At 70.5% G+C, this 114,906-nt stretch carries 97 protein-coding genes, 1 tRNA gene and 4 pseudogenes; 60 read left to right on the top strand and 42 right to left on the bottom strand.

Annotated features, from left to right (window positions below; genetic code table 11):
* Positions 1 to 215 precede the first annotated feature (215 nt).
* The 3 genes from ACS04_RS09535 (at position 216) to ACS04_RS09525 (ending at position 2,891) form a co-directional block, all read left to right on the top strand.
* Complete coding sequence (locus ACS04_RS09535; RefSeq protein WP_048476099.1) at positions 216 to 1,013, top strand: glycerophosphodiester phosphodiesterase; 798 nt, start codon at positions 216 to 218, stop codon at positions 1,011 to 1,013.
* 261 nt (positions 1,014 to 1,274) lie between these two features.
* Complete coding sequence (locus tag ACS04_RS09530; RefSeq protein WP_048476098.1) at positions 1,275 to 1,700, top strand: ATP-binding protein; 426 nt, start codon at positions 1,275 to 1,277, stop codon at positions 1,698 to 1,700.
* Between the two features lie 216 nt (positions 1,701 to 1,916).
* Complete coding sequence (locus tag ACS04_RS09525) at positions 1,917 to 2,891, top strand: DUF5926 family protein (protein WP_048476097.1); 975 nt, start codon at positions 1,917 to 1,919, stop codon at positions 2,889 to 2,891.
* A 181-nt stretch (positions 2,892 to 3,072) separates the two neighbouring features.
* On the opposite strand, the gene ACS04_RS09520 is transcribed toward ACS04_RS09525, so the two are convergent.
* Positions 3,073 to 3,690 (bottom strand): hypothetical protein, encoded by a 618-nt coding sequence (locus ACS04_RS09520; protein WP_048476096.1) that lies wholly within the window; start codon positions 3,688 to 3,690, stop codon positions 3,073 to 3,075.
* Positions 3,691 to 3,803: 113 nt separating this feature from the next.
* Positions 3,804 to 4,508, bottom strand: coding sequence for a bifunctional DNA primase/polymerase (locus ACS04_RS09515; RefSeq protein ID WP_048476095.1), 705 nt, complete (start codon positions 4,506 to 4,508; stop codon positions 3,804 to 3,806).
* Between the two features lie 419 nt (positions 4,509 to 4,927).
* Here ACS04_RS09515 and ACS04_RS09510 point away from each other — a divergent pair.
* Together ACS04_RS09510 and ACS04_RS09505 are read left to right on the top strand one after the other, a co-directional pair.
* Positions 4,928 to 6,579, top strand: a pseudogene (locus ACS04_RS09510) (PP2C family protein-serine/threonine phosphatase).
* Positions 6,580 to 6,683: 104 nt separating this feature from the next.
* The gene (locus tag ACS04_RS09505; RefSeq protein ID WP_048476094.1) at positions 6,684 to 8,150 is read left to right on the top strand and encodes an aminopeptidase P family protein; all 1,467 of its coding nucleotides are present in this window, start codon (positions 6,684 to 6,686) and stop codon (positions 8,148 to 8,150) included.
* Between the two features lie 96 nt (positions 8,151 to 8,246).
* Here ACS04_RS09505 and ACS04_RS09500 read toward each other — a convergent pair whose 3' ends face one another.
* Positions 8,247 to 8,738, bottom strand: a complete 492-nt coding sequence (locus ACS04_RS09500; RefSeq protein WP_048476093.1) for an ATP-binding protein — start codon at positions 8,736 to 8,738, stop codon at positions 8,247 to 8,249.
* A gap of 219 nt (positions 8,739 to 8,957) precedes the next feature.
* Between ACS04_RS09500 and ACS04_RS09495 the strand changes: the two genes are divergently transcribed.
* The 9 genes from ACS04_RS09495 (at position 8,958) to ACS04_RS09455 (ending at position 18,713) form a co-directional block, all read left to right on the top strand.
* Positions 8,958 to 9,773, top strand: a complete 816-nt coding sequence (locus ACS04_RS09495) for a hypothetical protein (protein ID WP_048476092.1) — start codon at positions 8,958 to 8,960, stop codon at positions 9,771 to 9,773.
* 105 nt (positions 9,774 to 9,878) lie between these two features.
* The gene (locus ACS04_RS09490) at positions 9,879 to 10,589 is read left to right on the top strand and encodes a YcnI family copper-binding membrane protein (RefSeq protein WP_048476091.1); all 711 of its coding nucleotides are present in this window, start codon (positions 9,879 to 9,881) and stop codon (positions 10,587 to 10,589) included.
* A gap of 108 nt (positions 10,590 to 10,697) precedes the next feature.
* Positions 10,698 to 11,351 carry an SCO family protein gene (locus ACS04_RS09485; RefSeq protein WP_048476090.1) on the top strand — a complete coding sequence of 218 codons (654 nt, stop codon included), beginning with the start codon at positions 10,698 to 10,700 and terminating at the stop codon, positions 11,349 to 11,351.
* On the top strand, positions 11,348 to 11,833 hold the full coding sequence (locus ACS04_RS09480; protein WP_048476089.1) for a copper chaperone PCu(A)C: 486 nt from the start codon (positions 11,348 to 11,350) through the stop codon (positions 11,831 to 11,833). The genes ACS04_RS09485 and ACS04_RS09480 overlap by 4 nt, the downstream gene beginning before the upstream one ends.
* Before the next feature lie 22 nt (positions 11,834 to 11,855).
* Entirely contained in the window at positions 11,856 to 13,841 is a 1,986-nt protein-coding gene (locus ACS04_RS09475; RefSeq protein WP_048476088.1) for a copper resistance CopC/CopD family protein, read from the top strand.
* Positions 13,766 to 15,121 (top strand): iron uptake transporter deferrochelatase/peroxidase subunit, encoded by a 1,356-nt coding sequence (efeB, locus tag ACS04_RS09470; protein ID WP_078864588.1) that lies wholly within the window; start codon positions 13,766 to 13,768, stop codon positions 15,119 to 15,121. The genes ACS04_RS09475 and efeB overlap by 76 nt, the downstream gene beginning before the upstream one ends.
* A 42-nt stretch (positions 15,122 to 15,163) precedes the next feature.
* Entirely contained in the window at positions 15,164 to 16,099 is a 936-nt protein-coding gene (pheA, locus tag ACS04_RS09465) for a prephenate dehydratase (RefSeq protein ID WP_048476086.1), read from the top strand.
* Positions 16,100 to 16,626: 527 nt separating this feature from the next.
* Positions 16,627 to 17,904, top strand: a complete 1,278-nt coding sequence (serS, locus tag ACS04_RS09460) for a serine--tRNA ligase (protein ID WP_048476085.1) — start codon at positions 16,627 to 16,629, stop codon at positions 17,902 to 17,904.
* Positions 17,901 to 18,713 (top strand): HAD family hydrolase, encoded by an 813-nt coding sequence (locus ACS04_RS09455; protein ID WP_048476084.1) that lies wholly within the window; start codon positions 17,901 to 17,903, stop codon positions 18,711 to 18,713. Before serS ends, ACS04_RS09455 begins: the two co-directional genes overlap by 4 nt.
* Positions 18,714 to 18,856: 143 nt before the next feature.
* On the opposite strand, the gene ACS04_RS09450 is transcribed toward ACS04_RS09455, so the two are convergent.
* The 5 genes from ACS04_RS09450 to ACS04_RS09430 form a co-directional block, all read right to left on the bottom strand.
* On the bottom strand, positions 18,857 to 19,525 hold the full coding sequence (locus ACS04_RS09450; RefSeq protein WP_048476083.1) for a rhomboid-like protein: 669 nt from the start codon (positions 19,523 to 19,525) through the stop codon (positions 18,857 to 18,859).
* An 84-nt stretch (positions 19,526 to 19,609) separates the two neighbouring features.
* The gene (locus ACS04_RS09445) at positions 19,610 to 20,329 is read right to left on the bottom strand and encodes an ABC transporter permease (RefSeq protein WP_048476082.1); all 720 of its coding nucleotides are present in this window, start codon (positions 20,327 to 20,329) and stop codon (positions 19,610 to 19,612) included.
* Positions 20,330 to 20,343: 14 nt separating this feature from the next.
* Positions 20,344 to 21,255 (bottom strand): ABC transporter ATP-binding protein, encoded by a 912-nt coding sequence (locus tag ACS04_RS09440; protein ID WP_048476081.1) that lies wholly within the window; start codon positions 21,253 to 21,255, stop codon positions 20,344 to 20,346.
* A complete protein-coding gene (locus tag ACS04_RS09435; RefSeq protein ID WP_048476080.1) occupies positions 21,252 to 22,139 on the bottom strand; it encodes an ABC transporter permease subunit in 888 nt (295 codons plus the stop codon). Before ACS04_RS09435 ends, ACS04_RS09440 begins: the two co-directional genes overlap by 4 nt.
* Complete coding sequence (locus ACS04_RS09430; RefSeq protein ID WP_078864586.1) at positions 22,129 to 23,112, bottom strand: ABC transporter ATP-binding protein; 984 nt, start codon at positions 23,110 to 23,112, stop codon at positions 22,129 to 22,131. The genes ACS04_RS09435 and ACS04_RS09430 overlap by 11 nt, the downstream gene beginning before the upstream one ends.
* Before the next feature lie 263 nt (positions 23,113 to 23,375).
* On the opposite strand from ACS04_RS09430, the gene ACS04_RS09425 reads away from it, so the two are divergent.
* The 3 genes from ACS04_RS09425 to ACS04_RS09415 all read left to right on the top strand — a co-directional run bounded on the left by ACS04_RS09425 (position 23,376) and on the right by ACS04_RS09415 (position 27,136).
* Positions 23,376 to 24,233 (top strand): M24 family metallopeptidase, encoded by an 858-nt coding sequence (locus tag ACS04_RS09425; protein ID WP_048476078.1) that lies wholly within the window; start codon positions 23,376 to 23,378, stop codon positions 24,231 to 24,233.
* 5 nt (positions 24,234 to 24,238) lie between these two features.
* Positions 24,239 to 26,056 (top strand): SDR family oxidoreductase, encoded by a 1,818-nt coding sequence (locus ACS04_RS09420; RefSeq protein WP_107438573.1) that lies wholly within the window; start codon positions 24,239 to 24,241, stop codon positions 26,054 to 26,056.
* Positions 26,057 to 26,221: 165 nt separating this feature from the next.
* The gene (locus tag ACS04_RS09415; protein WP_048476077.1) at positions 26,222 to 27,136 is read left to right on the top strand and encodes a MerR family transcriptional regulator; all 915 of its coding nucleotides are present in this window, start codon (positions 26,222 to 26,224) and stop codon (positions 27,134 to 27,136) included.
* Between the two features lie 87 nt (positions 27,137 to 27,223).
* On the opposite strand, the gene ACS04_RS09410 is transcribed toward ACS04_RS09415, so the two are convergent.
* A complete protein-coding gene (locus ACS04_RS09410; protein ID WP_107438568.1) occupies positions 27,224 to 28,030 on the bottom strand; it encodes an aquaporin in 807 nt (268 codons plus the stop codon).
* Positions 28,031 to 28,173: 143 nt separating this feature from the next.
* Between ACS04_RS09410 and ACS04_RS09405 the strand changes: the two genes are divergently transcribed.
* The 3 genes from ACS04_RS09405 (at position 28,174) to ACS04_RS09395 (ending at position 33,766) form a co-directional block, all read left to right on the top strand.
* Positions 28,174 to 28,713 carry an RNA 2'-phosphotransferase gene (locus ACS04_RS09405; RefSeq protein ID WP_048476076.1) on the top strand — a complete coding sequence of 180 codons (540 nt, stop codon included), beginning with the start codon at positions 28,174 to 28,176 and terminating at the stop codon, positions 28,711 to 28,713.
* 119 nt (positions 28,714 to 28,832) lie between these two features.
* Positions 28,833 to 30,728: an HSP90 family protein gene (locus ACS04_RS09400; RefSeq protein ID WP_048476075.1), complete on the top strand. Its 1,896-nt coding sequence runs from the start codon at positions 28,833 to 28,835 to the stop codon at positions 30,726 to 30,728.
* Positions 30,725 to 33,766 carry a tetratricopeptide repeat protein gene (locus ACS04_RS09395; protein ID WP_053080729.1) on the top strand — a complete coding sequence of 1,014 codons (3,042 nt, stop codon included), beginning with the start codon at positions 30,725 to 30,727 and terminating at the stop codon, positions 33,764 to 33,766. The genes ACS04_RS09400 and ACS04_RS09395 overlap by 4 nt, the downstream gene beginning before the upstream one ends.
* A 45-nt stretch (positions 33,767 to 33,811) precedes the next feature.
* On the opposite strand, the gene ACS04_RS09390 is transcribed toward ACS04_RS09395, so the two are convergent.
* Positions 33,812 to 34,717, bottom strand: coding sequence for an LLM class flavin-dependent oxidoreductase (locus ACS04_RS09390; RefSeq protein ID WP_048476074.1), 906 nt, complete (start codon positions 34,715 to 34,717; stop codon positions 33,812 to 33,814).
* Between the two features lie 147 nt (positions 34,718 to 34,864).
* Here ACS04_RS09390 and ACS04_RS09385 point away from each other — a divergent pair, with 147 nt between their 5' ends.
* A complete protein-coding gene (locus ACS04_RS09385; RefSeq protein ID WP_048476073.1) occupies positions 34,865 to 35,749 on the top strand; it encodes a Cof-type HAD-IIB family hydrolase in 885 nt (294 codons plus the stop codon).
* A gap of 67 nt (positions 35,750 to 35,816) precedes the next feature.
* On the opposite strand, the gene ACS04_RS09380 is transcribed toward ACS04_RS09385, so the two are convergent.
* From ACS04_RS09380 to ACS04_RS09365, 4 genes are read right to left on the bottom strand one after another with little or no spacing between them, the layout of a single operon-like run.
* Positions 35,817 to 37,553, bottom strand: coding sequence for a GAF domain-containing sensor histidine kinase (locus ACS04_RS09380; RefSeq protein ID WP_048476072.1), 1,737 nt, complete (start codon positions 37,551 to 37,553; stop codon positions 35,817 to 35,819).
* Positions 37,554 to 37,577: 24 nt separating this feature from the next.
* Entirely contained in the window at positions 37,578 to 41,147 is a 3,570-nt protein-coding gene (gene cydD / locus ACS04_RS09375; protein WP_048476071.1) for a thiol reductant ABC exporter subunit CydD, read from the bottom strand.
* A gap of 43 nt (positions 41,148 to 41,190) precedes the next feature.
* Positions 41,191 to 42,192: a cytochrome d ubiquinol oxidase subunit II gene (gene cydB, locus ACS04_RS09370; RefSeq protein ID WP_048476070.1), complete on the bottom strand. Its 1,002-nt coding sequence runs from the start codon at positions 42,190 to 42,192 to the stop codon at positions 41,191 to 41,193.
* Positions 42,193 to 42,210: 18 nt separating this feature from the next.
* Positions 42,211 to 43,716: a cytochrome ubiquinol oxidase subunit I gene (locus ACS04_RS09365; RefSeq protein ID WP_048476069.1), complete on the bottom strand. Its 1,506-nt coding sequence runs from the start codon at positions 43,714 to 43,716 to the stop codon at positions 42,211 to 42,213.
* Between the two features lie 189 nt (positions 43,717 to 43,905).
* Here ACS04_RS09365 and ACS04_RS09360 point away from each other — a divergent pair, with 189 nt between their 5' ends.
* Positions 43,906 to 44,274, top strand: a complete 369-nt coding sequence (locus ACS04_RS09360) for a cyclophilin-like fold protein (RefSeq protein WP_078864585.1) — start codon at positions 43,906 to 43,908, stop codon at positions 44,272 to 44,274.
* Positions 44,275 to 44,327: 53 nt separating this feature from the next.
* Here the strand turns inward: ACS04_RS09360 and hisC are convergent, their stop codons facing one another.
* On the bottom strand, positions 44,328 to 45,407 hold the full coding sequence (gene hisC, locus ACS04_RS09355; protein WP_048476067.1) for a histidinol-phosphate transaminase: 1,080 nt from the start codon (positions 45,405 to 45,407) through the stop codon (positions 44,328 to 44,330).
* Positions 45,408 to 45,769: 362 nt separating this feature from the next.
* Between hisC and ACS04_RS09350 the strand changes: the two genes are divergently transcribed.
* From ACS04_RS09350 to ACS04_RS09340, 3 genes are all read left to right on the top strand, one after another.
* Positions 45,770 to 46,885: a LacI family DNA-binding transcriptional regulator gene (locus ACS04_RS09350; RefSeq protein ID WP_030153252.1), complete on the top strand. Its 1,116-nt coding sequence runs from the start codon at positions 45,770 to 45,772 to the stop codon at positions 46,883 to 46,885.
* A gap of 216 nt (positions 46,886 to 47,101) precedes the next feature.
* Entirely contained in the window at positions 47,102 to 48,337 is a 1,236-nt protein-coding gene (locus ACS04_RS09345) for a metallophosphoesterase (protein ID WP_107438571.1), read from the top strand.
* A 150-nt stretch (positions 48,338 to 48,487) separates the two neighbouring features.
* Positions 48,488 to 49,315 (top strand): membrane protein, encoded by an 828-nt coding sequence (locus ACS04_RS09340; RefSeq protein ID WP_048476066.1) that lies wholly within the window; start codon positions 48,488 to 48,490, stop codon positions 49,313 to 49,315.
* 18 nt (positions 49,316 to 49,333) lie between these two features.
* Here ACS04_RS09340 and ACS04_RS39220 read toward each other — a convergent pair whose 3' ends face one another.
* Positions 49,334 to 49,735 (bottom strand): hypothetical protein, encoded by a 402-nt coding sequence (locus ACS04_RS39220; protein ID WP_078864583.1) that lies wholly within the window; start codon positions 49,733 to 49,735, stop codon positions 49,334 to 49,336.
* 746 nt (positions 49,736 to 50,481) lie between these two features.
* On the opposite strand from ACS04_RS39220, the gene ACS04_RS09330 reads away from it, so the two are divergent.
* Positions 50,482 to 51,612, top strand: a complete 1,131-nt coding sequence (locus ACS04_RS09330) for a glycosyltransferase (protein WP_078864581.1) — start codon at positions 50,482 to 50,484, stop codon at positions 51,610 to 51,612.
* A gap of 89 nt (positions 51,613 to 51,701) precedes the next feature.
* Here ACS04_RS09330 and thiC read toward each other — a convergent pair whose 3' ends face one another.
* Entirely contained in the window at positions 51,702 to 53,489 is a 1,788-nt protein-coding gene (gene thiC / locus ACS04_RS09325; RefSeq protein ID WP_048476065.1) for a phosphomethylpyrimidine synthase ThiC, read from the bottom strand.
* 179 nt (positions 53,490 to 53,668) lie between these two features.
* On the opposite strand from thiC, the gene ACS04_RS09320 reads away from it, so the two are divergent.
* Entirely contained in the window at positions 53,669 to 55,114 is a 1,446-nt protein-coding gene (locus ACS04_RS09320; protein WP_209441667.1) for a YibE/F family protein, read from the top strand.
* Between the two features lie 76 nt (positions 55,115 to 55,190).
* On the opposite strand, the gene ACS04_RS09315 is transcribed toward ACS04_RS09320, so the two are convergent.
* The 4 genes from ACS04_RS09315 to ACS04_RS09300 all read right to left on the bottom strand — a co-directional run bounded on the left by ACS04_RS09315 (position 55,191) and on the right by ACS04_RS09300 (position 57,529).
* The gene (locus tag ACS04_RS09315) at positions 55,191 to 55,640 is read right to left on the bottom strand and encodes an SsgA family sporulation/cell division regulator (RefSeq protein ID WP_048476064.1); all 450 of its coding nucleotides are present in this window, start codon (positions 55,638 to 55,640) and stop codon (positions 55,191 to 55,193) included.
* Positions 55,641 to 55,737: 97 nt separating this feature from the next.
* Positions 55,738 to 56,508 carry an IclR family transcriptional regulator gene (locus ACS04_RS09310; RefSeq protein WP_209441666.1) on the bottom strand — a complete coding sequence of 257 codons (771 nt, stop codon included), beginning with the start codon at positions 56,506 to 56,508 and terminating at the stop codon, positions 55,738 to 55,740.
* Positions 56,509 to 56,828: 320 nt separating this feature from the next.
* Positions 56,829 to 57,047 (bottom strand): DUF5326 family protein, encoded by a 219-nt coding sequence (locus ACS04_RS09305; protein ID WP_048476119.1) that lies wholly within the window; start codon positions 57,045 to 57,047, stop codon positions 56,829 to 56,831.
* A gap of 164 nt (positions 57,048 to 57,211) precedes the next feature.
* Entirely contained in the window at positions 57,212 to 57,529 is a 318-nt protein-coding gene (locus ACS04_RS09300; protein WP_048476063.1) for a cupin domain-containing protein, read from the bottom strand.
* A gap of 89 nt (positions 57,530 to 57,618) precedes the next feature.
* Here ACS04_RS09300 and ACS04_RS09295 point away from each other — a divergent pair, with 89 nt between their 5' ends.
* The 5 genes from ACS04_RS09295 (at position 57,619) to ACS04_RS09275 (ending at position 61,331) form a co-directional block, all read left to right on the top strand.
* A complete protein-coding gene (locus ACS04_RS09295; protein WP_048476062.1) occupies positions 57,619 to 57,999 on the top strand; it encodes a phage holin family protein in 381 nt (126 codons plus the stop codon).
* A gap of 9 nt (positions 58,000 to 58,008) precedes the next feature.
* Positions 58,009 to 58,500, top strand: a complete 492-nt coding sequence (locus tag ACS04_RS09290; protein WP_048476061.1) for a low molecular weight protein-tyrosine-phosphatase — start codon at positions 58,009 to 58,011, stop codon at positions 58,498 to 58,500.
* Positions 58,497 to 59,693 (top strand): cystathionine gamma-lyase, encoded by a 1,197-nt coding sequence (locus ACS04_RS09285; protein ID WP_048476060.1) that lies wholly within the window; start codon positions 58,497 to 58,499, stop codon positions 59,691 to 59,693. Before ACS04_RS09290 ends, ACS04_RS09285 begins: the two co-directional genes overlap by 4 nt.
* A gap of 177 nt (positions 59,694 to 59,870) precedes the next feature.
* Positions 59,871 to 60,776: a LysR family transcriptional regulator gene (locus tag ACS04_RS09280; protein ID WP_048476059.1), complete on the top strand. Its 906-nt coding sequence runs from the start codon at positions 59,871 to 59,873 to the stop codon at positions 60,774 to 60,776.
* Positions 60,777 to 60,851: 75 nt separating this feature from the next.
* Entirely contained in the window at positions 60,852 to 61,331 is a 480-nt protein-coding gene (locus tag ACS04_RS09275) for an NUDIX domain-containing protein (protein ID WP_048476058.1), read from the top strand.
* 86 nt (positions 61,332 to 61,417) lie between these two features.
* On the opposite strand, the gene ACS04_RS09270 is transcribed toward ACS04_RS09275, so the two are convergent.
* Positions 61,418 to 62,683, bottom strand: a complete 1,266-nt coding sequence (locus ACS04_RS09270) for a globin domain-containing protein (RefSeq protein WP_398023992.1) — start codon at positions 62,681 to 62,683, stop codon at positions 61,418 to 61,420.
* A 58-nt stretch (positions 62,684 to 62,741) separates the two neighbouring features.
* Positions 62,742 to 63,389 carry an HAD family hydrolase gene (locus ACS04_RS09265; protein WP_048476056.1) on the bottom strand — a complete coding sequence of 216 codons (648 nt, stop codon included), beginning with the start codon at positions 63,387 to 63,389 and terminating at the stop codon, positions 62,742 to 62,744.
* Positions 63,390 to 63,506: 117 nt separating this feature from the next.
* On the opposite strand from ACS04_RS09265, the gene ACS04_RS09260 reads away from it, so the two are divergent.
* Genes ACS04_RS09260 through ACS04_RS09250 form a run of 3 tightly spaced genes read left to right on the top strand, consistent with a single transcriptional unit; the run spans position 63,507 to position 66,121 of the window.
* Positions 63,507 to 64,400: a GNAT family N-acetyltransferase gene (locus ACS04_RS09260; protein WP_048476055.1), complete on the top strand. Its 894-nt coding sequence runs from the start codon at positions 63,507 to 63,509 to the stop codon at positions 64,398 to 64,400.
* Positions 64,401 to 64,429: 29 nt separating this feature from the next.
* Positions 64,430 to 64,891, top strand: a complete 462-nt coding sequence (locus ACS04_RS09255) for a GNAT family N-acetyltransferase (RefSeq protein WP_048476054.1) — start codon at positions 64,430 to 64,432, stop codon at positions 64,889 to 64,891.
* 54 nt (positions 64,892 to 64,945) lie between these two features.
* On the top strand, positions 64,946 to 66,121 hold the full coding sequence (locus ACS04_RS09250; RefSeq protein ID WP_048476053.1) for a winged helix DNA-binding domain-containing protein: 1,176 nt from the start codon (positions 64,946 to 64,948) through the stop codon (positions 66,119 to 66,121).
* Positions 66,122 to 66,159: 38 nt separating this feature from the next.
* On the opposite strand, the gene ACS04_RS09245 is transcribed toward ACS04_RS09250, so the two are convergent.
* Positions 66,160 to 67,545 carry a serine hydrolase domain-containing protein gene (locus ACS04_RS09245; protein ID WP_048476052.1) on the bottom strand — a complete coding sequence of 462 codons (1,386 nt, stop codon included), beginning with the start codon at positions 67,543 to 67,545 and terminating at the stop codon, positions 66,160 to 66,162.
* A 65-nt stretch (positions 67,546 to 67,610) separates the two neighbouring features.
* Entirely contained in the window at positions 67,611 to 67,928 is a 318-nt protein-coding gene (locus ACS04_RS09240; protein WP_048476051.1) for a hypothetical protein, read from the bottom strand.
* 82 nt (positions 67,929 to 68,010) lie between these two features.
* Here ACS04_RS09240 and ACS04_RS09235 point away from each other — a divergent pair, with 82 nt between their 5' ends.
* Complete coding sequence (locus ACS04_RS09235; protein WP_245236335.1) at positions 68,011 to 68,367, top strand: hypothetical protein; 357 nt, start codon at positions 68,011 to 68,013, stop codon at positions 68,365 to 68,367.
* A gap of 85 nt (positions 68,368 to 68,452) precedes the next feature.
* Here the strand turns inward: ACS04_RS09235 and dnaB are convergent, their stop codons facing one another.
* Positions 68,453 to 69,916, bottom strand: a complete 1,464-nt coding sequence (gene dnaB, locus ACS04_RS09230; RefSeq protein ID WP_048476049.1) for a replicative DNA helicase — start codon at positions 69,914 to 69,916, stop codon at positions 68,453 to 68,455.
* Between the two features lie 452 nt (positions 69,917 to 70,368).
* Here dnaB and ACS04_RS09225 point away from each other — a divergent pair, with 452 nt between their 5' ends.
* Positions 70,369 to 71,706 (top strand): MATE family efflux transporter, encoded by a 1,338-nt coding sequence (locus ACS04_RS09225; RefSeq protein ID WP_048476048.1) that lies wholly within the window; start codon positions 70,369 to 70,371, stop codon positions 71,704 to 71,706.
* Positions 71,707 to 71,866: 160 nt separating this feature from the next.
* On the opposite strand, the gene rplI is transcribed toward ACS04_RS09225, so the two are convergent.
* The 4 genes from rplI to rpsF all read right to left on the bottom strand — a co-directional run bounded on the left by rplI (position 71,867) and on the right by rpsF (position 73,571).
* The gene (rplI, locus tag ACS04_RS09220) at positions 71,867 to 72,313 is read right to left on the bottom strand and encodes a 50S ribosomal protein L9 (RefSeq protein ID WP_048476047.1); all 447 of its coding nucleotides are present in this window, start codon (positions 72,311 to 72,313) and stop codon (positions 71,867 to 71,869) included.
* Between the two features lie 18 nt (positions 72,314 to 72,331).
* The gene (gene rpsR, locus ACS04_RS09215) at positions 72,332 to 72,568 is read right to left on the bottom strand and encodes a 30S ribosomal protein S18 (RefSeq protein ID WP_005315025.1); all 237 of its coding nucleotides are present in this window, start codon (positions 72,566 to 72,568) and stop codon (positions 72,332 to 72,334) included.
* Between the two features lie 43 nt (positions 72,569 to 72,611).
* Entirely contained in the window at positions 72,612 to 73,208 is a 597-nt protein-coding gene (locus tag ACS04_RS09210) for a single-stranded DNA-binding protein (RefSeq protein ID WP_048476046.1), read from the bottom strand.
* A gap of 72 nt (positions 73,209 to 73,280) precedes the next feature.
* The gene (rpsF, locus tag ACS04_RS09205; RefSeq protein WP_004950685.1) at positions 73,281 to 73,571 is read right to left on the bottom strand and encodes a 30S ribosomal protein S6; all 291 of its coding nucleotides are present in this window, start codon (positions 73,569 to 73,571) and stop codon (positions 73,281 to 73,283) included.
* 247 nt (positions 73,572 to 73,818) lie between these two features.
* Between rpsF and ACS04_RS09200 the strand changes: the two genes are divergently transcribed.
* The 3 genes from ACS04_RS09200 to ACS04_RS09190 all read left to right on the top strand — a co-directional run bounded on the left by ACS04_RS09200 (position 73,819) and on the right by ACS04_RS09190 (position 76,486).
* The gene (locus ACS04_RS09200) at positions 73,819 to 74,133 is read left to right on the top strand and encodes a hypothetical protein (protein ID WP_048476045.1); all 315 of its coding nucleotides are present in this window, start codon (positions 73,819 to 73,821) and stop codon (positions 74,131 to 74,133) included.
* A 131-nt stretch (positions 74,134 to 74,264) separates the two neighbouring features.
* Positions 74,265 to 75,383 carry a lipid II:glycine glycyltransferase FemX gene (locus ACS04_RS09195; protein WP_030857748.1) on the top strand — a complete coding sequence of 373 codons (1,119 nt, stop codon included), beginning with the start codon at positions 74,265 to 74,267 and terminating at the stop codon, positions 75,381 to 75,383.
* A 71-nt stretch (positions 75,384 to 75,454) separates the two neighbouring features.
* The gene (locus ACS04_RS09190) at positions 75,455 to 76,486 is read left to right on the top strand and encodes an alanine racemase (protein ID WP_048476044.1); all 1,032 of its coding nucleotides are present in this window, start codon (positions 75,455 to 75,457) and stop codon (positions 76,484 to 76,486) included.
* 4 nt (positions 76,487 to 76,490) lie between these two features.
* On the opposite strand, the gene ACS04_RS09185 is transcribed toward ACS04_RS09190, so the two are convergent.
* Positions 76,491 to 77,951: a glycosyltransferase family 87 protein gene (locus ACS04_RS09185; RefSeq protein WP_048476043.1), complete on the bottom strand. Its 1,461-nt coding sequence runs from the start codon at positions 77,949 to 77,951 to the stop codon at positions 76,491 to 76,493.
* 84 nt (positions 77,952 to 78,035) lie between these two features.
* Positions 78,036 to 80,606, bottom strand: coding sequence for a transglycosylase domain-containing protein (locus ACS04_RS09180; protein ID WP_048476042.1), 2,571 nt, complete (start codon positions 80,604 to 80,606; stop codon positions 78,036 to 78,038).
* A 273-nt stretch (positions 80,607 to 80,879) separates the two neighbouring features.
* On the opposite strand from ACS04_RS09180, the gene ACS04_RS09175 reads away from it, so the two are divergent.
* The 3 genes from ACS04_RS09175 to ACS04_RS09165 all read left to right on the top strand — a co-directional run bounded on the left by ACS04_RS09175 (position 80,880) and on the right by ACS04_RS09165 (position 83,994).
* Positions 80,880 to 81,482: a PadR family transcriptional regulator gene (locus ACS04_RS09175; protein ID WP_030857740.1), complete on the top strand. Its 603-nt coding sequence runs from the start codon at positions 80,880 to 80,882 to the stop codon at positions 81,480 to 81,482.
* 49 nt (positions 81,483 to 81,531) lie between these two features.
* Positions 81,532 to 82,614, top strand: coding sequence for an inositol-3-phosphate synthase (locus tag ACS04_RS09170; protein ID WP_048476041.1), 1,083 nt, complete (start codon positions 81,532 to 81,534; stop codon positions 82,612 to 82,614).
* 105 nt (positions 82,615 to 82,719) lie between these two features.
* Positions 82,720 to 83,994, top strand: coding sequence for an MFS transporter (locus ACS04_RS09165; RefSeq protein WP_048476040.1), 1,275 nt, complete (start codon positions 82,720 to 82,722; stop codon positions 83,992 to 83,994).
* Positions 83,995 to 84,047: 53 nt separating this feature from the next.
* Here the strand turns inward: ACS04_RS09165 and ACS04_RS09160 are convergent.
* Positions 84,048 to 85,516: pseudogene (locus ACS04_RS09160) on the bottom strand (CCA tRNA nucleotidyltransferase).
* A 184-nt stretch (positions 85,517 to 85,700) separates the two neighbouring features.
* On the opposite strand from ACS04_RS09160, the gene ACS04_RS09155 reads away from it, so the two are divergent.
* From ACS04_RS09155 to trxA, 7 genes are all read left to right on the top strand, one after another.
* Positions 85,701 to 87,968, top strand: coding sequence for a DUF6049 family protein (locus ACS04_RS09155; RefSeq protein WP_048476039.1), 2,268 nt, complete (start codon positions 85,701 to 85,703; stop codon positions 87,966 to 87,968).
* 46 nt (positions 87,969 to 88,014) lie between these two features.
* Positions 88,015 to 90,189 (top strand): murein biosynthesis integral membrane protein MurJ, encoded by a 2,175-nt coding sequence (gene murJ / locus ACS04_RS09150; protein WP_048476038.1) that lies wholly within the window; start codon positions 88,015 to 88,017, stop codon positions 90,187 to 90,189.
* 117 nt (positions 90,190 to 90,306) lie between these two features.
* Positions 90,307 to 92,043 (top strand): protein kinase family protein, encoded by a 1,737-nt coding sequence (locus ACS04_RS09145; RefSeq protein ID WP_048476037.1) that lies wholly within the window; start codon positions 90,307 to 90,309, stop codon positions 92,041 to 92,043.
* 101 nt (positions 92,044 to 92,144) lie between these two features.
* Complete coding sequence (gene sigM, locus ACS04_RS09140; protein ID WP_048476036.1) at positions 92,145 to 92,846, top strand: RNA polymerase sigma factor SigM; 702 nt, start codon at positions 92,145 to 92,147, stop codon at positions 92,844 to 92,846.
* Entirely contained in the window at positions 92,843 to 93,772 is a 930-nt protein-coding gene (locus ACS04_RS09135) for an anti-sigma factor family protein (protein WP_048476035.1), read from the top strand. Before sigM ends, ACS04_RS09135 begins: the two co-directional genes overlap by 4 nt.
* Positions 93,773 to 93,898: 126 nt before the next feature.
* Complete coding sequence (gene trxB, locus ACS04_RS09130; RefSeq protein WP_048476034.1) at positions 93,899 to 94,858, top strand: thioredoxin-disulfide reductase; 960 nt, start codon at positions 93,899 to 93,901, stop codon at positions 94,856 to 94,858.
* A gap of 53 nt (positions 94,859 to 94,911) precedes the next feature.
* Complete coding sequence (gene trxA / locus ACS04_RS09125) at positions 94,912 to 95,250, top strand: thioredoxin (protein WP_048476033.1); 339 nt, start codon at positions 94,912 to 94,914, stop codon at positions 95,248 to 95,250.
* Positions 95,251 to 95,382: 132 nt separating this feature from the next.
* Here the strand turns inward: trxA and ACS04_RS09120 are convergent, their stop codons facing one another.
* The 9 genes from ACS04_RS09120 to rpmH form a co-directional block, all read right to left on the bottom strand.
* On the bottom strand, positions 95,383 to 96,000 hold the full coding sequence (locus ACS04_RS09120) for a GNAT family N-acetyltransferase (protein WP_048476032.1): 618 nt from the start codon (positions 95,998 to 96,000) through the stop codon (positions 95,383 to 95,385).
* Between the two features lie 103 nt (positions 96,001 to 96,103).
* Positions 96,104 to 97,210, bottom strand: coding sequence for a ParB/RepB/Spo0J family partition protein (locus ACS04_RS09115; protein WP_078864573.1), 1,107 nt, complete (start codon positions 97,208 to 97,210; stop codon positions 96,104 to 96,106).
* Entirely contained in the window at positions 97,207 to 98,292 is a 1,086-nt protein-coding gene (locus ACS04_RS09110; protein ID WP_078864571.1) for a ParA family protein, read from the bottom strand. Before ACS04_RS09110 ends, ACS04_RS09115 begins: the two co-directional genes overlap by 4 nt.
* Positions 98,293 to 98,538: 246 nt before the next feature.
* Complete coding sequence (rsmG, locus tag ACS04_RS09105) at positions 98,539 to 99,279, bottom strand: 16S rRNA (guanine(527)-N(7))-methyltransferase RsmG (RefSeq protein ID WP_037835282.1); 741 nt, start codon at positions 99,277 to 99,279, stop codon at positions 98,539 to 98,541.
* A 112-nt stretch (positions 99,280 to 99,391) separates the two neighbouring features.
* The gene (locus ACS04_RS09100; RefSeq protein WP_048476030.1) at positions 99,392 to 99,904 is read right to left on the bottom strand and encodes a Jag family protein; all 513 of its coding nucleotides are present in this window, start codon (positions 99,902 to 99,904) and stop codon (positions 99,392 to 99,394) included.
* A 15-nt stretch (positions 99,905 to 99,919) separates the two neighbouring features.
* Positions 99,920 to 101,023, bottom strand: coding sequence for a membrane protein insertase YidC (yidC, locus tag ACS04_RS09095; RefSeq protein ID WP_048476029.1), 1,104 nt, complete (start codon positions 101,021 to 101,023; stop codon positions 99,920 to 99,922).
* Positions 101,024 to 101,026: 3 nt separating this feature from the next.
* Complete coding sequence (gene yidD, locus ACS04_RS36140) at positions 101,027 to 101,308, bottom strand: membrane protein insertion efficiency factor YidD (RefSeq protein WP_078613072.1); 282 nt, start codon at positions 101,306 to 101,308, stop codon at positions 101,027 to 101,029.
* The gene (gene rnpA, locus ACS04_RS36135) at positions 101,305 to 101,679 is read right to left on the bottom strand and encodes a ribonuclease P protein component (RefSeq protein ID WP_078864569.1); all 375 of its coding nucleotides are present in this window, start codon (positions 101,677 to 101,679) and stop codon (positions 101,305 to 101,307) included. The genes yidD and rnpA overlap by 4 nt, the downstream gene beginning before the upstream one ends.
* Positions 101,680 to 101,700: 21 nt before the next feature.
* Positions 101,701 to 101,838, bottom strand: a complete 138-nt coding sequence (rpmH, locus tag ACS04_RS09090) for a 50S ribosomal protein L34 (protein WP_008741645.1) — start codon at positions 101,836 to 101,838, stop codon at positions 101,701 to 101,703.
* Positions 101,839 to 102,193: 355 nt separating this feature from the next.
* On the opposite strand from rpmH, the pseudogene dnaA (ACS04_RS40395) reads away from it, so the two are divergent.
* The 10 genes and pseudogenes from dnaA (ACS04_RS40395) to ACS04_RS09045 form a co-directional block, all read left to right on the top strand.
* Positions 102,194 to 102,698: pseudogene (gene dnaA, locus ACS04_RS40395) on the top strand (chromosomal replication initiator protein DnaA); the annotation flags it as partial.
* A gap of 125 nt (positions 102,699 to 102,823) precedes the next feature.
* Positions 102,824 to 103,975, top strand: a pseudogene (gene dnaA / locus ACS04_RS40390) (chromosomal replication initiator protein DnaA); the annotation flags it as partial.
* Positions 103,976 to 104,870: 895 nt separating this feature from the next.
* Complete coding sequence (dnaN, locus tag ACS04_RS09080; RefSeq protein ID WP_030153167.1) at positions 104,871 to 106,001, top strand: DNA polymerase III subunit beta; 1,131 nt, start codon at positions 104,871 to 104,873, stop codon at positions 105,999 to 106,001.
* Positions 106,002 to 106,255: 254 nt separating this feature from the next.
* Complete coding sequence (gene gnd / locus ACS04_RS09075) at positions 106,256 to 107,131, top strand: phosphogluconate dehydrogenase (NAD(+)-dependent, decarboxylating) (protein ID WP_048476027.1); 876 nt, start codon at positions 106,256 to 106,258, stop codon at positions 107,129 to 107,131.
* Between the two features lie 175 nt (positions 107,132 to 107,306).
* The gene (recF, locus tag ACS04_RS09070) at positions 107,307 to 108,491 is read left to right on the top strand and encodes a DNA replication/repair protein RecF (RefSeq protein WP_048476026.1); all 1,185 of its coding nucleotides are present in this window, start codon (positions 107,307 to 107,309) and stop codon (positions 108,489 to 108,491) included.
* Entirely contained in the window at positions 108,488 to 109,027 is a 540-nt protein-coding gene (locus ACS04_RS09065; RefSeq protein WP_048476025.1) for a DciA family protein, read from the top strand. Before recF ends, ACS04_RS09065 begins: the two co-directional genes overlap by 4 nt.
* A 284-nt stretch (positions 109,028 to 109,311) precedes the next feature.
* Positions 109,312 to 111,372: a DNA topoisomerase (ATP-hydrolyzing) subunit B gene (gene gyrB, locus ACS04_RS09060; RefSeq protein ID WP_048476024.1), complete on the top strand. Its 2,061-nt coding sequence runs from the start codon at positions 109,312 to 109,314 to the stop codon at positions 111,370 to 111,372.
* Positions 111,373 to 111,416: 44 nt separating this feature from the next.
* Positions 111,417 to 114,020 carry a DNA gyrase subunit A gene (gyrA, locus tag ACS04_RS09055; protein ID WP_048476023.1) on the top strand — a complete coding sequence of 868 codons (2,604 nt, stop codon included), beginning with the start codon at positions 111,417 to 111,419 and terminating at the stop codon, positions 114,018 to 114,020.
* Between the two features lie 3 nt (positions 114,021 to 114,023).
* Positions 114,024 to 114,737 (top strand): DUF3566 domain-containing protein, encoded by a 714-nt coding sequence (locus ACS04_RS09050; protein ID WP_048476022.1) that lies wholly within the window; start codon positions 114,024 to 114,026, stop codon positions 114,735 to 114,737.
* Positions 114,738 to 114,831: 94 nt separating this feature from the next.
* Positions 114,832 to 114,905 (top strand) — tRNA-Ile (locus ACS04_RS09045).
* Position 114,906 lies beyond the last annotated feature (1 nt).

Raw genomic sequence — 114,906 nt, 5'->3', positions numbered from 1 at the left:
CTCCTCGTCACACACGGCTTCAGAAAAACTGGCGATTCGGCTCAGCCGAACGTTCGACGTGCCGCACAAGTTCCTGGGAAAAGCCTTCCCCATGACCCGTCAGAGCACTGTAAGCCGGACCTGTGCGTCTTCCCCATTCTTTATATCCGGCATTCCGGGCGCATCCGCGCGGTGGAGCCCGACATGCGGGGCCGTACCGGTGGCACCATGACCCGGTGACCCACGCACAGCCGCCCATCCAGGTCGTCGCCCACCGCGGCGCCTCGGAGGATGCCCCCGAGCACACCCTGGCCGCCTACCGCAGGGCCATCGAGTACGGCGCCGACGCCCTCGAATGCGATGTCCGGCTCACCGCCGACGGCCATCTGGTCCTCGTCCACGACCGCCGGGTCAACCGCACCTCCAACGGCCGCGGCGCCGTCTCCGCCCTTGAGCTGGCCGATCTCGCCGCCCTCGACTTCGGTTCGTGGAAGGACCGCGAGGAGTCCCCCGACTGGGACGCCGACCCCGAGCGCACCTCCGTGCTCACGCTGGAGCGCCTGCTGGAGCTGGTCTCGGACGCCGGCCGGCCGGTACAGCTCGCCATCGAGACGAAGCACCCGACCCGCTGGGCCGGACAGGTGGAGGAGCGCCTCCTCTTCCTCCTCAAGCGCTTCGGACTGGACGCACCGCCCGCCGAGGGCCCGCACCCGGTCCGCGTCATGAGCTTTTCCGCGCGCTCCCTGCACCGGGTGCGGGCGTCCGCGCCCACGATCCCGACCGTGTACCTGATGCAGTTCATCTCGCCCCGGATGCGCGACGGGCGGCTGCCGGCCGGAGTACGGATCGCGGGTCCGGGCATGCGGATCGTGCGCAACCACCCCGGGTTCATCCGCAAGCTCCAGAACGCGGGCCACTCCGTTCACGTATGGACCGTGAACGAAGCCGAAGACGTTCAGCTCTGCGCTGATCTGGGTGTGGAAGCAATCATCACGAACAGGCCGCGACAAGTTCTGTCACAGCTAGGGCGCTGACATCCCGTTTTGCCCACCCGTACCGCGCGTCACGCGCGTGACAGGGTGTGCACCGGCGCATCCGCTCCGCAACCGCCCGCCCTGAATGCGTCAGGGGGCTCCGCTTGACCGGTTTCCGGTCCAGGCCATTGGGGCATCCAGACCATGCGTGGGGCTAAGGAGGTTCCGGGGGTGGCGTTGGTGGTGGCACAGGAAGTGCCCACTTCTTCGTGCGTGGACGTATGCCATGGTCCCGCGGGCGTGGGTGAGGCGAGGCGCCGCATGCGTGAGCAACTGCGCATGAGCGGGCTGTCCGAATCGGTCGTGGACGATGCCGTACTGATCCTTTCCGAACTGCTCAGCAACGCCTGCCGGCACGGCAGACCGCTGGGCGCCGGGGAGGTCGGGGACGGGGAGATACGCGCCGCGTGGCGCATCGACAAGGCGGGGCGGCTGACGGTCGAGGTCACGGACGGGGGCGGCCCCACCCGCCCGGTTCCCGCCACGCCCTCGGTCACCGCGCGCGGCGGCAGGGGGCTGAACATCATCAGCGCCCTCGCCCAGGACTGGGGTGTCCGGGACGGAGCGGCAGGCGAGGTCACCGTATGGGTGACCGTCGCGTGCGGGGCCCGGCACGAGGATTTCGCTACGCGCGTTGCGCCCCCGGCGATCGACTTCGACACGGCCTTCGACGATCTGCGTCCGTGACCGGATCACGCTCGGATCCCTGACCCGGATCCCGGCCCCGATCCGCTGTCACGACGCCCATGAGCAGGACCCGCACCACCGGCCATCCGAACGAGCGGCCGCCGGGAGCGCACGCCGACCGTGCTCCCGGCCGCACCCTCCCGGCAGCGGCGGTACGAACGGCTAGGCTCGCGCCCAGACACCACGCCGTACCGCCGCAACCGGGAGACACCCACGATGGCCAAGAAGCGCCCCGCAGCGAAGACTGCAAAGCCGCAGCTCAAGAACGGGGAGATCCCGGTGGTGGGCGCACGCGAGCCCTGCCCCTGCGGATCCGGGCGCCGTTACAAGGCCTGCCACGGCGCAGCCGCCGCGCACGCCGTCACCGAGCACGTGGCGCGCCCCTTCGAGGGCCTGCCCGGCGAGTGCGACTGGGTGGCGCTGCGCGAACTGGTGCCCGCCGCGACCATCCCCCTCACGCTCAAGGGCGGGCTGCCCGAGGGCGTCCCGTCCGTCACGCTGGTGACCGTACTGCCCATGGCCTGGCCGGCGCTGCGCCGCGAGGACGGGTCCGTCCTGCTCGGCCTCCAGAACGACTCGACCACCGGGGATCTCGCCCGGGACATGGCCGACACCCTGGAGCGCGCGCTCGTCGCGGAGCCGGGCACCCCGGTGGCGGCACGCCGCGTTCCCGCCGAAGGCCCCCGACTTCAGGATCTCCTGGACACGGACGGCGTTTTCGAGCCGGTTGTGCACACCGGGTTCGAATTCTGGATTCCGGATGCGGAGAGCGCCCAGAGCGCCTCCCCGGAGATCGCCGCCTCCCTCGAGCGCGCCAACGCCGCCGCCATCCCGACGGTCAAGCTGGCCGGCGTGGACGCTGCCTACTGGTGCGAGACCCCGGACAAGAACCACCTGCGCTGGGTCATGCCGCACCCCGAGGAGAAGCTGCTCGACGCCCTCGCGCGGCTGCACGCCGCCGGTACCTCCTCGCTCGGCGAAGGCACCCGGCTCGTCGGTTCCTTCCGGGCGCACGGGCTCGTCGTCCCCGTCTGGGACCTGCCGACCGGAGTGAGCGCCGACGACGTGGAGAAGCCCGCGGCGGAGTTCGCGGAGCGCCTGGCCACGGCCCTGGCCTCGGATGCCCCGCTGACCGCGGACGAGCGCCGGGCGCGCGGCGGACTCACCAACCGCCAGGTCACGCTGAGCTGACCGCCGAGCACCCGCAGGACCGGTGACTGGGGTCACAACTCCCGCTAATCGCCTGCAAATCGGTGTCTGAATATCAGAGATCGAATTTGCGAACAGGCGATCTCTTGTTACCGTTCTTGTAGCCCGGTCGCTGGTGCATCCCCCGTCGCCAGCGACCGGGCGCTTCCTTTTCCGCCGTCGTTCAACCGTCGGCCGGTGTCGGTGAGTTGCTCCCGGACCGCAGCAGCACCTGCCCTTCATCATCCGGAACTGCAAACTCCGCAACTGCCGAGTAGGCGTCCGGCGCCCCCGCCGAGTCCTCGCGCGGCGTCTCGCACAGCCCCGGCTCGTCGCCGGCCCCGACCGCACAGCGGATCTGTACCGTGCGCCCCGCCGGTCCCATGACCGTCAGGACTGCGTCCAGCGCGCGCCCGCTCGTGTTGCGGTAGTAGCTGCGTCCCCACGTACGGCCCTCGCCCGCGAGGACGCAGGTCTGCGCCTCCAGGCCCTGCGGGGAGGAGAGTTCGGGCCCGCACCTCGAATCCGTTCGGGGCTGCTCGGACGGACCCGGCTGCGGCTCTCGGGCCGGCGGCCGCCCCGGCTGACCCGTGCGCGGCGGCCCGGCCGGCTGCCCCGGCCGGGCGGCGGACGCCTGCGTACGGGATCCGGCCGCCGGATCGGCCAGTCCGAGCGAGGAGAGCAACCCGCCGCCTTTTCCGTCGTCCTGACCGGTCGAATCCGGTCCGGCGATCGCCCCGGCCAGCGGGAGCGACAAGATGATCAGCACACCGGCGCTGATACCGATCAAGCGGAGATTCATTCGCCGAAGATAGCGAGGCCGGAATGGGGCGCGGAGATCCCCGCGCCCAATTCCCTTGGAAACTCGTCGCGCTGGCACCCGTACGAGTGATCGGCGGGCTCCCGGAAGCCGGTTCAGTACGCGAGCCGGCTTCCGCCGCCCGAGGCCCCGGTGCTCGCCTCGACCAGCGCGTGTACGAGCGCCTCGACCTCCGGCAGCCACGGGTCGCCGTCGTCCGCCGGTGCACGCTCCCACCGCACCTGCCCGCCGCCCGACGCGGGGGAGGGCGGGAGCAACAGGTAGCCGCCCTCGCCGTGGAAGCGCAGGGCGGAGGGCACGTGGTCCTTGGCGTACAGGAGTTCCCCGAGCCGCTCCAGCGAGTAGGGCGCCACCAGCAGCGCCCAGCGGGTGGGCGAGGCCACGATCGGGCCGAGCCGCATGCCCTGCGCGTCCAGCCGTACGACGGCCCGCGCGGCCGCGTTGGCCGGCAGGCTCACGGCGCACGGGGCGGGGCCGCCCGTGGCGAGCAGCACGGGAGCGGTGGGCCGGTTGGTCCACCACCAGGCCACCATCCGGGGGTCGGTCGTGGCCGCCAGCAGCCCGGGGTCGAAGGGGTGGGCACCGGGCACGGCGCAGTCGGGGTCCGGGCAGGCGCACCGGCTGCTGTCGGCGCCGGAGCGGCCGACGCCGGGAAGCACCGGCCACTGCCGGGTGGTGGCGCAGACGAGCGCCGCGTCAAGGAGGGGGAGCGCCGGGTCACCGCTCTGCCGGGGGGCGGGGCGCAGGGTTTTCAAGCGATCGCGGAGCCGCTGGAGACGCCTTCCGAGGATCTCGCGCATGAGCGCTCGTTCCTTTCCGTTGAACGCCGAGGGCCACATCACACCATGTAACCGGTGTTTCACCACACGCACACGTTTCGCGTCACTGTCCGCCTTGAAGCAGGTTCACACGGTTCGTGCAGTTTTCTTACGGGTCCGTGAAACGTCCGGCGGGGGCGGAACGCGACCCGCGCCAGTGCCGAGGCCGTACCGAGACCGGCTGCCGCCGCTAAGGACGACGGGCCGCGCCGGGCGGTTCCCGGCGACCGCCGGGCTGCGCCAACTCTCCCCGAGCACCACCGATTAGGTACCCGGAGCCGCTCCGCCGCCCGACCAGTCGATCGCAAAAAACGTCCGCTTCCGGCTTTTTCCAGCCAAGTTCTAGCCTTGGCTGGACAGTGAGTTGCCGTCTCACGGACACCAGGATTCCCACCTGGCCAATGCTGGACATCAGTCCTCGCGTGCGTGTAGATGTGGTTCATTGATGGCGGCGCAGCACGATCTGGGGGTTTGCGATGCTATATGGCGAATCGCACCAGGTGGAAAGGCGGACGCCATGAGCGCCCCGCATCTGCCGAAAGTGGCTGGAATCGATTCAGCAGTTACCGCGGTCCCGCACACTGCGGCGCCCACGCCCGCCCGAACCACCCCCGCCCCCGCAGCGGCAGCGGTCCCCGGACCGAGCACCGTGATCCAGGACCGGCTGGCGGGGATGGTCTCCGACCTCACCACCCTCCACGAGCTCACCGAATGCCTCGCCCGCGCCCGCGACCTCGACTCCTCCCTCCACGAGTTCCTGCGCGCCGGCGCCGTCCTCGTCGGCGCCCGCCGCGGCCTGGTCGTCCTGGAGCCCTCCGACGGGCTCGGTCCGACGACCACGATCGGCCTCGGACTCGGCCGCGCGGACCTCGGGCACATCGAGACCGTCCCGCGCACCGCGACCTCGTACGGGCGGATCCTCGATGGACTCCCCGATGCCCGGGGCGGCTCCGACGTACTCCCGGAACCCGACGCCGCCCCCGGCTCGGGCGGGTACGGCACCCCCGTCGACCCCCGCCACCGCGAGGTCGCCGCCCGGCTCGGCTACGCCGCGAGCTACGCGCTGCCGCTGACCGCCGAGGCCACCGGCCGGCTGGGAGCCGCCGTCTGGCTCTACGACGAACAGGCCGAGCCGAGCGAACGCCAGCGCGACCTCGCCGGGCTCTACGTCCGCCACGCCGCCGAGCACCTGGCCCGGATGCTGGAGGTGGAACGCTCCCGCAGCCGCCTGGCCACGGTCGCCGAGGAGCTGCTGCCCAGCCGGCTCCCCCGGATCCCCGGTGTCCGGCTCGCCGCCCGCCACCACACCGGACCGCGCGGCGGGGGCGACTGGTACGACGCGCTGCCGCTGCCCGAGGGCGCGCTCGGACTCGCCGTCGGCTCCGTCACGGGGGCCGGGCCCAGCGCCGTCGCCGCGATGGGACGGCTGCGGGCCTCACTGCGCGCGTACGCCGTCATGGAGGGGGAGGACCCCGTCGCGGTCCTGTCCGACCTGGAACTGCTGCTGCGCCTGACCGAGCCCGCGCGCTGCGCGACGGCGCTCTTCGCGTACTGCGAGCCCCCCGGGTCCGCGCGCGCGGGCGGCCAGGGGCGGAAGATCCTCCTGGCCGGGGCGGGGCACGCCCCGCCGCTGCTCATCGGCGAGCACCGCACGGAGTACGTGGAGACCACGCTCTCCGCGCCGCTCGGGATGCTGTCGTGCTGGGAGGCTCCGAGCGTGGAGATCGAACCCGCGCCAGGAGAAACGGTGCTGCTGTACACCGACGGGCTCCTGCGGCGGACCGGCGACCCCATGGACCGGGCCTTCGCGCGGCTGCACGCAGCGGCCGCGGGGGTGCCCCGGGGCATCCGGGACGATCCGGCTGCCATCTGCGACCACATCTTGCGGGCCGTGCTGCCGGCGGACGATCCGGCGGTCGCGACCCTTGGAGCGGCCCCCGCCACGACGGCCTCCGCCGCTTCCGCCACCCCCGCCGCTTTCGCCACCGCCGCCCCGTGCGCCGCGGAGGACGAAGTGGAGGACATCGTCCTGCTCGCTGCCCGTTTTGACTGATTCGTCACACCCGCCGCCGGGCGTCTTCCCCTCGCACATACGATGGATACGGTCCTACCCGGTCCTGTAGTAGCTGTCGTAGGTGTCGTAGCTGAGGAGAAGACGTGGCTGACGAGCTCACCCCGGAGACCCCGGAAGAAGAGCAGCCCCAGAAGAAGCACAAGCAGCGCAAGAACGGGCTGTACCCGGGCGTCAGCGACGAACTCGCGGAGAGCATGCGCACCGGCTGGGCCGACACCGAGCTGCACGGCCTGGAGCCGATCGCCCAGGCCGAGCACACCGCCGCCCGCCGCGCCGCGCTGTCCGCGCGCTTCCCCGGCGACCGCCTGGTCGTGCCCGCGGGCCGCCTCAAGACCCGCTCGAACGACACGGAGTACCCCTTCCGCGCCTCGACCGAGTACGCGTACCTGACCGGCGACCAGACCGAGAACGGCGTGCTGGTGCTGGAGCCCTCGGGCGAGAGCGGCCACACCGCGACCGTCTACCTGCTGCCCCGCTCCGATCGCGAGAACGGCGAGTTCTGGCTGTCCGGCCAGGGCGAGCTGTGGGTCGGGCGCCGCCACTCCCTCACCGAGGCCGAGCAGCTGCTGGGCATCCCGGCCAAGGACGTGCGCAAGCTGGCCGAAGAGCTGGCCGAGGCCGAGGGCCCGGTCCGGGTCGTCCGCGGCCACGACTCCGTCATCGAGACGGCCCTGACCGACAAGGTCACCAAGGAGCGCGACGAGGAGCTGCGCGTCTACCTCTCCGAGGCCCGCGCCGTGAAGGACGCGTTCGAGATCGGCGAGCTGCAGAAGGCCGTCGACTCCACCGTCCGCGGCTTCGAGGACGTCGTGAAGGTCCTGGACAAGGCCGAGGCCACGTCCGAGCGCTACATCGAGGGCACGTTCTTCCTGCGCGCCCGCGTCGAGGGCAACGACGTCGGCTACGGCTCTATCTGCGCCGCCGGTCCGCACGCCTGCACCCTGCACTGGGTCCGCAACGACGGCGACGTCCGCTCCGGTGACCTGCTGCTGCTCGACGCCGGTGTGGAGACCCACTCCCTCTACACCGCCGACGTCACGCGCACGCTGCCGATCAACGGTGCGTACACCGACATCCAGCGCAAGATCTACGACGCGGTGTACGAGTCCCAGGAAGCCGGCATCGCCGCCGTCAAGCCGGGTGCCAAGTTCCGCGACTTCCACGACGCCTCGCAGCACGTGCTCGCGGAGAAGCTCGTCGAGTGGGGTCTGCTGGAGGGTCCGGTCGAGCGGGTCCTGGAGCTCGGCCTCCAGCGCCGCTGGACCCTGCACGGCACCGGCCACATGCTCGGCATGGACGTCCACGACTGCGCCGCCGCGCGCACCGAGGCGTACGTCGACGGCACGCTGGAGCCGGGCATGTGCCTCACCGTCGAGCCCGGCCTGTACTTCCAGGCCGACGACCTGACCGTGCCCGAGGAGTACCGGGGCATCGGCGTCCGGATCGAGGACGACATCCTGGTCACCGAGGACGGCAACCGCAACCTGTCGGCCGGACTGCCCCGCGCCTCGGCCGACGTCGAAGCCTGGATGGCGCGCCTCAAGGGCTGACGCCGGAGGGCCTCCTACGGGCCCTGAGTCCGGTGCCGATGGGCGGGATCTCGTACGCGAGTCCCGTCCATCGGCGTATCCGGAGTCCTTCCGCCGCTACGACACCTTCAGCAGCGCTCCCTCACGCCATTTCAGGATCTTGTCGAAGCTGACCACCGCGCCCCGGCCCGGCCGGTTGCGGAGTCTGACGTGGTCGGCGAGCTCCGCGATAAGCCACAGTCCCCGGCCGTGCTCGCTCTCCGAGGGTTCGGAGGGGCCGGCCGGCGGGGGTCTGCGCCCCGCGACCGTCGCCGCCGGGAATCCCGGGCCCGAATCGGTCACCTCGATGCGGCAGCGGTCCCCGTCCAGGTACGCCGTCACGCGGTACTCCGCGCACGCCTGCGGTACGGGCTCCGCGCCGGCACCGGCCTCTGCCGCCGGACCGCCGTGTTCCACCGCGTTCGCGCAGGCCTCGCTCAGTGCCACCGACAGATCGAAGGAGATGTCCGGGTCCACCCCCGCGGTCTCCATCGTCCCCAGCAGCAACCGCCTGGCGAGCGGCACGCTCGCGGCTTCGCGCCTCAAGTGGAGAGACCACCAGATGCTCATACGGTTACGTATTGCCTTCAGTGGCGGGGCGTAAGCCCCCCGCGGACGTCACAGCCCTCATTCGGCCGATGCGGCACTCCGAAGCAGCGGTGTATGCGGCGGCCTGCGGACCCGCGGCCGGAGCGGACACCCGAGGTGAAGCCCGCCGTACAGGGGCACTCACGACCTTCCGGACCTGCCGTATGGACGGTGTGAGGGCAGTGCGATGATGGCCCGGCCATGACTGCCCCCCACGCGACGCCCGCCGGAGCCGGACTCCGGCTGTTCCGGGCCGCGGTGTTCACCGCGGTCTGCGTCGTGCTGTCCGCGGCCGGGCACGCGCTGGCGTCCTGCGCCACGGTGCCGTGGTGGGCCCTGGCCATCGCCTTCCTCGCCGTGTTCGCGGTCGCCGCCCCGCTCGCGGGCCGTCGGCGCTCACTTCCCGGCATCGCCGCAGGTCTCGCCTTCGGACAGCTCGGGCTGCACGCGGTGTTCGGCCTCGGCCAGCACGGCGCCGCCGCGGCCCAGGCGCCCACCGGCGCGGACACCTCGCTCGCGGCGCTCGCCGCCCGGCTGGTCTGCGGGGGCAACTCCGTCCCACTGAGCCCGGCCGACGCCCGACACATCCTGGAGACCGCCGGTCTGGATCCGGCGGCCCTGGCCGCTTCGCAAGGCGCGGCATCCGTCCATGCCGGGCACGCGCACCTCGCGCAGGCCTCCGCGGCCCCCGCCACCGGCCTGTTCAGCCCCGGAATGCTCGTCGGCCACCTGCTGGCCGCGCTCGCCGCGGGTTGGCTGCTGGGGCGCGGCGACGCCGCCCTGCTCCGGCTCGTGGAGCTGTCCCGCACTTACACCGAAGCCGATCCGGTACGTCCGCTGCGCGCCGCGCTGGCCTTCGTACGGGCCTTCGGCGCCGGACTCGCGGGCGCGCCCGGCGGTGCACCGCAGGCGGCCCGAACCGCCGCCGAACCCGCCGCGCACACCGGCCGGGACGCACTCCAGCACGCGGTGACCAGGCGCGGGCCGCCCCGTACGGCGCTCGCCCTCGCAGCCTGACGCGGCATCCACTCCCCGGAGCATCCGGCGGGAGCAGCGGTGCCGCGAACTCCGCGCGCACCCGTGCCCGGAGCCACCGTTCCCTGCCCAGTGGAGTGTTCCGCCATGAAGACCTCTCGCGTCTCCTTCGCCGCCGCCCTTGCCGCCGGCACCGTCCTCGTCCTGTCCGGCACCGCGTTCGCGCACGTCAGCGTGCAGCCCGGGGACGCCGTCAAGGGCGGCTACGCGACCATCAACTTCAAGGTCCCGAACGAGCGCGACAACGCCTCGACCACGCAGCTGGAAGTCAACTTCCCCGTGGACCAGCCGCTGACCTCCGTCATGCCGCAGGACATTCCCGGCTGGACCGTGACGATCGAGAAGAGCAAGCTCGACAAGCCGCTCACCGTCCACGGCAAGCAGGTCAACGAGGCCGTCACCAAGGTGACCTGGAGCGGGGGCAAGATCGAGCCCGGCAAGTTCCAGCAGTTCCCGGTGTCCGTCGGCAAGCTGCCCGACAACGCCGACCAGATGGTCTTCAAGGCGATCCAGACGTACGACAACAACGAGGTCGTCCGCTGGATCGAGGAGACGAAGGCGGGCGCGGCGGAGCCGCAGAACCCGGCTCCCGTCCTGAAGCTGACCGCAGCCAAGGCCGGCGCCGACGACCACCACGACGACGACAAGAGCGCCGCGGCGGCGAAGGACGAGAAGGGCCACGACGAGGCCGCCGAGAGCACCTCCGACACGACCGCGCGCGCCCTCGGCGTCGCGGGCATCGTCATCGGCCTCGGCGGTGTGGCCTTCGGTGTCGCCTCGCGCCGCCGCGCCTCCTGACCCCGAGCGGTCGCAGGCCGTAATCCCTTGTCCTGAGCGTGCGCGGCCGGCCCTTCTTCACGGCCGGCCCGCCCGCACCCACATCCCCGATCCCAGGGACACCTCTTCATGCGCACCACTCGTGTGACGGTCGCCGCGCTCCTGGCGGCGGCCGCGCTCACCCTCACCGCCTGCGGCGGTGAGACCGCCAAGCCGAACACGGTCACCCAGATCGCCGGCGGACAGACCAAGGCCGGCAAGGCCACGGTCCTCGACCGCCCCTTCGACAAGCCGGAGCTGGTCCTGACGGACACCACCGGCAAGCAGTGGAACCTGCGCGAGCAGACCAAGGGCAAGCCGACGCTCATCTACTTCGGCTACACCCACTGCCCCGACGTGTGCCCCCTGACGGTGAGCAACATCGCCGTCGCCAAGAAGGCACTCCCGAAGGCCGACCAGGACAACCTCCAGGTCGTGTTCGTCACCACCGACCCTGAACGGGACACCCCCGAATCCCTCGGCGCGTGGCTCAAGTCCCAGGACCCGTCCTTCACCGGACTGACCGGCGACTTCGCCACCATCCAGGCGGCCGCGCGCAAGCTCGGCATCGGTATCGAGGCACCGAAGAAGGAGGCCGACGGAACCGTCGTCTCCATGCACGGCGCCCAGGTCATCGCGTTCTCGCCCAAGACCGACGAGGGTTACCTCCTCTACGGCGAAGGCACCACCGTCGACGACTACACCAAGGACCTGCCGAAGATCGTCAAGGGAGAGAACCCGTGAACGCCCGCACCACCCGCACCCTGGCCGCCGCCCTCTCCCTGACGGCAGCGCTCGCCATATCCGGCTGCTCCTCGGACTCCGACGCCAAGGCCGGCGCGGACAAGCCGAAGATGACGGTCAGCGGCGCGTTCATGCCGGAGCCCGTGAACGACCAGATGGCCGGCGCGTTCATGGTCATCAAGAACGACTCCAAGACCGCCGACAAGCTCACGGCCGTCACCAGTCCGCTCTCCGACGATCTGCAGATCCACGAGACCAAGGACCAGAAGATGCAGCAGGTCGCGGCCATGGACGTGCCCGCGGGCGGTGAGCTCCGGCTGGAGCGCGGTGGCAGCCACGTCATGCTCATGGGTCTGAAGAGCCTGCCGAAGGTCGGCGACAAGGTCGCCTTCGAGCTGCGCTTCGAGAAGGCCGACCCGGTCAAGGTCGAGCTGGACGTCAAGGAGCGTACGTACAACGGCCAGAACACCAGCGCCCACTGACGGACCGAGGTACTGACACGCCATGACGGCCATCGCCCCCTCCCCGGCCCGCGCCCGGGCCGCGGCACTCCTGCCGCGGCTCGCGCTGGTCCTCGCAGCGCTGCTGGCGGCCCTGTTCACCGCGGCCGGCCCGGCCGCGGCGCATGCCGCGCTCACCGCGAGCGACCCCCAGGACGGGGCGGTGGTCGCCACGGCCCCCGCCCAGGTCACCCTCTCCTTCTCGGAGCAGGTCGCCATGGGCGACGACTCCATCCGCGTCATGGACCCGCAGGGCAAGCGGGTGGACACCGGCGAGCTGCGCGACATGTGCAGCGGAAACACCATCCGCTACGGCACCGCGCTGCACTCCGGACTGCCGGACGGCACCTACACCGTCGCCTGGCAGGCCATCTCCGCGGACAGCCACCCCGTCTCCGGCGCCTTCACCTTCTCCATCGGCGCCCCGTCGGCGACCACCGTGGCCCTGCCCACCGCGCAGGTGGGTGGCGGACCGGTCGGCATCGCGTACGCCATCGCGCGCTACGCCGCCTACGCCGGTTTCACCGTTCTCGTCGGCGGCGCGGCCTTCATCCTGTTGTGCTGGCGGCGCGGCTCCGCGCAGCGCCCGCTGCAGAAACTCATCGTGCGCGCCTGGGTCACGCTCACCGCCGCCACGCTCGTGATGCTGGTGCTCCGCACTCCGTACACGGGGTCGGGGAAGTTCGCCGACGCCCTGGACCTCGACGGCCTGAAGGCCGTGCTGGAAACCAAGACGGGTGCCTCCCTCGTCTCCCGGCTGCTGCTGCTCGGCGCCGCCGCGCTGTTCATCGCCGTGCTGTTCGGCGCCTACGCCCGCAGGACCGAGGAGGCCGGCGAGCGGGCCAAGCGCAAGGGCAAGGAGAAGGGCCGCGGGGCGAACAGGGAGCCGGGGGCGAACGCCGAGGCCGACGACCTGCTCTTCGGCCTCGGCATCGGCGGAACGGTCGTGGCGGGTGGCATCGCCGCCACCTGGGCGCTCTCCGAGCACGCCTCGACCGGCATCCAGCCGGGTATCGCGATGCCCGCCGACATCCTGCACCTGCTGGCCGTCGCCACCTGGCTCGGCGGGCTCACCGCTCTGCTCGTCGCCCTCCACAAGGTCCCGGGGATCGAGCGCGAGGCGGTCCGGCGGTTCTCCCGGGTCGCGTTCGTCAGCGTCCTGGTCCTCGCCGTCACCGGCGTCTACCAGTCCTGGCGCCAGATCGGCAGCTGGTCGGCCCTCACCGGCACCAGCTACGGGCAGCTCCTGCTGGTGAAGGTCGGGCTCGTCGCGGTCCTCGTCGGCATCGCCTACGTCTCCCGGTCGTGGACCGCGCGGCTCACCGATGCCCCTGCCGGAAAGCCGGCCAAGATCGCACGCCAGCGCGGCGATGTTTCACGTGAAACATCCCCGGCCTCGGTGACCGTCCCCGATGACCCCAAGCGGGCCGCCCAGCTCGCCCGGCAGCGCGCCGCCCGGGAGAGCGCCCGGGAGAAGCAGGCACGCGACGCCGATCCGGCCCGGGCGGGGCTGCGCCGCTCCGTCCTCGCCGAGGCCGGTGTCGCCATCACCCTGCTGGCCGTGACCACCGTACTGACCAGCACCGAGCCGGGCCGGACGGCCGAGCAGGCGAGCGGGCGGGACACGGCGGCAACTGCCGTCCCCAACCGCGCCATCAAGATCACGCTGCCGTTCGACACCGGCGGCCAGAACGGCAAGGGGTCGGTCCGGGTCGAGGTCGACCCTGGCCGGGTCGGGGCCAACTCGCTCCACGTGTGGGTCGACGATCCCCAGGGCCAGCCCCTCGACATCCCGGAGATCAAGGTCGCCTTCACCCTCCCCGCCAAGGACATCGGCCCTCTGCCGCTCCTCCCGGAGCGCGCGGCCCCCGGCCACTGGAGCGCTTCCGGTGTCCAGCTGCCGCTGGCAGGGGAATGGCGGATCGACGTGACCGTCCGTACCTCCGACATCGACCAGACGACCGTGCAGAAGAACGTGAAGATCGGCTGACCAGCGTGACCGAGAGCAACCCCGACATCGAGATCTCCCGGCGCCGGCTGCTGGGTACCGTCGGCGCCGCGGGCGCCGCCGGACTCGCGCTCGGCGCCACCGGTGGCGCCCTCGCGCACTCCGCGTTCGACGACTCCCCGGCCGGCGCCTCCGGGTCGGCCGGGAGCCTCGCCTCGCTCGGCGCCACCCAGGTGGCCTTCGACGGCGAGCACCAGGCCGGCATCACCACCCCGCTCCAGGCGAAGGGGCACGTCCTCGCCTTCGACCTGGCCCCCGGGGCGGGCCGCAAGGAGGCCGCCGCCCTGATGCGGCGCTGGTCCGACACCGCCCGCCTGCTGATGGCGGGCAAGCCCGCTTCGGGCGCGGACTCCGGTATCGCCCTCGACGCCGGGCCGTCCTCCCTCACCGTCACCTTCGGCTTCGGCCACTCCTTCTTCGAGCGCACGGGGCTCACCTCCCGACGTCCCACCGCCCTCGACCCGCTGCCCGATTTCTCCGCCGACCGGCTCGACGCCCAGCGCTCCAACGGCGACCTGTGGGTCCAGATCGGCGCCGATGACGGGCTCGTCGCCTTCCACGCCCTGCGCGCCCTCCAGAAGGAGGCCGGGGAGGCCGCCCGGGTCCGCTGGCAGATGAACGGCTTCAACCGGTCCCCCGGCGCCACCGCCGCCCCGATGACCGCCCGCAACCTCATGGGCCAGATCGACGGCACCGGCAACCCGAAGCCCGCGCAGCCCGACTTCGACAAGCGGATCTTCGTCCCCGCCGCCGGTCCCGGCCCGGCCGAGCACGCCTGGATGGGCGGGGGTTCCTACGCCGTCGTACGGCGCATCCGGATGCTCCTCGACGACTGGGACAAACAGTCCCTGGCCCAGCAGGAGCAGGTCATAGGCCGTACGAAGGCCACCGGGGCGCCCCTGACCGGCGGCACCGAGACCACGAAGATGGCCCTCGACAAGATCGGCCCCGACGGCAAGCCGGTCATTGCGTCGAACGCCCACGCCCGGATCTCCGCCCCCGAGCAGAACGGCGGGGCCGCCATGCTCCGCCGCCCGTTCTCCTTCCACGACGGGATCGCCGCCGACGGGACTCCGGACGCGGGGCTCCTCTTCATCTGCTGGCAGGCCGACCCGCTGCGCGGTTTCGTCCCGGTCCAGCGCAAGCTGGACCGCGGTGACGCCCTGTCGGAATTCATCCGGCACGAGTCCAGCGGGCTGTACGCGGTCCCGCCCGGTCCCCGCGACGGGGAGTACGTCGGGCAGCGGCTGCTCGAAGGATGAACAGCGACCCGGCGGTCGGGGGCGCGGCATTAGGCTGATCACATGTCGGCCACCCGCTTCACCTATCTCGGTCCCGAGGGCACCTTCACCGAAGCCGCCCTCCGCACACTGCCGGAAGCCGCGACCCGGGAGCTCGTCCCGATGGTGTCGGTCCCGGCCGCCCTGGACGCCGTGCGCAACGGGGAGGCCGCGGCGGCCCTGGTGCCGATCGAGAACTCGGTGGAGGGCGGGGTCACCTCGACCCTCGATGAGCTGGCCTCCGGCGAGCCCCTGATGATCTACCGCGAGGTGCTGCTGCCCATCGCGTTCGCGCTGCTCGTTCGGCCCGGGACCAAGCTGTCGGACGTCAAGACCGTCACCGGGCACCCGGTCGCCCAGCCCCAGGTGCGCAACTGGCTGCGGGCGCACCTGCCCGACGCGGTATGGGAGTCGGCGGCCTCCAACGCCGACGGAGCCCGGCTGGTCCAGGAGGGCCGCTTCGACGCCGCCTTCGCGGGCGAGTTCGCGGCCGTCACGTACGGGCTCGTCCCGCTGGTCACCGAGATCCACGACGCCGAGAACGCCGAGACCCGGTTCGTGCTCGTCGGCCGGCCCGCCCGGCCGGCCGCGCCGACCGGCGCCGACAAGACCTCCGTCGTGCTGTGGCTCGGAGACGACCACCCCGGTGCGCTGCTGGAGCTCCTCCAGGAATTCGCCGTCCGCGGGGTCAACCTGATGCTGATCCAGTCCCGGCCGACGGGCGAGGGCATCGGCAACTACTGCTTCGCCGTCGACGCCGAGGGCCACGTCTCCGACCGCCGGGTCAGTGAGGCGCTCATGGGTCTCAAGCGGACCTGCCCCCAGGTCCGCTTCCTCGGCTCCTACCCGCGCGCCGGCGTCGCTCAGGGTGACGTGCGCGCTCCGCGGCCCGGTACCTCCGACGGTGACTTCATGGCCGCTTCCGACTGGCTGACGCGCTGCCTCGACGGCCGGGCGTAGCTCTTCCTCCACTGTCCACAGAGTTATCCACAGGCAGGGATGGAGACCTGTGGACTAGTCGACATCGCGGCGCGACAAGGTCGACAAATCGGTCGGGGGACCCAGGTTTCGCGCTGGGGAGCGGAAGGTGAACGGCGTCACCCCCGCATCGCCGATCAACTCTTTGGGGCGAGCCATTCCCACCCGAATGAGTGTGTGAGGGTGGTTTGAACCCTGAATGGTCCCGGCGGTCCGCAGGTGGGGATTGATCTCATTCCGTGTCCACAGATGCGGCACACAGCCTGTGGAAAAGTCCCTCCGGCAGGCAATTCCTGTGGACAAGGACGGTCCTCCCGCCCTGCTCAGAGGGTGCCCGGATACCGCGCTAGTGCCCCTTTTCGGGGAATGAGCCACGTTTATTGACCACCCGGGAACGAGCACTTCCGGCCAGCGCGTTCACCCTTTTCCATTCTCCACAATTGGGACATAGCGACACGCAGCGTAATATCGGTGTGAGCCCGCGAAGCCCCGCCCGGTAGCCTGGAGGGGTGATTGACCTCCGGCTGCTCCGTGAAGACCCTGACCGTGTCCGCGCCTCGCAGCGCGCCCGTGGAGAGGACGTCGACCTCGTCGACGCACTCCTCTCCGCCGACGAGCGCCGCAGGTCCTCCGGCATGCGCTTCGACGAACTGCGCAATGAGCAGAAGTCGCTCGGCAAGCTCATCCCGAAGGCGTCCCCGGAGGAGCGTGCCGAGCTGCTGAAGAAGGCCGAGCAGCTCAAGTCGGACGTCAAGGCCGCCGAAGCCGAGCAGAACGAGGCCGACGAGGCGGCCAAGCGGCTGCTGCTCCAGCTCGGCAACATCGTCCACGAGGACGTCCCGGTCGGCGGCGAGGAGGACTTCACCGTCCTGGAGACGCACGGCACGATCCGCGACTTCGGCGCCGAGGGCTTCGAGCCCAAGGACCACCTGGAGCTCGGCGAGTCGCTCGGCGCCATCGACGTCGAGCGCGGCGCCAAGGTGTCGGGCTCGCGCTTCTACTACCTGACCGGTGTCGGCGCCCTGCTGGAACTCGCCCTGGTCAACGCGGCGATCGCACAGGCCACCGAGGCCGGCTTCATCCCCATGCTGACCCCGGCGCTGGTCCGTCCGCGCGCCATGGAGGGCACCGGCTTCCTCGGCCAGGCCGCGGAGAACGTGTACCACCTGGAGAAGGACGACTACTACCTGGTCGGCACCTCCGAGGTCCCGCTCGCCGCGTACCACATGGACGAGATCATCGACGCCGAGAAGCTGCCGCTGCGGTACGCCGGCTTCTCGCCGTGCTTCCGCCGCGAGGCCGGCACGTACGGCAAGGACACCCGCGGCATCTTCCGCGTCCACCAGTTCGACAAGGTCGAGATGTTCTCGTACGTCGCGCCGGAGGACGCCGAGGCCGAGCACCAGCGCCTCCTGGAGTGGGAGAAGCAGTGGCTCACCAGCCTGGAGCTGCCCTTCCAGGTGATCGACGTCGCCACCGGGGACCTGGGCGCCTCCGCCTCGCGCAAGTTCGACTGCGAGGCGTGGATCCCGACGCAGGGCAAGTACCGCGAGCTGACCTCCGCCTCGAACTGCAACGGCTTCCAGGCCCGCCGCCTGTCGATCCGCTACCGCGACGGCAAGAAGACCGCGCCGCTCTCGACGCTGAACGGCACCCTGTGCGCCGTACCGCGCACGATCGTGGCCATCCTGGAGAACCACCAGCAGGCCGACGGCTCCGTGTACGTACCGGTGGCGCTCCGCCCGTACCTGGGCGGCCGTGAGGTCCTGGAGCCGATCGCCAAGTGAGCCCGGCCCCGTTCCCGTACAAGCTCGTCGCGACCGATCTCGACGGCACGCTGCTGCGTGGCGACGACACCGTCTCGGAACGCACCCGTGAAGCGCTCGCCGCGGTCACCGCGGCGGGCGCGGCGCACATCATCGTCACCGGCCGGGCCGTGCCCTGGACCCGGAGCGTGCTCGACGATCTCGGCTACAAGGGGATCGCGGTGTGCGGTCAGGGCGCGCAGGTCTACGACGCGGGCGCGCACCGGCTGCTGACCTCGGTGACGCTGGACCGGCAGCTGGCGGGTCTGGCGCTGTCGAAGCTGGAGGCCGAGATCGGTCCGCTGGCGCTCGCCGCCAGCCGGGACGGGGTGGACGGAGACGTCCTCTTTGGGCCCGGCTACCAGGTGCAGGGGGGCCTCCCGGCTCTCTACCTGGAGGACACGGCGGCGGTGTGGGCGGCTCCGCTGAACAAGCTCTACATCCAGCACCCGGAGCTCGGCGACGACGCGCTGGTCAAGGTGGCCCGGCAGACCGTGGGCTCCCTGGTCGACATCGTCATGGCCGGTCCGGGGATAGTGGAGATCCTGCCGCTGGGGCTGACCAAGGCCACCGGCCTGTCGCTGGCTGCCCGCCGGCTGGGCGTGAAGGCGGCGGACACGATCGCCTTCGGTGACATGCCCAACGACCTCCCGATGTTCGGCTGGGCCGCCCACGGGGTCGCGATGGCCAATGCCCACGCCGAGCTGAAAGCGGTGGCCGACGAGGTGACGACCTCCAACGAGGAGGACGGCATCGCGGTGGTGCTGGAACGCCTGCTGGGCGCCGCCTGAGGGTCCGCCCTGAAGACGGGGAAGGTCCGGAACAGCCCGCGCCGCGAGGCGCGCTCGAAGTGGCTGCTCCGGACCTTTTTGTTGCTCCCCGCGCGACTCACTCTGCCCGGCGCCCAGGTCCCGTACCAGTCAATTTCCGCGGCTCAGCCGTGACCGGCGTGGTGCTCTGTTTCACGTGAAACATGCCGGGGGTGCGGATGGCGGGTGAGCGGCCAGGCAAGCAGGCCGACCGCGAGCGAGATGGCGTGGCCGAGGTCGGTGAAGGTTCCTCCCGTGAGGAGGGGCAGCCCGAAGAAGGCGACGACGCCGGCGAGGTAGAGCCAGCGCAGGGGGTTCGGAAGCCGGTACGTGAGGACCCCGATCGAGGCCGCGAGACCGTAGCTGACGCCGACATCGACGACGTGCACCATGCTCTGCGGGGCCCGGTGGTCCTGAATGGCCATCAGGACCACCTTCTGGCTGATCAGGGTGGCCGTGATGTGGGCGGTCGCGACGATGGCGAGCCAGCGCAGGGTGCCGAGCCAGCGTTCCACGGGCGCGTGGAAGAGCTCGAAGAGGACGGCGTACAAGGCGAGCGAGGCCGGGTCCTCGATCCAGAAGGCACTGGAGAGCAGGGCCCGCACGGGGTGCCGGGTGAGCTCGTGGATATTGCTGCTGTGGCGGTGGAGCAGGACGTGGTCGAGGTGGTCGGGCGCGATCGCCACGATGATGCTCGTGACGGCGAGGAGCAGCAGCCATATGTGGGTACCCGGCGAGGAGCGTATCCAGGACCGTACGGGCCTGGACGACTCGGGCTCGGGGTGCTCGACCATGCCCTGATTTTGCCCCGTACGGCGGTGCCCCGCCCGGTCGGTGGGCCGGGCGGGGCACCGGGCGTGGAACCGGTACGGCGGGTCCTACTCCTCGCCCGCCAGGGTGAGGCGGCGCAGCTTCTGGCCGGCGTAGACGGTGGCTCCGACGGTCACCACGCTGAGCAGGACGACCGCGGTGGGCAGGGCGACGGTGGCGTCGACGTAGCCCTCCCCGGCGATCTTCTCGGCGATGGACAGGGCCCACTGCTGGACGCTGAGGGTCTTGGCGCCGGAGACCAGGCTGCCGAAGAGCGACTCCCAGATCAGGGCGTAGACGAGGCCGAAGACGACCGCGTGCCGGCTGACGGTGCCCAGCAGCAGGAACAGGGCGCTGTAGGCGATCGAGGCGACGAGGGCCGCGACGGTGTAGGCGACGGCGATCTGCTGGCCGTTGCCGTTGAGGATGAACCCGGCGATCAGGGTCGGGATCGCCGAGAAGGCCATCGTGACGCCGATCGCGACGATCAGCTTGGTCATGATGATCGTCGGGCGCTTCACCGGCTTGGAGAGCAGGTAGACGATCGAGCCGTCGTCGATCTCGGGGCCGATGGCGCCCGTGCCGGCGATGACGCCGATCAGCGGAACCATGGTGGCGAGGGCGAAGCCGCCGAGCAGATCGGCGGCGACCTTGTCGTCCAGGCCGGTGAAAGCGCGGACGGCGACCGACAGGACGATCAGCAGGACGGGCAGCCCGCAGAGGATCAGAGCGCGGCGGCGGCCGAGCAGCGCGCGGTAGGTGAGCCGGGCGACGGTGGGGTTGTACATGGGTGCCAGCTCCTTCAGGCCGCGACGAGGTAGGAGAAGACCGACTCGAGGGACTCGTCGGAAGGCGAGACCGTCAGCAGCCGGATGCCGTTTTCCCGGGCCACCTGGGGCAGGAGCTCGGTGAAGCGGCCGAAGTCGACGGCCTGGATGCGCAGGACGCCTTCCTTGAGGTCGACCTCGATGCCGGCGGTGGAGGGGTCGGCGATCAGGGCCGCGGCGAGGGCCCGGTCGTCGGAGGAGCGGACCACGTACCGGTGCGGGCGGTCCGTCATCAGGCGGCGGATCTTGCGGAAGTCGCCGGACGCGGCGTGCCGGCCGGCGACGACCACCTCGATGTGGGAGGCGAGCTGCTCGACCTCCTCCAGGATGTGCGAGGAGAAGAGCACGGTGCGGCCGTCGTCGCCCATGCGCCGCAGCAGGTCCATCAGCTGCATGCGCTGGCGCGGGTCCATGCCGTTGAAGGGCTCGTCCAGCAGCAGCACGGACGGGTCGTGGACGAGGGCCGAGGCCATCTTCACGCGCTGCCGCATGCCCTTGGAGTAGGTGGAGATCTTGCGGTCCTGGGCGTACTCCATCTCGACGGTGGCGAGCGCCCGCTGGGCGGCCGCGTCATCGAGGCCGTGGAGCTCGGCGTTGGCGACGACGAACTCCCGGCCGGTGAGGAAGTCGTACATGGCCTCGCGCTCGGGCACGACGCCGATCTGCTTGTAGACCTGCTCGTTCTGCCAGATCGGCGCGCCGTCGAGGGTGACGGTGCCCGTGGAGGGGGCGAGGAAGCCGCCCATCATGTTGATGAGGGTGGACTTCCCGGCGCCGTTGGGGCCCAGGAGTCCGGTGACCCCGGGGCCGATGTGCATGGTCACGTCGTTGACGGCGACGACGTTCCCGAACCAGCGGGAGGTGTGGTCGATGTCGATGGTGGTCACAGCCCGGCCTTCCGGTAGCGGGCCATCAGGGCGGCGTAGGAGCCGGCGATGAGGGCGAGGACGACGAGCAGGTAGACGAATCCGACACCGGCCGAGGGGCCGTCTCCGCCGGGGAAGGCGGAGGTGGCACCGAGGAAGGCCGTCTGCACGCCGTCGATCAGGGTGATCGGGGAGAACAGGCCCATCCACTCGATGGCACCGGCCGCACCGGTGCTGTACGCGATGCCCTGGACGGCGGTCACCGCACCGTAGGGGATCACGAGCAGGGCGATGATGGCGGCGACGCCGAAGCCGCGGCGCGGGGTGAGCGCGGCCATGATCAGGCCGAGGCCGGCGAACAGCACCGAGAGCAGCAGCACGGAGACCAGTCCCTGGGCGAACCCCTTGGTCTGGTCCGCGAAGTCGAATTTGGCCAGCAACGAGCCGATCCACATGATCAGCAACGGAGTGGCGGTGAGGATGAAGAGCGCCGAGGCCATCGCCGCGAACTTGGCGAGGACGTAGTCGATGCGCTCGATGGGCCGCGAGAAGTAGAGCGGCACCGTCTTGAAGCGCAGGTCCCGGGAGACCGACTGGGGCGCCTGCGAGGCGAGGTAGAGGCCGATGATCACCTGCGTGGTCAGGGCGTACGTCGTGTACTTGATCGGCAGGCTGGTGGAGCCGGGTACCGCGATGGCCACCGCGACGATGATCAGCGCCGGGACGCACATCACCGCGAAGAGGAGCATCGGCAGGACCTTGGACTTGGCCGAGCGGCCCAGTCCGTACGCCCCGCGCAGGGACTGCGAGAAGAGCGACTTGCGGGCGTAGGCGCGCCCGAGCCGGGCTCCGTCGTAGGAGCGGTAGCCGATGTTGTGGATCTGGGTCGAGGTGTCAGGCGCCATCGGAACCGGCTCCCTTCCGGACGAGCTGCTGCTGGTCGCTGTCGCGGAAGACCTCCGCGATGTGGTGGCGGCGCTGCTCCATGCGGACCAGGCCGAGGCCGAGGTCGGCGACGGTGTCGCGCACGATGTCGTAGGTGTCCTCGCCGGTGGCTTCCAGCAGGAGGATGTGCCCGGCTCCGGGCAGGCCCTGCTCCTCGCCCGCGCGCAGGGTCAGGCCCGCCTCGGCGAGCGCCTTGCGCAGGGCGGCGGTGCCGTCCGGGTGGTCGTCGGTGTCGGTGACCTCGACCGCGAGGGTCGTGGTGATCTGCGTGAAGTCGCTGGTGGAGCTGGAGCGCAGCAGCTTGCCGCCGTCGACGACCACGACGTGGTCGCAGGTCCGCTCCAGCTCGCCGAGGAGGTGGGAGGTGACCAGGACGGAGATGCCGAAGTCGGTGTAGACCCGGCGGATGAGGCCGAGCATCTCGTCGCGGCCGACGGGGTCGAGGCCGTTCGTGGGCTCGTCGAGCAGGACCAGCTGGGGGTCGTGGACGAGCGCCTGGGCCAGCTTGACGCGCTGCTTCATGCCCGTGGAGTAGCCGCCGATGGGGCGGTAGCGCTCCTCGTACAAGCCCACGTGGCGCAGGGTGTCGGCGGTCCGCTCGCGCGCGGCGGTCGGCGGGAGTCCGGACATGCGCGCCATGTGCACGACGAACTCGGTGGCCGAGACGTCGGGCGGCAGGCAGTCGTGCTCCGGCATGTATCCGACGCGTTCGCGGATGGCGCTGCCATGGGTGGCGACATCGAGTCCGAGCACGGCGGCGCGGCCCTCGGTGGCGGGGGACAGTCCAAGCAGGATCTTGATCAGCGTGGACTTGCCGGCTCCGTTGGCACCCACGAGGCCGGTCACTCCCGGCCCGATGTCCAGGGAGAGCCGGTCGATTGCGGTCACTCGGGGGTACCGCTTGCTCAGGCTTTCGGTCGCGATGACAGTCACGGCTTCGACGTTAGTGCCGCGGATCGCGCCGATCGTCAGACCAGGAGCTTCATCCGGTCTCCGTCTTCAGGACTACACACCCTGACGAAAGGCTGATGCGGACCGGTGGGAGAGCCCCGACGAAGCGGACCGTACGCGGTGGATCGGACAAGTTGTCCACAGGTCCGTGCACGACCCTTGACGTGATCTCCGGTCATTGTCACATTCATCAGTGTCAAGTTACGGGCGCGTAGCGCGTACGGCTCTACGGACGGACGGCTGTCATGACTGCGGACACCAGGCAAGGCACCGCGCAACTCTCCTCGGACCTGCGCGGGTTCAGGGAAGTGCAGCGCCTCTCGTACGAGTGCGCGGAGGCCGTCGCGGCGCAGCTGCGGCCGGGGGTGACCGAGCGCGAGGCGGCGCGGATGCAGCGCGAGTGGCTGCGCGAGCGCGGGGTGCGGGACTGGTTCCACCTGCCGTTCGCGTGGTTCGGGGACCGCACCGCCTTCGCGGATTTCAAGATCCCCCTCCAGTTCTTCCCGACGAACCGGAAGCTGGAGCCGGGCATGCCGTTCATCCTCGACATGGCACCCGTCCACAAGGGGTACGCGGCCGACATCGGGTACTCGGGCAGCCTCGGGCTGAACCCGGTGCAGGACCGGCTCATGTCCGATCTCCGGGTGCACCGCGAGCTGATCCTGGACCAGGTGCGCGAGCGCCGCCCGCTGCGCGAGATCTACGAGAACGTCGAGCGGCTGATGACCCGCCAGGGCTACGCCAACCGGCACCGCGCCTACCCCTTCGGCGTGATCGCCCACAAGGTGGACCGGGTCAGGGAGCGGCGCTGGTCCCCGACCGCCTTCGGGTTCGGGACGCAGTCCCTCAAGGGGCTGGCCTCCGACGCCCTGCACGGACACCGCGAGGGCTGGTCCCCGCTGTGGAGCCCGTACCGCTTCTCCGACCACCCGCCGCAGCCCGGGCTGTGGGCGGTGGAGCCGCACCTGGGGTTCCGGGGCACCGGTGCGAAGTTCGAGGAGATCCTGGTGGTCACCGACTCGCGGGACCCCGGGGAAAGCGCGTTCTGGCTGGACGACGATCTGCCGCACGTGCGGCGCTGGGCCGAGGAGAAGGCAGCATGAGCGGCATGAGCGGGACGTTCGGCGAACAGGACGGCATCACGCGGGCGGGCCTGGCGGGAGCGGGCCTCGCGGGGGCGCGCGAGCGCCGGGTGAGCACCGGCGGCATCGACCTGTGCGTCGTCGAGCTCGGCGAGGCGGAGCGGCCGACCGTGGTGCTCGTGCACGGCTATCCGGACAGCAAGGAGGTCTGGTCGGAGGTCGCGCAGCGGCTGGCGGCCCGCTTCCACGTGGTGCTCTACGACGTACGCGGCCACGGGCGCTCCACGGCTCCGGTGCCCCTGCGCGGCGGGTTCACCCTGGAGAAGCTGACGGACGACTTCCTGGCGGTGGCGGACGCGGTCAGTCCCGACCGCCCGGTGCACCTGGTCGGCCACGACTGGGGCTCCGTACAGGGCTGGGAGTTCGCGACCGTCGCCCGGACCGAGGGCCGCATCGCCTCCTTCACCTCGATCTCGGGGCCCTCCCTGGACCACTTCGGTCACTGGATCAAGAAGCGGATGTCCCGGCCCACCCCGCGCCGGGCCGCGCAGCTCCTCGGCCAAGGCGCCAAGTCCTGGTACGTGTACATGCTGCACACCCCCGTGCTGCCGGAGCTCGCCTGGCGCGGGCCGCTCGGCAAGCGGTGGCCGCGGATGCTGGAGCGTGTGGAGAAGGTCCCCTCCGGTTCCTACCCGACGGCCTCGCTGCCCTCGGACGCGGCGCACGGGGCCTGGCTCTACCGCGACAACGTACGGCCCCGGATGCGCCGGCCCCGTACCGACGCGTACGCCCACGTACCCGTCCAGCTGATCACCCCGACCGGGGACGCCTTCCTCTCCGAACGGCTCTACGACGACCTGGAGCTGTGGGCCCCCGACCTGCTGCGGCGCACCCTGCCCGCCAAGCACTGGGTGCCCCGGACCCGGCCCGACCAGCTGGCCGCGTGGATCACCGAGTTCGTCACGGCCCGGGAGGAGCCCGCCGCCCGGGCGCCGGAGCAGAAGGCTCCGGGCAAGTACGCCGACCGCTTCGGCGGCCAGCTCGTACTGGTCACCGGCGCCGCCAGCGGCATCGGCCGGGCCACCGCCTTCGCGTTCGCCGAGGCCGGGGCCCGGGTGGTGTGCGTGGACCGGGACGCCGAGGGCGCGGCCCGCACGGCCGACATGGCACGGCTCGTCGGGGCTCCCGAGGCGTGGGGCGAGTGCGTCGACGTCAGCGACGAGCAGGCGATGGAGGAGCTCGCGGCGAAGACCGCCGCCGAGTACGGCATCGTGGACGTGCTGGTCAACAACGCCGGGATCGGCCTGTCGGGACCCTTCCTGGAGACCAGTTCGCAGGATTGGAAGAAGGTCCTCGACGTCAACCTGTGGGGTGTCATCCACGGCTGCCGGATCTTCGGCAGGCAGATGGCGGAGCGCGGCCAGGGCGGGCACATCGTCAACACCGCCTCCGCCGCCGCCTACCTGCCGTCCAAAACGCTCCCCGCCTACAGCACGTCGAAGGCGGCGGTGCTGATGCTGAGCGAGTGCCTGCGCGCCGAGCTCGCCTCGCGGTCCATCGGGGTCTCGGCGATCTGCCCCGGCATCGTCAACACCAACATCACCGCCACCTCGCGCTTCGCCGGGGTGGACGCGGCGGAGGAGAAGCGCCGTCAGGAGCGTTCCTCGCGGCTGTACGGGCTGCGCAACTTCCCGCCGGAGAAGGTCGCCGAGGCGATCCTGCGGGCCGTGGTGCGCAACGAGGCCGTGGTGCCGGTGACCCCGGAGTCCAAGGGCGCGCTGTGGATGTCCCGGTTCGCGCCGCGCGCCCTGCGCCGGCTCGCCCAACTGGAGCCGCGGCTGTGAGCGGGACAGGGCCCGGCACGGCCATATCCCGCTCCTTCCGGCGGTCGTACCATCCCTCGCAGGAGGGCTCGCTGCGCAGGGCGGTCGAGCACCTTGCGGCTTCGCCTGCCGCCCGGGCCGCGGCGGCCGCGGTAGGCCGAGCCGCCATGTCGTAGGGAGCCGGGATTGTCAGAACAGGCGGTGGCCGAGTACCGGATCGAGGATCTCGCGCACCACAGCGGGGCGACGGTGCGCACGATCAGGGCGTACCAGGACCGTGGGCTGCTGCCGAAGCCGGAACGGCGCGGCCGCTCCAACGTCTACCGGGACACGCATCTGGCGCGGCTGCGCCAGATCGCCGATCTGCTGGACCGCGGCTACACCCTGGCCTCCATCAAGGAGCTGCTGGAGGCCTGGGACGCCGGACGCGGGCTCGGCGGCGTGCTGGGACTCGTCGCCGAGGTACACGGACCGTGGACCGACGAGGAGGCCGCCCGGATCAGCCGGGCCGAGCTGAACGAGCGCTTCGGAGGCCGGCCCGACGACGACGCGGTGGGTGAGGCGTGCGAGCTGGGGGTGCTGGAGGCGATCGAGGGGCGCCCGGACGAGTTCCTGGTGCCCTCCCCGCAGGAGCTGGCGGTGGCCGCCGAGCTGTATGCGGCCGGGGTGCCGCTGTCTGCGATCACCGGACACCTGCGGGAGTTGCGCGGGCAGGTGGAGCACATCGCCTCGCGGTTCCTGGAGTTCACCACCGAGCACGTCTTCGCCCGCTACCTCGGGGAGGTCCCGCCGACGGACGCCGACGCGGCGGAGGCCGCGACGATGGTGCGCAGACTGCGCCCCCTGGCCCAGCAGACGGTGGACGCCGAGCTGGCTCGGGCGATGCGGCTGTTCGCGACGAGGCACCTGCAGCGCCACCTGGGGGCGCCCGGGGCTCCTCAGCCGTCGGGCCCGGCACCGGTGGCCTTGCCGGCCGAGACCGTACGGGCGGTGCAGGAGCTGGTCGGCGCCGAGCACGTGGGGGAGTTCGTCCGGGCCGCCACGGAGCGGGAGCTCCAGGCCCGGACGATGAACGAACTGGCGCGCCGCGCAGGCGGGTAACGGCCGGCGCGTCACGGCTGGCGGGTTACGGCCGGCGCGTCACGGCTGGCGGGTTACGGCTGGCGGGTTACGGCCGGTACCTCCCGCTCAGTAGTCCACAGGGCGGATCACTCGTTTGCCCGCAAAACCGACCCAACCAGCTGTGGACAAGTCGGTATTGCCTGTGGGCAACTCTGTGGACAACGCCGCCGGAGCCTCCTGCGCACCGGGCCGGGCGCTCCCGTACAGGAGTGCGGCGAGGGTAAGCCCCAGGACCCCGCCGACCACCTGGGCCGCGACGAATCCGGGCAGCGACTGCGGGGCGATCCCGGTGAAGGAGTCGCTGAACGCCCGCCCGATGGTGCCCGCCGGGTTGGCGAAGGAGCCCGACGAGGTGAACCAGATCGCGGCGGCGATGTACCCGGCGACCGCGGCGGGGATCAGCTTCGACCGCCCGATGCGCTCCAGGCCCTGGATGACGAGGACCAGCCCGGCGGTCGCGACGACCTCGCCGACGAGCAGGTGGCCCCCGCTGCGGATCTGGGTGGAGAAGGTGCCCGGCGCGCGACCGAACATCACCTCGGCGAGGACGGCCCCGCCGACGGCCCCGGCGGTCTGAGCCGCGGTGTAGACGAGGGCCTCCCGGCCGCGGAGTCCCTCGCCGCCGGTTCGCCGGGCCCACCAGGAGGTGAGGGTGACGACCGGATTGAGGTGGGCTCCGGACAGCGGCCCGAAAAGGGTGATGATCAGGCCGAGGCCGATGGCCGAGGCGAGCGAGTTGGCGACGAGCGCGACCCCGGCGTCGCGGCTCAGGCCGGCGGCCTGGATACCGGAACCGATCACGACCACGAGGAGGCCGGCGGTGCCGACGAGCTCGGCGACCGCGCGGCGCGGCAGGGAAGCGTGGATTGTCATGGGTTCTCCCCCTGGGCAGAAGTACAGCGGAAAATGTATTCCGTATCTTGGAAACTCGGTAGAGGGGGTCCCACGGTGCCCCAGGGCGGCGGAGCCCCGATAAATCCCTGCTCGATCGCCGCCCGACCCGGCAAGCTGGGCCCATGGACGACAGACGCACCGTGAAGGTGTCCAAATACGTCTCGAAACACCTGCGACATCAGCCGGAACGCATCGGACTGGTGCTCGATCCGCAGGGCTGGGTGGAGATCGACGACCTTCTGGCCGCGGCCGCCGCCCACCGGTTCCCCATCAGCCGCGCCGAGCTGGACCACGTCGTCGCGGCCAACGACAAACAGCGGTTCGCCGTCCAGGGCACCCGCATCCGCGCCAGCCAGGGACACACCGTTCCCGTGGACCTGGACCTGCCGGATGCCGAACCGCCCGCGTACCTCTACCACGGCACCGTCGCCGCCGCCCTGGCCGCGATCCGCGCCGAGGGCCTGCGCCCCATGGCCCGCCACCACGTTCACCTGTCCCCCGACCGGGAGACGGCGACCCGCGTGGGCGCGCGGCGCGGCCGGCCGGTCGTGCTCGCCGTGGACGCGGGAGCGATGCGCGCGGCCGGGCACGTGTTCCGGATCAGCGCCAACGGGGTGTGGCTGACGGACGCCGTACCGCCGCAGTTCCTGCGCTTCCCCTAGCGCGGGAATTCAAGACGAGATTGTCAGATCATCCCCCTACTCTGTTCCTCATTCCGGTCCGTGAGGGGGGTACCTCGCGAACGCCGAACCATCCATGCGAGCACGCGAGGTGACGCCCCATGACGTCCGCATCCTCTTCCGCCACCCAGTCCGACCCCGGCGCCAACAGCTTCCAAGTCGATCTGCGCGGCCTGGTCGACCTGCTCTCGCACCACCTTTACTCCAGCCCGCGCGTCTACGTCCGCGAGCTGTTGCAGAACGCGGTGGACGCCGTCACCGCCCGCCAGGCACTCCACCCCGAGGCGGAGATCCGCATCCGCCTGTCGGCCTCCGCGGGCCGGGTGACCATCGAGGACAGCGGCATCGGCCTGACCGCCGCCGAAGCGCACTCCCTCCTCGCCACCATCGGCCGCAGCTCCAAGCGCGGCGGCGATCACGGCCTCGAGACCACCCGCCGGGAGTTCCTCGGCCAGTTCGGCATCGGGCTGCTCGCGTGCTTCGTGGTGGCCCGCCAGATCCGGGTCATCACCCGCTCCGCCCGCGACCCCCAGGCGGCGCCCGTCGAATGGCTGGCCACGGACGACGGCTCGTACACCGTCCGCGAACTGCCCGACGAGGCGCGCCGGGGGCCCGGCACCACCGTGATCCTCCAGGCCCGCCCGGGCGCGGAGGAGTGGACCGTCCCGGCCAAGGTGGAGCAGCTGGCCCGCGACTACGGTTCCCTCCTCCCTTACGACATCACCTTCACCGAAGGCGACGTCGAGGGGGAGGGCGAGAGCGGGGCCGGCGGGGCCGGCGGGCCGCGCGGCATCACCGACCGGCCCGCCGTGTGGGACCGCCCCTTCCCCACCCCCGCCGCGCGCCGCGTCGCGCTCGCCGGCCACTGCGCACAGCTCTTCGGCTTCACCCCGCTCGACAGCATCGACCTGGACCTCCCCGTCGCCGGGGTGCGCGGAGTCGCGTACGTCCTCCCCGAGCCCACCAGCCCCGCCCACCGGGCCGGGCACCGCGTCCACCTCAAGGGCATGCTGCTCACGGACCACGCCGACAACCTCCTGCCGGACTGGGCCTTCTTCGTCCGCGCGGTCATCGACACGGACACCCTGCGGCCCACCGCCTCGCGCGAGAACCTGTACGACGACGAGACCCTTTCCGCCGTACGGGAGGCGCTCGGCGCGCGGGTCCGGGCCTGGCTCGCCGAGCTCGCAGCGAGCGAACCGGAGCGCCTCGCGGCTTTCCTGAGCGTCCATCACCTCGGGGTGAAGTCCCTGGCCCGGCACGACGCCGAGCTGCTCGGCCTGATGCTGCCCTGGCTGCCGTTCGAGACGAGCGAGGGCTCGATGAGCCTCCAGGAGTTCACGGCCGCGCACACCGAGATCCACTTCACGCGCACCGTCGAGGAGTTCCGCCAGATCGCCCCCATCGCCGCGGCCCACGGCCTCGGAGTCATCAACGCGGGATACACCTACGACGCCGACCTGCTCGCCCTGCTGCCCGCCGTCCGGCCGGACCTCAAGGTCACGGAGCTGGACGCCGGCGCCGTCACCGAGCGGCTCGACCCGGTTCCCACCTCCGCCGAACTGGCCCTCGCCCCCTTCCTGTCCACGGCACGGACCCGCTTGGAGGCGCAGGGCTGCGATGTCGTGCTGCGCGCCTTCCAGCCCGTCTCCGTCCCCGCCCTCTACCTCGACGACCGCCAGGCCCGCCAGGAGCGCGACCGCACCGCGGCGCTGGACAGCGCCGACTCCCTGTGGAGCGGCATCCTCGGCGCGCTGCGCGGCTCCGCCCCGCGCGCCCGCCTGGTGCTCAACCACAACAACCCGCTGATCCGCCGGATCTCGGCCCTGCCCGACGAGGCCCTGACCGGCACGGCCGTCGAATCGCTGTACGGGCAGGCGCTGCTGATGTCCCAGCGGCCGCTGCGCCCCGCCGACTCCACCCTGCTCAACCGGGCCTTCCTCGGCCTCCTCGAATGGGCGACCCACTCCACCGACTCCCAGGAGGGACAGAAGTGACCATGCTGACGCGCGAGGAGATTGAGCAGGGCCTGGTCGAGAACAGGAACTCCCCGAACGGAACCGCACGCAACGCGCACGCCGAAGCGCTCGTGGGCGCTGCGGAGGCGATCGGTGACGGGCCCCTGTTCCGCACGGCCCTGGACAACCTGATCAACGCCTACCTCTGGAGTGCCGAGTCCTCCAAGATGCTGGTGCCCTTCGCCCGGCTGCTCCAGGAGTACGACAAGGACCCCGGCGCCTTCGGCCGGTGGGACGCTCACTCGCTGTTCTGGCAGTTCAAGTGGGTGGCCACGGCCATCAGCGATTCCCCCGAGATCCCGCTCCAGTCCGCCGTCGGGTGGCTGGAGGAGATGGAGCGCCGCTACCGGATCGCCGGCTACAGCGAGCGGCCGGTCCGCGAGTCCGAGCTGTGGCTCGCCGACGCGATCGGCGACGACGACCGGGCGGAGCGGGCGCACCGGGCCTGGCTTGCGGCCGAACGTGACGACATGAGCGACTGCCACGCCTGCGAGCTCAACGGCCAGGGCGCGTACGCCGTACTGCGCGGGGAGGACGCCCGGGCCCTGGAGCTCTGGCAGCCGGTGCTGGCGGGCGAGCGGACCTGCGCCGAGGAACCGCACCGGGTGCTCGCCACCTCGCTGCTGCCGCTGCTGCGCCTGGGCCGCCTCGACGAGGCCCGTTCGCACCACGTACGCGGCTACCGCATGGCCCGCGGCAACGAGAGCCTGCTGCCGTCCATCGGCAAGCACATCGAGTTCTGCGCCCTGAGCGGCAACGAGTCGCGCGGTCTGGAGATCCTCGCCGAGCACGCCGCCCACATGAGCCCGCTGGTCAACGTCGACGACCAGCTCGCCTTCCACGGCGGCGTCCTCGTCCTGCTGCGCCGGCTGACGGAGCTGGGGCACGGCCGGAGCCCGGCCGTGCCGTACGAGGGCGTCCCCCACACGGTGTCCGAGCTGTCCGAGGTACTGCGCGCGAGCTCGCTCGACATCGCTCGCCGCTTCGACGCCCGCAACGGCACCACCCGGGTCTCCGACCGCTTCCTCGCCCGGATCGGGCGGGAGCCGTTGGTCGACGTACTGCCGCTGGGAGTGCGCAGCTCGGCGCTGCCGCAGCCGGCGGCCGCCGTGACCGCCCCCACAACCGCGACCGTGTCCCCGGTGGCTGCGGCCGATCCGGCGGATCTGGCGGATCTCGTGGAGCGGGCCCGGCAGGCCCGGGAACAGCGGCACCCGGCCGCGGACGCGCTCTGGGCCGAGGTCGGCGTACGGGTGGACACGCGCCCGCAGGACGAGGTGGACCCGCTCCTCGCGGCCGATGTCGCCGACCACCGGGCGCTGACGGCGGCGCGCGGCGGAGCCGAGAACGCGGCGGAGCTGCTGGAGGCGGTCCGCGACCGCTACCGCGAGCTCCGGCAGGCGGAGCGGGCGGCACTGGCGGAGCTGCGGCTGGCGAGCGCGGCCGCGCAGTCCGGGGCCGAGCCGCAGCGGATCCGCGAGCTGCTGGCGGCTGCCCTGAAGGCCGCCGAGGCCCTGGACGCGGACGAGCCGCTGCGCGCGCGCCGGATCGCCCTGGCGGAGCTGTCGGCGATGCGGGTGGAGTCGTACCTGCGCTCGCTGGAGGACGGCCCCGGGCACGAGCACCTCCCCGAGCCCGGCCGGGACCACGGGCACGGTGAGCTGGCCGCCGAACTCGGCGCCTTCGTCACCGCGTACGGGGAGGCGCTGCCCGACCTGGCGGCCGAGGCCGAGGAGATGCTGGGCCGCGTCGCGCTGTCGCAGGGTGACCCCGAGCGGGCCCTGCCGCTGCTGGCCTCGTCCGCGGCGCGCTCGGTGGCGGCGGGCCTGCCGTGGCAGGCGGTGGACGCGCTGGTGCTGCGGGCAGGTGTGCTGATGTCGCTGGAGCGGCCCGAGGAGGCGCAGGAAGCGGCGCGTTCCGCGCTGGAGCACTCGGCGGAGGTGACGGAGCCCGAGACGCACGGCGTCGTCCGGCTCACCCTGGCGGACATCCTGCTGCGCCGGTCCGACGCGGGGGCGGAGGCGGCCGAGCACGCCCTGACCGCCGCGCACTGGTTCGACCAGGCCGGTCTGACCGCGGACGGCGGGGCGCAGGCCCGGCTGGTGCTGGCCCGGGCGTACGCGCGGGAGGGCAGGCACGCCGACGCGGCGGAGGTGCTGCAGTCGACGCTGCCCGATCTGCTGGAGCACGGCGAGGGACAGGCCGTGTCCGTGCGGGAGTTCCTCGGCGATCTGCTGCGGCAGCTGAACGACCCCCGGGCTGCGGCGGAGCAGTACCTGCTGGCGGCGGAGGTGGCCAAGGGCTGGGAGGACACCCGCCCGCAGGCCGCTCTGGCGCAGGCGGCGGCGGAACAGCTGTCCGCCGCGCGCCTGGACCAGGAGGCGACCGCCGCGTACGAGCGGTCCCTGGAGCTGTTCCGCGTGACGGGGGACGCCCCGATCGCCGAGGTGCGGATCCTGCGCTCCCTGGCCTGGCTGGCCCCGCGGGGAGGCGCCGACGCGGCGGCGTGGGCGCGGGCACGGGAGCTGATGGAGCAGGCCTCCGGGGTCCTGGAGGCGGCGCTGGCCGAGTACGCCTCGGAGGGCGAGCTCTCCGAGGTCCCGGTGCCGCTGCGGTCCGAGCTAGCCCAGACCTGGCTCCAGCTGGCGCAGGTGCTCGACTGGCGGGTCACCTCGCACGAGCAGTCGGGGTCCGATGACGATGACGATGATGCCGATGCCGGTGCCGAGGGTGCCGATGGCGAGGACGGGCCGGACGTGGAGGCGCTGAGGCTGGAGGAGATCGAGCTGACCGCGCGCGCCGGGGAGCTGTACGCGGAACTGGGTCCGGACCACCTGGGGGAGCGGCTCCAGTGCGTGCAGTACGCGGCCTGGACCGAGCAGGAGATCGGTCGCAAGGACGCGGGAGCCACCCGGCTCGCGGCCCTGGTCGACGAAATTCGGGCCATGCCCGAAGGGGTCGTCCCGGAGGGGCTGCTGGAGCGCGCCCAGTCCTCGCTCGACAGCCTGCGGTCCTGACCACGGTGCCCCGCCAGCCGGTGGTGGCGGGGCACCGGTCGCGTCTCAGCCGTTCAGCTGGGCCAGACCCTCGGTGGCGATCTGCTCGAACACGTTCTCGTCGGCCGCGAACTCGGAGTCCGCGATCGGCGCGTGGATCACGATCTCGGTGATGCCCAGTTCCCGGTGGCGGCCGGCGAAGTCGACGAACGCGTCGACGGAGTCCAGCATCGTGTTGCGGTCCGGGGTGAAGCCGGTCAACAGGATCTTGTCCATCGGCTCGGACGCGCGGCCGATCTCGGCGCACGCCTTGTCGAGCCGGGCCAGCTGGCCTCGGATGGCCTCCACCGACTGCTCGGGGGTGCCCTCGTCGAAGAGCTTCGGGTCGCCGGTGGTCACCCAGGCCTGGCCGTGGGCGGCTGCCAGCTTCATCCCCCGCGGCCCGTTTCCGGCGACGGCGAAGGGAAGGCGCGGCCGCTGCACACAGCCGGGGAGGTTGCGGGCCTCCTGCGCGGAGTAGAAGGTGCCGGATTCAGTGATCTCGGACTCGGTGAGCAGCCGGTCCAGCAGCGGCACGAACTCCGCGAGGCGGTCTGCGCGCTCGCGCGGGGTCCAGGGGTCCTGGCCGAGCGCGGTGGCGTCGAACCCGTTGCCGCCGGCGCCGATACCGAGGGTGAAACGGCCGCCGGAGATGTCGTCCAGCGACATGAGCTCCTTGGCCAGAGTCACCGGGTGCCGGAAGTTCGGCGAGGTCACGAGCGTGCCCAAGCGCAGCTTCTCGGTGGCGGCGGCCGCCGCGGTCAGGGTCGGGATCGCGCCAAACCAGGGCTTGTCCCGGAAGGACCGCCAGGTCAGGTGGTCGTAGGTGTAGGCGGTGTGGAACCCGAGCCTCTCGGCTCGCACCCACTGGTCACGGCCGCCCTCACGCCACGGGCGTACCGGGAGGATCGCAGTGCTCAGACGCAGACTCATGCGTTCGAGCCTACGGCTCCCCTCATGTTTCACGTGAAACATCGCCTCTCGCCCCTTCACCCGGGTATCCGCCCGGCGGCGGGCGGGGGAGAAACATCGCCATCAGGCGCGGCTGCCCGGCCCGCTCTGGTCGGCTCTCGCAGAGCCATGGGCGAAGATGGATCCGTGACCTCGGCTCCCCAGCGCCCGGACGGGCCAACCCCCACTCCCCGGCTCATCGCCACCGACCTCGACGGCACCCTGCTGCGCGACGACAAATCCGTCTCGCTGCGCACCGTGGCCGCGCTCGCTGCCGCCGAGGAGGCCGGGATCGAGGTCTTCTTCGTGACCGGCCGCCCGGCCCGCTGGATGGACGTGGTCAGCGACCACGTCCACGGCCACGGCCTGGCGATCTGCGCGAACGGGGCCGCGGTGGTCGACCTCCACGCTGGGCGGGAGTTCGTCCAGGTGCGCGCACTGCCGCGCGCCACGGCGCTGACGGTCGTGGAGACGCTGCGCGCCGCCGCGCCGGGCACCTCCTTCGCGGTCGAGATGACGACGGGCATCAACTACGAGCCGCTGTACCCGCCCTTCTTCCAGGACCCGGGTGCCCATGTGGCAACGGCCGAGAAGCTGCTGGAGGAGGAGGCCGACGACACCGCCGCTCCCGTCCTCAAGCTGCTCGCGCACCACGCCGAGCTGGCCCCGGACGAGTTCCTGGCGCTCGCCCGCTCGGCCGCCGGCGCCTACGCGGCGATCACCCGCTCCAGCCCGACCGCCCTGCTGGAGATCAGTGGGCTCGGAGTCTCCAAGGCCAGCACGCTGGAGCTGTGCTGCGCCGAGCGCGGTATCTCCCCCGCCGAGGTCGTCGCGTTCGGGGACATGCCGAACGACGTGGAGATGCTCCGCTGGGCGGGCACCTCGTACGCGATGGGCAACGCGCACCCGGACGTGATCGCGGCCGCCTCCGGACGTACGGTCGCCAACAACGAGGACGGCGTCGCCGTCGTCATCGAGCGCATCCTCGCGGAACGCACCGCGCACCAGCGTTAGGGGCGGTCCGCAGCGTCCCGCCGGTCCGCCACGGCAGGACGGGCGACGCCGCGTCGGGCGCCGGACGTCAGAGCGGGGCCTCCCACACCAGGGTGGTCCCGGTGCCGTCCTCCCCGATGCCGGGGCCGTACGAACTCGACCCGCCCAGCGACTCGGCCCGCCGGCGCAGGTTCCGCAGCCCACTGCGCCGGCCCCCCTCGGGAATGCCCACGCCGTCGTCGCCCACCTCCAGGCGCACCCCGGGCCTCCCGTCGGCCAGCGTGGCGGTGCAGTCCACGACCACCTCGATCCGGGACGCCTCCGCGTGCCGGAAGGCATTCGACAGGGCCTCGCGCAGCGCCGCGATCAGGTTCTTGCCCACCAGCTCGCCGACCACCGTGTCGACCGGGCCGAGGAAGCGGTGCGCCGGTTTGAAGCCCAACGGCACGGCGGCCATGTTGATCTCCCGCAGGACCCGGGTGCGCAGTCCCGACGGAGCCTCGGCCGGTCCCTGCTGGAGCGCGAAGATCGCGGTGCGGATCTCCTGGATCGTCACGTCCAGCTCGTCCACGGCCTTGCCGACTCCGTCGACCACCTCGGGAACGACGGACCGCCTCTGGGCTCCTTCCAGCATCATCCCGGTGGCGAACAGCCGCTGGATGACCAGGTCGTGCAGGTCCCGGGCGATCCGGTCGCGGTCCTCGAACACCGCGAGCCGCTCCCGGTCGCGCTGCGCCTCCGCCATCATCAGCGCGAGCGCCGCCTGGGAGGCGAACTGGGTGGCCAGGGTCCGCTCGGCCTCGCTGAACGGCCGCTTGCCGCGGGCCCTCGGGGTGACCAGCGCGCCGAGCACCCGCCCGCCGCTGTGCAGCGGCAGCATCATGCAGGGCCCGTACTGGCTGGTCAGCCGACTGATCATGCGGGGGTCGCCGGCGGCGTCCTCCACGAAGACCGGCTCGCCTTCCAGCAGCTTCGCCACCACGGGGCTCTCGGCCGGAATCACCAGACCGAGCGAGGTGGCCGCGCTCTCGGCGGAAACCGCGACGATCTCCATGCCACCGTCCTCGGCCGGCAGCATCACGATCCCGGCGGCGGAATCGGCCAGGTGGCGAGCCTGCTCTGCCACCACGGACAGGGCGTCGTCCGCGTCCCCGCCCGACAGCAGGGCGGTCGTGACGGCGACCGAGCCGTCGATCCACCGTTCGCGCTGGGTGGCGGCCTCGTACAGCCGGGCGTTGCCGATGGCGATGCCCGCCTCGGTGGCCAGGACCCGGACCATGTGGACGTCGTAGTCGTTGAATCGGCCGCCGCCGTTCTTCTCGGCGAGGTACAGATTGCCGAAGATCTCCCCCTGCACCCGGATCGGGACGCCGAGGAAGGTCTTCATGGGCGGGTGGTGCTTCGGGAACCCGGCCGAGCGCGGGTCCTTCGTGAGATCGGCGAGCTGCACGGTGTCGGGGTGGGAGATCAGCGCGCCGAGCAGGCCCCGTTTGCCGTCCGGCCGGTGCCCGATCTTCCGGGCCGTCTCGGTGTCCATGCCGAAGGTGACGAAGTCCGACAGCCCGCGGCCCTCGGTGTCGACGACACCGATCGCCGCGTACCGAGCGTCCGCGAGCTCGGCCGCCGTCTCGCAGATGCGGTCGAGGGTGGAGTGCAGTTCGAGTCCGGTGCCGACGGAGCGCATCGCCTCCAGCAGTTGCGGCACCCGGGCCGTGAGCTCGGTGGAGAGGCCCTGCAGACTTCTGGTGGCCTGGGTGGCCGCTTTCAGTGGGTCCGGTGTTCCGGGTGAGGACTCCGGCGGTTCCTGCGACTCCTGCACTGACATGCCCTTGAGCCTAGTTAGTCCCTTTTACCGGGGAAAGTCGGCCAGGACCCCCTCGGCGGCCCGCTCCCGCTCCAGCAGATTGCGCAGCGGCCCTTCGGCCGCGGCCAGCTCCGCGTACGTACCGCGCTGCACGACCGCTCCGCGCTCCAGTACGACCACTTCGTCGACCGCGTCCAGGCCCGCGAGCCGGTGCGTGATCAGTACGGTCGTGCGCCCCTCGGTGGCGGCGAGCAGATCCGCCGTCAGGGCGTCCGCGGTGGCCAGGTCCAGGTGCTCGGCCGGCTCGTCGAGGATGAGGACGGGGAAGTCGGCGAGCAGCGCCCTCGCCAGGGCCAGGCGCTGGCGCTGGCCGCCGGAGATCCGCTCGCCGTGCTCACCCACCAGCGTGTCCAGCCCGTCCGGAAGGCCCTCGGCCCACTCCAGCAGCCGGGCCGCCGCCAGGGCCTCCCGCAGCTGCTCCTCGCTCGCTCCGGGCCGGGCCAGCCGTAGGTTCTCCCGTACCGAGCTGTCGAAGAGGTGCGCGTCCTGGGCGCACAGGCCCACCATCCGGCGGACGTCGTCGCCGTCGAGCGTGCGCGTGTCGGTGCCGCCCAGGGTGTACGTGCCCTCGCGGGGGTCCAGGAACCGCAGCAGCACCTGGGCGAGCGAGGTCTTGCCGGCGCCCGAGGAGCCGACCACGGCGATCCGTCGGCCGGCCTCCAGGGTGAGGTCGAGCCCGTGCAGCGCGTCCCCTTCCTGCCCGGGGTGCCGGGCGGCGAGACCGGTCATCCGCAGCGGGAACGGCGAGGCCGGCGCCGCGGCCGGCCGCTCCGGCTCCGCGACCGGAACGGGAGCGTCGATGACCTCGTGGATGCGCTCGGCGCTCCGGCGCACCCGCTGCCGGTACTGGACGGCCTGCGGAAGCCCGTTGACCGCTTCGAAGGCGGCGAGCGGGGTGAGCACGGCCACGGCCATGGCCACCCCGGACAGTCTTCCGCCGTGCACGGCGTCGGCGGCCTGGGCCGCGGCGACGACCACGGTCAGCCCGCACACGAGGGCGCTCAGCCCGCTCCCGAGCCCGGTGGCGGCGGATCCTCGTGCGGCGACGGCGGTCAGCGTCCGGTCGCTCGCCTTCGCGGCGTCCTTGCGCCCGGCCAGCGCGCCGGCGACGGTCAGCTCGGCGGTCCCGGTCAGCAGATCGGCCACTCGGACGGCGAGTTCTCCCCGGGCGGGTGCGAGCCGCCGCTCCGCACGCCGGGCGCAGGCTCCGCTGACCAGCGGCACCCCGACTCCGGCGGCGAGCAGCCCGACGGCGAGCGCGGCGCCCACTCCGGGCAGCAGCCAGGCGGTGAAGGCGACCGACCCGGTGCCGACGAGGACCGCGGTGCCCACCGGCAGCAGCCAGCGCAGCCAGTAGTCCTGGAGGGAGTCGGCGTCGGCCACCAGGCGGGCCAGGAGGTCTCCGCGCCGCTGCTCGCGCAGCCCGGCGGGCGCGATGCGCTCCAGCCGGCGGAAGACCGACACCCGCACGTCGGCGAGCATCCGCAGTACGGCGTCGTGGGAGACGAGCCGCTCCGCGTACCGGAAGACGGCCCTCCCCAGCCCGAAGGTCCGGGTGGCCGTGACGGCCACCATCAGGTAGAGCACCGGAGGCTGCTCGGAAGCCCGCGAGATGAGCCATCCGGAGACGGCCATCAGCCCGACGCTGCATCCGACGGCCAGGGCCCCCAGCAGCAGCCCGAGCCGGAAGCGCCCCTGCCATGCCTTGGCCACGGCGCGCACCCGCCGGAGCGGATCCCCGCCGCCCGCGTCGGCGCCGCCCGCCTTCGCGCCCCTCTCGGGGGCGGGGCCGAGGATCCACTCCCCGGGGTCGGCGGTCGGGGCGCGGTCCCCGCCGAGGCCGCCGGATGCAGGCGCCGTCCCCGCCCGGCCGGCGGACGGAGCGGGCAGCGGCCCCGCACCGGTCGGCGCTGCCGCCTCCGCGCCCACCCGCACCACGCGGTCGGCCACGGCCAGCAGCGCGGGACGGTGGACGACCAGCAACACGGTCCGCCCCACCGCGAGGCGTCGTACGGCATCGACGACGGCCGCTTCGGTCGCACCGTCGAGGGCGGCGGTCGGCTCGTCGAGCAGCAGCACCGGCCGGTCCGCGAGGAACGCCCGCGCAAGCGCCAGCCGCTGGCGCTGCCCGGCGGACAGCCCGGCCCCGCCTTCCCCGAGCTCCGTCTCGACTCCGCGCGGCAGCGCGGCGACGAACTCCCAGGCGCCGGCGTCCTTCAGCGCCCCCGTCACCGCCTCCGCGGACGCGTCCGGCCGGGCCAGGCGCACGTTCTGGGCGATCGTCCCGGCGAACAGGTGCGGCCGCTGCGGTACCCACGCGATCCGCTCCCGCCACTGTTCGAGCGACAGCGAGGCGAGGTCCATGCCGCCGATCCGGACCCGCCCCGCGGTCGGGTCGACGAAGCCCAGGAGCACCTGCAAGAGGGTGGACTTGCCCGCCCCGCTCGGCCCGATGAGGGCGACGCACTCCCCGGGCCCGACCGCCAGCGAGACCGGTCCCGGCGAGTCCTCTCCCCGGCCCTCGTAGCGGACCGCGACCCCGTCGATCTCGATCCGCAGCCCCGCGGCCGGCACCGGGGCCACGCCGGCGGAGGCCGCCACCGGGGTCTGGAGCACCGTGAAGATCTCCTCCGCGGCAGCCAGACCCTCGGCGGCCGCGTGGTACTGCGCCCCGACCTGGCGCAGCGGCAGGTACGCCTCGGGCGCGAGGATCAGGATGACCAACCCGGTGTACAGGTCGAGCTCCCCGTGGACCAGCCGCATGCCGATGGTCACGGCGACCAGCGCCACCGACAGCGTGGCCAGCAGTTCCAGGGCGAAGGAGGAGAGGAAGGCGATGCGCAGGGTCCGCATGGTCGCCTGGCGGTAGTCATCGGTGATCTTGCGGATGGACTCGGCCTGCGCTTTGGCCCGGCCGAAGACCTTCAGCGTCGGCAGCCCCGCCACCACGTCCAGGAAGTGACCGGACAGCCGGGACAGCAGCCGCCACTGGCGGTCCATCCGGGACTGGGTGGCCATGCCGATCAGCACCATGAACAGCGGAATCAGCGGCAGGGTGACGACGATGATGGCCGCCGAGACCCAGTCCTCGGTGACGATCCGGGCGAGGACCGCCACGGGGACGACCACGGCGAGCCCCAGCTGGGGGAGGTAGCGGGAGAAGTAGTCGTCGAGGGCGTCCACGCCCCGGGTGGCCAGAGCCACGAGCGATCCGGTCCGCTGCCCGCTGAGCCAGCCGGGCCCCAGGTCCGCGGCTCGGTCCAGCAGTCGGCCCCTCAGCTGCGATTTGACGGCCGCGCCGGCCCGGTGGGCGGCCAGCTCCGTGAGCCAGGCGAGCAGGCCGCGCCCCAGTGCGACCGCCGCGAGCGACAGCAGCGGGGTCCTCAGCGCGTCGCCGTCCAGGCCCCGCTCGAAGGCGCCGACCACGATCTCGGCGATCAGCATCGCCTGACCGACGACCAGCCCCGCCCCGGCTAGCCCCAGGGCCACCACGGCCGCCAGGAAGAGGCGGGTGGACCGGGCGTACCGGAGCAGGCGCGGGTCGATCGGTTTCACGTGAAACATCCCCCAGGGCAGGGTCGGGCAGCAGGGTCAGGGATCAGTGCGCATCGACGATGTGCTGCGTACCGATCCGCTTGCGGAACACCCAGTACGTCCAGCCTTGGTAGAGCAGGACGAGCGGCGTGGCCACTCCCGCGCACCAGGTCATGATCTTCAGGGTGTACGGGCTGGACGAGGCGTTGGTGACCGTGAGGTTCCAGGCCTCGTTCAGCGAGGACGGCATCACGTTGGGGAAGAGCGTCAGGAAGAGCATCGCGACCGCGGCCGCGATGGTGACCCCGGACAGGGCGAACGACCAGCCCTCGCGGCCCGCCAGGTTGCAGCCCAGCGCCCCCACCAGGGCCAGGACGGCGACGACCATGGCGATCAGGCTCTTGCCGTCACCACGCGAGACCTGCGTCCAGACCAGGAAGACGAGGGCCAGCACGGCGGTGAGCACCCCCAGTCGCGTCGCCAGCGTGCGCGACCGTTGCCTTATCTCCCCGACCGTCTTGAGCGAGGTGAACACCGCGCCGTGGAAGGTGAAGAGGGTGAGGGTGACGAGACCGCCGAGGAGGGAGTAGACGTTCAGCAGGTCGAAGAGGCTGCCGACGTACTCCATCTGATCGTCGATCTTCACTCCGCGCACGATGTTCGCGAAGGCCACGCCCCACAGGAACGCGGGGATCAGCGAGGTCCAGAAGATGGCGTGTTCCCAGTTGGCCTGCCAGCGCTCCTCGTCCCGCTTGTGGCGGTACTCGAAGGCGACCCCGCGGATGATCAGGCAGATCAGGATGAGCAGGAGCGGCAGGTAGAAGCCTGAGAAGAGGGTGGCGTACCACTCGGGGAAGGCGGCGAACGTGGCACCGCCCGCGGTGAGCAGCCAGACCTCGTTGCCGTCCCACACGGGCCCGATCGTGTTGATCAGGACCCGCTTCTCCTTGCGGTCGCGGGCGAGGAGCTTGGTGAGGACGCCGACCCCGAAGTCGAAGCCCTCCAGGAAGAAGTAGCCGGTCCACAGGACCGCGATGAGCACGAACCAGACGTCATGGAGTTGCATGGTGGGGTCCCCTCAGCCTCAGTAGGAGAAGGCCATCGGCCGGTCGGGGTTCTTGTCGTCCCCGCCGATCTTGGTGGGCGGGTTGAGGTCGGCTTCCGTCAGCTCGGGCGGACCGAGCTTCACGTACTTCACGAGGAGCCTCACTTCGATCACCGCGAGCACGGCGTACAGGAGCGTGAAGCCGATCATCGAGGTGAGTACCTCGGCCTGGGACACGTGGGGCGAGACCGCGTCGCGGGTGCGCAGGACTCCGTAGACCACCCAGGGCTGGCGGCCCATCTCGGTGAAGATCCAGCCCCAGGAGTTGGCGATGAGCGGGAAGCCCATGGTCCAGAGGGCGACGATCCAGTACCAGGTGGCGAACCGGGGGCTCAGCGCCTGCTTGTAGAGGACCAGGTGCGGGACCTCGTCCTCGCCGGTGCGCAGCCCCGGGGGCAGCATGAACTTCTTGCGGGTGAGCCAGAGCCCCAGCACGCCGACGCCGAGCGAGGCCATGCCGAAGCCGATCATCCAGCGGAAGCCCCAGTAGGCGACGGGGATGTTGGGTCGGTAGTCGCCGGGTCCGAACTTCTCCTGTTCGGCCTTGTTGACGTCGTTGATGCCGGGGACGAAGGAGGTGAAGTCGTCGTTGGCCAGGAAGGACAGCAGGCCCGGGACCTCTATCGCGACCTTGTTGTGGCCCTTTTCGACGTCTCCGTAGGCGAAGACGGAGAAGGGCGCGGGTGCCTCGCCGTCCCAGAGCGCCTCGGCGGCGGCCATCTTCATCGGCTGCTGCTTGAACATCACCTTGCCGAGCAGGTCACCGCTGATGGCGGTGCCCATGCCGGCGATGATCAGGGTGATCAGGCCGAGCCGGAGCGAGGTCCGCATCACGGGCACGTGCTTCTTGCGGGCCAGGTGGAAGGCGGAGATGCCGACCATGAAGGCGCCGCCGACCAGGAAGGCCGCCGTGATGGTGTGGAAGAACTGGGTCAGCGCGGTGTTCTGGGTGAGTACCAGCCAGAAGTCGGTGAGCTCGGCCCGGCCGCGCTCCCCGTTGATCCGGTAACCGACCGGGTGCTGCATCCAGGAATTGGCCGCGAGGATGAAGTAGGCCGACAGGACGGTGCCCATGGAGACCATCCAGATGCAGGCCAGGTGGATCTTCTTCGGCAGTTTGTCCCAGCCGAAGATCCACAGCCCGATGAACGTCGACTCGAAGAAGAAGGCGATGAGCGCCTCGAAAGCCAGGGGCGCACCGAAGATGTCTCCGACGAAGCGCGAGTAGTCGGACCAGTTCATGCCGAACTGGAACTCCTGCACGATGCCCGTGACGACGCCCATGGCGATATTGATCAAGAAGAGCTTGCCCCAGAACTTGGTGGCCCTGAGGTACTTCTCCTTCTCCGAACGCACCCAGGCGGTCTGGAGACCCGCCGTGAGCGCGGCGAGCGAGATCGTCAGTGGGACGAAGAGGAAGTGGTAGACGGTGGTGATGCCGAACTGCCATCGCGCCAACGTCTCTGGCGCCAAAGCTACGTCCACGTCGTCGTCTCCTTCGGTGCGCCGTGGTGCTGCCGCAGTTTGCCTGGCCTGCCCCACCCAATACGGGATGAAGCATGACACGCTTGTGAACGCGTTCACATTCACAAGCATTATGTCGTACCAGCTTTCGAGCGGTTCAGCCGGGGTCCCCCCTAGCCAAGGCATTCAACAGATTGTTGAATGCCGCCCATGAGGATTCGTATCTCCTGGCCTGCGGGCCAGCTCACGGCCACCCTGGACGAGACCCCGACCAGCAAGGCGCTGGCCGAGGCACTCCCGATTTCAGCCTCCGCCCACACCTGGGGCGAGGAGGTCTACTTCGACACCGGCGTCCGCGTGGCACTGGAGCACGACGCCCGCCAGGTCGTCGACCCGGGCACGGTCGCGTTCTGGACCGAGGGCGACGCGCTCGCGCTGCCCTACGGCCCCACGCCCATATCGCGCGCAGGCGAGAGCCGCCTGGCGAGCCCGTGCAACGTGCTCGGCTCGTTCGAGGGCGACCCCCGCCTGCTGTCCACCGTCCGCGACGGCGACCCGATCCGCGTGGAACTCGCGTAGCCGCTCACGGCTCACGCGGTCCCCCAGGGCTCCGTCTCCTCGGAGCCCGAGAGCTACATCTCCTTGAAGAAGGCTTCGGCCGTGTGCAGGAAGATGTCGTTCGCCTCGGTCTCACCGATCGTGACCCGCAGGCCCTCGCCCGCGAAGGGCCGGACCACCACACCGGCCTTCTCGCAGGCCGCGGCGAAGTCGGCGGTGCGCTCCCCCAGCCGCATCCACACGAAGTTCGCCTGCGTGTCCGGCACCGTCCAGCCCTGGCCGACCAGAGTCCTGTGAACCCGGGCACGCTCGCCCACCAGCGCCCCGACCCGGCCCATCAGCTCGTCCTCCGCCCGCAGCGAGGCGACCGCCGCGTCCTGGGCGAGCTGGCTGACACCGAACGGCACCGCCGTCTTGCGCAGCGCCGCCGCCACCGGCTCGTGCGCCACGGCGAAGCCCACCCGCAGGCCGGCCAGCCCGTACGCCTTGGAGAACGTACGCAGCACGCAGACGTTCGGGCGGCTGCGGTAGAGCTCGATGCCGTCCGGCACCTCGGTGTCGCGGACGAACTCCTTGTACGCCTCGTCGAGGACCACGAGGATGTCGGAGGGCACCCGGTCGAGGAACCGCTCCAGCTCAGCGCGGCGTACGGCGGTGCCTGTGGGGTTGTTGGGGTTGCAGACGAAGATCAGCCGGGTCCGCTCGGTGATCGCGTCGAACATCGCGTCGAGGTCGTGCACGTCCCCGTAGGTCAGCGGGACCTGCACGGATGTGGCACCCGAGATCTGCGTGATGATCGGGTAGGCCTCGAAGGAGCGCCAGGCGTAGATGACCTCGTCGCCCGGGCCGGCCGTCGACTGGATGAGCGACTGTGCCACGCCCACGGAGCCCGTGCCCGTGGCGATGTGCTCGACCGGCACCCCGAACCGCTCGGCGAGCTCGTTCACCAGCCCCGTGCAGGCCATGTCGGGGTAGCGGTTGAACTGTCCGGCCGCCGCGACCGCGGTCTCCAGCACCCCGGACAGCGGCGGGTACGGGTTCTCGTTCGAGGACAGCTTGTACGCGACGGGCCCGCCCGCGGCGGCGGGCTTCCCGGGCTTGTAGGTGGGAATGCCGTCCAGCTCGGCGCGCAGCTTCGGGCTCTTCTCGCTCACCGCAGGTCCTCCTCGACCGTCCCGTACGACGTCGCCGTCGACTCAATACTCCTCACCTTATGAGGATTCCGCTCTTCCGAAAATGGGCGGCGCCAGGAATGCGGGGGAGCGTGCGCATATATGCGCACGCCGGTGGCCCGCGCCGTGGCGCGCGTCCCTCGTACAGGTGAGTTGAGACCGTCCCGAGACCGCCCCGCTTTGGCATGCCCGTACCCGACGACAAACGCACCACTCACTCTCTGCGCTCAAATTCCTTCATTTCCAAGGTCATTGGGGGTGGCGATCCATGCAGAATCGTGCCTGTCAACGGGTGCATATGCACCCGGACCACCCACCCCGCCGAGCCCTACTATCGGCTCGCCATGACAGCAGCAGGGAAGCATCAGGTGAGCCGGACCGAGACCACCCGGCGGGCCGCCGGCCGACAAGGCCGGGCCGGCATCAGGGACGTGGCCGCCGCGGCGGGCGTCTCGATCACGACCGTCTCCGACGCGCTCAATGGCAAGGGACGGCTGCCGGACGCCACCCGCCGCCACGTTCGCGAGGTCGCCGACCGGCTGGGCTACCGCCCCTCCGCCGCGGCCCGCACCCTCCGTACGGGCAAATCGGGCCTCATCGGCCTGACCGTGACCACGTACGGGGATGAACCTTTCACCTTCACCGAATTCGCGTACTTCGCCGAGATGGCCAGGGCCGCCACCTCCGCCGCGCTCGCCCGCGGCTACGCCCTCGTCATCCTGCCCGCCACCTCCCGACACGACGTGTGGTCAAACGTGGCCCTCGACGGCACCGTCGTCATCGACCCCTCCGACCACGATCCCGTCGTCAGCGAACTGGTCCGCCAGGGCCTTCCCGTCGTCTCCGACGGACGCCCCGCGGGCTCCCTCCCCGTCACCGCCTGGGTCGACAACGACCACGAGGCCGCCGTACTCAACCTGCTCGACCACCTCGCTGCCGCCGGCGCCCGCCGGATCGGGCTGCTGACCGGCACCACCACGGACACGTACACCCGGCTGTCGACCACCGCCTACCTCAACTGGTGCGAGCGCGTCGGCCAGGACCCCGTCTACGAGTCCTACCCCGCCCACGACCCGTGCGCGGGAGCCGTCGCCGCGGACCGGTTGCTCGCCCGGCCCGACCGGCCCGACGCCGTCTACGGGCTCTTCGACCCCAACGGGACCGATCTGCTCGCCGCCGCCCGGCGCTACGGCCTGCGCGTTCCCGAGGACCTGCTGCTCGTCTGCTGCAGCGAGTCCACCGTCTACGCCAACACCGAGCCGCCCATCACCACCCTCTCCCTCAAACCGCGCCGCATCGGCACCGCCGTCGTACAGCTGCTGATCGATGCCATCGAGGGGGTCGACACCGGTCGCCCGGTCGAACAGGTGGTCCCGACCGAGCTGATCATCCGGACTTCCTCGCAGCGCAGGCAGCCCCGCACGACCGTCAGCCCGCCTCGTTCTCCGGCCAAGGACTGACCGCCGCGGCGCGATACCGGCGGGACTGACGGTCCCGCCGGGGATTTCCGCAACACCCATTTCGGGAGAAAGCGGCAGGAACTACTGGTTCCGCCCAGGATTCACCACCCCTGGTGCGTCACAGAGCGCGAGCCGCATTCCTATGATGGGCGCACGACATCACGGACCCTCCGCCCAGGAGGCCAGGAGGGTCCGCAGGTGTACGGCAGCGCGACGGTGGTGGAGGGGTCGATGACTCAGGGGGCCGGTCAGGGACCCGCTATGCGGACGGAGACGCTGCGGGACTTCCGGGTTCCGGTCACCGAGCCCGTCCCGTACGGCGTGCCCGGCGCGCTTCCCCAAGAAGCCCCGGTGTACGGCGAGTACCCCGCGTACTACGACGAGGGCGCACCCGTGCCCCCTCAGCCGCCGGTACCGCCCCAGCCCTCCGTGCCGCCGCAGCCGACCGGGGGCCACGCGCCCGACTCCGGCGCACCGGCCCCGGCCAAGGGGGACGGCGACGGGAGCGACGAGGTCTACGACGAGGGTTACACCCCCACCCAGCGCGACCTGCCGGTCATCAGCCGCGGCGGACCGGGCGACACCGTCCAGGTCCAGTACGTCCCCCAGGAGCCCCAGGCCTCGGGACCCGGACCGCTGTACGTCGTCGGCGACGTCCACGGCTATCTGGACGAGCTCATCCAGGAGCTCCAGGCACAGGGCCTCATCGACGCCGACTGCCGCTGGTCGGCCGGCAACGCACGCCTCTGGTTCCTCGGCGACTTCACCGACCGCGGCCCCGACGGCATCGGCGTCATCGACCTCGTGATGCGGCTCTCCGCCGAGGCCGCCGCCGCCGGCGGCTACTGCAAGGCCCTCATGGGCAACCACGAGCTGCTGCTCATCGGCGCCAAGCGCTTCGGCGACACCCCGGTCGCCTCGGGCGCGGGCACCGCCACCTTCCAGGCCGCCTGGCTCCTCAACGGCGGCCAGCGCACCGACATGGAGCGCCTGGAGGACGTACACCTGCAGTGGATGCAGCGGCTGGACGCGGCCGTGCTGGAGGACGGGCACCTGCTGCTCCACTCCGACACCACCGCGTACCTCGACTACGGCGACTCCGTCGAGGACGTCAACGACACCATCCACGAGCTGCTCAACCGCAACGACGCCGACATCACCTGGGACCTGTTCCGCAAGTTCACCAAGCGGTTCGCCTTCCGCGACGAGGAGACCGGCCCCCAGGCCGTACGCGAGCTCCTCGGCACGTACGGCGGCGGCCGCGTCGTGCACGGGCACAGCCCGATCCCGTACCTGCTGGGCGAGGTGGGCACCGAGGACGGCGACGCGTCGCGCGGTCCGGAGGCCGTGAACGGGCCGCACGTGTACGCGGAGGGGCTCGCCATCGCGATGGACGGCGGGGTCACGATGGCGGGCAAACTGCTGGTCGTGCAACTCCCCTTGAACGACTGAGGGTTATCAGAAGGGGGGTAATTTCGGGAAAGCCCCTGTCACGGCGTGGCATGGGCGCTCTACCATCGCCCTATCCGTAGCAGGCTCTCCTCCGTTTGTGCCGGCGCCCGGGTCTACGCGGGCAAACCGGCCCCCACGGAGCATCGGGGGATGCACATGAACAGCGCTCCGCACCTGCTGACCGAAGACCGACCCGAGTTCGATCGGCTCCTCGACGAGGCGCTGCGCACCGCGCACGAACGGCCCGAGCTCGCCGCCCTCGGTGAGCGTCTGAACGCCGAACAGCTGCGCACGATGGCCATCGGGGCCAGCGCGCTGCTGGCGACGGCGGCCGCGGCCGAGTACGACCACTACGTGAAACTCCGCGGAGAACGGCGCGACGAGGTCCTGTCCACCCCCGGTTCGACCGGGGAGCGGGGCGGCGGGCCACAGGGCGAGGACGAGGACGGCGCGGGTGTCAGCGCCGTGGTCGCGGTGCTCGCGCCGGTCCTGGCGGGCACCGCGATGCTGATATTCCTGCTGGTGGGATACACCCTGAAGGCGATCGAGCCCGAACCTTCCTTCGCCAACACGATGCTGACGGCCGGTTGGCTCTTCGGCGCACTGACCGTGGTCTCGCTGCTGTTCGCGGTGATCGGGCTCGTGGTGACGGCCGTCCGCAACCGGGCGACCGAGGTGGTGGCCGAGGACGGGGAGGACGCGATGCCCGACGAGGTCGCGCGGGCGCGCGAGGCCTGGCGGCGGGCCCTGCTGGAGCGCGGCATCCTGCCGTTCCTGCGGGACGCGCTGGCCGATCCGAGCGCGGGACCGGCGTACCCGGCCCCGCACACGCCGAAGGCCGGGCGCATCCCCAACCTGGGATACACCCGGCCCGACTTCACCAGCCCGGGATCCGCTTCACAGGGACCCCGGCCCGGCTACACCCCGCCGGACTTCACGAGCCCGGACTTCACGAGCCCGGACGGCGGCTCGCAGTGACAGCGGCCTGGACCGCCGCTACTTGATCTCCTTGGGGCGGAGGTTCATGTCCTCCTTGGTCACCTGGTGCGAGAACCGCGACAGAGGCGTGATGACGCCATTGGACCCCGGCGTCGGCTGGGGGGTCGCCGGCGTCCACACCTCGTTGCAGGTGAGTGCGTCCGGCGTACCCGGGTTGATGGTGCAGGAGGTCTCCCAGATGTCGCCCCCGGTCGTCAGCACCTCGATGTTGACGATGTTGGCCTGCGAGGAGATCGACACGGCGCACGCGTCGGCCGGGTAGGTGTCCCCGGTGTCGGTGAGGTCGTACCAGCGCCAGTTGGTGGGGCTGGGCGTCAGGTCGCGGATGCCCGCGTAGGTGATCGTCTCGGAGAGGACCGCCTTGACCTCGCGCGAGGCGGCGGGCCGGATCGAGTCCACGTCGAAGCACTGACCGCTGGCACCCGTGGCGCCGGTCGGGCCCGTGGGACCGGTGGGGCCGGTCGGGCCAGTGGCACCGGTGGCACCGGTCAGACCCGGAATGCCCGTCGACCCCGTGGGACCCGTGGGACCCGTCGGACCGGTCACGCCGGTCGCCGGGCCGGTCGGGCCCGTGGCGCCCGTTGCGCCAGTGGCACCCGTCGGGCCGGTCGGGCCCGTTGCCCCGGTGCTGCCCTTGGGGCCGCGCGGACCCCGCGGCCCGGTCGGGCCGACGTTGCACCTGTCGGACCCCGACGGCGCGGACGGGGTCATCGCCTTCTTGTTGGGGTGCTGCTTGCAGTGGTCACCACCACCGGTCACCACCGTCCCCGTCGGCTGCGTGGCGCCGGCCGCGGCCGGGGCCGCGATGCTCGCCAGAACCAGCGCGACGGAGGCGAAGGTGCCTCCCGCAAGCCAGCCGGCCCTACGGGGCAGGGGCCCCAGGATGGATCGGGCCCTCTCCTCAGAACTCATGTAGCGCTCCTCGCACACACCGGATCGAATGATCGCTCGAAGTCCGGACAGACGCCCGGACCCCGCGGGTCATCCTGAAGACCGGCGCCCCGTCCGCCACCTCGCCGCGCCCACCTGTCAACAGAACGGACCAGCGCCCACAGCCACTTAGCGGTGCAGGAGGGAGCCACCCGGGTCCACACCCCGGCGCGGCTCCGACGGGCCGTCCAGCCGCGTCCCTAGGGTCAGCGGCCGTGAAGCCGACCATCTGCCTCTGCATGATCGTGAAGAACGAATCCGCCGTCATCGAGCGCTGCCTCGACTCCGTACGGGACCTCATCGACACCTGGGTCATCTCCGACACCGGATCCACCGACGGCACGCAGGAGCTGATCCGCAGTGCCCTGCGCGGGATCCCCGGCGAACTACACGAGGAACCCTGGACCGACTTCGGGCACAACCGCAGTCTCAACATCGCGCATGCCCGGGGCAAAGCCGACTACCTGCTCCTCCTCGACGCCGACCTCGTCCTGCGCCGCACCGGCCCGCTGCCGCCGCTCACGGCGCAGTCGTACATGCTGCGCCACGAGGGCGCGACGGAGTACCGCATCAAACGGCTGGTCCGCGGTGACCTCCCCTGGCGGTACGAGGGCGTCACCCACGAATACCTGACCTGCGACGCCCCCGGAGAGTACGACGAGCGTCCCGGCTTCCAGGAGAACCTCGACGCGCTGTTCATCGAGGACCATGCCGACGGGGGCTCCCGGCACGACAAGTTCGAACGTGATGCCCGTCTGCTCGGCGCCGAACTGGAACGGGACCCCTCCAACACCAGGACGGTCTTCTACCTCGCCCAGACGATGCGGGACATGGGCGACACGGCCGCGGCGATCCGGCTCTACCGACACCGGGCGGCCATGGGCGGCTGGGCCGAGGAGGTCTACTACGCGCTGCTCCAAGCCGGAGTCCTGAGCGCCGAGTCCGGCGACTGGCCCGCGGCCATGGACGCCCTTTCACAGGCCTGGGAGTCCCGTCCCACCCGGCTGGAAGCCTGCTACGAACTTGCCTCCAGACTTCGGGTGATGGGGCGCCACCACTCGGCCCACGCGATCACCTCAGCGGTGCTGGACCGCCCGGCCCCGTCGGACCTGCTCTTCGTCCAGCCCTGGGTGTACCAGTGGGGGCTGCTCTTCGAGCACTCCATCACCGCGTACTGGGTGGGGGACATGCAGGCCTCGCTGCGCGCCTGCGACCGACTGCTGGCCCTGCCCGACCTGCCGGAGTCGTACCGCCTGCAGACGGAGGCCAATCGCGGCTTCGCAGCGGCCCGCAGTGTGCCGTCCGTCCCTGTTTCACGTGAAACATCGCGCGACGCGAAGGTCTGACCCGCACCGGCGCACGGCTGCGCGCCGGGACGCTGCTCTGGGAAGCCCCCTCATCCTCCCCAGAGCAGCGCCGGCCGCTCAAGAGCGGGTCAGTCCGCCAGGGGGAGGTAGACCCGGTTGCCGCTCGCCGCGAACTCGGCGGACTTCTCCGCCATGCCCGCCTCGATCTCGTCGGCCTTCAGATCGCCGCCGTGCTCACGGCGGATGTCCTGGGAGATCTTCATCGAGCAGAACTTCGGACCGCACATCGAGCAGAAGTGCGCGGTCTTGGCCGGTTCGGCCGGGAGCGTCTCGTCGTGGAACTCGCGAGCCGTGTCCGGGTCGAGGGCCAGGTTGAACTGGTCCTCCCACCGGAACTCGAAGCGCGCGTCCGACAGGGCGTCGTCCCATTCCTGGGCGCCCGGATGGCCCTTGGCCAGGTCCGCCGCGTGGGCGGCGATCTTGTATGTGATGACGCCGGTCTTCACGTCGTCACGGTTGGGCAGGCCCAGGTGCTCCTTCGGCGTGACGTAGCACAGCATCGCGGTGCCCCACCAGGCGATCATGGCGGCGCCGATGCCCGAGGTGATGTGGTCGTACGCCGGGGCGACGTCCGTGGTCAGGGGGCCGAGCGTGTAGAACGGCGCCTCCTCGCAGATCTCCTGCTGGAGGTCGATGTTCTCCTTGATCTTGTGCATCGGGACGTGGCCCGGGCCCTCGATCATGGTCTGCACGTTGTGCCGCTTGGCGATCGTGTTCAGCTCGCCCAGCGTCTTCAGCTCCGCGAACTGCGCCGCGTCGTTGGCGTCCGCGATGGAGCCGGGGCGCAGGCCGTCGCCGAGCGAGTACGTGACGTCGTACGTCGCGAGGATCTCGCAGAGTTCCTCGAAATTCGTGTAGAGGAAGTTCTCCTTGTGGTGCGCCAGGCACCAGGCGGCCATGATCGAACCGCCGCGGGAGACGATGCCGGTCTTGCGGCGGGCGGTCAGCGGCACGTACGGCAGCAGCACACCGGCGTGGACCGTCATGTAGTCGACGCCCTGCTCGGCCTGCTCGATGACCGTGTCCTTGTAGATCTCCCAGGTCAGGTCTTCGGCGCGGCCGTCGACCTTCTCCAGCGCCTGGTACAGCGGCACGGTGCCGATCGGGACCGGGGAGTTGCGCAGCACCCACTCGCGGGTGGTGTGGATGTTGCGGCCGGTCGAGAGGTCCATGACCGTGTCGGCGCCCCACTTGGTCGCCCAGGTCATCTTGTCGACCTCCTCCTCGATGGAGGAGGTGACGGCGGAGTTGCCGATGTTGGCGTTGACCTTCACCAGGAACCGCTTGCCGATGATCATCGGCTCGATCTCGGGGTGGTTCACGTTGGCGGGGAGCACCGCGCGGCCTGCGGCGATCTCCTCACGGACCACCTCCGGGGAGACGTTCTCGCGGATCGCGACGTACTCCATCTCCGGGGTGATCTCACCGCGGCGGGCGTACGCGAGCTGTGTGACGGCGGCGCCGTCACGGCCCCGGCGGGGCTGGCGCGGACGCCCCGGGAAGACAGCGTCGAGGTTCTTGAGCCCACCTCGGGGCGAGGTGTGCTTGATGCCGTCGTCCTCGGGGCGCACGGGGCGGCCCGCGTACTCCTCGGTGTCGCCGCGGCCGATGATCCAGTTCTCGCGCAGCGGCGGCAGTCCGCGCCGTACGTCGGTCTCGATCTGCGGGTCGGTGTACGGCCCGGACGTGTCGTAGAGCGTCACGTCCTTGCCGTTGGTGAGATGGACCTGGCGGACCGGCACCCGGATGTCGGGGCGGGAGCCCGCCACGTAGCCCTTGTGCCAGCCCGGCTGGCGCTCGGTCCGGCCGGCATCGTCCTGGTTGACGGCAGGCGTGCGTGCGTCCTGAATGGTCATGAGACCTGATCTCCCTACGCCGGCATTACCCGGTAACAGGTTCGGCGGTCGACGCAGCCTCTTCCCGTACGCATCTGTGCTGCGCGTACGGTGATCAGCGCCCTCTCAGCCCGGTGCTCCGAGCTCCCGCGTTGTGCAAAGGTGCCCCCACGCTAGCGTCATTTGTGGCGTGCTGAACAGTGGGCCCCCTCAACTCTTGCGATGATCTGCCGGTGACGTCCTCGCCGCAGCCCCCCACCCAGCCCACCGAGCCCACAGGTCACAACGACCACATCCACGCGGGCCACGGGCACGACGACCACCGGCATGACCAGGTCCCGGCCCCGGGCCACTCCCACGGTCATTCGCACGGCCACGGACCGGCTGCTCCCGTCTCGAAGCACCTGCGCAAGGTCATCGCGGCGGTCCTGATCCCGTTCGCCGTCGCCGTCTTCGTCGGCATGGTGGTCCTCTGGCCGGGCGGCGCGCCCGCCCACGAGCGCTCCGGGGTGGGCTTCGACCGGCAGACCCAGCAGGGCCGGGTCGTCGCGCTCGAACAGGTCGACTGCAAATCGGTGAACGCCTCGCAGGTGCCGACCACCGGGAACGTCACCACGCCGGAGGGCCGCGAGGCCCGGGCCCGGCAGACGGGCGACTGCAAGAAGGCCACCGTCGAGGTCGGCACCGGTCCGGACAAGGGCCGGACGTTCGTCGAGATCGTCCAGCCGGGCGCGCCGCGGCAGTTGGAGAAGGACCAGGAGGTGGTCGTCGCGTACGCACCGGACGCGCCCCGGGACCTCCAGTACTCCGTGGTCGACGTCAACCGCAAGCTGCCGCTGGCGGTGCTGGCCGCCATCTTCGCCGTGGCCGTGGTCGTCGTCGGACGGATGCGGGGCCTGTTCGCGCTGATCGCCCTGGTGGTCAGCTTCGGCGTGCTGACCCTCTTCATCCTCCCGGCGATCCTCCAGGGCTCGAACCCACTGGTCGTCGCGGTCGTCGGAGCAAGCGCGATCATGCTCATCGCGCTCTACATGTGCCACGGCCTCAGCGCCCGTACGTCCGTCGCCGTCCTCGGCACACTCGTCTCGCTGCTGCTGATCGGGCTGCTCGGCTCGGTGTTCGTCGACTGGGCGTTCCTCAGCGGCAACACCGACGACAACACCGGGCTCATCCACGGGCTCTACCCTGACATCGACATGAGCGGTCTGCTGCTCGCGGGGGTGATCATCGGGTCGCTCGGCGTACTCGACGACGTGACGGTCACCCAGACGTCGGCGGTCTGGGAACTCCACCAGGCCGACTCGTCGATGGGCCCCCGTGCCCTGTACCGGGCGGCCATCCGGATCGGCCGCGACCACATCGCCTCGGTGGTCAACACCCTGGTACTGGCCTACGCGGGCGCGGCGCTTCCGCTGCTGCTGCTGTTCTCGATCGCGAACAGCAGCATGGGCTCGGTGGCCAACAGCGAGCTGGTCGCGGAGGAGATCGTGCGCACCCTCGTCGGATCGATCGGCCTGGTGGCGTCGGTCCCGGTGACCACCGCGCTCGCGGCGCTGGTGGTCTCCGCCGACCGGCCGGGATCCCCGGCCGCAGCGGCGGCCTCGGGGCGGGTCCGCGGCGGCCGGGGCCGGCGGCGCAAGCGCTGAGCGGCCCGGGAGGCTCGGGGGCCCGGGGGAACTCGGCGCGTACGGTCGGCCGGCTCGGCCGGTCGGGTCCGCCCGCTCAGCCGGCGTTCTGCTCGTTCTGCCGGGACTCGGCCAGGATCCGGTCCAGCGCCTCGTCGAGGTTCTCCTCGAAGTCGCCGAGGTTTCGCTCCTGACCGAGCGGAACAAGCCGGTCGGTACGGTCGAGGAACGCGACGAGCGGCGCCGCGCCGGCGCGGAACAGGGCCCGGTCGCTGCCGACCTGGAGCCTGATGTGGACGTCGGACAGTTCCTCCGGCTCGGTGGGAGCGATGTGCACATCGCCGTCCCCGCACGGCTTGTTGATGCCGTCGAGGAGCAGCTCGCGGCCGAACGCCCAGGTCACGGGGGCGTCTCCGGGAAGGTGGAACGTCAGGCGCACTGCGTAGGGGTCTCGGGTTTCGTACCGGAGTTCCACCGGGATCCGGAAGGAGAGCTCCTCGGAAACGAGGAAGCTCATCATGACCTCTGCCTGTACCGACTCGCGCATGGACTACCCCGCTGTAGTGGAAGTGGCCAGGAATGATCCCCCAGGGCCCTCTTGACAAGGGTGGTGGAAGCGCATGCAGATCACAAGGAGTGAGTTTTCAGATACTGATAGAGAACGAGAGGGTACTCAACAGCGCGCCTACTTCACTCCGTAGTCGATTGACTACATTCGGCAATCGTTCCTCCTGGTGCAAAGGGAGCGAAATCGCCATTGTTGCGGCGGTATCGCCCGCCGTGATGGGGATGGCCGCGCAGACCGTGCCCAGCGCGTACTCCTGACGCTCCGTAACCGGCTCCATGCGACCGAGAGAGCCGATGCGATGTTCGAGGGCGCTCTGGTCCCGGACGGTGTACTGGGTGACGGCCTCGACCGGGTGCCGCTCGTAGTAGTCCTTGCGCGTCTTCTCGTCGAGCTGGGCCAGCAGGCACTGCCCGATGGCGTGCGCGTGGCCGGTCGCACGGAAATCCGCCCACTCCTCGACAGCGGGGCTGGCCGGGGTGTCCGAGACGCCCACGAGCTCGATCTCGCCCTCGCGGAACACGGCGAAGTAGATGGGGGCCCCGACCGCGTCGCGGAAGTGCGCGAGGGAGTCGAGGATCATGCTGCGACGTTTCTGCTGGAGTCCGCCGCCCGCCAGCCGCCCGGCGGCCGCGCCGAGCACGAACACGCCGCCCTCGCGGCGCAGGTAGCCCTCGTGCGTGAGGGTGCGCAGCAGGTGGTACGCGGTGGGAAGGGGGAGCCCGGCTTCGCGCGCCAGTTGTTTCGCCGGGGCTCCCGCGCTGTGGGAGCCCGCTGCTTCGAGCAGCCTCAACGCGCGCTGCACCGAACCGATCAGCGTCGGCACACCGGCATTGTGAACCGGAGACAAAGCTCACCCCCAGGCGTGGCGGCGGGCCTGGGGAGGGCCCGCCCTGCGGGGGCCGCCCCCGCGCGCGCCGCGATTCCTGGGGGTCGCACCAGGCCGACACTGGAGAAAACCGCAGGTCAAGGCGGTACCACCGGCGTCCGGTGCCCAGGGAACGGCGCAGATTGCCACCCTATCGGCCGATTCCCGCGGTGCGGGTGGTTTGCCACCCCCCGTTCCCCCGCCCGGGTTAATCCCCCGGATTGACCCGGGCCCTGGTCCCGGGCTCGAAGCCCGGGACCAGGGCCCGCAGATCTCGGCCCGGAGATCAGGGCTCCGGCGACCTACCAGTCGCGCGAGGAGGACTTTGCACCACCGCCGGTGAACTTCTTCACGATGAAGACCAGGCCGCCCACGAGGGCGACGAAGAGCAGCAGCTGGAAGACGAACGAGATCAGGGCACCGAGGATGCTCGTGATGACGCCGCCGAAGACGAAGAGCACCAGAAGCGGGATCGCGACCCACTTGACCCACCAGGGCATGCCTGCGAACGTCCGTCGGATCCCGTCCATGTCCTCAACCTCTTCCTGAGCTTCCCGAGCCGTGACTTCCTGCTCTCGATGCTAGGAGGCCGCTCGGCCGCCCGGGGGCCCGCGAGCCCTCGGACTCCCCTGATCCGCCCCTTAGGGGAATCAGGGGGTCCGACCCTGGGTCGGGGCCCGCCCGCTCAGGCCTCCGGCGGGGAGAACACCACCAATACCCGCAGGTCCTCGGTGATGTGATGGAACTTGTGAACCTCCCCGGCGGGCACGTAGACGACGCTGCCGCGCGCCACCGTCGTCGTCTGCTCCCCGACCGTGATCGAGCCGCGCCCGCTCACCACGAAGTACACCTCGTCCTGGCGGTGCGGCTGCTGCGGGTCGCTCTGGCCGGCGTCGAGGGCGTACAGCCCGACCGACATGTTCCGTTCGCGCAGGAACTGCAGATAGGCGCCGTCGTTCGCGAGCCGCTCCGCCTCGAGCTCATCCAGCCGGAAGGCCTTCATCGTCGTTGTGCCCCTTGCTCTCTCACGTCCCCAGGCATCCGCTGATCTGCTGATGTCCCACCGGGATCTTCTCTGCCACGATCAGACACATGACGAATTTCGTAGTCAAGACGCTCGCCAACGCGGCTGCCCTGGCCGTCGCCATCTGGCTGCTCGCCGGCATCACGCTCGACGACCAGAGCTCCCTCGGCCGCCGGACCCTCAGCCTGATTCTGGTCGCCCTGGTCTTCGGCCTGGTCAACTTGATCGTGAAGCCCGTGGTGAAGTTCTTCTCACTTCCCCTGTTCATCCTCACCCTCGGACTGTTCACCCTCGTCGTGAACGCCCTGATGCTGATGCTGACCTCCTGGCTGGCCAAGCAGCTCGACCTCAGTTTCCACGTCGACAGCTTCTGGACCGCCCTGCTGGGCGGCCTGATCATCTCCGTCGTCTCCTGGGCCGTGAACATGGCCCTGCCCGACAAGGACTGAGCGGCTTCCATGTATCGCGTGTGCTTCGTCTGCACGGGCAACATCTGCCGCTCCCCCATGGCCGAGTCCGTCTTCCGGGCCCGCGTCGTCGAAGCCGGGCTCGACGCCCTGGTCGAGGTGGACAGCGCCGGCACCGGCGGCTGGCACGAGGGGGACGGCGCCGATCCGCGCACGGTCGCCGTCCTGGAAGCCGCCGGGTACGAGCAGGATCACCGTGCCCGGCAGTTCCGGGCCTCGTGGTTCGCCGGTCTCGACCTCGTCATCGCACTCGACGCCGGGCACCTGCGAGACCTGCGGTCGCTCGCACCCACTCCCGAAGACGCCGCCAAGGTGCGCCTGCTGCGTTCCTACGACCCGGCGGCGACCGCCGCAGAAGCCGACGTACCGGATCCCTATTACGGCTCCCGCGCGGGGTTCGAGCAGTGCCTGGAGCTCGTCGAGGCGGCGAGCGCGGGCCTGTTGGAGGCCGTACGCGAGACAGTGAAGGAGCACACCGCATGAACCAGCACGCCGACAGGGCCGCTGCGGCCGGAGCCGGGCCCGCGACCGGGGCGGCAGCGGCGGAGGGGATCGGCGACGGCACCCGGGCCGTACGCGCCGGGCTGCCCGAGCCCGTGAAGAACGAACCGCCCCTGCCCGGACCCGTCTTCGCCGCCCATTTCCACCTCCCCGGCGACGTGGAGGGCCCGTACACCTACGGACGGGACACGAACCCCACCTGGACCTTGCTGGAGCGGGCCATCGGGGAACTCGAAGCGCCCGGCCAGGAGGGCGTCCACACCGTCGTCTTCGCCTCCGGCATGGCCGCGGTCTCCGCCGTCCTCCTCTCCCAGACCCGTACCGGTGACACCGTCGTCCTGCCCGACGACGGCTACCAGGCACTGCCGCTGGTCCGCGAGCAGTTGGAGGCCTACGGGATCCACGTCCGCACCGCGCCGACCGCCGGGGACGCGCAGCTCGCCGTCCTCGACGAGGCCAGGCTGCTGTGGATCGAGACGCCCTCCAACCCCGGCCTCGACGTGTGCGACATCCCGCGCCTGGCCGAGGCCGCCCACGCCGGCGGCACCCTCGTCGCCGTCGACAACACCCTCGCCACCCCGCTCGGACAGCGGCCCCTGGAACTCGGCGCGGACTTCTCCGTCGCCAGCGGCACCAAGGGCCTCACCGGCCACGGCGACCTCCTGCTCGGCTACGTGGCCTGCCGCGATCCGGAGCTCGCCGCCTCCGTCCGGCGCTGGCGCAAGATCATCGGCGCGATCCCGGGCCCGATGGAGGCCTGGCTGGCCCACCGCTCTCTGGCCACCATCCAGCTGCGGGCCCAGCGGCAGTGGGCGAACGCGCTGGCCGTCGCAGAGGCGCTGGCCGACCGTACGGACGTCACCGGGCTGCGCTATCCCGGCCTGCCCGCGGACCCGTCGCACAAGACGGCCGCCCGGCAGATGCGGGGCTTCGGCTCCGTCGTCTCCTTCACCCTGCCGGACCGCGCGCACGCGGAGCGGTTCATGGCCGCCCTGCGCCTGGTCGAGGACGCCACGAGCTTCGGTGGCGTGCGATCCACCGCGGAGCGGCGCGGACGGTGGGGCGGCGACCCCGTCCCGGAGGGGTTCATCCGCCTGTCCGCAGGCGTCGAGGACACTGACGACCTGGTCGCGGACGTGCTGCGGGCACTGGACGCGGCGGTCGCGGGCGCCTGAGCAGCAGGAACGAGAGCGGTCCGAGCCTCCCCCCTGGTGGCTCGGACCGCTCCGGGTTCCGCGCGCGAAGAACCACGGGCTCAAGGCTAGTTGACTGAACGTCAGAGTCCAATCACGGTAACGACAGGGGCCTATCGACATATTTATAGTTGAAGGCCCCCACCGAGAGGGGCCTTCATGGACCTGGCCCTGTTGCGCACCTTCGTCGCCGTGCACCGGGCGGGCTCGTTCACGCGGGCCGCCGCGCTCCTCGGGCTGTCACAGCCCGCCGTCACCTCGCAGATCCGCACCCTCGAACGCCAGCTGGGCCGGCCCCTCTTCCACCGCAGGGCCCGCGGGGTGACCCCCACCGCCGTCGGCGACGAACTCGCCCACAAAGCGGCCCCCCACCTCGACGCCCTGCTGCGGATCACCGAAGCGGAGCGCGAGGCCGCCGGCGCGTTACGCACCCTGCACCTCGCCGGTCCTCCCGAGTTCCTCTGCCTGCGCGTCCTGCCCGCCCTCGCGCCGCTCGTGGGCCAGGGCCACACACTGCGCACCGTGCTCCAGGCCGGGGCCGAGGAGGCTCTCGACGGACTCGCCGCCGGCCATCACGATCTCATCGCCACCACGGCCCGCCCGCGCGGCGGGCTCTTCAGCGCGACCGCCCTGTGCGACGAGGAGCACGTCCTGGTCGCCGCACCCTACTGGGCCGCCCTCGTCGATCCGGACCGGCTCCGCGAGATCGGTCCCGCCGCCTTCGACGGCATTCCGCTCGTCGAGGTCCACGAGACGCTTCCGCTCGTCGCCCGCTACTGGGCCGCTGTCTTCGAGACCCGTCCCGGCACCCGGCCCGATGCCGCCACCGTGGTCGCCCCCGACCTGCGGGCCGTGCTGGAGTGCGTCAAGGCCGGCGCCGGACTGGCCGTCCTGCCTCGCTATCTGTGCCAGGACGCTCTCGACAACGGGCAGATCGTCGCCCTGCTGGAGCCGCCCGTACCCCCGCTGCGCACCTGGTTCCTCGTCGTCCGGACCGGCAGTCTCGCCCTCGCCCACCTCGCCCGTGCGCACGACCGCCTGCTGCGCGCTGCCGCGCACTGGTGAGCCTCCGCTTCCGCCCCTGCGGCGGGTTTCGCCGCCACGCGTTTCAGACACCCCGGCGTGGGCCACTCTTCTCCCATGACCGAACGTCCCGTGGTCAAACGCACCGCCCGCGCGATCCTGCTCGACGGTGACGACCTGATCCTCATCAAGCGCACCAAGCCCGGCGTCGATCCATACTGGGTGACCCCCGGCGGGGGAGTAGAGCCCTCGGACGCCACCGTCGTCGACGCCCTCCACCGAGAGCTCCACGAGGAACTCGGAGCGAAGATCACCGATGTGGTGCCCTGCTTCGTCGACACCGTCGAGCACATCGCCGACGGCGGGGTGACCGGAGTGAAAGTGCAGCACTTCTTCGTCTGCCACCTCGAATCCATGGACCCCGGCCAGCGGCACGGCCCCGAAATCGACGAGCCCGCGGGCGAGTACGAGATCGTCCGCGTGCCCTTCAGCCGGGTCGGCATCGCCGCCGTGCACCTCGTCCCGCTGTCCCTGCGCCACTACCTCGACGGCAACATCGAGGGCGTACGCGCCATGCACGCCCCCGACCTGGGCTGACTCCGCCCCGGGTCGCACACGGTGCGGCCCGGGTCGTCTCGGCCCGGGTCGCTCTGAACGGTGCGGTGCCGGCCCGTCGCCCGGCCTCAGCCGGCCGCGCCCACCAGTTCCTCCACCGCGTCGAAGCGGATCCGGTCGCCCGGTATCCCGATCCGCTTGAGCTCGCTCACGCCGCTGCGGATCATCGCGGGCGGCCCCGAGACGAACGCGTCGTAGGAGCTCCACGGCCCGTGCTCGCCAACCGCTTGGGGCAACTGGCTCGCTAGGCCCGCGCCGACCACCGGGCGTACCGACAGCCAGGGGTGGGAGCGCTGCAACCCCAGCAGGGTGTCTTTGTCGTACAGGTCGCCGTCGCTGCGCGCCCCGAAGAACACCTCCACCGGACGCCGCTCGCCGTGTTCCGCGACGTCTTCGATCAGCGCCTTGATCGGGGCGATGCCCGTTCCGCCGCCCAGGCAGAGCATCCCGTTGTCGGTGCTGTGGTCCACCACCATCGACCCGGCCGGCGGTCCGAGCCGCAGCACGTCGCCGGGCCGGGCGTGGCGTACCAGCGCGTTGGAGACCCAGCCCGCCGGAACGGCCTTGACGTGGAAGCACAGCAGCCCGTCGGCGCGAGGCGCCGAGGCGAACGAGTAGTGGCGCCACACCCGCGGCCACCACGGGGTCTCCAGGCTCGTGTATTGGCCCGCGAGGAAGGCGTACGGCTGGTCGGGGCGGACCGTGAGCACCGCGATGTCCGGGGTGCGCAGGTCGTGAGAGACCACCTCCGCGTGCCAGCACGCGGGGCTCTCCCTCTCGTCCTCCGCCGCCGCGTCGATCATCGTCTGGGACATCGTGGTGTAGGCCCGAACCCACGCGGCCTGGGTCTCCGGCCCCCAGGTCTGTTGCGCGTACCGGGACAGGGCGCCGATGAGGGCCTCGCCCACCACCGGATAGTGCCCGGCCACCGTCCCGTACTTGCGGTGCCCGGTACCCAGGCGGCGCAGGTACGGGACGAGCACCTCCGGATCGTCGATGTGCTCGGCCGCGGTCAGCAGGGCCTTCAGCAGCCGATCGCGCTGCGCGTCCATGGCGGCCGGGAACATGTCCCGTACCTCGGGATGCCCGGTGAACACCAGGGCGTAGAAATAGGAGGTCACCCGGTCGGCGATCGGTGCGATCTCCTCCAGGGTCCGGCGGATGAGCACGGCGTCCGGGGAGGGCTCGACCACACCGCCCCCGGACGGTATCCGGGCCGTCCGTCTGGCCGATCTGGTGGGCGGAGCGTCCATGCGATGCCTCGCTTCGAACATCTCGGTCGGTAACGCGCCACGGCCTTCGAATCCGTGGTTCCGGGCCTCAGAGCCTGCCAGCTACCCCGACCGTTCAAGGGGAAAACCGGAAACTCCGCGTTTCGAACCCGCTTCCCTCTTAAGATACTTGGACTTCGCGCGCCGCCCCCACCAGCCGGTACGCCTCTCGCAGGTCCCGGCCCTCGTAGACGTAGGTCGCCCGCTCCGCCAGGTACGGCCCGGCGTTGACCGCCACGGACACCGAAACGGCCTCGAAGAGCAACGAGTCGGTCGGTGAATCCCCGTACGCGACGCAGTCGGCACGACCCACCCCGAACTGCGCGCAGAGCCGGTCCGCCACCCTGACCTTGCCCTCGGGTGTCAGGATCCCGGCCGCGTCCACGGGCCGGGTGAAGGGCACCGCCGGGAATACCGAACCGTGAGCGGCGTGTGCGCCCCACTCCAGCAGGAGTTCCACGAAGAACGAGGGGGACAGCGAGATCACCGCGCAGTAGTCCCCGCGTTCCCTGATCTCCCGCCACACCTCACGGATCCCCGCCAGCCACGGAGCTCCGTCGAACGCCGCCCGGACGTGTGCGGGCGTCAGCTCCGCCCACAGCGCATGGGCCGCCACCGAGAACTCATGTGGTCCCATCTGCTGAGCACCGAAGGCCCGCTCCAACTCGGCGATCTCCGCGCTCAGACCGAGCTGGCGGGAGATCTCGACCGGCGCCGCCGAGCCGTGCATCAGCGTCCCGTCGAGATCGAAAAGATGCAGGAGACTCATGCACGGGAGGTTAACCCGTGCACGTTTCACGTGAAACATCGTCCGGTCGATGTTTCACGTGAAACATCGCTCCCAAATCCTCTGGACGCCCCCCAGCCGATGATCCAGTCTGGGCCTGTGACACCACCACACCTCACCGACCTGCCGATCCGTGCACTGACCGTGGATGATCTCCGCAGCTGTGCCGACCTCTCCGAAGACCGCGGGTGGCCGCGCGAGGACCACAAGTGGGGGCTGCTTCTCGCCGCGGGCAGCGGCTACGGCATCGACGCTCCCGATGGACAGGGGCTCGCCGCGGCGTGCGTCGTCACCTCGTACGGGCACAGGCCTTCCGGGCCGGAGCTGGCCGCCATTGGGATGGTCCTCGTCGCCGAGCGTTTTGCCCGCCAGGGCCTGGGTCGCCACCTCATGACGTACGTCTGCGACGACGTCCTCAAGGGGATCCCCCTCACCCTCCACGCCACCCCCTATGGCCGCCCCCTCTACGAGGAGCTCGGCTTCGACACCACGGGCCGTGCGGAAATGCTCCGCGGCACCTTCCGCGGAGAGCCTGCCGACATGGCTCCCCAGGCCGGTTCCGCGACGGTCCGCCCGGCGAGCGGCGAGGACATCCCGCGGATCGTCCGCCTGGACACCGAGGTCTTCGGTACCGACCGGACACACATGATCACGCGACTTCCCGCCTTCGCGGACCGGCTGCTGGTCGCCGAGGACGCCCGGGGGGAGCTCGTCGGCTACGCCGCGATCTGGCCCAACATGGAGACCCATGTGATCGGCCCGCTGATCGCGCGGGACACGGCCGACGCCCAGGCACTCGTCACCGCGCTCGCCGCCGTCACCGACCGGCCGCTGCGGACCGACATCGACGTACGCCACGAGGAGCTCCTCGGCTGGCTCAAGGACCGCGGCCTCGACTCCGTGGCGTTCAACACCGTCATGACCCGTGACATCCCGGGCCTCCCCGGCGACTGGACCCGTCGCTGGGCCCCGATCACCGTGGCAGCGGGCTGAGAGCAGCGGACCGAGAAGGGAACCACCCCATGACCGAATCCGACGAGCCTGCGATCCGGCCGGCCACCGAGGCGGACCTGCCCGCCATCGTCGCCCTGCTGGCGGACGATCCGCTCGGCGCCGCCCGCGAATCGCCCGACGACCTCACCCCGTACGTCGCGGCCTTCAAGCGCCTGGCCGACGACCCCCATCAGCACGTCGTCGTCGCCGTCCACGAGGGCCGCGTCGTGGGCACCCTGCAGCTCACCATCGTCCCGGGACTGTCCCGCAAGGGAGCCACCCGCTCGATCATCGAAGGCGTCCGGGTCCATGCCGACGAGCGCGGCGGCGGCCTGGGCACCCGGTTCATCCAATGGGCCATCGAGCAGTCCCGCCGTGAGAACTGCCAACTCGTGCAGCTCACCTCGGACGTGTCCCGCACCGATGCCCACCGTTTCTACGAGCGGCTCGGGTTCACCGCATCCCATCTCGGGTTCAAACTCTCCCTCTGATCGCCGGCTCCACAGGCCCGCCCGGTGACGGTGGTCCGGCCTACGATCGGGAGGATGAGCCCCAGCTTCCCGATCGTCACCACCGCCGAGCGCCGCAACCGGCTCGGGCGCAGACACCGCCTGGCTCCCTCGGCGCATGCCGCCACTGTCACCGAGGCCGCGGACGCCGTCGTCGCCCTACACGCCACTGACGCCGCGACCCTGTTCCTCTCGGCTCGCGCCCGGCTCGCGGAGGGCGGCCCCGCAGCGATCGAACAGGCCCTCTACGAGGACGTCTCCCTCGTCCGGCTGCTCAGCATGCGCAGGACCCTCTTCGCCGTCTCCGGCGAACTCGCCCCGTACGTGGACTCCTCCACCGCGCGAGACATCGCCGTCAAGGAGCGCAGCTCCCTGCTCAAACACCTCGTAGAGGACGGCCAAGGCCTCGACGCCGACTGGCTGGCCGCGGCCGAGGCAGCCGCACTCGATGCCCTCGACACGCTCGGCCCCAGCACCGGGAGCCAGCTCTCCGCGGCCGTGCCGGCCCTGCGACAGAAAATCACCGTCGGCCGGGGCAAGAAGTACGAGGCCGAGACCGGTGTCGCCACCCGGGTGATCCGGCTCCTGGCCGCCGACGGCCGGATCCGCCGTGACCGACCGCGCGGATCGTGGACCTCCAGCCAGTTCCGCTGGGCCCACACCGAGCCCTGGCCCACCGTGCCTCCAGCCGAGGCGCGCGCCGAGATCGCCCGCCGCTGGCTGCACGCCTACGGACCGGCCACGGAGGCGGACCTCAAGTGGTGGACGGGCTGGACCCTCACCGACGTCCGCAAGGCCCTCGCCGCGGTCGGGCCCGACCAGGTCCTCCTCGACGACGGCACGACCGGCCTGGTCTCCCCCGGGGACACCGCACCCGAACCCGCACCGGAGCCCTGGGCCGCGCTGCTGCCCGGCCTGGACCCCAGTGGCATGGGCTGGGCCGACCGGGGTTTCCACCTCGACCCCGCCCACCGGCCCGCACTCTTCGACTACGCCGGCAACATCGGCCCCACGGTCTGGTGGAACGGTGAGATCGTCGGCGGCTGGGCCCAGCGTGCGGACGGCGAGATCGTCTGGCGGCTGCCCGCCGACCGCGGCCGCGCCGCCGAGGAGGGCGTCGCCGCCGAGGCGGACCGCCTCGCCCGATGGGTGGGCGAGGCCCGAATCACCCCGCGCTTCCGCACCCCACTGGAACGCGAACTCGTCTCCTGATCCCGCGGGTTGCCCCGTGGGCCGGTCGCGGCGACGACCTAGCCGATACCCCGCCAGCCCTGCGGATCCACCCCGCCGGGCACCGGGGCCTGTGCGTCGTACGGCTCCCTCGTGAACACGAACGAGCCCAGGTCGAGGTGGCTCACCGAACCGTCCTCGCGCCGGACGACGCGGAGGGTCTCCCCCGCGTAGTAGCCGGAGAGCCCGGTCCAACTGCCGTCGGGCTCCGCCCGGAACCGGGCGGCCCGGCCCGTCGCACCCACCGGTGCGAGCTCCAGCAGCCCGTCCGCCTTCAGCCGCAGCACCTGCGGGGACGTGCCCCAGTACCAGGGCCCGCACAGCTCCAGGGCGACCGGATCGGCCTCCCGGAACGGCCGCCAAGGCCGGGGGAACCGCGGCTCCGCGTCCGCCACGATCCCCACCAGCTCCGCCGCCACCGACGCCGCGGGCAGCCCGGACGTGCAGTTCGCCAGCACCACGGCCGCCACGTCATCCGCCTCGCTCAGCCACAGCCCCGCGACGAACCCCGGCAGCGAACCGCTGTGGCCCGCGAGCCTGCGACCGCCGGCGTCCGTCAGCTGCATGCCGAGCCCGTAGCCGAGCTCGGCGACACCGGGCTCCGGCGGCGCGGCCGACGTCCGCATCTCCCGTACCGACTCCGGGCTCAGCACCCGCTCGTCACCATGGGCGAGGAACACCGCGAACCGGGCCACATCACGTGCCGTGGACCAGAGTTGTCCGGCCGCAGCCATCAGGCCCAGGTCCTGCGCGGGCTCGGGCATCATCACGTCGGCCCAGGGGTGCACCGCCCAGCCGCCCGCGTGCGGAGCCCGCGCTCGCGCCGTCGTACGGTCCAGCCCCAGCGGCTCCAGCACCTCGGCCCGGAGCACCTCGTCCCACGGCTTGCCGCGTACGGCCTCCACGAGCGAACCGAGCAGCGTGTAGCCCGGGTTGGAGTAGTGATGCCGCCGGCCGGGCCGAAAGCGGAAGGGCTCCTCGCCCAGCACGTCCGCGAGCTCGGGCCGCAGCTCCGCGGGCGAGCGCTCCCACCATTCGCCGGGTGTCTCGGCGGCCAACCCGCCGGTGTGGGAAAGCAACTGGGCGAGGGTCACCTCTCCGGCGCCCGTTCCCGGCAGATGCTTCTCCAGCGGGTCCTCAAGGCTCAGCAGGCCCTCGTCCCGCAGTCGCATCACCAGAACCGCGGTGAAGGTCTTGGTGATCGACCCGATCCGGTACTGCACGTTCCCATCGGGACCGTGGCCCTCGACGAAGGTCCGAGAGCCCTCCCAGACCACCTCGCCGCCGCGGGCCACGGCCGCCACCACCGACGGCGCCCGGCCCTCGCTCTGCGCGACGGCGATCCGGTGCCTCAGGGCACGCCGGGTGGTGGGAAGCAGCTCCAGGTCTTCAGACACGGCATCCATGATCTGTAGGTTCTCGCTTTCGGTGTCATGTCGCTGCGATGTGACCTGCGCATGATGGCGATGTCTCACGTGGGTCGGCCCGGGTTCTGGCGCGTGGCCATCTGCTGATGGGCGGAGTGCCAGACTTCATCGAACTCGTCAGAAGTCAGCTGCTCCGGATCATGGCCTTCCCACTCGGAGACGGGCAGTTCTGCCGTGATCCCGAACCTGCTGTCGTACTCGTCGAGGCGACCCGTGTCGGAGGCCTGTTGCCATTCGGCGAGTGAGGCGGCTGCGATGGGGGTCAGCTCCGGCCCTTCGAGCTCGATCTGCCGTGTCACCCAGCCTTCGGCGTCGACCTCGAAGTAGAACCAGACGTCTTCCTCGTCCCAGTAGCAGCGCATCCATGTCGTCACCAGCCCATGATGACGGCCTGCTCTCTCTGCTCACCGCGGCGGTGTCAGAGTCATGCTGGAGGATCACGCCATGCTGATTGCAACTGATGCGGCCGGGCACGTGGTGAAGAGGCCCTCGAAGCCGGCGATAGGCAGGATGCTGGCCAACCTCCAGCGCGGTAACGCGCATCTGGTGCTGGAGCGCGTGGAGGAGAGCCTGGAAGGCAGCTGGTACGTCCAGGTGTTGCTGCGCGACGACAACACGTACCAGCTCGAATTCCAGGACGGCGTGGGAGCCGAGCACTACCGGACGCGAACCGTCTCCCAGGAGAAGGTCGTGACCGCGGTGCTCGGCTGGGCGGTCGGCAAGGCCGACTGGAAGGTCGGGTTCATGTGGAACAACATCGGCTCGCCGTTCGAGGCGGATGACACTCCGCTCCAGAGCTGACCCGAAACCGTTGCCGACCGCTGCTGCGCGTTCAAGCGTCCCTCGGGAGATCAGGGCGCGAGATCCGAGGTCTGCGGATCGGATGCTACGTGTTGGCCATGTCGACGAACCGCGAATAGTGGCCCTGGAAGGCGACCGTGATCGTCGCCGTGGGGCCGTTTCGGTGCTTCGCCACGATCAGGTCCGCTTCGCCCGCGCGGGGCGACTCCTTCTCGTAGGCGTCCTCGCGGTGCAGCAGGATGACCATGTCGGCGTCCTGCTCGATCGAACCCGATTCACGCAGGTCGGAGACCATCGGCTTCTTGTCGGTGCGCTGCTCGGGGCCACGGTTCAGCTGGGACAGCGCGATCACCGGCACCTCGAGCTCCTTGGCCAGCAGCTTGAGGTTTCGGGACATGTCCGAGACCTCCTGCTGGCGGCTCTCGGGCCGGCGCGAGCCGCCCGACTGCATCAGCTGGAGGTAGTCGATGACGACGAGCGAGAGATCGTTGCGCTGCTTGAGGCGCCGGCACTTCGCCCGGATCTCCATCATCGACAGGTTCGGGGAATCGTCGATGTAGAGCGGGGCGGCGGAGACGTCGGGCATCCGGCGGGCCAGCCGGGTCCAGTCGTCGTCCGTCATGGTGCCGGAGCGCATGTGGTGCAGGGCCACCCGGGCCTCCGCCGACAGGAGGCGCATCGCGATCTCGTTGCGCCCCATTTCGAGGGAGAAGATCACGCTGGGCAGGTTGCTCTTGATCGAGCAGGCCCGGGCGAAGTCGAGCGCGAGAGTGGACTTACCCATGGCGGGGCGGGCCGCGATGACGATCATCTGGCCGGGGTGCAGTCCGTTGGTCAGCGAGTCGAGGTCCGTGAAACCGGTCGGGACGCCCGACATCTGGCCGCTGCGGGAGCCGATGGCCTCGATCTCGTCGAGCGCGCCCTCCATGATGTCGCCCAGCGGCAGGTAGTCCTCGGACGTCCGCTGCTCGGTGACCGCGTAGATCTCGGCCTGGGCGCTGTTGACGATCTCGTCGACGTCACCGTCCGCCGCGTATCCCATCTGCGTGATCTTCGTGCCGGCGGCGACCAGGCGGCGCAGGACCGCCCGCTCGTGGACGATCTCCGCGTAGTACTCGGCGTTCGCCGCGGTCGGCACCGACTGGACGAGCGTGTGCAGGTACGAAGCACCGCCGACCTTGCTGATCTCGCCGCGGCGGGTCAGCTCGGCGCCGACGGTGATCGGGTCGGCCGGCTCGCCCTTGGCGTACAGGTCGAGGATCGCCTGGTAGATCGTCTCGTGCGAGGGGCGGTAGAAGTCGTGGCCCTTGATGACCTCGACCACGTCCGCGATGGCGTCCTTGGACAGGAGCATGCCGCCGAGCACCGACTGTTCGGCATCGAGGTCCTGCGGCGGGACGCGCTCGAAGCCGCCGCCACCGCCGTCCCAGGAGCCGCCCTCGCGGCCCCGGTCGTGCTGTTCGTCCCCTCGGACCCGGCTGTCGCCGTTGCGGCGCGAACGGGCGGGCAGACGGTCACCGGGACCACTGTCGGCCCAGGGGTCGTCCATGGGCTCGGGCATACTCACCGGGCCGCCTCCTCCCGTCCGCAAAGCGGACCTTGCCGTGCCACTCTTTCTACGACACGGCTCTGACATGTGGGGCACCCGGATCCGCCGTCGGCGAGTCGGGCAACGCACAACGGTAGGGCCGACGGCGACGTCAGCCAATCTTGTTATCCACAGGCTGTGTGGATGAGATGTGGATGACCGACCCAATGCTGTGGGTAACTCGCCGGAAGCTGTGCACGGACCGGGGGACGGCGCTGTGGACAAAATCACCTGGCCCACCCATACACCCATCCTGACCTGCGATTTCTTTCTCCACGGGCTGTGGGGGAGAAATTTCTGGGCACCAGTTTCGAGATCGCCTCCAACGGGGTGCCGAGAACGTGTGAACCAACTCGCCGGTAAGGATCCAAAGACCATTGCATCCATTACCTGTGGAAGATTAGATTGAGCGCATGACACAGGCCCTCGCCCCGCTGAAGCCTGCCCCGAGACGGCACGACCGCGAGATACTCGCCCTCGCCGTCCCGGCGTTCGGCGCGCTCGTCGCCGAACCTCTGTTCGTGATGGCCGACAGCGCCATCGTGGGACACCTCGGCACCCCCCAGCTGGCCGGTCTCGGCATAGCCGCGGCCCTCCTCACCACCGCGGTCAGCGTCTTCGTCTTCCTCGCGTACGCCACCACCGCGGCCGTGTCCCGACGGGTCGGCGCGGGTGACCTCCGGGCCGCCATCCGACAGGGCATGGACGGGATCTGGCTCGCCCTCCTCATCGGCGCCGCCGTGGTCGCCGTCCTGCTTCCGGCGGCGCCCTGGCTGGTCTCCCTCTTCGGGGCCTCGGACACCGTCGCCCCGTACGCGGTCACCTATCTGCGGATCTCCGCCCTGGGCATCCCGGCCATGCTGATGGTGCTCGCCGCCACCGGCGTCATCCGCGGCCTCCAGGACACCCGCACACCGCTCTACGTCGCCATCGGGGGATTCGCCCTCAACGCGGGCCTGAACGGCGCCCTCGTCTACGGAGCCGGCTTCGGCATAGCCGGTTCCGCCTGGGGCACGGTGATCGCCCAGTGCGCGATGGCCGGCGCCTACCTCTTCGTCGTCGTCCGTGGGGCCCGTCGGCACGGGGCCTCCCTTCGACCCGACCTCGCGGGCATCCGGGCCTGTGCCCAGGCCGGAGTACCCCTGCTGGTACGCACGCTGTCCCTGCGCGCCGTCCTGATGATCGCCACCGCCGTGGCCGCACGGCTCGGCGACGCGGACATCGCCGCCCACCAGATACTGCTCTCCCTGTGGAGCCTGCTCGCTTTCGCCCTCGACGCCATCGCCATCGCCGGGCAGGCCATCATCGGCCGCTACCTGGGCGCCGGTGACACCGAGGGGGCCAAGGCCGTCTGCCGCCGCATGGTGCAGTGGGGGATCGCCTCGGGAATCGTCCTCGGCGCTCTGGTGGTGGCGGCCCGCCCGCTGTTCATCCCGCTCTTCACCGGCGACCCGGTGGTCGAGGACGCCCTGCTGCCCGCTCTGCTGGTCGTGGCCGTCTCCCAGCCCGTGTGCGGCATCGTCTTCGTGCTCGACGGGGTTCTGATGGGCGCGGGCGACGGGCGCTACCTGGCCTGGGCCATGCTCCTGACGCTCGCGGTGTTCACCCCGGCCGCCCTGCTCGTCCCGGCCCTCGGCGGCGGTCTCACCACGCTCTGGTGGGCCATGACGCTGATGATGCTGGTCCGGATGGCCACCCTCCAGCTGCGCGCCCGCTCAGGCCGCTGGCTGGTCGCCGGAGCGACCCGATGACGCGCTGACGCGCTGGTCTTGAGCCCATGTTTCACGTGAAACATGAGCTGGGACACCGCGTGTTTCACGTGAAACATCGGCCGGGACATCGACCGGCGGAGCCCCGGAAACGACGAAGGGCCGCACCCCCACGGGGGGTGCGGCCCTTCGCTCGCAGCACTTAGGCGGCGACGACCTCGACGCCCACGTTCGCAGCGACCTCGGGGTGCAGACGCACCGAGACCTGGTACGAACCGAGGGTCTTGATCGGGGCAGCCAGCTCGACGCGGCGCTTGTCGACCTTCGGACCACCGGAAGCCTCGATCGCCGTGGCGATGTCGGCCGGGGTCACGGAGCCGAAGAGACGGCCGGCGTCACCCGAACGGGTGGCCAGACGGACCTTCGTGCCCTCGAGCTTGGCCTTGAACTCGTTGGCCTGCTCGATGGTCGCGATCTCGTGGATCTTGCGGGCGCGGCGGATCTGCGCCACGTCCTTCTCGCCACCCTTGGTCCAGCGGATCGCGAAACCACGCGGGACCAGGTAGTTGCGAGCGTAACCGTCCTTGACGTCGACGACATCGCCGGCGGCACCGAGGCCAGAGACCTCGTGGGTCAGGATGATCTTCATTAGTCGGTCACCCTTTCCTTATCGCGCGGTGGACGTGTAGGGCAGCAGCGCCATCTCACGGCTGTTCTTGACGGCCGTGGCGACGTCACGCTGGTGCTGCGTGCAGTTGCCGGTAACGCGGCGGGCACGGATCTTGCCGCGGTCGGAAATGAACTTCCGCAGCATGTTCGTGTCCTTGTAGTCCACGTACGCGGTCTTGTCCTTGCAGAAAGCGCAGACCTTCTTCTTAGGCTTGCGCACAGGCGGCTTCGCCATTGTGTCTCTCCTGTGAAATCAAGAAGTGGGGGTGCGAGCTGCCCTAGAAGGGCGGCTCGTCCGAGTAGCCACCGCCGGAGCCGCCGGAGCTTCCGCCCCAGCCGCCACCGCCGCCGCCCTGCTGCTGGCCGCCGGCCGGCGCGCTGGACGCCCAGGGGTCGTCGGAGGGAGCTCCGCCGCCCTGGGACTGGCCGCCACCAGGGGCTCCGCCCCAGTTGCCACCGCCGCCGCCCTGCTGCTGGCCGCCCCCGCCGTATCCGCCCTGGCCACCGCGACCGGTGGTCTTGGCGACCTTGGCCGTGGCGTTCTTGAGGCTGGGGCCGACTTCCTCGACGTCCAGCTCGTAGACCGTGCGCTTGACACCCTCACGGTCCTCGTAAGACCGCTGCTTCAGCCGGCCCTGCACGATGACGCGCATGCCCCGCTGAAGGGACTCGGCGACGTTCTCCGCCGCCTGACGCCAGACCGAGCAGGTCAGGAACAGGCCTTCGCCGTCCTTCCACTCATTGGTCTGCTTGTCGAAGATGCGGGGAGTGGACGCGACACGGAACTTCGCGACCGCCGCACCCGAGGGGGTGAAGCGCAGCTCGGGGTCGTCGACGAGATTGCCGACGACCGTGATGACGGTCTCGCCTGCCATGGATGAACCTCTCGGCGGGGATTGCTGCTGGGCTGCTGTGCTACTCGGTCCCGATTACCGCTGAACCGAGGTTCAGTGGGTCTCGGGGCGAAGGACCTTGGTCCGGAGAACCGACTCGTTCAGGTTCATCTGTCGGTCAAGCTCCTTGACGACCGCAGGCTCGGCCTGGAGGTCGATGACCGAGTAGATGCCCTCGGGCTTCTTCTTGATCTCGTAAGCGAGACGACGACGGCCCCAGGTGTCGACCTTCTCGACCTTTCCGTTGCCCTCACGGACGACGGAGAGGAAGTTCTCGATCAGCGGGGAGACAGCGCGCTCCTCGAGATCGGGGTCGAGGATGACCATCACTTCGTAGTGACGCATGTGGAACCCACCTCCTTTGGACTCAGCGGCCACGGTCGTTCCGTGGCAGGAGGGTCGTGATGCGTGCGCACGGCGTCTGTGAGCAGACACCGCGCAGCTGTACAGACTACCTGCTCGACTCCTTCCGGTTGAAATCCGGCAGGAAGAGGCCACACTCTGTATTCATCGGGTGTGCTCGGTGCTATGCCCCCGGCCCCAGCCGGGGGCGGCCGTGCACCGCTCTGCTTCAGCCAGGAGGTGCCTTCCGATGGCACAGGCCATGCAACCCAAGTCCTCCATCTCGCTCCTCGCGACCGACGGCAAGCCCCATCCGCTCCAGGACACCCTCATGGTGGCCACGGTGGTGCTCGGCACCGTGGCGTTCATCACGGGCTTCTTCGACAATCTGCACCTGCTGAGCTCGTGGACCGGGCTCGTCGGCATCCTCACCGGCGCGTACGGACAGTTCATCTCGGAGACGACACGCGAGCGCTTCGCACTGATCATCGGGCTTGGTGCCGCGGGCGTGGGCTTCTACCTGGGCATGGCGCACGGCGGTCTCTTCGGCGGCTGGGCGGGCTGACCGGGGGCACCTCGGCGACAGGGCGCCGGCCACTGATGGGCCGGGCCCGGCCCGTCCCCCAGATGGGTGGCGCCCTTGTCGCAGTAGGCTTCGCGCCATAGCCAGCGAAGCCGCCGGAGGAGACGCCCCGCATGAGCCTGTCCCTGAGGACCATCAGCCGAGAGCAGCATCTGGGATACCTCCAGAGCCTGCCCTCGGCTAGCCACTGCCAGGTCCCGGCGTGGGCCGACGTGAAGAACGAGTGGCGCTCCGAGAACCTCGGTTGGTTCGACCAGAACGACGAACTGGTCGGTGCCGCACTCGTGTTGTACCGACAGCTGCCCAAGGTGAAGCGGTACCTCGCGTACCTTCCCGAGGGCCCGGTCATCAACTGGTACGCCCCGAACCTGGAGGAGTGGCTCCAGCCCATGCTGGCCCACCTCAAGCAGCAGGGCGCCTTCACCGTGAAGATGGGCCCGCCCGTCGTCATCCGCCGCTGGAACTCGGCCGCCATCAAGGCCGGCATCCAGGACCCGGACGTCAAGCGCCTGCGCGACGTGGAGGCCTCGGTCATCGAGCCCCGCGCCTTCGAGGTGTCGGACAAGCTCCGCCGCATGGGTTGGCAGCAGGCCGAGGACGGCGGCGCCGGCTTCGGTGACGTCCAGCCCCGCTACGTCTTCCAGGTACCGCTGGCCAACCGCTCGCTGGACGACGTCCTGAAGGGCTTCAACCAGCTGTGGCGCCGCAACATCAAGAAGGCCGAGAAGGCCGGTGTCGAGGTCGTCCAGGGCGGCTACGAGGACCTGCCGGTCTGGCAGGAGCTGTACGAGGTCACGGCCGAGCGCGACAAGTTCCGCCCGCGCCCGCTCAGCTACTTCCAGCGCCAGTGGACGGCCCTCAACTCCGAGGACCCGAACCGGATGCGGCTGTACATCGCGAAGCACGAGGGAGAGCCGCTGGCCGCGGCCACGATGCTCACCGTCGGCCAGCACGTCTGGTACTCGTACGGCGCATCGGCGAACCACAAGCGCGAGGTGCGGCCTTCGAACGCGATGCAGTGGCGCATGCTCCGCGACTCGTACGCGCTCGGTGCGAGCGTCTACGACCTGCGCGGCATCAGCGACACGCTCGACGAGAACGACCACCTGTTCGGCCTCATCCAGTTCAAGGTCGGCACCGGCGGCGAGGCCGTCGAGTACGTCGGCGAGTGGGACTTCCCGCTCAACAAGGTGCTGCACAAGGCGCTCGACATCTACATGTCGCGCCGCTGACCCGCTGTCGCACCCCCCCACACACCGCACCGCTGCACAGGCAGCTTTTTCGAGAGAGGCTCCGGACGGGCATGGCGCTCACGCTCTACGTCGACACCGCGCGCTGGCGTGCGCACCAGAAGCAGATCCAGGACCAGTTCCCCGGGATGATCCCGGTCTGCAAGGGCAACGGCTACGGCTTCGGCCACGAGCGGCTGTGCGAGGAGGCGACCCGTCTGGGCGCCGACGTACTGGCCGTCGGGACCACGTACGAGGCCGCCAGCATCAAGGACTACTTCGGCGGCGACCTGCTCGTCCTCACCCCGTTCCGGCGGGGCGAGGAGCCGGTGCCGCTGCCGGACCGCGTGATCCGCTCGGTGTCCTCGCTGGACGGGGTCCGCGGCTTGGTCGGCGCCCGGGTGGTCATCGAGTGCATGAGCTCGATGCGCCGCCACGGCATCTCCGAGCAGGACCTGGGCCAGCTGCACGCGGCGATCGAGGACGTACGGCTGGAGGGCTTCGCCCTGCACCTGCCGCTGGACCGCCCGGACGGCTCGGACGCCGTCGAGGAGGTCATCGGCTGGATGGACCGGCTGCGCGCGGCCCGGCTGCCGCTGCACACCATGTTCGTCAGCCACCTGCGGGCCGAGGAGCTGGCCCGGCTCCAGCAGCAGTTCCCGCAGACCCGCTTCCGGGCGCGGATCGGCACCCGGCTGTGGCTGGGCGACCACGAGGCGACCGAGTACCGCGGCGCCGTCCTGGACGTCACGCGCGTTGCCAAGGGCGACCGGTTCGGATACCGGCAGCAGAAGGCCGCCTCCGACGGCTGGCTGGTCGTGGTCGCGGGCGGCACCTCGCACGGGGTGGGCCTGGAGGCCCCCAAAGCCCTGCACGGCGTGATGCCGCGCGCCAAGGGCGTGGCCCGGGCGGGTCTGGCGACCGTGAACCGCAACCTGTCGCCGTTCGTGTGGGCGGGCAAGCAGCGCTGGTTCGCGGAGCCCCCGCACATGCAGGTGTCGATCCTGTTCGTGCCGTCGGACGCCCCCGAGCCGAGTGTCGGCGACGAGCTGGTGGCGCACCTGCGTCACACCACCACTCAGTTCGACCGGGTGCTCGACGCCTGACCGGTCAGTCCCTGGCGGCCGTGCCCCACTCCACCCGCTGTCCCGCCGAGGGCGCCGCGTCCTGCGGCGCCCTCGCGGCGTCCGACAGCACGAACACGTCCTCGGCGCCGTCCAGGACGCCGCCGGAGGGGTCGTCCGACCCGTCGCGGCGCACGACGTCCCGCTCGGGCAGCAGGATGTCGCGGACGACGACCGCGCACAGGTAGAGGGTCGTCAGCAGGTGGGCGGCGATCGCCAGCTGGTAGCCCTCCGCGGGCAGGCCCTGGTGCTTGTCCCCGCTGGTCGTGTAGGCGAGGTACAGCCAGATGCCGAAGAAGTAGACGACTTCGCCGGCCTGCCAGATCAGGAAGTCCCGCCAGCGCGGGCGGGCCAGCGCCGCGAGCGGGATGAGCCACAGCACGTACTGCGGCGAGTAGACCTTGTTGGCCAGGATGAACGCGGCCACCACCAGGAAGGCCAGCTGCGCGAAGCGGGGGCGGCGGGGGGCGGTCAGCGTCAGCACGCCGATGCCCGCGCACAGCAGCAGCGTGAGGCCCGTGGCGTACGTGTTGGCGTCCTCCAGGGGGTTCCCGGAGCGCTGGGAGATCAGCAGCCACACGGACCCGAAGTCGATCGGGCGTTCCTGGCTGAAGGTGTAGAACTTCTTCCAGCCGTCCCAGGCGAAGATCATGACGGGCAGGTTCACCACGAGCCACGAGACCGCGGCGCCGAGGACCGCGGAGCCGAACGCCCGCCACTTCCCGGCCCGCCAGCACAGCACGAACAGCACCCCGAGCAGCAGGACGGGGTAGAGCTTCGCGGCGGTGGCCAGGCCGATGAAGACGCCGAAGAGCAGGGTCCGGCCGCGGGACCACATGAGCATCCCCGCGGCGGTCAGGGCGATGGCCAGCAGGTCCCAGTTGATCGTCGCCGTGAGCGCGAAGGCGGGCGCGAGGGCGAAGAGGAGCGCGTCCCATGGCCGGCGGCGGTGGGTGCGCACGACGCACACGGCGATGACGGCGGTGCAGGCCATCAGCATCCCGGCGTTGACCATCCAGTACATCTGCTCGCGGTGCTGGATGGAGCCGCCGCCGGGGGTCAGCCAGGACGCGACCTCCATGAAGAGGCCGGTGAGGACCGGGTACTCCAGGTACTCCATGTCGCCCGGGAGGCGGTCGAAGTAGGGCGTGAGCCCGTCGGCGAAGCCGCGTACGGAGAACAGGTGCGGGATGTCGGAGTAGCAGGAGTGCGTGTACTGGGAGCCGGCACCCCGGAACCACGCCCAGTCGTAGCAGGGCAGCTTCTGCACCATGCCCAGCGCGAACATCCCCAGGGCCACGAGGGCCACGACCCGGACCGGGGTGAGCCAGTGTCCGCCCAGCCGGGCGTAGCGGCCCATGGGGCCGCCCAGGAACTCGCTGCCGGCCGCGGCGACCTCGTCCTGCTGGGTGGGCAGTACGGGCCGGTCCTCGTGCACCTTCGTCATGCGCTCATCCTGCCGTACGGGGCCGGGCACGCGGGAGGGCCGCCGCACGGTGTGCGACGGCCCTCGTCGGAGCGGGGGAGGGGGTCAGCCCGAGGTGCCCATGGAGGTCCCCCAGCTGGTGCCGCCGGGGCGGCCCGGTTTGCCCGAGGGGCTTCCCGACGGCGATCCGCTGGGTCCCCCGGTTCCGCCGGGGCCTCCGTTGGTGTTGCCGCTGTTCGTACCGCCGTTGGTGTCCGGGATGCAGTACAGCTCCCACGGCTTGCAGGTCGGCTTGCCGCCCTTCGACGGGGAGGGGGAGACCGGCGGGGAGGAGCTCGCCGAGGGCGAGGGCATCGACGGGGAGGGCGACGGGGAGAAGGACGGAGACGGCGAGGGGGCACCGGAGGCGTCCGCGGTGACGCCGATCTTCTCGGCTTCCGGGAACTCCTTGACCGGGACGCCCTTGAGGGCTTCCTTCATGTACTCGGTCCAGATCGCGGCCGGGATGTCACCACCGTGGATGGAGTCGACACCGCCCACCCCGTTCATGGAGATGAGCTTCTTGTCCTTGGAGTTCGGGTCGGTGCGGAACAGGGCGACCGAGGTGGACAGCTCCGGGGTGTAGCCGACGAACCAGGCCGACTTGTTCTGGTCGGTGGTTCCGGTCTTGCCGGCGGCGGGCCGGGTGAAGCCGAGCTTGCGGACCTTGGTGCCGGTGCCGTTGTCGACGACGTTCTCCAGCACCTTGGTGATGTTGTCCGCGATGGAGTTGTCCATCGCCCGCTGCTCCTTGGGGGCCCCGAAGCCGGGCAGCTCCTTGCCGTCCTTTTCGACGCTGGTCACCGAGAAGGGGTCGCGGTGGGTGCCGGAGGCGGCGAAGGTCGCGTACGAGTCGGCCATGCGGATGGCGCTCGGCGTCGAGGTGCCGAGGGCGAACGAGGCGTCGTCGTTCGGGTTCATCGAGTCCTTGAGGATGCCCGTGGACTGGGCGACCTCACGGACCTTGCTGTGGCCGACGTCGAAGACGAGCTGGGCGAACGGCACGTTGATGGACTTCTCCATCGCCTCGTTGAGGGTCACGTAGCCGTAGGGGTACGGGCCCTCGTTCTTCTGCCGGAACGGCTTGCCGGAGGCGTCCCGCAGCGGCTTGCCGTCGCGGTTGTTGATCACGGTCTCGTCGTTCGCGTTGTACTTGCTGTCGGCCGAGATGCCCTGGCCGTGCGAGTTCTGGGTGCCGTACCGCATCGCGGCCGCCAGCACGTACGGCTTCCAGGTCGAGCCGACCGGGACGCCGAGGGTGTCGGCGTTGTTGCTGAAGTACTTCTTGTCCATGCCCGGGCCGCCGTACAGGGCCACGATCGCCCCGGTCTTCACGTCCACCGAGGCGGCGCCGAACTGGACGAAGGTGTCGTACTCGGGCCGGGCCTTCTCGTCGAGGAAGTTGTTGCGGGTGTCCTCGACGGCCTTGACCAGGGCGTCCACCCTGGGCTTCTGGAAGGTGGTCTTGATCTGGTAGCCACCGCGGGCCATCTCTTCGCCCGTGAGGCCCGTGACCTTCATCACGTACTTTTTGGCCGTGTCGACCAGATAGCCGGTCTGTCCGGACAGGCTGCGGGCCTGCTCGGAGTCGACGATCTTGGGGAACTCCTTGAACTGGTCCCGCTCGGCCTTCTGCATGCGGCCCACCGCGACCTCGCGGTCCAGGACCCAGGCCCAGCGCTCCTTGGCCCGCTCGGTGTTCTTCTCGGGAGTGGCGGCCGTGCCGACGCCGCCGTCCGGGTTGTACAGGTTGGGGCCCTTGAGCACGGAGGCCAGGAAGGCGCTCTCGGACGGCGTGAGGTCCTTGCAGTCCTTGCCGAAGTAGGCCCGCGCGGCCGCCTGGATGCCATAGGCGTCCCGGCCGTAGTAGGCGGTGTTCAGGTAGCCGGCGAGGATCGTGTCCTTCTCCTCGGACACACCCAGCTTTATCGAGATGAAGAGCTCGGTGACCTTCCGCTTCAGCGTCTGGTCGGAGTCCAGGTACGTGTTCTTGACGTACTGCTGGGTGATGGTCGAGCCGCCCTGGGTGGAGCCGCCCTTGGCCATGTTCCACACGGCGCGGGCGATGCCCATCGGGTCGACGCCCTTGTCCGTCTCGAAGGACTCGTTCTCCGCGGCGATCACGGCGTTCTGCATCGACTTGGGGATCTTGTCGATGGGCACGATCTGGCGGTTCATCGAACCGCCGGTGGCCACCATCTGGGTGCCGTCCGCCCAGAAGAAGACGTTGTTCTGGGCCTGGGCCGCCTTGTTCGGGTCGGGCGTGTTCACCGAGGCGATGCCGATGCCCGCCCCCGCCGTGACGACGGCGAAGAAGCCGAGCGCCGTGCCGCAGACCAGCTTCCAGGACGGTACGAACCGCTGCCAGCCGTCCTTGTCGGAGCGCGGGTAGTTGATCAGTCTCTTGTCCGCGCGGCCTGCGCCGGCGCCCGCGGCGCCGCGCCCGCGGGGGGTGGCCTGGCGCGCGCCGGCCCGGCCGCCGTGGCCGGGCGGCTCTGCGTACGGTCCGCTGGGCGACGCTGTGGGGACGTCGCGCTCGGGCCCGGCGCCCCGGCCAGGGCGCTGCTGGGCGGCCCGGCGGGCCGCGGCACGTCCGCCTCCCTCGGGCTGCGGCGGTTTGCGGCGGTGCTCGCTCATCGAACGACTACTCCTCGGGCAGGCGAGTGGCCTGGAAGCGGCAGGTGAATTCCGGTTCCCCCGTTGTCATGGCCCACAGACTACGCACGCTCAAAACCCGAACAGTGCCGAAGTTCACCCCAAATCAGGCAACTCGCTTGGTGCGAATTAGTGATGTGACGCCGGTCACCACGTCTCCCCTTGTCGCCGGGGGCGCCCCGTTCTATCGTCTGGATGTATCGAGCCGATACATCAGCTCGGTATAAAACTCAGGGGCGAGGGAGAGGCAGGCGGATGAGCAGGCGCTCAGGCATCCTCGAGTTCGCCGTCCTCGGCCTGCTTCGCGAATCCCCCATGCACGGGTACGAGCTCCGCAAGCGGCTCAACACCTCGCTGGGGGTGTTCCGCGCGTTCAGCTACGGGACGCTCTACCCCTGCCTCAAGACGTTGGTCGCCAACGGCTGGTTGATCGAAGAACCGGGCAACGCCCCGGAAGACGCTCTCGCCACTTCACTCGCAGGGCGCCGCGCCAAGATCGTCTACCGGTTGACGGCCGCGGGTAAGGAGCACTTCGAGGAGCTCCTGTCCCACACGGGCCCCGATGCCTGGGAGGACGAGTCCTTCGCCGCGCGCTTCGCCTTCTTCGGTCAGACCGAGCGGGAAGTGCGCATGCGGGTCCTGGAGGGCCGCCGCAGCCGGCTGGAGGAGCGTCTGGAGAAGATGCGCGCCTCGCTCGCCCGTACGCGGGAGCGGCTCGACGACTACACGCTTGAGCTGCAGCGGCACGGTATGGAGTCCGTGGAGCGCGAAGTGCGCTGGCTGAACGAGCTCATCGAGAGTGAGCGGGCGGGACGGGATCGGAGACGACCCGGTCCGCCCGACGAAACTGCAAAGTGAGGCCTGCATCTCGCAGGCCTCGTCCAAGAACGAACAGGGAGCAACCGGAATGGGTTCGGTTCGCGTAGCCATCGTCGGCGTGGGCAACTGCGCCGCCTCGCTGGTGCAGGGCGTCGAGTACTACAAGGACGCCGACCCGGCGGCCAAGGTCCCCGGTCTGATGCACGTCCAGTTCGGCGACTACCACGTGGGTGACGTCGAGTTCGTCGCCGCGTTCGACGTCGACGCGAAGAAGGTCGGCCTCGACCTTTCGGACGCCATCGGCGCCAGCGAGAACAACACCATCAAGATCTGCGACGTCCCCAACGCGGGCGTGACCGTGCAGCGCGGCCACACCCTGGACGGCCTGGGCAAGTACTACCGCATGACGATCGAGGAGTCCGCCGAGACCCCGGTCGACGTGGTCCAGGTCCTCAAGGACCGTGAGGTCGACGTTCTCGTCTGCTACCTGCCCGTCGGTTCCGAGGACGCGGCGAAGTTCTACGCCCAGTGCGCCATCGACGCCAAGGTCGCCTTCGTCAACGCCCTCCCGGTCTTCATCGCCGGCACCAAGGAGTGGGCCGACAAGTTCACCGAGGCCGGTGTGCCGATCGTCGGCGACGACATCAAGTCGCAGGTCGGTGCCACCATCACGCACCGCGTGATGGCGAAGCTGTTCGAAGACCGCGGTGTCCGTCTCGAGCGCACCATGCAGCTCAACGTCGGCGGCAACATGGACTTCAAGAACATGCTGGAGCGCGACCGCCTGGAGTCGAAGAAGATCTCCAAGACGCAGGCCGTCACCTCGCAGATCCCCGACCGTGAGCTCGGCGAGAAGAACGTCCACATCGGCCCGTCCGACTACGTGGCGTGGCTCGACGACCGCAAGTGGGCCTACGTCCGCCTCGAAGGCCGCGCCTTCGGCGACGTCCCGCTGAACCTCGAGTACAAGCTCGAGGTGTGGGACTCCCCGAACTCCGCCGGTGTCATCATCGACGCCCTGCGCGCCGCGAAGATCGCCAAGGACCGCGGCATCGGTGGCCCGATCCTGTCGGCTTCGAGCTACTTCATGAAGTCCCCGCCGGTGCAGTACTTCGACGACGAGGCCTTGGCCAACGTCGAGAAGTTCATCAAGGGCGAGGTCGAGCGCTAAGTCGGATCCCACGGGTCTTCGGACACCTGGTCTTCGACCGTTCTTCCGCGGAGGGTCCCCGGGCAATGTGCCCGGGGACCCTCCGCGTATGTGACCCTTGCCCTCATGCCTGTCGTACGTGATCTGCGCGTACTCCTGCGCCTGAGGGACTTCCGCAACCTGCTCGCCGTACGGCTGCTCTCCCAGGCCGCCGACGGCGTGTACCAGGTGGCGCTCGCCACGTACGTGGTGTTCTCCCCCGAGAAGCAGACCTCGCCCGCGGCCATCGCCTCGGCCATGGCGGTCCTGCTGCTGCCCTACTCGGTGATCGGCCCCTTCGCCGGAGTACTGCTCGACCGTTGGCGACGGCGCCAGGTCTTCCTCTACGGCAACCTGCTGCGGGCACTCCTCGCCTGCGTCACCGGCGTACTGATCGTCGTACACGTCCCCGACTGGCTCTTCTACGCCTCGGCCCTGTCGGTCACCGCCGTCAACCGCTTCGTCCTGGCCGGGCTCGCCGCGTCCCTGCCCCGTGTCGTCGCCCCCGCCCAACTGGTCACGGCCAACTCGCTCTCGCCCACGGCCGGGACGCTCGCGGCGGTCGCCGGCGGAGGGCTCGCCTTCCTCGTCAGGCTGCTGGCCTCCGACTCCAACGCCCTGGTCGTGCTGGTCGGCGCCGGTCTCTACCTGTGCGCGGCCCTGGTTTCGCTGCGCCTGGCCGTCGGCCTGCTCGGCCCGGACCACCCCGCCGGCCAGGTCCACCCCTCGGTCGCGCAGGGGATAGCCCTGACCGTCCGCGGCATGGTGGAAGGGCTGCGGCACCTGGCCTCCCGGCGCGAGGCGGCCCAGACGCTGACCGCCATGACCCTGATGCGCTTCTGCTACGGGGCCCTGTTCGTGACGCTGCTCATGCTCTGCCGGTACGCCTGGTCGGACAGCGAGTCAGCCGGCCTTGCCCTGCTGGGCATCGCGGTCGGCGTCTCCGGGGCCGGGTTCTTCGCCGCCGCCGTGATCACCCCCTGGCTGGTGGGGCGGCTGGGCACCCGCGGCTGGATCACGGTCTGCGCTGCCGGCGCGGCCGTCCTGGTGCCCCCGCTCGGCCTGTTCTTCGCGCCGGGTCCGATGCTGGCCGCGGCCTTCCTCCTGGGCCTCGCCACCCAGGGCGCCAAGATTTCCACCGACACGGCCATCCAGTCCCATGTGGACGACGACTTCCGCGGCCGGGTGTTCTCCGTCTACGACGTGCTCTTCAACATCGCGTTCGTGAGCGCGGCCGCCGTGGCCGCCCTGATGCTCCCGCCGGACGGGCGTTCCGTCACGCTGATCGTGAGCGTGACCCTCCTCTACGCGCTGACCGCCGTCTACCTCAAGCGGCGCGGACCCCGTTCCCGAGGCGTCTGACGCACCGGCCGGGTCGATGTTTCACGTGAAACATCGACCCGGCCGGCCACGGTTCAGGCCTGAGCCGCCCACCATTCCTTGAGCGCCGTGACCGCGGCGTCGCGCTCCATCGGGCCGTTCTCCAGCCTCAGCTCCAGCAGGAACGCGTACGCCTTGCCGATCACCGGGCCCGGACCGACGCCCAGGACCTGCATGATCTCGTTGCCGTCCAGGTCCGCTGCCGGATGGCGTCGAGCTCCTCCTGCTCCTGGAGCTGCGCGATGCGCTCCTCCAGGCCGTCGTAGGTACGGGAGAGGGCATTGGCCTTGCGCTTGTTGCGGGTGGTGCAGTCCGACCGGGTCAGCTTGTGCAGGCGGTCCAGGAGCGGGCCCGCGTCGCGGACGTAGCGGCGCACGGCGGAATCGGTCCACTCGCCGTCCCCGTAGCCGTGGAAGCGCAGGTGCAGCTCCACCAGCCGGGACACGTCCTTGACCATGTCGTTCGAGTACTTCAGCGCGGTCATGCGCTTCTTGGTCATCTTCGCGCCCACCACCTCGTGGTGGTGGAAGGAGACCCGGCCGTCGCTCTCGAAGCGGCGCGTGCGCGGCTTGCCGATGTCGTGGAGCAGGGCCGCCAGCCGCAGCACCAGGTCCGGGCCCTCGTGCTCCAGAGCGATGGCCTGCTCCAGCACGATCAGCGAGTGGTCGTAGACGTCCTTGTGCCGGTGGTGCTCGTCACTCTCCAGCCGCAGGGCGGGCAGCTCGGGCAGCACGTGGTCGGCCAGCCCGGTGTCCACGAGCAGACCCAGGCCCTTGCGCGGGTGCGCGGACAGCAGCAGCTTGTTCAGCTCGCCCTGCACCCGCTCCGCCGAGACGATCTCGATCCGGTCCGACATCGCCTTCATCGCCGCCACGACCTCCGGGGCGACCTCGAAGTCGAGCTGGGCGGCGAAACGCGCCGCACGCAGCATCCGCAGCGGGTCGTCGGAGAAGGAGTCCTCCGGGGTGCCGGGAGTACGCAGAACGCCCGCCTGGAGGTCCTCCAGGCCCCCGTGCGGATCCACGAACTCCTTCTCCGGGAGGGCGACCGCCATCGCGTTCACGGTGAAGTCGCGGCGGACCAGGTCCTCCTCGATCGAGTCCCCGTAGGAGACCTCGGGCTTGCGCGAGGTGCGGTCGTAGGACTCCGAGCGGTAGGTGGTCACCTCGATCTGGAAGTTCCGATCGGCCTCTGCGACGCGGGCGCTCTTCTGCGCTCCGACCGTGCCGAAGGCGATGCCGACGTCCCAGACCGAGTCGGCCCACGGCCGGATGATCTTCAGGACGTCCTCGGGGCGGGCGTCGGTGGTGAAGTCGAGGTCGTTGCCGAGACGCCCGAGCAGCGCATCGCGTACGGACCCGCCGACGAGGGCGAGGCGGAAACCGGCCTGCTCGAACCGGCGGCCGAGCTCGTCGGCGACAGGGGCGACCCGCAGCAGTTCACTGACCGCGCGGAGCTGCACCTGACTCAGGGCACTGGGGTTGTCTTCGTTGGCGTTCGGCACAACAGAAAAGGGTACGTGCCCCGCCCGGCGAGGGCTTCCGCCTTTATGGCGGCCCCGGCATGCGGGACCGCCGGCCCGGCCCCGATCATGTGGAGCAAGGCGCGGCACTCGCGCACAGCGGGTCTCGTTACCATGCGTGGACGCACAAACGAGACCACTGACACTTCGAGGGACGGGCTAGCGCGTGGCCGAGGCGGCAGACATCCAGGGGGCATCCCCCGCACCTGCCCGGCGCCGCTGGCTGCGGCGCGCAGTCGTCCTGCTGGCCGGGACCCCGGTGCTCGCCGCCCTGGTGTACTCGCCCGCCCCGCAGGCGGCCCAAGCCGCCGAGGCGGGCACCGTCGACGTACAGCTGGACGGGATGGCGCCGGCGGCCCCGGTCAAGGGCGACACGCTCACCATCTCCGGCAGCGTGGTCAACAACGGCCGCGAGACGATCACCGGCGCGCACGTGGGCCTGCGGGTCGGGCCTGCCCTGGGCGACCGGGCCTCCATCGACGAGGCGGCGGAACGCGCCGGGTTCCGGGCCGGCACGGATCCCGGTGAGATCGACCCGGCCTTTGCCGTGAAAATCCCCTCGCTGCCGTCCAAGGTCAAGCAGGACTTCACCCTCACGGTTCCCGTGAACAAGCTGGAGCTGGACAAGGATGGCGTCTACCAGCTCGGCGTCTCGCTGTCCGGGGAGACCGAGAGCCGCCAGTACGAGCAGGTGCTCGGCATCAAGCGGACCTTCCTGCCCTGGCAGCCGGAGGCGGCCGCCAAACGCTCTCAGCTCACTTACCTGTGGCCGCTGATCTCCACCACGCGTCTGACGGCGGAGACCGGCTCGGACGAGCTCCAGACCCCCGTCTTCCTCGACGACTCCCTGGCGGAGGAGCTCAAGCCCGGCGGGCGCCTCCAGCAGATGGTCGCCCTCGGCAAGGACCTGCCCGTCACCTGGGTCATCGACCCCGATCTGCTCTACACGGTCGACGCCATGACCAAGGGCTACCGGTACCGCGCACCGGACGGGCGGATCGTCCAGGGCAAGAACAAGGCCGTCGCCGAGCAGTGGCTGAGCTCCCTGGAAACCGCGGTCCAGGGCAAGAAGATCGTCGCGCTGCCGTTCGCCGACCCCGACATCGCCTCCCTGGCCCACCAGGGCAAGGACGTCTCCGGCACCCTGGGCCAGCTCAGGCCCGCCACCGACAAGGCGAAGCAGGCCGTGGAGACCGTCCTGCACGTCACACCGTCCACCGACTTCTCCTGGCCCCTGGACGGCGCCATCGACCCCTCGATCGTCAACGTGGCGACCTCGGCGGGCGCCCACAACGTCCTGACGCGCAGCGACAGCCTCCAGGAGACCGGCGCCCTCGGCTACACGCCCTCCGCGGCCCGCCCCATCGGCGCGGGCACCACGGCGGTCGTCGCCGACGCCGACCTGTCGACCGCCTTCCAGGGCGACATGCTGAACGCCGGGGACGCCACGCTGGCCGTGCAGCGCTTCCTCGCCCAGAGCCTCGCCTTGAACCTCCAGAAGACCGAAAGCCCGCGCAGCTTCGTCGTCACTCCGCAGCGCATGCCGACCACGAGCCAGGTGCAGACGATGGCGGCCGCCATACGGGGGCTGCAGGCGGGCCGCTGGACCCAGCCGGCCGACCTCGACGCGGCGGCCGCGGCCAAGCCCGACCCGGGCGTCAACACCCAGGTCCCGGGCGCCGGCCAGTACCCCGAGGCGCTGCGCAAGACGGAGCTTCCGGTCTCCGCGTTCGAGAAGATCCGCACCACCCAGAACACCCTGGACCACTTCAAGGTGATCCTCAGCGCGCCCGACCGCGTGGAGATCCCCTTCGGCAACACCACGAACCGCGAGATGTCCACCTCCTGGCGCGGCCGCCCGGAGGAGGGCCGGCTCTACCGGGACCAGGTGCAGGAGTACCTGATCGGTCTCACCGAGAAGGTCAAGGTCGTCCCCAAGTCGGACGCCACCTTGTCCGGGCACAGCGCGACGATCCCGGTCAGCGTCCAAAACGGCCTCGTCCAGGACGTCCACAACCTGGTCCTGCGGGTGAGGTCGGCCAACCCGACCCGCCTGATGTTCGGCGACAGCGGCCAGGCCGAGCAGGAAGTGACCGTCCCGGGTGGACACAGCCAGACGGTCAAGTTCACCGCCAACGCCACCGCGAGCGGTCCCGTCGAGGTCACCGCGCAGCTCTTCACCACGGACGGCGTGCCGTACGGCAAGGCCCGCAAGTTCACCGTGGAGGCCACCGAGATCACTCCGACCGTCATGCTCGTCATCGCCGGCGGCGTCCTCCTTCTCGTCCTGGCGGGCATCAAGATGTACGCCAGCCGCAAGCGCATCGCGGCGCGGGCGGCGGCCGAGGAGAGCACGCAGCCGAGTGACGGGACCCCGGACACCGGAGCGCAAAGCACCGGGCCGTCCGGCACGGGTGAGACAGTGGACCGTTGAGCGATGCCGTGGCCGGTCGGCCTGGGGACGATGAGGTGGGGTTTCGATGAACGCGCCGTACGACGGTGACCGCGCGCAGGGCACTGGTGGGCCCGCGCCCTCCCAGGGCACTGCCCCGGGCACCCCGGTGGCCGGGCAGGTCCCCGCACCTGCGCCCGCGCCGGACCGGGACCCCTACGTCGAGGATGCCTACGACTACGACCCGTACCGGTCCCAGGACCTGTCGGCCCAGGACCCCGTGGCCGAGGTCCTCTACGACCGGGCCTCGCACCCTCCGCCGCCGCCCGGCACCTACCAGGAGCCCGGGCCGCTCTACGCGGCCCCGCAGGCTCCCGCGCACGCTCCCGACCCGCACGTCTGGGCCCAGACCCCGGCGCCCGAGCCGGACGGGCCCTCGCGGCACCTGCCCTACGGCGACCACGCGACGACCACCCAGTTCGTCGGGGTGGACTCCCTGGTGACCAAGGCGGCGGACGAGAAGCCCGAGCCCGACGCCTTCGCACACCTCTACCGCGACCAGGAGGGCGCTCCCGGCGTCCCCGCCGAGGACGCCCCCGTCGCCGTACCGGCGCCGAGCAAGCCCGCCGGCCGCGCCTCCAGCCTGCTCAAGTCCAGCGCCCTCATGGCCGCCGGCACGATCGTCTCCCGCATCACCGGCTTCCTGCGGACGCTCGTCATCGCCGGCGCCATCGGCGTCGGCACGTTCAACGACACGTACCAGATCGCCAACACCCTGCCGACGATGATCTACGTGCTGGTCGGTGGCGGCGCGCTCAACGCCGTCTTCATCCCGCAGCTGGTTCGGGCCATGAAGCAGGACGACGACGGGGGCGAGGCCTACGCCAACCGCCTCCTTACGCTCGTCGTCGTGCTGCTGGCGGCCATCACCACCATCTGCGTCCTCGCGGCGCCGGTGTTCATCACGATGATGTCGCCGAAGCTCGCGTCCGACCCCCAGCAGATGGACGTCGCGGTCGCCTTCGCCCGCTACTGCCTGCCGACCATGTTCTTCATGGGCGTGCACGTGGTTCTCGGTCAGATCCTGAACGCACGCGGCCGGTTCGGCGCGATGATGTGGACCCCGGTCCTCAACAACATCGTCGTCATCGCCACGTTCGGCGCGTTCATCTGGGCCTTCGGTGGCTTCACCACCTCCGGTGTCAACGCGACCACCGTCACCGCCGAGGGTGTCCGTCTGCTGGGCCTCGGCACCCTCCTGGGCCTCACCGTCCAGGCCCTGGCGATGCTGCCCTACCTGCGCGACGCCGGCTTCCGGCCGCGCCTGCGGTTCGACTGGCGGGGACACGGCCTCGGCAAGGCCGCGCGCCTGGCCAAGTGGACCTTCTTCTTCGTCCTGGCCAACCAGGTCGGCCTCGTCGTCGTCACGCAGCTGGCCACCTGGGCCGGTTCCGTCGCCGAAAAGCAGGGGCACCCCGGCACCGGCATCACGGCCTACAACTACGCGTTGCTGCTGTGGCAGATGCCGCAGGCCATCATCACCGTCTCCGTCATGACCGCCGTGCTGCCGCGCATCTCGCGTTCCGCCCACGACGGGGACGCCGCCGCAGTCCGCGACGACATCTCCTACGGGCTGCGCACCTCGGCCGTCGCGATCGTGCCCTGCGCCTTCGCGTTCCTGGCCCTCGGTGTCCCCATGGCCACGCTGCTGTACGCCGGTTCCGGATCCGGCGCCCAGAACATCGGCTACGTCCTGATGGCCTTCGGCCTCGGACTCATCCCGTACTCCGTGCAGTACGTGGTCCTGCGCGGGTTCTACGCCTACGAGGACACCCGGACGCCCTTCTACAACACGGTCATCGTCGCGGGCGTCAACGCGGCCGTCTCCACCGCCGCGTTCTTCGTGCTCCCCGCGCGCTGGGCCGTCGTCGGCATGGCCGCCGCCTACGGTCTCGGCTACACCGTCGGTGTCGGCGTCGCCTGGCGGCGCCTGCGCAACCGGCTGGGCGGCGACCTCGACGGTGCCCACGTGATGCGCACCTACGCCCGCCTCACCGGCGCCTGCGTCCCCGCCGCCGCCGTGGCGGGCGCGGCCGCCTACGCTGTCACCCAGTGGCTCGGGAGCGGAGTCACCGGCTCCCTCGCCGCGTTGGGCGCCGGCGGTATCGCGCTGGCCGCCGTTTTCATCGTGGCGGCCAAGCGGATGCGCATCCAAGAGCTCAACGCCATGGTCGGAATGGTCCGCGGCCGTATGGGTCGCTGATGCGCACAACCGTCGGACCCCTTCGCGTGTCGTGCATAGGGCCGGACTGTGGGCACAATTGGCATGGCTTCGCAGACTGGCCGACAGCGCGTAACGGATGGGGAGGCAGGAACGACGGTGGCGGAACGTAGCACGGCTGCCGTCGACGTGGCCGACAACGGCGGCAATGAGCCGCCGGCCGCAGATGCGGCGAAGGCCACGGCCGACGGGGTGGACACCCAGAACGGACGAGCCGCGGACGGACCCATGCCCGAAAAGGACGGCGAACGCAGAAAAGCGGCCCCTGCTGCCGCCCCCGAACTCCACAGCGGCCACAAGCTCGCCAGGCGCTACCGCCTCGAAGAGTGCGTCACCCGTCTGGACGGATTCAGCAGCTGGCGCGCCATGGACGAGAAGCTGCGCCGAGCCGTGGGCGTCCACCTGCTGCCCGCCGACCACCCCCGGGCCCGCGCCGTCCTGGCCGCCGCCCGCTCCTCCGCCCTGCTCGGCGACCCGCGATTCGTCCACGTCCTCGACGCCGTCGAGGAGAACGACCTCGTCTACGTCGTCCACGAGTGGCTGCCCGACGCCACCGAGCTGACCGCGATCCTCGCAGCGGGCCCCCTGGAACCCCACGAGGCCTACCAGCTCGTTACCCAGGTCTCGCAGGCCATGGCCGCCGCGCACCGCGAGGGCCTGGCCCACCTGCGGCTGACGCCCAGCGCCATACTGCGGACCTCCACGGGCCAGTACCGCATCCGGGGGCTCGCCGTGAACGCCGCCCTGCGAGGCATCACCAGCGACACCCCGCAGCGCGCGGACACCGAGGCCATCGGCGCGCTCCTGTACGCCGCCCTGACCCAGCGCTGGCCGTACGAGGAGGACGCGTACGGGCTCACCGGCCTGCCGAAGGGCGTCGGCCTGATCGCACCCGACCAGGTCCGCGCCGGAGTCCACCGGGGACTGGGCGAGCTCGCCATGCGCGCCCTCGCCAACGACGGGGCCACCGCCTCCCGGCAGGAGCCGCCCTGCACCACCCCGGAGGAGCTGGCGAAGGCCGTCGCCGCGATGCCGCGCATCCGGCCGCCCGAGCCCGCTTTCACCGCTCCGCCCGAGTACCAGCACACCACCTACCAGCAGGGCAGCTACGGCCGTCCGCAGTCGCACCCCGGCGTGCCCGGCAGCCTCACCATGTCCGTCCCCGTGCCGCCGCCCCCGCTGCAGAGCCGCACCGGTCGCGTCCTCAAGTGGGGCGTGGCCGCCCTGCTCATCGCCGCACTGGGCTTGGGCAGCTGGCAGCTCGCCGACACGCTCCTGGAGCGCGTCAAGGGCGACACCGGCAGCAACGGCTCCACCCAGCAGCCCAAGGCCGGCGAAGCCCCCAAGGGGGCCAAGCCGACCACCCCCGGCAAGCCCCTGCACATCGGCAACGCCACCGCCTTCGGCAAGGAGCCGATCAAGCCGGAGGACGCCGACAAGGCCGCCGACGGCAACCCCGACAGCGCCTGGGTCACCAAGGTGTTCTACGGCTACGCCAATTTCGGCAACCTGGACAGCTACGACGACGGCAGCGGGATCGTCGTCGACCTCGGCAGCGTGCAGGACGTGGCCGGCCTTGACGTCGACATGTACGCGGCGGGGCAGAAGGTGGAGGTCCGGGCCGCCTCCCCGGAGGCCTCCTCGCCCCGCTCCCTCTCTGACTTCTCCCACGAGGTCGTCAAGCTGACCACTGCGGGGAAGAACCTGAAGACCACTCTGGAGACCCCGCTGAAGGCCCGGTACCTGGTGATCCACATCACCGCGCTGCCCTCCGATTCGAGCGGCGGCTACCGGGGCGGCATCAGCGAGATCAAGGTGCTCGGCACGGCCGAGTAGGACCGGACCGCCACCAATACGGGACCGCTGCGCCGACTGCGCGGCGGTCCCTCGTATTCGTCCCGCCCGCACCGTACGCTCCCTTCCGGAGGAGAGGTGTGATGCAGTCACCCAGGGGAGACGAGCGGAGCGACCAGGAGCTGCTGGCGCTGCATGCCGCCGGTGATCCCGATGCCTTCGGGGAACTCGTACGGCGCCACCGCGATCGGCTGTGGGCGGTGGCCCTGCGCACCCTCGGCGACCGCGAGGAGGCCGCCGACGCCGTACAGGACGCCCTCGTGTCGGCTTACCGGGCCGCCCACACCTTCCGCGGTGAATCGGCCGTCACCACCTGGCTGCACCGCATCACCGTCAACGCCTGTCTCGACCGGGCCCGCAAGGCCGCCTCGCGCAGGACCTCGCCCCTCGACGACACGGACCGCCTGGAGCGCCTCCTGGAGCCCCACGAGTCCGCCGAGGCACCCGCGGAGCGCCACGATCTCCACCGTCAGCTCCTGGCCGCCCTCGGGACGCTCCCGGCCGAACAGCGGGCCGCCCTGGTCCTCGTCGACATGCAGGGATACCCCGTCGCCGAGGCCGCCCACATCCTCGACGTCCCCACCGGCACCGTGAAGAGCCGGTGCGCGCGCGGCCGGGCGAAACTCCTTCCGATGCTCACTCATCTGCGCTCGAATGCCGGGGATAACACCGACGCCGAGCGGGGAAGGAACCGGACGCCGGGGACACCCGTCCCACCAGCGGCAGGCTCCAGCCGGCCGGCCCCAGACGCAGACACGGTGAAGGGTGGAGGTGGACGAACGTGACTCCCGCAACCGGCACGATCCGGCACCCTGACGTTTCGGAGATCTCCGACCTGGCCGAAGGGCTCCTCTCCCCGGTCCGAAGCTCCGAGGTGCGCCGCCACCTGGACGGCTGCCCCCTGTGCGCCGACGTCCTCGCCTCCCTGGAGGAGATCCGGGGGCTCCTGGGCACCCTGCCCGGGCCGCCCCGGATGCCGTCCGATATCGCCGGGCGCATCGACGCGGCCCTCGCCGCCGAGGCCCTTCTCGACTCCACCGCGCCCCGCGCGGAGACCGTCCCGCCCTCCGATGTTTCACGTGAAACATCGCCGGCCACTCCCTCGGGTCCCGAGAGCCGGCGGCCCGCCGGTCACCCGGCCGGAGCGACCGGTCCCGGACGCCGACGCGCTCGCCGCCGCATCGCCGTCATCGCCGGCCTGGCCGGAGCGGCCGCCTGCGCGCTGGGCGTCTTCCTCACGGGCAACCTGATCGGGAGCGGCTCCCCGGACACCGCCGCCCGCAGGTCCGCGACGAGCGCCACAGCCGAGGCGCCCGCCGACGGCACGTACACCGCGCAGGGCCTCCAAGACAACGTGCGCCGGCTCATGGCCGCCGGACCGGGTGCCAAGACCGCCCCGCAGGAGGAACAGCGGAACAACACGTACGGATTGGAGAACACCACTCCGTCCCCGAAGCTGGCCCCCGGTGACGGCAACCGCACGGACGCCTCCTCGGTGCCGGCCTGTGTCCAGAACGCCACTGGTCGTCCCGAGAGCCCGCTCGCTGTCGAACGTGGCAGCTACCAGGGCACCGAGGTCTACCTCCTCGTCCTGCCGCACCCCGGCGACCCCGCCCGGGTGGATGCCTACCTCGTGGGCGCCGAGTGCGCGAGCAACCCATCGACCACCCCTGACAAACCATTGCTGACCAGGACATATCCTCGGAGCTGACACCTTCGCGTCCGCGAGGGAGCGGGCGGGGAATGCATGCGCCGTAGGATCCGTTGGGTGGGGTGAGACAACACACCGGCCCCTTCGGCAAGCAGCGTGCAGTCCACAGAGACGAGGAAGAAACCCGTGAGCGACGTACGAAACGTGATCATCATCGGTTCCGGGCCGGCCGGCTACACCGCCGCCCTGTACACCGCACGCGCTTCGCTCAAGCCGCTGGTCTTTGAGGGCGCGGTCACGGCCGGTGGCGCACTCATGAACACCACCGAGGTCGAGAACTTCCCCGGCTTCCAGGACGGCATCATGGGTCCGGACCTCATGGACAACATGCGCGGTCAGGCCGAGCGTTTCGGCGCCGAGCTCGTCCCCGACGATGTCGTGTCCGTGGACCTGACGGGTGACATCAAGACCGTCACCGACACCGCCGGCACCGTGCACCGCGCGAAGGCCGTGATCGTGACGACCGGCTCCCAGCACCGCAAGCTGGGCCTGCCCAACGAGGACGCCCTCTCCGGCCGCGGTGTGTCGTGGTGTGCGACCTGTGACGGGTTCTTCTTCAAGGACCAGGACATCGCCGTCGTCGGCGGCGGCGACACCGCGATCGAGGAGGCCACCTTCCTCTCGCGCTTCGCCAAGTCCGTCACCATCGTTCACCGCCGCGACTCGCTGCGCGCCTCCAAGGCCATGCAGGACCGCGCCTTCGCCGACCCGAAGATCAAGTTCGCCTGGGACAGCGAGGTCGCCGTGATCCACGGCGAGCAGAAGCTTTCCGGCCTCACCCTGCGCAACACCAAGACCGGTGAGACCTCCGAGCTGCCCGTGACCGGCCTCTTCATCGCCGTCGGCCACGACCCGCGCACCGAGCTGTTCAAGGACCAGCTGGAGCTCGACGAGGAGGGCTACCTCAAGGTGGAGGCGCCCTCGACGCGCACCAACCTGACCGGTGTGTTCGGCGCCGGCGACGTCGTGGACCACACGTACCGTCAGGCCATCACCGCCGCAGGCACCGGCTGCTCCGCCGCCCTGGACGCCGAGCGCTTCCTCTCCGCCCTGGCCGACGCCGAGAAGGCGCACGCTACGGTCTGACCCCTCAACTACCCCCCACTCCACACCCCGCAGGAAAGAATTAGGAGGCCGCAGTGGCCGGCACCCTCAAGAACGTGACCGACGCCGACTTCGACGCCGAGGTCCTCAACAGCGACAAGCCCGTCCTGGTGGACTTCTGGGCCGAGTGGTGCGGACCGTGCCGCCAGATCGCCCCCTCGCTGGAGGCCATCGCGGCCGAGTACGGCGACCAGATCGAGATCGTCAAGCTGAACATCGACCAGAACCCGGACACGGCCGCCAGGTACGGGGTCATGTCCATCCCGACCCTGAACGTCTACCAGGGTGGCGAGGTCGCCAAGACCATCGTCGGTGCCAAGCCGAAGGCCGCCATCCTCCGCGACCTCGATGGGTTCATCACGCCCAAGGCCTGACAGCCGGAACTGCGCCCGGCCAGCGCCGGGGATGTTTCACGTGAAACGGGGCCGCCCCTCACAGGGGCGGCCCCGTTTCGCACATCACAGCAAGCACGAGTAAGCACAGCGCAGCAAACACAGCGCCAGACATCACAGCGGCCGCAGCGCGGGCTCCTTGCGCGCGGCTCCGAGCAGCCGGTCCAGCGCGAGCTCCACGTCTTCCTTCCAGGAGAGCGTCGAGCGCATCTCCAGCCGCAGGCGCGGGTGCAGAGGGTGCGGCCGCACCGTCTTGAAGCCCACGGCCAGCAGGTGGTCAGCCGGCAACAGACAGGCGGGGCCCTCCCAGCGCGCGTCTCCGAACGCCTCGATCGCCCGGAACCCGCGCCGCAGCAGGTCCTTTGCCACCGTCTGCACCATCACCCGTCCCAGGCCCTGCCCCTGATAGCCGGGCATGATCCACGCAGTGATCAGCTGTACGGCGTCCGGGGACACCGGACTCGTCGGAAAAGAAGCGGCCCGAGGTACGTACGCCGGCGGCGCGTACAGCACGAACCCCACCGGGACCTCGTCCACGTAGACCACGCGGCCGCAGGAGCCCCACTCCAGCAGGACGGCGGAGATCCACGCCTCCTTTTCCAGCGCCGGCGTGCCCGCCTTCACGGCGGCCTCACCACTGACGGGATCCAGCTCCCAGAACACGCAGGACCGGCAACGCCGAGGCAGGTCCTGGAGGTTGTCCAGCGTGAGTGGTACCAACCGACGCCCCATGAGCGCATCGTATCCACAGCCCGAATCAGGCGAAACCGCGACAAGGCAAAGGGGCGGACCGCGCCGGTACACCGGCACGATCCGCCCCTCGGCGGCCGGGGACTCACTCCCCGGACAGACCCTGCTCCAGCACCCGGCCCTCGCCCGGCGCCAGCGTCCCCAGAATCCGCTCCAGATCCTCCATCGAGGCGAACTCGACGGTGATCTTGCCCTTCTTCTGGCCCAGATCCACCTTCACACGCGTCTCGAACCGGTCGGACAGCCGCGTCGCCAGTTCGCTGAGCGCCGGAGCCACCCGGGCACCGGCCCGCGGGCCCTTCGGCTTCACGGGTCCCTCGGGCTCCGATCCCATCAGCGAGACGATCTCCTCGACCGTCCGCACCGAGAGACCCTCGGCCACGATCCGCTGCGCCAGCTTGTCCTGCGCCTCGAAGTGCTCCACGGGCAGCAGCGCCCTCGCGTGACCGGCCGACAGCACACCCGCGGCCACCCGGCGCTGGACCGGCGGCGACAGCTTCAGCAGGCGCAGCGTGTTGGACACCTGCGGACGCGAACGTCCGATCCGGTCGGCCAGCTGGTCGTGGGTGCAGTTGAAGTCCTGGAGCAGCTGGTCGTACGCGGCCGCCTCCTCCAGGGGATTCAGCTGGGCCCGGTGCAGGTTCTCCAGCAGCGCGTCCAGCAGCAGCTTCTCGTCGTCCGTGGCCCGGATGATCGCCGGAATGCGCTCCAGCCCGGCCTCCCGACAGGCCCGCCAGCGACGCTCACCCATGATCAGCTCGTAGCGGCCGGGGGCGGACTGCCGCACCACCACCGGCTGGAGCAGGCCCACCTCCTGGATGGAGGTGACCAGTTCCGCCAGCGCGTCCTCGTCGAAGACCTCACGGGGCTGCCGCGGGTTCGGCGTGATCGAGTCCATCGGAAGCTCGGCGAACGTCGCCCCGGCCACCACATTGGCCTCGGGCTCCACCGCTTCCGGCTCATCCACCACCGCAACCGCGGTCGCCGACGCCGCTGAGGGTGCCCCCAGGGAGCCATCGGCCTGCGCCAGCGAAGCCAGCTTCGCCGCCGCGACCCCGCGCTCCGAAGCCAACACCGGCACCGCCGACGGAGACGTCGAACCTGCACCGATCACCGGCGGTGTCTTCTCCTGCGGAGCGGCGGGGATCAGCGCGCCCAGCCCCCGCCCCAGACCCCTACGTCGCTCACTCACTGGATCCCCTCCGCCACACTCTGCGTGCTGTTCATGCCCGCGCCCAGATGGGCGTGCCGGGCGTCGTACGAAATTCCGGCCCCCCGCAGCGCGATCTCACGCGCCGCTTCCAGATAGGAGAGAGAACCACTCGAACCCGGATCGTAGGTGAGCACCGTCTGGCCGTAACTCGGCGCCTCGGAGATGCGCACCGAACGCGGGATGCTCGTGCGCAGCACCTCCTTGCCGAAGTGGGTGCGCACCTCCTCCGCCACCTGCGAGGCCAGCCGGGTCCTGCCGTCGTACATCGTCAGCAGGATCGTCGACACGTGCAGTGCCGGGTTCAGGTGGGCCCGCACCAGGTCGACATTGCGCAGCAGCTGGCCGAGGCCCTCCAGGGCGTAGTACTCGCACTGGATCGGGATCAGCACCTCCGCGCCGGCCACCAGGGCGTTCACCGTCAGCAGCCCCAGCGAGGGCGGGCAGTCGATCAGGATGTAGTCCAGCGGCTGCTCGTAGGCCTGGATGGCCCGCTGGAGCCGGCTCTCGCGCGCCACCAGGGACACCAGCTCGATCTCCGCACCCGCGAGGTCGATCGTGGCCGGGGCACAGAAGAGCCCTTCCACGTCGACCACCGGCTGGACGACCTCAAGCAGCGGCCTGCTGTCCACGAGCACGTCGTAGATCGAGGGCACATCCGCGTGGTGGTCGATACCCAGAGCCGTGGACGCGTTGCCCTGCGGGTCGAGGTCGACCACCAGGACGCGCGCGCCATGCAGGGCCAGGGAAGCCGCCAGGTTCACGGTCGTCGTGGTCTTGCCCACGCCGCCCTTCTGGTTGGCGACCACGATGACCCGGGTCTGCGCCGGACGGGGAAGCCCCTCACCGGCCCGCCCCAGGGCCTCAACCGCCATCTGCGCGGCACGGCCGATGGGCGTGTCGTTGTCTACAAGGGGCGACGATGTTTCACGTGAAACATCGTCCCCCGCTGGTTCAGAGCGGGGACCGGGGACCGGGTCGGCCATCGGCCCCGCGAGGTTGGCGTCGGACCGCACGGTGTCACTCTCCTCGGCATCAGGCTCGCGATGAACAGAGCCTGCCATGACACCCGGGTCGCGAACCAGCGGGGCCCGTACTCCTGTGGATGAATCCACCGTTGTGGACAACTCCGTCCCCCCTTCGCCCTTGCGGTGACGAGGGGACGCGGCCGCACGGCCGCGGCTGATGATTCCGTGCAGCAGAGAGCGATGTTTCACGTGAAACACGATGCCCGGACAGTGCCCGGACAGGGTCTTCGAGCCGCTACGACACTCCGAAATCCATACCTATAGGGCTCAACGCCCCGTCAATCAGCGACGCCGACGGGTCCGGCTGGTGCGAGCGGCCTTAGCCCGCTTGGCCGCGAACCTCACCCCGCCGGGGCTTTCTCCGACCTCCACCCGGACGACCGTGGACAGGGGATCCACCACGCCCTCACCCACCTGGAGCACCGAGGTCTTCACCACACCCAGCTTCGCCAGTGCGGTCTTCGCCGCCACCAGCTCCTCCTCGGCGGTGTCGCCCTTGAGCGCCAGCATCTCCCCGTACGGGCGCAGCAGGGGCACGCCCCAGCCCGCCAGCCGGTCCAGCGGAGCCACGGCCCGCGCCGTCACCACGTGGACCGGCTGTACCTTGCCGAGCATCTCCTCGGCCCTGCCCCGCACCACCGTGACGTGATCCAGGCCCAGCAGCTCCACGGCCTCCTGGAGGAAGGTCGTCCGCCGCAGCAGCGGCTCCAACAGCGTGATCTTCAGATCGCGGCGCACCAGAGCCAGCGGAATGCCGGGCAGGCCGGCGCCCGAGCCGACATCGCAGACGGTGACGCCCTCGGGCACCACCTCCGAGAGCACCGCGCAGTTCAGCAGGTGCCGCTCCCACAACCGCGGCACCTCACGCGGGCCGATCAGGCCGCGCTTGACCCCCGCGTCCGCCAGCAGCTCCGCATACCGCACAGCTTCCGGGAAAAACTCGCCGAACACCGCGCGCGCCTCTTCAGGCGCCGGGGGAAGCTCCGCTGCCTCCGTCACGGGGACCGTCCTTCCGTACCGCATGGATCGTTGAAAACGCACTGCTCGAACTGGCACCGCCCAGGCCGGCACTGCCAGGCTGACAAACTTCGGCCCCGCCTGCGACACAGACGGGGCCGAGCACTCGGTCTTGCGGTCAGGCGGGGAGCACGACGACGAAGCGCTGCGGCTCCTCGCCCTCCGACTCGCTCTTCAGACCGGCGGCCGCCACGGCGTCGTGGACGACCTTGCGCTCGAAGGGCGTCATCGGCGCCAGCTTCAGCGGCTCACCGGACGCCTTCACGTCCGCCGCCGCCTGGGCACCGAGCGCCGCCAGCTCCTCGCGCTTCTTCGCACGGAAGCCCGCGATGTCCAGCATCAGCCGGCTGCGGTCCCCGGTCTCGCGGTGCACGGCGAGGCGGGTGAGCTCCTGCAGAGCCTCCAGGACCTCACCGTCGCGGCCCACGAGCTTCTGGAGATCGCGGCCGGACGAGTCACTGACGATCGACACCGCGGCCCGGTCGGCCTCGACGTCCATGTCGATGTCCCCGTCCAGGTCGGCGATGTCCAGCAGACCCTCCAGGTAGTCGGCCGCGATCTCACCCTCCTGCTCGAGGCGGGTCAGGGTGTCGCCACTCTCAGCGGCGGCGGTGGTGGTGCCTTCCGTCACGGGAGGGACTCCTTCTTACTTCTTGGAAGAGGGCTTGGGGGGCGTCTGGCGCTGCGACTTCGACTGCCGCTTCGGCTGCTGCCGCTTGGCGGCACCGCCGCTCGCCGCATCCGATTCGGCCGTGGCCTCGGCACTCTTGATCACAGACCCGTCCGCCTGCGCAGCCAGACCCTGCTTCGTGAGAGCCGCGATGAACTTGCGCTCGTTGTCGTTGCGGTCCGGGCCCTTGGCCACGATCGCCGCGACGATCTTCTTCTTGCCCCGGCCCTTGAGCTCCCCGTGCGTGGAGACGTGCTTCAGCAGTCGGGTCAGGTACTGGTCCTGCGCCTTGCTGCCGGGGGTCGGGTTCTGGTTGATCACGTACATCTGCTGGCCCATGGTCCACACGTTGGTGGTCAGCCAGTAGACGAGGACACCGACGGGGAAGTTGATGCCCATGAAGGCGAAGATCAGCGGGAAGATGTACATCAGCATCTTCTGCTGCTGCATGAACGGCGTCTTCACCGAGAGGTCGACGTTCTTCTGCATCAGCTGGCGCTGGGTGTAGAACTGCGACAGCGACATCAGAATGATCATGATCGCGGTCACGATCCGGACGTCGGTCAGAGAGGCGCCGAGTGCGGCGACCTTCTCCTCGCTGTCCGTGAACTTCGCCGCGAGCGGGGCACCGAAGATGTGCGCCTGACGGGCGCTGGCCAGCAGCGACTCGTTGATGACACCGATGGTCTTGCCGTTGGCGATGGCCGCGAGCACGTGGTACAGCGCGAAGAAGAACGGGGACTGCGCCAGGATCGGAAGGCACGAGGAGAGCGGGTTGGTACCCGTCTCCTTGTACAGCTTCATCATCTCTTCGGACTGGCGCTGCTTGTCGTTCTTGTAGCGCTCCTGGATCGCCTTCATCTTCGGCTGGAGCGCCTGCATACCGCGCGTCGCCTTGATCTGCTTCACGAAGAGCGGGATCAGACAGATGCGGATCAAGACCACCAGGGACACGATCGACAGGCCCCAGGCCCAACCGCTGTCCGGCCCGAAGATCGCGCCGTACAGGCTGTGGAACTGGACGATGACCCACGAGACGGGCGTGGTGATAAAGCTGAACAGACTGGCAATCGTGTCCACTAATCAGGCTCCTTGAGCATTGCGAGATCTACGCAACGCACTGCGCAGCTGCTCGTGCCAACGCGGGCGTTTACGGGGTGGGACATGGTCGACACCACCGGCGGACCACGGGTTGCACCGCAGGATCCGCCAGCCGGTCAGGACCGTCCCCTTCACCGCACCATGCCGGTCGATGGCCGTGAACCCGTAGTGCGAGCACGAGGGGTAGTAACGGCACACCGGCCCGAGCAGCGGACTGATGGTCCACTGGTACAGCTTGATCAATGCGAGCAGCGGGTACTTCATCGAGCCACGCCTCCCAGGAGCCGCGCGATGGCGGCATCCAGGTCCCGGGCCAGTTCATCGGCGCCGGCGTCACCCGCTCCGGGCAATGCCCGCACCACCACCAGGCTACCGGCGGGCAGCTGGGAGAGCCGCTCGCGGACAAGATGGCGCAAACGGCGCTTTACCCGGTTACGGACGACGGCGCCACCCACGGCCTTGCTGACGACGAAACCCGCACGCGTCGAGGGATCGATCTCCCCCGGCGCGTGCGGGTCCGTTGCACCGCTTGTACGTAGGTGGACGACGAGAAGCGGGCGACCTGCCCGCCGACCTCGTCGTACCGCGCTCGCGAAGTCCTCGCGCCGCCTCAGCCGATTCTCGGGAGACAGCACGACGTCACGACCTGCGCGTTGTTACGCGGAAAGGGCGGCGCGGCCCTTGCCACGGCGGTTCGCCAGGATCGCGCGACCGGCACGGGTACGCATCCGGAGACGGAAGCCGTGGGTCTTGGCACGACGGCGGTTGTTCGGCTGGAAGGTGCGCTTGCTCACTCGGGGGCTCCAGAGAATGAATCGTTGTGGCGGGACATCGCCTGGCTGTCACCGTGCGCCCACGAGGAAACTCGCGTGTTCGCCCGAGTGGCACCGCTAAACGATCACAAAAGGTGATCTTCGCCCATCGGTAGGCAGGCGGCAGCAGCCATCGACAACTCGACCTCGTTACGGTACGCGCGGCTACGCCATCCGGTCAAACCGAGGCGACGTGCCCCCACACTGTGCACAGGCTGTGGACAACGACTTGAACCGTACCCGTCGGCCTGACTACCGTTGTCTGATCCCGGATTTTTTGTCCCGACCGTCCCAAAGAACCACACATTCGTGGGACCCCTGTGAGAGAGCGTGCTCTGTGGCTGACGTACCTGCCGATCTTGCCGCAGTGTGGCCAAGGGTGCTGGAAAAGCTCCTCGGGGAGGGACAGCAGGCGATCGAGCCCAAGGACAAGCAGTGGGTCGAGCGCTGCCAGCCCCTGGCACTGGTCGCGGACACCGCACTGCTGGCGGTTCCCAACGAATACGGCAAGCGCGTCCTGGAGGGCCGGCTGGCCCCGCTGATCAGCGATGCGCTCAGCCGTGAGTGCGGCCGCCCCATCCGTATCGCCATCACCGTGGACGACTCCGCCGGCGAGCCCGCGCCCCTGCCCGCGGCCGCGCAGCAGCGCTCCGACGGGTACGAGCCGTACGGCAACCAGCGCGGCGGCGGCCACACCGGCCCCGGCGGCCCCTCCGACGACCAGCTCCCGACCGCCCGGCCCGCCTACCCGGACTACCAGCAGTCGCGCCCCGAGCCCGGCTCTTGGCCGCGCGGCGGCCAGCAGGACGACTACGGCTGGCAGCAGCCGCGCCTCGGCGGCTTCCCCGAGCGCGACCCCTACGCCTCTCCCCAGCCGGGCTACCTCCAGCAGTCCGACCCCGGCGGCTACGAGCAGGGCTCCTTCGACCAGCAGCAGTACGACCAGCAGCAGTACGAGCCCCGCCAGTCCCAGCAGTCCCATCAGTACGAGCAGCAGCAGTACGAGCAGCCGGCCCCGCGCCAGGCGCCCGGCCGCCCCGCGGCTCCGTCCCCCTCGGGCGGCTCGACCTCGGGACCGCTGGAGCCCACCGCCCGGCTCAACCCCAAGTACCTGTTCGACACGTTCGTCATCGGCGCGTCCAACCGCTTCGCGCACGCCGCCGCGGTGGCCGTCGCCGAGGCGCCCGCGAAGGCGTACAACCCCCTCTTCATCTACGGGGAATCGGGGCTTGGCAAAACGCATCTCCTGCACGCCATCGGCCACTACGCGCGGAGCCTCTACCCCGGCACCCGGGTGCGCTACGTGAGCTCCGAGGAGTTCACCAACGAGTTCATCAACTCGATCCGCGACGGCAAGGGCGACGCGTTCCGCAAGCGCTACCGCGAGATGGACATCCTGCTCGTCGACGACATCCAGTTCCTCGCGAGCAAGGAGTCGACGCAGGAGGAGTTCTTCCACACCTTCAATACGCTCCACAACGCCAACAAGCAGATCGTGCTGTCCTCCGACCGGCCGCCCAAGCAGCTCGTCACCCTGGAGGACCGGCTCCGCAACCGCTTCGAGTGGGGCCTGATCACCGACGTCCAGCCGCCCGAGCTGGAGACCCGTATCGCGATCCTGCGCAAGAAGGCCGTACAGGAGCAGCTCAACGCCCCGCCGGAGGTACTGGAGTTCATCGCCTCCCGCATCTCGCGCAACATCCGCGAGCTGGAGGGGGCGCTCATCCGGGTCACGGCCTTCGCGAGCCTGAATCGGCAGCCGGTCGACCTCGGCCTGACCGAGGACGTCCTCAAGAACCTGATCCCCGGCGGCGAGGACTCGGCCCCCGAGATCACGGCCACGGACATCATGGCGGCCACTGCGGACTACTTCGGGCTCACCGTGGACGACCTGTGCGGCTCCTCGCGCAGCCGCGTCCTGGTCACCGCGCGGCAGATCGCCATGTACCTGTGCCGGGAGCTCACGGACCTCTCCCTGCCCAAGATCGGGGCGCAGTTCGGCGGCCGCGACCACACCACGGTCATGCACGCCGACCGGAAGATCCGGGCCCTGATGGCGGAGCGGCGGTCCATCTACAACCAGGTCACCGAGCTCACCAACCGCATCAAGAACGGCTGAGCCGGGGCCCTGTTGGCCGGGTCGGCGGGCCCGCACGGGCCCTTCCACACGCTTCCAGAGGGCGCTCCCGGGGTACTTCGGGGGCGCCCTTTCCCGTGCGCGCGCCCCTGGCCTGTTCGAATACGCCCCCTGTGGAGCAACTCATCCACAGATTTCCCGACTTTCTTCCGTCCACAGGCTGGGGACGGGTTCCGTCACCCACAATCTGTCCACAGGGCTGCGGGATGAGGCACCATCAGCACTGGTCAGACCCCTGTGGATTTGTGCGCAAGCGTCATCCACAGCCTGTGGATAGAACTTTCATCCACAGGTTCGTCCACGCCTCTGTCCACCGCCCGCCCACAGGTTCCCGCACCCTGTGCACAGGATCAGACGAGTTACCCACACCGCTGTCCACTGTTCGGCAACATTCCACCTCCCGTCACCGCCGGGAGTGAAAGCCGTCACACGGAAGTCGACGTTTGGGCTGTGGAGTACTGGGGGAAACCTGGGGACACACCTGTGGAGTAGTCGGGGTCCCCTGGGGACGGCCTGTGCAGAACTTTTCGTTCTCCACAGACACCGGGGGTTGTCCACCGGTGTCACCCACAGGGTCGGTGGATAAAAAACGCGGGCTGACCAGGGACAACGGGCTTATCCACCGTTTCCACAGGCCCTACTACTACCCCCATAGAGAGTTAGCCCGGTTTCGGTTTTCAAGCGGGTCCTGTGCACAACTCGGTGGACACGCCTCCCCGACACCTCGCTCCCGACTTGACCTCCGGCAGCACCGACTGTCGGCGCCGTACGTCAGACTGGTCCCCGGCACCGAGGCTCCGAGCCATCGAGGGCATCGAGGCATCGGGCCGGGAACGAAGGCCGGCAGACGAGCGAGCAACAGCAGGAGGCGGTTCCGGTGAAGATCCGGGTGGAGCGCGACGTACTCGCGGAGGCGGTGGCCTGGGCTGCCCGCAGCCTCCCGGCCCGGCCGCCGGTGCCCGTTCTCGCGGGCCTGCTGCTGAAGGCCGAGGAGGGCACGCTGTCCCTCTCCGGCTTCGACTACGAGGTCTCCGCCCGCGTCTCCGTCGAGGCCGACGTCGAGGAGGACGGCACCGTCCTCGTCTCCGGCCGCCTCCTCGCCGACATCTGCCGCGCCCTCCCCAACCGCCCGGTGGAGATTTCCACAGACGGTGTACGGGCGACCGTGGTCTGCGGCTCCTCGCGATTCACACTCCACACCCTGCCTGTGGAGGAGTACCCGGCGCTGCCGCAGATGCCGACCGCGACCGGCACCGTGCCCGGTGAGGTCTTCGCCTCCGCCGCCGCCCAGGTCGCCATCGCCGCCGGCCGCGACGACACGCTGCCCGTGCTGACCGGTGTCCGCATCGAGATCGAGGGCGACCGCGTCACCCTGGCCTCCACCGACCGCTACCGCTTCGCGGTCCGCGAGTTCCTGTGGAAGCCGGAGAACCCGGACGCCTCCGCCGTCGCCCTCGTGCCCGCGAAGACGCTCCTGGACACCGCCAAGTCCCTCACCAGCGGTGACACGGTCACCCTGGCGCTCTCCGGCTCCGGCGCGGGCGAGGGCCTCATCGGCTTCGAGGGCGCGGGCCGCCGCACCACCACCCGCCTGCTCGAAGGCGACCTGCCGAAGTACCGCACGCTCTTCCCGACGGAGTTCAACTCCATCGCCGTGATCGAGACCGCCCCGTTCGTCGAGGCCGTCAAGCGCGTGGCCCTGGTCGCCGAGCGCAACACCCCGGTCCGCCTCAGCTTCGAGCAGGGCGTGCTGATCCTGGAGGCGGGCTCCTCCGACGACGCACAGGCTGTGGAACGCGTGGACGCCAAGCTGGAGGGCGACGACATCTCGATCGCCTTCAACCCCACCTTCCTGCTGGACGGCCTGAGCGCGATCGACTCGCCGGCCGCGCAGCTGAGCTTCACCACGTCCACCAAGCCCGCCCTGCTGAGCGGCCGTCCTGCCGTCGACGCGGAGGCGGACGAGGCGTACAAGTACCTGATCATGCCGGTCCGCCTGTCCGGCTGACGCGCGCGGACGTCGGGCCCGGTCTCGCAGGCGCGGGGCCGGGCCCGACGGCGTTCGCCCCGTACGACCTCCCCCGTACGAACCGCCGGTGCGAATCCCACCGGCCCCGTACCAGCCCGCGCACGGCCCCTTACGGCCGTCCTGGAGCGCCCGTGGCGCCCGGCGGCACCGCCCGGCGTAGGCTCGGAGCCTGGGTGCCCCCGGCGATGGGGGGTACCCGGCACAGACGGCCACAACGCTTAAGGAACCACCTGATGGAGCTTGGTCTCGTCGGTCTCGGCAAGATGGGCGGCAACATGCGCGAGCGCATCCGCCGCGCAGGCCACACCGTCATCGGATACGACCGCAACCCGGACCTTGCCGATGTCCACAGCCTGCGGGAACTTGTGGACAGCCTGCAGGCCCCCCGCGTCGTGTGGGTGATGGTCCCGGCAGGTGCGGCGACGCAGTCCACCGTCGACGAGCTCGCCGAGCTGCTCTCGATCGGCGACGTCGTCGTCGACGGCGGCAACTCGCGCTGGACCGACGACGAGAAGCACGCCGCCGAGCTGGCTGCCAAGGGCATCGGCTTCGTCGACTGCGGTGTCTCCGGCGGCGTGTGGGGCCTGGAGAACGGCTACGCGCTCATGTACGGCGGCCAGAAGGACCATGTCGCCCGGGTCCAGCCGATCTTCGACGCCCTCAAGCCCGAGGGCGAGTTCGGCGCGGTGCACGCCGGCAAGGTCGGCGCGGGCCACTTCGCGAAGATGGTCCACAACGGCATCGAGTACGCCATGATGCAGGCCTACGCCGAGGGCTGGGAGCTCCTGGAGAAGGTGGATTCGGTCACCGACGTCCGCGAGGTCTTCCGCTCCTGGCAGGAAGGCACCGTCATCCGCTCCTGGCTGCTGGACCTGGCCGTGAACGCCCTCGACCAGGACGAGCACCTGGAGCAGCTGCGCGGCTTCGCGCAGGACTCGGGCGAGGGCCGGTGGACGGTGGAGGCGGCGATCGACCACGCCGTGCCGCTGCCCGCGATCACCGCCTCGCTCTTCGCGCGCTTCGCGTCGCGCCAGGAGGACTCGCCGCAGATGAAGATGATCGCCGCGCTGCGCAACCAGTTCGGCGGCCACGCGGTCGAGAAGGCGTAATCCACGGCGGTCCGCAGCCGTCCACAGCGGTCTTCGGGCCGTCCACAGCGATGCGAGGGTCGTCCACAGCGGTCTCCGGGGCGTCCGCGGGCCGTCCACCACCGGTCCACAGCAGCACGGATCCACAGCAGTACAGAGCACAGAGCAGCAGGAAGCCGGGGGAGGTCGGCGCCGTATGCATGTTTCGCATCTCTCACTGGCCGACTTCCGCTCGTACGCCCGGGCCGAGGTTCCCCTCGACCCGGGCGTCACGGCTTTCGTGGGCCCCAACGGCCAGGGCAAGACCAATCTGGTCGAGGCCATCGGCTACCTGGCCACGCTCGGCAGCCACCGCGTCTCCTCGGACGCCCCCCTGGTCCGCATGGGCGCGGAGCGTGCGGTCATCCGCGCCGCCGTCACCCACGGAGCCCGCCAGCAGCTGGTCGAGCTGGAGCTGAACCCGGGCCGCGCCAACCGCGCCCGCATCAACCGGTCCTCGCAGGTCAGGCCCCGGGACGTGCTCGGGATCGTACGGACGGTGCTGTTCGCGCCGGAGGACCTGGCCCTGGTGAAGGGGGACCCCGGGGAGCGCCGGCGGTTCCTCGACGAGCTCGTCACCGCCCGCTCGCCGCGGATGGCGGGGGTCCGCTCCGACTACGAGCGGGTGCTCAAGCAGCGCAACACCCTGCTGAAGTCCGCGGCGATGGCCCGCCGGCACGGCGGCCGCTCCATGGACCTGTCCACCCTCGACGTCTGGGACCAGCACCTCGCGCGCGCGGGCGCGGAGCTGCTGGCGCAGCGCCTCGACCTGATCGCGACGCTGCAGCCGCTCGCCGACAAGGCGTACGAGCAGCTCGCGCCCGGCGGCGGCCCGCTGGGGCTCGCGTACAAGTCCTCCGCCGCCGGCGAGGCCGGAGAAGCCGTGGCCGGAGCCGGGAGCGCGGACGGGGACGAGGACGGAGGCGGGCGCGGTGCCCGCACCCGCGAGGTCCTGTACGAGGTGCTCCTGGCCGCCCTGGCCGAGGCGCGCAAGCAGGAGATCGAGCGGGGCGTGACCCTGGTCGGCCCGCACCGGGACGACGTGGTGCTGCGCCTGGGCGACCTCCCGGCGAAGGGGTACGCGAGCCACGGCGAGTCCTGGTCGTACGCGCTGGCCCTGCGGCTGGCCTCGTACGAGCTCCTGCGCTCGGAGGGCGCCGAGCCGGTGCTGATCCTCGACGACGTGTTCGCCGAGCTGGACGCGCGGCGCCGCGAGCGGCTGGCGGAGCTGGTGGCCCCGGGCGAGCAGGTACTGGTGACGGCGGCGGTGGACGACGACGTCCCGGGGGTCCTGGCGGGGACCCGGTTCGGGGTGTCCGGCGGCGAGGTGACCCGGCTGTGAGCGGCGAAGAGAAGGAACCCGGTACGACCGGACCCCGCAAGGTCCCCGAGCCCTCGGGCGTGGACCTCGCCCGGCAGGCGCTGGCGGCCGCCCGCGAGCAGGCCCGCGCCCGCGGCAACGCGGCCACCGGGAAGAACAAGCACCGGCCGGGCCTGCGCTCGGGCGCCCGCGCCGACGGCCGCGACCCGATGCCCCTCATGGCGGCGCTGGACCGGCTGCGCACCGAGCACGGCTGGGAGATGCCGATGGCGGTCGCGGGCGTGATGGAGCGCTGGCCCGAGATCGTCGGGCCGGAGATCGCCGCGCACTGTGAACCGGACCGCTACGAGGACCGTGAACTGGTCGTGCGCTGTGACTCCTCGGCGTGGGCGGCGCAGCTGAAGCTGCTGGCCCCGCAGCTCGTGGCCCGGCTCAACGCGGACCTGGGCCAGGGCACGGTTCGGATGATCAAGGTCCAGGGCCCGGGCGGGCGCCCGAGGCGGTACGGACCGCTGCGCGCGCCGGGCAGTACGGGTCCGGGGGACACGTACGGATAGACCGCGCTCGCGTGGCGTCCCTCACGGTAGCGGGAGGTTGACAGGCCGAAGCGCTGCACGCCCGTGTGAGCCTCTTTGAGCCCCTTCCCGGATATGGGGAGTCGGAGAGAGGAGGTTCAGGGCGGCACATGCGGACTCAGGTACCGGCAAACCCCCATTCATGTCCGTGGTACCGGTAGACTGAAGCGAATCCCGCCGCTTGCGGGATCTAGCTGATACACGCTGACAACGCAGATCGACGCAGCCGCTCCTGCTTGCATGCCTGCTGGCCCGGAGTACGGCCTGTGCTGTGCCAGAAAGGGCGCTTCGTGGCCGATTCCGGCAACCCCAACGACAACCAGTCCACAGCCGGCGAGAAGGGCGAGGTCACCGCCTCGTACGACGCCAGTGCGATCCAGGTCCTCGAAGGACTGGACGCGGTCCGCAAGCGGCCGGGCATGTACATCGGCTCGACCGGTGAGCGCGGGCTGCACCACCTCGTGTACGAGGTGGTGGACAACTCCGTCGACGAGGCCCTGGCCGGGCACGCGGACACCATCGACGTGACGATCCTCGCCGACGGCGGTGTGCGGGTCATCGACAACGGCCGCGGCATCCCGGTCGGCATCGTGCCGTCCGAAGGGAAGCCGGCGGTCGAGGTCGTCCTGACGGTCCTGCACGCGGGCGGCAAGTTCGGCGGCGGCGGCTACGCCGTCTCCGGCGGTCTGCACGGCGTCGGCGTCTCCGTCGTGAACGCCCTGTCGACCAAGGTCGCGGTCGAGGTCAAGACGGACGGCTACCGCTGGACCCAGGACTACAAGCTGGGCGTGCCGACGGCCCCGCTGGCCAAGAACGAGGCGACCGACGAGCACGGCACCTCCGTCACGTTCTGGGCCGACGGAGACATCTTCGAGACGACCGAGTACTCCTTCGAGACGCTGTCGCGGCGCTTCCAGGAGATGGCCTTCCTCAACAAGGGCCTGACCCTGAAGCTGACCGACGAGCGCGAGTCGGCGAAGGCGACCGTCGGCGCGGACGACCCCGAGGCGGACACGGCCCCGCCCACCGCGCGCACCGTCACGTACTACTACGAGGGCGGCATCGTCGACTTCGTGAAGTACCTGAACTCGCGCAAGGGCGAGCTCATCCACCCGACCGTCATCGACGTCGAGGCCGAGGACAAGGAGCGCATGCTCTCGGTCGAGATCGCGATGCAGTGGAACTCGCAGTACACGGAGGGCGTGTACTCCTTCGCGAACACGATCCACACGCACGAGGGCGGTACGCACGAGGAGGGCTTCCGGGCCGCGCTGACGGGTCTGGTGAACCGTTACGCGCGCGACAAGAAGCTGCTGCGCGAGAAGGACGACAACCTCGCCGGCGAGGACATCCGCGAGGGTCTGACGGCGATCATCTCGGTCAAGCTGGGCGAGCCGCAGTTCGAGGGCCAGACGAAGACCAAGCTGGGCAACACGGAGGCCAAGACCTTCGTGCAGAAGGTCGTCCACGAGCACCTCAACGACTGGTTCGACCGCAACCCGGTCGAGGCCGCGGACATCGTCCGCAAGTCCATCCAGGCGGCCACGGCGCGCGTCGCGGCCCGCAAGGCCCGCGACCTGACCCGCCGCAAGGGCCTGCTGGAGAGCGCCTCACTGCCGGGCAAGCTGTCCGACTGCCAGTCGAACGACCCGACCAAGTGCGAGATCTTCATCGTCGAGGGCGACTCCGCCGGCGGCAGCGCGAAGTCCGGCCGCAACCCGATGTACCAGGCCATCCTGCCGATCCGCGGCAAGATCCTGAACGTCGAGAAGGCCCGTATCGACAAGATCCTCCAGAACACCGAGGTCCAGGCGCTGATCAGCGCCTTCGGCACCGGTGTGCACGAGGACTTCGACATCGAGAAGCTCCGCTATCACAAGATCATCCTGATGGCGGACGCCGACGTCGACGGCCAGCACATCAACACCCTGCTGCTGACCTTCCTCTTCCGCTTCATGCGCCCGCTGGTCGAGGCCGGTCACGTGTACCTGTCCCGCCCGCCGCTGTACAAGATCAAGTGGGGCCGGGACGACTTCGAGTACGCGTACTCGGACCGCGAGCGCGACGCGCTGGTGGAGCTCGGCAAGCAGAACGGCAAGCGGATCAAGGAAGACTCGATCCAGCGCTTCAAGGGTCTGGGCGAGATGAACGCCGAGGAGCTGCGCGTCACGACCATGGACGTGGACCACCGCGTGCTCGGCCAGGTCACCCTCGACGACGCGGCCCAGGCCGACGACCTGTTCTCGGTGCTCATGGGTGAGGACGTCGAAGCACGGCGCTCCTTCATCCAGCGCAACGCCAAGGACGTTCGGTTCCTCGACATCTGAGTCGGCCTCCGCTGACCGCCGCCTGAAAGGACTTCTGACCAGCAATGGCCGACGAAACCACCCAGCCCGCACAGAACGCCGAGAACCCGGCGGAGGAGCAGCCCGTGCTGCGGATCGAGCCCGTCGGGCTCGAGACGGAGATGCAGCGCTCCTACCTCGACTACGCGATGTCCGTCATCGTGTCCCGCGCGCTGCCCGACGTACGGGACGGCCTCAAGCCGGTCCACCGCCGCGTGCTCTACGCGATGTACGACGGCGGATACCGGCCCGAGAAGGGCTTCTACAAGTGCGCCCGCGTCGTCGGCGACGTCATGGGCACGTACCACCCGCACGGCGACAGCTCGATCTACGACGCCCTGGTCCGCCTGGCCCAGCCGTGGTCGATGCGCATGCCGCTGGTCGACAGCAACGGCAACTTCGGCTCCCCGGGCAACGACCCGGCGGCCGCGATGCGCTACACCGAGTGCAAGCTGATGCCGCTGGCCATGGAGATGCTCCGGGACATCGACGAGGAGACCGTCGACTTCACGGACAACTACGACGGCCGCAACCAGGAGCCGACCGTCCTGCCGGCCCGCTTCCCGAACCTGCTGGTCAACGGCAGCGCCGGCATCGCGGTCGGCATGGCCACCAACATCCCGCCGCACAACCTGCGCGAGGTGGCGGCCGGCGCCCAGTGGGCGCTGGAGCACCCGGACGCCTCGCACGAGGAGCTGCTCGACGCACTCCTGGAGCGGATCAAGGGTCCCGACTTCCCCTCGGGCGCGCTGGTCGTGGGCCGCAAGGGCATCGAGGAGGCGTACCGGACCGGGCGCGGCTCCATCACGATGCGCGCGGTGGTCGAGGTCGAGGAGATCCAGAACCGCCAGTGCCTGGTGGTCACGGAGCTTCCGTACCAGACCAACCCGGACAACCTGGCCCAGAAGATCGCCGACCTGGTCAAGGACGGCAAGATCGGCGGCATCGCCGACGTGCGCGACGAGACCTCCTCGCGCACCGGCCAGCGCCTGGTGATCGTGCTCAAGCGCGACGCCGTCGCCAAGGTCGTGCTGAACAACCTCTACAAGCACACCGACCTCCAGACGAACTTCGGCGCGAACATGCTGGCGCTGGTGGACGGCGTGCCGCGCACGCTGTCGATCGACGCGTTCATCCGCCACTGGGTCACGCACCAGATCGAGGTCATCGTCCGGCGGACGAAGTTCCGCCTGCGCAAGGCGGAGGAGCGGGCGCACATCCTGCGCGGCCTGCTCAAGGCGCTGGACGCGATCGACGAGGTCATCGCGCTGATCCGGCGCAGCAACACCGTCGAGATCGCGCGCGAGGGCCTGATGGGCCTGCTGGAGATCGACGAGATCCAGGCCAACGCGATCCTGGAGATGCAGCTGCGGCGCCTGGCGGCCCTGGAGCGGCAGAAGATCGTCGCCGAGCACGACGAGCTGCAGGCGAAGATCAACGAGTACAACGCGATCCTGGCCTCGCCGGAGAAGCAGCGCTCGATCGTCAGCGAGGAGCTGGCGGCCCTCGTCGAGAAGTTCGGCGACGACCGGCGCTCCAAGCTGGTCCCCTTCGACGGCGACATGTCCATGGAGGACCTGATCGCCGAAGAGGACATCGTCGTCACGATCACGCACGGCGGCTACGTCAAGCGCACCAAGACCGAGGACTACCGCTCGCAGAAGCGCGGCGGCAAGGGCGTGCGCGGCACGAAGCTGAAGCAGGACGACCTGGTCGACCACTTCTTCGTCTCGACCACGCACCACTGGCTGCTGTTCTTCACGAACAAGGGCCGGGTCTACCGCTCCAAGGCGTACGAGCTGCCGGACGCCGGCCGCGACGCCCGCGGGCAGCACGTGGCCAACCTGCTGGCGTTCCAGCCGGACGAGAAGATCGCCCAGATCCTCGCGATCCGCGACTACGAGGCCGCCCCGTACCTGATCCTGGCCACCAAGGGCGGCCTGGTGAAGAAGACGGCGCTCAAGGACTACGACTCGCCCCGTTCGGGCGGCGTCATCGCCATCAACCTCCGGGAGACCGAGGACGGCGGCGACGACGAGCTGATCGGCGCCGAGCTGGTCTCCGCCGAGGACGACCTGCTGCTCATCAGCAAGAAGGCGCAGTCGATCCGCTTCACGGCGACCGACGACGCGCTGCGCCCGATGGGCCGCGCGACCTCGGGCGTGAAGGGCATGAGCTTCCGCGAGGGTGACGAACTGCTCTCCATGAGCGTTGTGAGGCCGGGTACGTTCGTCTTCACCGCGACCGACGGCGGCTACGCCAAGCGGACGCCGGTCGACGAGTACCGCGTCCAGGGTCGTGGCGGTCTGGGCATCAAGGCCGCGAAGATCGTGGAGGACCGCGGGTCGCTCGTCGGCGCGCTGGTGGTCGACGAATCGGACGAGATTCTCGCCATCACGCTCGGCGGCGGTGTGATCCGTACGCGAGTCAACGAAGTCAGGGAGACCGGCCGTGACACCATGGGCGTCCAGCTGATCAACCTGGGCAAGCGCGATGCCGTGGTCGGTATCGCTCGTAACGCCGAGGCCGGTCAGGAAGCTGACGAGGTCGAGGAGACCGACGCAGCCGACGGACAGGCCGCCGAGGCCGCCGAGGGCACGCAGCCCTCGGCCGGGGAGCACGAGGAGTAAGTCGTGAGTGGAGCCACGGGCGCCGGACCGGCCAAGACTGGGGAGGACGGTACCCGTGGCCCCGCCGCGGACTCCCCCGACGGGGGCGCCGAGGCAGCCGAGGGCAGGGGGAGAACCGTGACGGACACCCGCAAGCCGAAGCCGGGGAAGGCCGCGCCGGCCGCGTCGGGCGCGGTACCGGCGGCCGCGGGCGCGGCCCCGGCCGCCGCCGCGCCCGGCCGGGCGCCGGAGCAGCCGTACCACCCGCCGCAGGCGTACGCGGCGCCCCAGGCGCCGGGCGCGCCGCGGGGCGCCGGGGACGCCGCCGCGCAGCGCAAGGCGCGGACGGGGGCCCGTACGACGCCCCGGACGCGCAAGGCGCGGCTGCGGGTGGCCAAGGCGGATCCGTGGTCGGTGATGAAGGTCAGCTTCCTGCTGTCGATCGCGCTGGGCGTGTGCACGATCGTCGCGGCGGCGGTGCTGTGGATGGTCATGGACGCCATGGGCGTCTTCTCGACCGTCGGCGGCACCATCAGCGAGGCCACCGGGTCGAACGAGGGCAACGGTTTCGACCTCCAGTCGTTCCTGTCGCTGCCGCGCGTTCTGATCTTCACGTCGGTGATCGCGGTCATCGACGTGGTGCTGGCGACGGCTCTGGCCACGCTGGGCGCGTTCATCTACAACTTGTCGGCGGGCTTCGTCGGCGGCGTGGAGCTCACGCTCGCCGAGGACGAATGACCGCTGATTGACCTGCGGGGACTGCCCCGGGGAACGGATTTTGGCTCGACCGTGTCTGTGCGCTAATCTTCAGGAGTCAGCGCGCAGCGCGGATGGGGCTATAGCTCAGTTGGTTAGAGCGCATCCCTGATAAGGATGAGGCCACAGGTTCAAATCCTGTTAGCCCCAC

Origin of the sequence: Streptomyces roseus, assembly GCF_001044425.1 — a bacterium.
GTDB classification, from domain to species: domain Bacteria; phylum Actinomycetota; class Actinomycetes; order Streptomycetales; family Streptomycetaceae; genus Streptomyces; species Streptomyces roseus.
This window is presented reverse-complemented; position numbering and strand designations above follow the sequence as displayed.

Excerpts from the sequence above, each read along its gene's own strand:
- ACS04_RS09225 (WP_048476048.1), top strand. The coding sequence starts at position 70,369 with ATGACACAGGCCCTCGCCCCGCTGAAGCCTGCCCCGAGACGGCACGAC.
- ACS04_RS09405 (WP_048476076.1), top strand. The coding sequence starts at position 28,174 with ATGGACGACAGACGCACCGTGAAGGTGTCCAAATACGTCTCGAAACAC.
- murJ (WP_048476038.1), top strand. The coding sequence starts at position 88,015 with ATGAACGCGCCGTACGACGGTGACCGCGCGCAGGGCACTGGTGGGCCC.
- ACS04_RS09380 (WP_048476072.1), bottom strand. The coding sequence starts at position 37,553 with ATGTCAGTGCAGGAGTCGCAGGAACCGCCGGAGTCCTCACCCGGAACA.
- ACS04_RS09265 (WP_048476056.1), bottom strand. The coding sequence starts at position 63,389 with ATGAGTCTCCTGCATCTTTTCGATCTCGACGGGACGCTGATGCACGGC.
- ACS04_RS09170 (WP_048476041.1), top strand. The coding sequence starts at position 81,532 with ATGGGTTCGGTTCGCGTAGCCATCGTCGGCGTGGGCAACTGCGCCGCC.
- efeB (WP_078864588.1), top strand. The coding sequence starts at position 13,766 with ATGGCGGATCGACGTGACCGTCCGTACCTCCGACATCGACCAGACGAC.
- ACS04_RS09120 (WP_048476032.1), bottom strand. The coding sequence starts at position 96,000 with ATGGGGCGTCGGTTGGTACCACTCACGCTGGACAACCTCCAGGACCTG.
- ACS04_RS09445 (WP_048476082.1), bottom strand. The coding sequence starts at position 20,329 with ATGTACAACCCCACCGTCGCCCGGCTCACCTACCGCGCGCTGCTCGGC.
- ACS04_RS09400 (WP_048476075.1), top strand. The coding sequence starts at position 28,833 with ATGACGTCCGCATCCTCTTCCGCCACCCAGTCCGACCCCGGCGCCAAC.
- ACS04_RS09420 (WP_107438573.1), top strand. The coding sequence starts at position 24,239 with ATGAGCGGGACGTTCGGCGAACAGGACGGCATCACGCGGGCGGGCCTG.
- ACS04_RS09390 (WP_048476074.1), bottom strand. The coding sequence starts at position 34,717 with ATGAGTCTGCGTCTGAGCACTGCGATCCTCCCGGTACGCCCGTGGCGT.
- rpsR (WP_005315025.1), bottom strand. The coding sequence starts at position 72,568 with ATGGCGAAGCCGCCTGTGCGCAAGCCTAAGAAGAAGGTCTGCGCTTTC.
- ACS04_RS09165 (WP_048476040.1), top strand. The coding sequence starts at position 82,720 with ATGCCTGTCGTACGTGATCTGCGCGTACTCCTGCGCCTGAGGGACTTC.
- ACS04_RS09280 (WP_048476059.1), top strand. The coding sequence starts at position 59,871 with ATGGACCTGGCCCTGTTGCGCACCTTCGTCGCCGTGCACCGGGCGGGC.
- ACS04_RS09495 (WP_048476092.1), top strand. The coding sequence starts at position 8,958 with ATGACTGCCCCCCACGCGACGCCCGCCGGAGCCGGACTCCGGCTGTTC.
- rsmG (WP_037835282.1), bottom strand. The coding sequence starts at position 99,279 with ATGCGGTACGGAAGGACGGTCCCCGTGACGGAGGCAGCGGAGCTTCCC.
- ACS04_RS09185 (WP_048476043.1), bottom strand. The coding sequence starts at position 77,951 with ATGACGAAGGTGCACGAGGACCGGCCCGTACTGCCCACCCAGCAGGAC.
- ACS04_RS09340 (WP_048476066.1), top strand. The coding sequence starts at position 48,488 with ATGCACATGAACAGCGCTCCGCACCTGCTGACCGAAGACCGACCCGAG.
- rplI (WP_048476047.1), bottom strand. The coding sequence starts at position 72,313 with ATGAAGATCATCCTGACCCACGAGGTCTCTGGCCTCGGTGCCGCCGGC.
- ACS04_RS09490 (WP_048476091.1), top strand. The coding sequence starts at position 9,879 with ATGAAGACCTCTCGCGTCTCCTTCGCCGCCGCCCTTGCCGCCGGCACC.
- recF (WP_048476026.1), top strand. The coding sequence starts at position 107,307 with ATGCATGTTTCGCATCTCTCACTGGCCGACTTCCGCTCGTACGCCCGG.
- ACS04_RS09435 (WP_048476080.1), bottom strand. The coding sequence starts at position 22,139 with ATGGCGCCTGACACCTCGACCCAGATCCACAACATCGGCTACCGCTCC.
- ACS04_RS09530 (WP_048476098.1), top strand. The coding sequence starts at position 1,275 with ATGCGTGAGCAACTGCGCATGAGCGGGCTGTCCGAATCGGTCGTGGAC.
- ACS04_RS09515 (WP_048476095.1), bottom strand. The coding sequence starts at position 4,508 with ATGCGCGAGATCCTCGGAAGGCGTCTCCAGCGGCTCCGCGATCGCTTG.
- ACS04_RS09195 (WP_030857748.1), top strand. The coding sequence starts at position 74,265 with ATGAGCCTGTCCCTGAGGACCATCAGCCGAGAGCAGCATCTGGGATAC.
- ACS04_RS09475 (WP_048476088.1), top strand. The coding sequence starts at position 11,856 with ATGACGGCCATCGCCCCCTCCCCGGCCCGCGCCCGGGCCGCGGCACTC.
- cydB (WP_048476070.1), bottom strand. The coding sequence starts at position 42,192 with ATGCAACTCCATGACGTCTGGTTCGTGCTCATCGCGGTCCTGTGGACC.
- ACS04_RS09250 (WP_048476053.1), top strand. The coding sequence starts at position 64,946 with ATGAGCCCCAGCTTCCCGATCGTCACCACCGCCGAGCGCCGCAACCGG.
- ACS04_RS09210 (WP_048476046.1), bottom strand. The coding sequence starts at position 73,208 with ATGGCAGGCGAGACCGTCATCACGGTCGTCGGCAATCTCGTCGACGAC.
- ACS04_RS09285 (WP_048476060.1), top strand. The coding sequence starts at position 58,497 with ATGAACCAGCACGCCGACAGGGCCGCTGCGGCCGGAGCCGGGCCCGCG.
- ACS04_RS09110 (WP_078864571.1), bottom strand. The coding sequence starts at position 98,292 with ATGGCAGGCTCTGTTCATCGCGAGCCTGATGCCGAGGAGAGTGACACC.
- ACS04_RS09295 (WP_048476062.1), top strand. The coding sequence starts at position 57,619 with ATGACGAATTTCGTAGTCAAGACGCTCGCCAACGCGGCTGCCCTGGCC.
- ACS04_RS09235 (WP_245236335.1), top strand. The coding sequence starts at position 68,011 with ATGCTGATTGCAACTGATGCGGCCGGGCACGTGGTGAAGAGGCCCTCG.
- ACS04_RS09190 (WP_048476044.1), top strand. The coding sequence starts at position 75,455 with ATGGCGCTCACGCTCTACGTCGACACCGCGCGCTGGCGTGCGCACCAG.
- ACS04_RS09525 (WP_048476097.1), top strand. The coding sequence starts at position 1,917 with ATGGCCAAGAAGCGCCCCGCAGCGAAGACTGCAAAGCCGCAGCTCAAG.
- yidD (WP_078613072.1), bottom strand. The coding sequence starts at position 101,308 with ATGAAGTACCCGCTGCTCGCATTGATCAAGCTGTACCAGTGGACCATC.
- ACS04_RS09275 (WP_048476058.1), top strand. The coding sequence starts at position 60,852 with ATGACCGAACGTCCCGTGGTCAAACGCACCGCCCGCGCGATCCTGCTC.
- sigM (WP_048476036.1), top strand. The coding sequence starts at position 92,145 with ATGCAGTCACCCAGGGGAGACGAGCGGAGCGACCAGGAGCTGCTGGCG.
- ACS04_RS09245 (WP_048476052.1), bottom strand. The coding sequence starts at position 67,545 with ATGGATGCCGTGTCTGAAGACCTGGAGCTGCTTCCCACCACCCGGCGT.
- ACS04_RS09315 (WP_048476064.1), bottom strand. The coding sequence starts at position 55,640 with ATGCGCGAGTCGGTACAGGCAGAGGTCATGATGAGCTTCCTCGTTTCC.
- ACS04_RS09500 (WP_048476093.1), bottom strand. The coding sequence starts at position 8,738 with ATGAGCATCTGGTGGTCTCTCCACTTGAGGCGCGAAGCCGCGAGCGTG.
- ACS04_RS09520 (WP_048476096.1), bottom strand. The coding sequence starts at position 3,690 with ATGAATCTCCGCTTGATCGGTATCAGCGCCGGTGTGCTGATCATCTTG.
- ACS04_RS09180 (WP_048476042.1), bottom strand. The coding sequence starts at position 80,606 with ATGAGCGAGCACCGCCGCAAACCGCCGCAGCCCGAGGGAGGCGGACGT.
- ACS04_RS09360 (WP_078864585.1), top strand. The coding sequence starts at position 43,906 with ATGAGGATTCGTATCTCCTGGCCTGCGGGCCAGCTCACGGCCACCCTG.
- gyrA (WP_048476023.1), top strand. The coding sequence starts at position 111,417 with ATGGCCGACGAAACCACCCAGCCCGCACAGAACGCCGAGAACCCGGCG.
- ACS04_RS09385 (WP_048476073.1), top strand. The coding sequence starts at position 34,865 with ATGGGCGAAGATGGATCCGTGACCTCGGCTCCCCAGCGCCCGGACGGG.
- rpsF (WP_004950685.1), bottom strand. The coding sequence starts at position 73,571 with ATGCGTCACTACGAAGTGATGGTCATCCTCGACCCCGATCTCGAGGAG.
- ACS04_RS09350 (WP_030153252.1), top strand. The coding sequence starts at position 45,770 with ATGACAGCAGCAGGGAAGCATCAGGTGAGCCGGACCGAGACCACCCGG.
- ACS04_RS09410 (WP_107438568.1), bottom strand. The coding sequence starts at position 28,030 with ATGACAATCCACGCTTCCCTGCCGCGCCGCGCGGTCGCCGAGCTCGTC.
- ACS04_RS09290 (WP_048476061.1), top strand. The coding sequence starts at position 58,009 with ATGTATCGCGTGTGCTTCGTCTGCACGGGCAACATCTGCCGCTCCCCC.
- ACS04_RS09175 (WP_030857740.1), top strand. The coding sequence starts at position 80,880 with ATGAGCAGGCGCTCAGGCATCCTCGAGTTCGCCGTCCTCGGCCTGCTT.
- ACS04_RS09425 (WP_048476078.1), top strand. The coding sequence starts at position 23,376 with ATGACTGCGGACACCAGGCAAGGCACCGCGCAACTCTCCTCGGACCTG.
- dnaB (WP_048476049.1), bottom strand. The coding sequence starts at position 69,916 with ATGGACGACCCCTGGGCCGACAGTGGTCCCGGTGACCGTCTGCCCGCC.
- thiC (WP_048476065.1), bottom strand. The coding sequence starts at position 53,489 with ATGACCATTCAGGACGCACGCACGCCTGCCGTCAACCAGGACGATGCC.
- ACS04_RS09300 (WP_048476063.1), bottom strand. The coding sequence starts at position 57,529 with ATGAAGGCCTTCCGGCTGGATGAGCTCGAGGCGGAGCGGCTCGCGAAC.
- ACS04_RS09200 (WP_048476045.1), top strand. The coding sequence starts at position 73,819 with ATGGCACAGGCCATGCAACCCAAGTCCTCCATCTCGCTCCTCGCGACC.
- ACS04_RS09485 (WP_048476090.1), top strand. The coding sequence starts at position 10,698 with ATGCGCACCACTCGTGTGACGGTCGCCGCGCTCCTGGCGGCGGCCGCG.
- pheA (WP_048476086.1), top strand. The coding sequence starts at position 15,164 with ATGTCGGCCACCCGCTTCACCTATCTCGGTCCCGAGGGCACCTTCACC.
- ACS04_RS09450 (WP_048476083.1), bottom strand. The coding sequence starts at position 19,525 with ATGGTCGAGCACCCCGAGCCCGAGTCGTCCAGGCCCGTACGGTCCTGG.
- ACS04_RS09240 (WP_048476051.1), bottom strand. The coding sequence starts at position 67,928 with ATGCGCTGCTACTGGGACGAGGAAGACGTCTGGTTCTACTTCGAGGTC.
- gnd (WP_048476027.1), top strand. The coding sequence starts at position 106,256 with ATGGAGCTTGGTCTCGTCGGTCTCGGCAAGATGGGCGGCAACATGCGC.
- ACS04_RS09255 (WP_048476054.1), top strand. The coding sequence starts at position 64,430 with ATGACCGAATCCGACGAGCCTGCGATCCGGCCGGCCACCGAGGCGGAC.